Source organism: Rhizobium sp. 10N414 (assembly GCF_056394785.1).
Genome location: NZ_JBFTIN010000023.1, coordinates 1 through 91,528 on the forward strand (window position 1 = coordinate 1; position 91,528 = coordinate 91,528).

The window sequence follows — 91,528 nt, forward strand, 5'->3', positions numbered from 1 at the left end:
ATTACCGCCATCGATCTCACCAAGGTCAAAGGCGAAGGCCTGAACCACGGCAAGTTCGCCGAAAGTCCTGAAATCGTCCAGCTGATTGGCCAGCGGATCGTCACCGGTCAGACGCTGACGGATTCCAACGTCACGCTCGGCCAGGGACTCACCGCTGTCGTCGGCGGAACAGTGACGACCATCGGCAACGTCGCAGCCACGGCTGTCGCCGCGCCGGTCACGGTGCTTGAACAGCCGATGCGGGCCAAGAAGCGCCCTGTCGACGAAACCCTGCAAGGCGATCTCAAGCCGCAACCGTTGACCGAGTAGCAATCAGGCATTCTGTGCGCTGTTACGTCGTGACCCTCGTTTGTTACCGTAACGTACTTACCGACCAACGCTTTTCAGTGGGAATCTACGGCCGAGTTTGGCCTACCCACAATCAGGAGAGCGTAGATGTTGAATCACCTGCATGGACAAGGGAGATCGCAATGAGTGCATCTCTCTCAAAACGGCTTCGGCACGCCGGCGCAGCTTTGGCATTGGCGCTGGCCTCGACATCCCTCAGCTATGGGATCGCCCATGCGCAACAGGCGACGCCGGCTCAAGATACGACCAAACCGAATATACTCGTCATCTTCGGTGACGACATCGGCCAGACAAACATCAGCGCCTATTCGATGGGTGTCGTGGGATACAAGACGCCCAATATTGATCGTATTGCCAAGGAAGGCATGCTGTTCACCGACTATTACGCCGAAAACAGCTGCACTGCCGGCCGCTCGACATTCATTACCGGCCAGGTCTGCCTCCGTACGGGTCTCTGCAAGGTCGGCATTCCCGGAGCAACGGTCGGCTTGCAGGCGCGTGACATTACCATCGCGCAGGCGCTGAAGCCACTCGGCTATGCAACCGGCCAGTTCGGCAAGAACCACCTCGGCGATCGCGACGAGTTCCTGCCAACGCAGCATGGCTTCGACGAGTTCTTCGGCAACCTCTATCACTTGAATGCAGAAGAAGAGCCTGAGCGTCCCTATTATCCAAAGAACGACCAGGCGTTCGTGAAAGCGAATTCGCCGCGCGGCGTCTTGCATTCGTTCGCTGACGGACGGGTCCAAGATACTGGCGCTCTTAATCGCAAGCGTATGGAAACGATCGACGATGAAACGACCGCTGCGGCGATCGATTTCATCCAGCGTCAGGCCAAGGAAGGAAAGCCCTTCTTCACCTGGATGAATACCACGCGCATGCACGCTTTTACCCATGTTCGGGATTCGATGCAGGGGCAAAGCGGCATGCCCGGCAACGAATATGCCGATGGCATGATCGAGCATGACGGCGATGTCGGGAAGCTCCTCAAGGCGTTGGACGATCTCAAGATCGCCGACAATACGATCGTCGTCTACACGACGGACAACGGCCCGAACCAGTGGTCTTGGCCAGATGCGGCGACGACCTCTTTCCGAAGCGAGAAGGATACCAACTGGGAAGGCGCCTTCCGCGTTCCGGCGATGGTTCGTTGGCCCGGCCACATCAAGGCGGGCGAGGTGTCCAATGAGATGATGTCCGGACTTGACTGGTTTCCGACCTTGCTTGCCGCAGCCGGCGATCCTGGCATCAAGGAACAGCTCCTCAATGGCGCAAGCATCAACGGCAATCAGTTCAAGGTCCATCTCGACGGTTACAACCAGCTTCCTTACCTGACAGGACAGCAGCCGAAGTCCGGACGCGAAGATTTCTACTATTTCAACGATGATGGAGAGGTCGTCGCTTATCGCTATGGCAATTGGAAGATCGTGTTCTGTGAACAGAGGGAGCCGGGCGGCTTCGTCGTATGGGCAAACCCCTTCACTTGTTTGCGTGCGCCGAAGGTCTTCAATCTGCGCATGGACCCCTTCGAGCGCGCCGACGTCGTCTCTGACCAGTATTATGACTGGCTGGCGAAGAATGCCTATCTCATCCAGTACGGCGTCTACCGAGTCGCCCCCTTCTTGCAGACGTTCAAGGACTATCCTCCAAGCCAGCGTTCCGCGAGCTTCAGCATCGATCAGATGGTCGACGCCTTGATGCGCTCGCTGGAGAGCCCAGCGTCAGGAAAATAGCAAAGCGGCGGCGGGCGGCTTTGCTTTTCAAGCAGCCGCCGCGCCAGCGATTCACCGGACGGCCAAGCCCCTGGCGACAGCCTTCCGGTGGCGAACTCTCCAGTCAGGTCAGGTGGCAACAAAAGCTGCCGAACGGCCCTGCAGCCACCTGAAGATGCACTCGATTGGCGGCGCGGGCAGCCGCATCGGCCCAACACTGCAACACCCGCCCCCTTCGACGCGCGGAAATCCATTGGCCGAGTTGAATTCATGGCCCACAGCAGCAGATTTACGCCTGATGTAACGTTTTGTGGAAGCCGTGTTACCGTAACGTACTTACGGGTAAGGCAAGACGCGGAATATTAAGGGCAGGCTTTCGGAGGCGACGATGGCACTCGCATTTGACGCAGAACACCGGCCGCAACGTCAGGGCGACGGCAATGGCGACCTAGTCTGGATAGCCGGCCGGACCTTCGTGATGGGGTCCAACGACCATTATCCGGAAGAGGCCCCGGCTCATCCTGTTGCCGTCGATGGCTTCTGGATCGAGGCGACGCCTGTCACGAACCGCAAATTCCAGGAATTCGTCAAGGCGACCGGCCACGTAACATTGGCCGAGAAGGCGCCCGACCCGAAGGACTATCCGGGCGCCCTGCCGAACATGCTTCGGGCCGGATCTCTTGTCTTCACACCGCCCAAATCGGTGAGTGGCGCAGATATCGCTCAGTGGTGGAAATTCAAGTTCGGGGCCAACTGGCGGCGACCCTATGGCGGCCTCAGCGACCTCCGCGGCAAGCTCGATCACCCGGTTGTCCATGTCGCCTACTCCGACGCAAAGGCCTATGCCGAATGGGCCGGAATGGATCTGCCGACAGAGGCCGAGTGGGAACTGGCCGCACGTGGTGGGCTTGACGACACTGAATTTGCCTGGGGCGACGAGCTTATGCCCGGTGGTGTTGCCATGGCCAACACCTGGCAGGGCACCTTCCCGACCCACAGCACGAAGCCTGACGGCAAGGACCGGACGACACCCGTGCGGTCGTTTGCGCCAAACGGTTACGGCGCCTATGACRTGATCGGCAATGTCTGGGAGTGGACGCAGGACTATTGGTCGACGCGACATCCGCAGCCTGCGGCAAAGGCGTGCTGCATCCCCGAGAACCCGCGCGGCGGCGGAAAAGAGGCAAGTTACGATCCCAATCAGCCGAACATTCTTATCCCGAGGCGAGTATTGAAGGGCGGCTCGCATCTTTGCGCCCCGAACTACTGCCGGCGCTATCGTCCGGCAGCGCGCCACGCCGAGCCGGAAGACACGTCCACTAGCCACGTCGGCTTTCGCTGCATCAAACGCGTTGCAACATGATCAGGAGTGTCCGATGTCCCCGTCTGTGCGCTTCCTCCTGCTTTTCCTGCTGCTCCCGGTGAGCGCATTCGCGCAGGAGCTTCCCTCCTGGAACGATGGCAAATCGAAGCAGGCAATCGTCGACTTCGTCAAGAAAGTGACAACGCAAGGCGGCGCCGACTACGTGGCGCCCGAGGACCGCATCGCCGTATTCGACAACGACGGCACGCTCTGGACCGAGCAGCCGTTCTACTTCCAACTTGGCTTCATACTGGATCGGGTTAAGACGCTCGCTCCACAGCACCCCGAGTGGAAGGAAAAGGAGCCCTTCAAATCGATTCTGGCCGGTGATCTCAAGGGTATCGCAAAGAGCGGCGAACGAGGCCTCGTCGAGCTTGTGATGGAGACCCACGCCGGTCTGACGACCGACGATTTCCGCAACATCGTCATCGACTGGTTCGCCACGGCGAGACACCCGAAGACCGGCAAGCCTTACAACGAGATGACATTTCTGCCCATGCGCGAGCTGCTGGATTACCTGCGCGCCAATGGCTTCAAGACCTTCATTGTCTCGGGTGGCGGCGTCGAGTTCATGCGCCCGATGACCGAGAAAGCATACGGCATTCCGCCTGAACAAGTCGTCGGAAGCACGATCACGACGCAATACGCGCTCGTCGGCGACATCCCGGTTCTAAACCGCCTTCCGAAAGTCGACTTCGTTGACGATGGCCCCGGCAAGCCGGTGGGCATCAACAGATTCATAGGCAGGCGACCGATCCTTGCCGCAGGCAATTCGGACGGTGACTACGAGATGCTGCGCTGGGTAATGGCTGGCCAGGGACCGCACTTTGCAATGATCATTCATCATACCGACGCAGATCGCGAATACGCCTATGATCGCAAATCGGACTTCGGGAAGCTGGATAAGGCGCTCGACGAGGCGGAGAGCCGCAACTGGCTGCTCGTCGACATGAAAGCCAATTGGAAGAAGATTTACGCGTTTGATCAATAACCTCCCGGCTGGCGTTTTCCAGCCACTCAACCGCTCTGTACCCCGCTATCAAACGAAAGGAACGGACAATGTCGGAACTCGTTGTGATCGGCTTCGATGCCATGGATGAAGCAGATAAGGTGTTGCTGAAACTTCACAACCTGAAGAAGGAATATCTGGTCGACCTCGAGGATGCGGTGGTCGTCGTGAGAGATGAAGCCGGCAAGGTCCATCTCAAGCAGAGCCTCAACCTGGCAGCAATCGGGGCCACATCGGGGCTCTTGTCCGGCTCACTCTGGGGCGCCCTGGTTGGTCTGCTGTTCCTCAATCCGCTCGCAGGCTTTGCGATCGGCGGGCTCGTCGGTGCAGGCACTGGCGCGATCTCCGGTTCGCTTTCCGACTATGGCATCAACGACGAATTCATCAAGTCTCTTGGCGGAACCATACCGAACTCCTCCTCCGCTCTCTTCGTGCTCATACGCAAGGTGCAGCCGGAAAAAGTCCTGGCAGAGTTCCAGGGGCTGCGTGGCCGCGTACTGAAAACCTCGTTGGCGCCGGATCAGGAGGAGAACCTGCGCAAGGCGCTCTCAGGAGGCTCAGACGAAGCGCCCGCCAAGCCAGCCAAACGCCGAACGACTGCTAAAGGGGCAGCCGACCAAAGTTAGACGGCGATCGATACCAGCCACGACTGTAAATCTACATGCAATATCGGCTCCGGGCGAGCCGCGCGCAAATGCGTGGCCCTTGCCGCCCGTCACACGCTGCGAAATACCCGCGCTGAACTCGCTGCGCTGCCGGCGCGAACTCGCTACACGTTGCAGCGCCGGCTAAAAGGCAGTCGCTAGCCCCTCCGCCGTGAAGCGGGCGCCCGCTTTCGTTAGGCCTTCTTCGATGGATGCGGAAAGCAGCGGTTGATAGCGTCGCTGCGCCATTCTCTCGCGGAAGGTCGCCTCGAAATCCGGCGTAAGTTGCCGGAGTTCTGTAAGCCGCTGCGCCGCTTCATCCGACCCGAGTTGCCCGAGTGCGGCAACGCGCAAGACGCTGATCAGGAAATTCCTGTCACTTGCCTGCTCGGCGAGCAGCGAAGCCTCCGACCAATCTGTTCGCCGGTAAGCGTCGAGTGCGAGAACCAGGACCGCATCACGCGGAACGACATCGACTAATCTGCCGGCATCGCGCGCAAGAGAAACGCCCGCATCAAAATAGCCCAGCGCGAACAGTGCAAGACCAAGCTTTGCAGCTACATCGGGGCTGTTGGGATTGAGCGCGAGTGCGCGGTTGCCTGCGGCGATAGCCGCGTCGATCCTTCCACTGTAGAATTGCGACAACATCAGCGCCAGGTGCGCCCGGTCCGAAAGCGGCGACAACGAGACTGCCCGGTTGGCAAGCTCGAGCGCACGCGCAAGCTTGCTGTTGTCGGTGATCTCCGCCTGCCCCGCCGCTAGCAGCATCGCCAGCGCTGCTGTTGCGTCGGCATCGTAGCGGTTTGCCGCAATCGTTCTTTCCAGGCAATCGATCGTAAGTGCGAGACCCGATGCCCGGCCGTCGTCCAACTCGTGTTCGGCCTGAAGGACGCATGCATTGCCAAGCGAGCCCTCAGCCATATCGTGTGCTTCGATATTGTTGATGATCCCGCGTGTAGCAGCAAAGCGGCGCGAGAGTTGCGCGACCAATTCCTCCCGGACCGACGCAACCGTCCTGCCACTGGTATCGACCCTCTCCAGACCGGATTTGAGAAGATCGCCCGTCGCCGTGTCGACGACCTGCCACCAGATACTGCGATCGTCGCCATCACCGTAATATTTCATATCGATTGCGTAGGCGTTCGATCTGGCCGGGCGAAGCACCGAGGCAAGCGGCCTTTCGCGCCGATCGGCTTGCGAAACCGTCAGAGTCTGAAATTGGGTAAGGGCGGTCAGCAACATATCGCGAGTGACAGCGGCCTCGTCACGCAACCCTTCATCCACCGCAGTCAGCGTGACTGTGACTGTAGGCTTGGCCGTTGTCACGGTGCGCGCGCCATAAACGGTGATACCGGTGCCTACGACCACGACCATCAGCAGCGCCAGGGTTGAAGCGAGCCGCAAGGTCGCCCAGGAGCCGGCTTGGACATTCGGCGCAACCGCTGAAACGGGCAACGGGGGAACCAGCTTTACGGGTTCGCCCCAGGTCGTTGCGGGATGCTCTCGATCATCGATGCCTGGGGATGCATCGGTGGACCGCGTGAAAATCGCAATATAGCGCCCCCTCGGCAATTGAACCGTGACCCCGCCATCTTCGCCAAAAGCCTCGTAATACTGGCTGAGCGAGGACCGCAATCGGCTGAGCTCAATGCGAACGATGGGATCGAGTGACGGATCGAAATTGCTTTGTCGGCCAAGCACGTCAATGGCAATAGAATAGGCCTTCACGCCCTCGGCGCGCCCATTGAATTGCTGTTCCGCGATATATTTAAGGATGCTGCGGCTTCTTTCGGTGGCTCTGAACCGCTCGTCGGCGAGCAGACGCTCCAGTTCTGCGCTGGCTTCCGAGCATGAAACGTCATGAGCCCAGCCTTCGTATTCCTTAGCCTTCATTGCCGCCCCGCTACGCAATGCTCAATGCCAAGTAGAACAGATGGGCTTGCCTCGCAGAAAACAAGGGGTTGCAACACAAAACGCTAACAAAACCAAAACGTGACCGACATTGGTGCGAGTTGGTCGGTCCTATTCCAGGCCGCCGCCTCCGCGCTCACGACAGTACTTGATCACGTCTGCCTCGATCTCTGCGCAGACCATTTCATACTCATGGACCATCGCGTGGTTCATGTCGCCGGCACTGCTCCTCAGCCGGTCGAGGGTGGAGCTAGCATCCTCATAGGCCTCGCAGAGGCTGCCAAGAGATTCCGACTTCTCCCCGATCAGTTGAAGCCGCCCGCGGACCGAGGGCAGCTTCAGCATCAAGCGGTGTAACCCTCGCCGCTCGGCATCGGAAGGCGTTCTTGCCCCGTCGTGTTCCTTGCCCATGAAGACCACCCCGGCCTCAGTCGGCTTCGTTTGAACGATCTTAGCGAGCCAGTGGCGTGGCGGAAGTACGCAACGGTAACAGACCCGCGTTAATAGCGGCCGCCAAGCCTTGTTACCTTGGCATTTACGTTGCGTACCGCGTGGAACGCAACAAGAGTGCTGCAAGTTGGGCCTGTTTGGTCACGCGGCCGGGATCAGTTCATGAGCGGCATCAGCGTGAACAGTTCCTGAGCACGATTGACGCCGCGCAAGACATGCTGGCCGATCGAATGCAGGCTGTCCATTTGTGAGGGTGCAACGATTGCCGCAAAACTCGCCGACATCAGCAAGCGGCTCTGCAGCGACCGACAGAGCGAGACAATTCGGCTGACCTCGTTGACGGCAGGTCCGATGACCGTAAAGTCGAGGCGATCTTCACTGCCGATGTTGCCGTAAAAGACCTCGCCGAGATGGAGCCCGAGATAGACGTCAGTCACCGGTCTCCCCTCGATACGGCGCTGCGCATTGAGGTCGAGTAGGCGCCGGTCGAGCAGCGACCGGGCATTCAGCGCCGCCGAACAGGCCTCGTTTGGCCGCCTGCCCTTGAAAATCGCCAACGTGCCGTCGCCCATCAGCTTGAGCACTTCGCCGCCCGCTTCCTGCACCGACGAGATCACTGCATCCGCATAGTCGTTGAGCATCGGAATAATCTCTTCCGGATCGACTGTGTCCGAGATGTGCGTGAAGTTGGCAAGGTCGGAAAACCACAGCGCGGCCGATATGCGGTCGCTTTGACCGCGGGTGATCTTGCCGTGCAGTACCTGGTTGGCCGCATCCTGCCCCAGATAGACCTTGGCAATCGTGCCGGCAACGCCGCTAATCGTCACGCATTTGACGGCCAGCGCCAGGCAGGGAAGCAGATCGCGCAATACCGCGACGTCACGATCGGAGAATCCATCCTTCGCTCGCGTGGCAAAGTGGGAGAAGAAGCAGTCGATGTCTCCGATCGTACCACCATCGCCGAAGCGATGCGCAATGGCGATGAAGTCTGTGAAACCAGCAGCCTTCAGATCGTCCAGCAGGTAGAAATCGGTCGTGTCACCATTGCTCAGGCTTCTGCGGACCTCTACGGACCCCGTCGTCTCCAAATGATGGAATGCGGAGCGGAGCCAGTTGTCGGCGATCGCTCCGGCACCGGAAAAGCCGTATTCCGACACCCGCTCGATCGGCTCTCGGCTGTCCCAGCGGAAAGCTCGGCGTTCATAGACCGGATGCAGAGTGTCCATGACGGCAACGGAACGCTCGACCGGCAGTCCGTTCGCACCACACCGTTCACAGAAGCCGGCGAGCAGGTCCGCTTCGGCCACGCCCTTGAGCCCGCTCTGCATCAGCCAGGTAGTGATTTCTATGACGTGACGGTCGTCCACGGCTGTCTCCTAGAACCGGGCGTCATTTTGCTTTTCTCAAGCCGAATGGCTGCGTATCCGGTCATCGCGGGACGCCCAGACCGGTGAACTTACAGTTTTGCGAAGGCGGCTCTTGAAGCCGCCTCGGGTCAATTAACGATGGTGACGCTTGCAGTGCGACCGGCGACAAGCGCCGTGTCGTCGGGCAGCGCATCGAGCGCCACGCGTACGGGGACGCGCTGAGCCAGCCGCACCCAAGTGAAAGTCGGAGTTACGTTAGCGAGCTGCGCGCTGGTATCGCTGCGTTCGCGATCCTCTATGCCGCCCGCGACGCCATCGACATGCCCCTTAAGAGGCGTTTTGCTGCCCATCAGATAGACGAGCGCAGGATCGCCGACCTTGATGCGGTCCAGCTTGTTTTCTTCGAAATAGCCGGCGACGTAGTAGGAATCGCTGTCGATCAGGGCGGTAACGGCGGTGCCCGCAGTAACATAATTGCCCGGCTGCATGGAGAAGTTGGTGAGCACGCCGTTGACCGGCGCCCGCACCACGGAACGGTCGAGATTGAGCTGAGCAGTGTCACGGCTGATCACGGCCTGGTTGTAGGCGGCCTCGTCCTGCTGGACTGTCGTCTCAGCCTGCTGGATCTTCTGCCGTGTCACCGAGCTCTCGCCAAGTTTGCGATAGAGCTCGAGGTCGCTTCTCGCCAGGTCGAGAGCCGCCTTGCTGCTTTCCATCTGCGCTTCGGCCTGGCGCAAGGCGAGCGTAAAACGCGCCTGATCGATACGGAAGATCACGTCGCCCTTGCGAACAGTCTGATTGTCCTTTCCATCGACTTCACTGACGATCCCGGAGACATCGGCGGCTAGGCGTACGACGTCCGCGCGAACTTTGCCATCGCGGGTCCATGGTTCGTCCATGTAGTAGTCCCACAAATGCCAGCCGAGCACTCCCGCCAAAGCGACCATGACGCCGGTAACCAGGAAGCGACCGGAATGAGCGAAAAGCGATTTCATAGTGACACCTTATTCAAAGATAGCGCGATGGCGCCGAGCAGGCAGAAATACATGGCCGTGTCGAAGAGCGGTCGATGCCAGACCAAACGATAGAAGCCGACATACGCCAGTGCACTCCGCAGGATGGCGTTGAGGAGGTAAGCGGCGAATGCGATCGCGCCGAGCGTTGGGAGAAAGACCCCGTAAATATCGATATCCGGCCTCATGCCGCATGTTCCTTTGCAGTTCCGGCTGTCGCGCCCGTGACAGCCTGAGCGAGGGAGGCTGCATCCGGGTAGAGAGTGTATCTGAGCGCTGTCATCGAGCGGCGCGCGCCCTCGATCGCCGACGACCGGCCGGCCTCAATCAGTGCTGCGAGCGACTGGTCCAGTGTCGTCAGCAGGTTTCCGTCGGGTTGAGCATCCCGGCTCTTCTGCTTCTGCTGATAATAAGCCGCAACGCCCGACAGCACGTTCTCGATCGGCTCGCGCTTGTCGCGCGAGACAAGCTGCTTGTGGCGTTGGAGCTCCAGCGTATTGAGGCCGTTCCGCAGATCCCGCAGGATATCGGTCTGAGCGACGGCGGACTCGGCCGGGATCATCGCCAGGCGCGGGGCAACCAGGCCAAACCGGTCGACCATCCGATAAAGCAACTTCGTGAAGTCGACGTCCTCAGGGCGACGCGCCGCAGCGACGATATCGGTCCAGCCCGAGCGCAGCAGCCGGTAGGCGGTCCATTCTGCACCGACAGAACGAACAAGAACGGTCGTTCCGCAGGCGATCACCATGCCGATGATCATGGCCGCGTTCGAATTGAGGAAGGAGGCGAGATCCAGGCTCAAGCGATCCTGCAGCGTCAGCATGTTCGGCAGGTTCACGCAGAAGCCCATGCCGTAGAGAGCGAGCGATGGCTTGGTCATCAACAACCCCGCCGGCACCAGGACCAATCCAAGTGCTGCGGCAAGCTCGACATAGGTATGGACCAACGGCATCAGGCCGAACTCGAAAACAAACGCTGCGATCACGGTGACGATCGCCACATTGACGAACTTGATCATCATCGGCGCGGGATCGTCCATCGATGAAAAGATGCAGCAGAGCACACCTGCCATCATCGCGGCGGCGCTGCCTTGCGGCCAGCCGGTATAGATCCAGAGGGCTGTGGCAATGAACGTCGCCAGCATCACGGATAGGCCGGAGTGAACGGCCATGCCGTAGTCCTTGTGGATAGGCGCGCGATCGAACGACGTGCCGAAGCGGCGCCAACGAAGATCGTGATGCGATCCGGATTGGATATCCTCGCGCAGACTGAGACAGTCGCCCCAGATCTGCACCAGATCGCGGATGCGAGCGGTGAAGTTGTGAGCAAGAAGCCCATTCCACTCCTGTTGCTCGCGTCCCTCCTCCTCAGACTTCGCTATCAGGGCAAGGAGCTGCTGGCGCTTATCCTCGGCAAGAGGCGCACCGTTTTCGAGCAACGCGCTGACTTCGGTTACGAGTGCAGTGATGGCGGGTGTGAATTTGCCCGCCGTCGCCTTGTCGAGCGCGTGCAGCACGTCAGCCAACCCTGAAACGACAGGCAGCATCGCAACCATGCGCTGCTGCAGCATTCGGGTGCGACCGACCATATCGCGCAGTGCCGAAGTGTCGTAGGCCACGTGAGTGGTAAAGCTGTGGAGGTCGACTGCGTCGGCAGCCAGCCGTCGGGCTGCCGCCAGAAGCGAAGGATCGCGTCCCCTGCCCTCCAGCGTGCCAATGGCGAGCTCGGCGCCGTCTCGCAGCCAGGCATTGATGCGCGCGGCCAGAACCGGCCCTGCATGCCGGGGAAAGAAGATACGATTGACAATCGCCGCACAGATGATGCCGAGCGCGATTTCCTCGACGCGGGCAGTTGCATAGGTAAAGGCCGTGTCCGGATTTGCGACGATCGGGAATCCGGTGAGAGCGGTCGTGTAGCCCGCCAGCATGAAGCTGTAGCTCCGTGGCGTCCGGTCGAGCAGACTGACGCCGAGGCAAAAGGCCATCCACAGCGCAATCGCAAGCGTCAGCATTTCAGGCGAATTGACGAGGTTGGGGATCAGGATCACCGTGACCGTACCGCCGAGTGCGGTGCCAATCAGTCGGTAGAGCGCCTTCGACGTACTCGCCCCGGACAGCGGATGGGCCACGATGTAAACCGTGCCGACCGCCCAGTATGGGTTTGGCAGGTCGAAGCAAAGCGCAAGGCCAAGCGCCAGCATTGCGGCGGCGAAGGTCTTGATGGAAAAAACGACGTCTCCCAGACTGGGATCGGTCGCGTTCTTGCTACTCGTCATTTTCCTGTATTCCGGATAGGGCCGCGGTTTTCGCCGCGATGGCGCGCAGGACTTCCAGGGCGGCCCCGACCTGTTCAGGATCGAGGTCGCCAAGGATCTGTGCTCGCAGCTCCGCCGCACAGCTTTCGGCGCGCTCGGCGACCGCTGTGCCTCCTCCGGTGAGTTGCACCAGCTTGATGCGACGGTCCGCCTCATCGGGGACCCGGCGGATCAAGCCGTCATTTTCCAAACTATCAAGAACCCGCACGAGCGTCGGCCCTTCCACACCGACCCGTTCGGCCAGAACACCCTGTGGGATCCGGTCGCCATGCCGAAGCAGCGCAATCAACGGCGCCGCGCTGGCATCGGATAGATTGTGCTCGGTCAGAATGGCGTTCAAAGCGCGACGCCACCCGCGCCCGCAGATCATAAGCAATGGTGCGAACTCGGCCCAGGTTTGTGTCTGATTCGTTGTCATGGAATTAGATAACATCCTATCGATTAGAATTCAATGGTATTGTTGGGCGCATGACGATTGTGGTTAGCGGATCGTTTTTTTGCCCCGCAATTGCGGGACTTTCTGTTCGTCACTGCCGGCGACCAATCATAATTTGCCGCGACGCCGACATTGCATGCCCGGAGGCTAGGCAAGGTAGCTCACACGGAAATGTCATTTGCGAGCTAGGCTCGCTCGCTGAGGAGCAAACTTCATTCGGCATTCTTGGCGAAATCGGCACATATTAGCAGCGCCGGAAGTGCCAAATTAGCGCATGCGAAGCCGCCGTTTTTCTTTTTGACGCAACCGCACTGCACTTAACCTTACCGGCTAACCACTCCATTAGCATCCCCTTGAAAACGCGGGGGATTATGGCACGTTGCAGCCATGACAAACATCCGCACTCCGAAATATAGCGCCGACGATATGGGACGCTCGCGGGAATGCGAAGCTGCCTGCAATATGGCAATCACCGAAGTTGTCCGTCGCGCGGTCGCGGGATGGCGGGAAGAGGAAATTGCTCTTCATCTCGCAGACGCCGCAGGAGACTACGTGATGTATCTGGCCATAAGCGCGCAGCGCCGATTGATGGCAGCCAACAACAATTGAACGAAGCTTGGCACCGCAGAAAAGCCTGCGCAATTCTACGGCTCAATTGATCGGCGATGCAGGCGAAAGGTTAGTTCTGCGGCGTGTTTCTGAAGGCTTCCGCTTCCGCGTAGAACTTCTTTTCCCATGCCTTGTGATTGTCCAACCCCTCACGAATGAAGGGCGTGAAAACGGCAAGGTTCATCAGCGTCCAGTTCACAAAGCGCGCCGGGAACTTCAACGGCTTCACGAAATCGATAAAGAGCACCACGCGCGTCTCGTCGGTATGGTTCCACGCCTCATGCTCGTAGGCGTCGTCGAAGATCAGCGCCTTTCCTTCCTGCCAACGGCAGATCTGATCCTTGACCCGGATGGCAAGCTTGTCGGCAGGCTCCGGTACGATCATCCCGAGATGCAGGCGAAGCACGCCATTGTAAGGTCCGCGATGAGCCGGCAGATGCTTTCCGGGCTCGAAGATCGAGAACATGGCGGTTTTCAATCCGGGGATCTTCTGCACCGCCTCCCAGGTTTGCGGGCATGCCCTGATATTCTGTTCCGACTTCACGCCAAACCCGACGAGGAAGAAAGTCTTCCAGCCACTATCGCTTGAGATCGTCTTCACATCAGTCGAGATGTCCTGGAATGACGGCAGTTCACTCTGCCGCACGAGCACGCGGTCCAGCTCGGACCGTATCTCCGGCCACGCCTTCTCAACCTCGGCGACCCAAGGGAATGTCGCGGTATCATAGACCGGCGGGTTGCCGAGCCTGGCATATTTGAAGTTCAGCTTTTCCGCCCACGCGACGATACCCATGAAGAAGCGCGTAATTGCGCTTGGTCGACCCATCGGCGTGATGCCGGCAGTGTTAAGGGATTGGTCCCTGGACTGGGTAGGTTTGCCGGAAAGACCTGAATCGGTGGTGCGGTCGGTCATGAGTGGTCCAATGCGTGGAACAAGCGGCCCAAAGCTCAAAGAAATATGGAAAGGACCGCATGTTTCGCAAGATCGCGCAGGATGAGGTCAAATGTCGCGACGACATATAGGGGACCCGCGGCGCAGGACATTTACCCGCATCTGCCCGCCTTCGGGCAAGATCAATGCGAGATGGACTTCGAGAAGAGGTTGACCACGAGCACGCCGGTGATAATCAGCCCGAGCCCTACGATCGCCGGCGCATCGAGCCGCTGCTTGAAATAGACGAGGCCGACCCCGGATATCAGCACGATGCCGAGCGCGCTCCAGATCGCATAGGCGATCCCGACGGGGATGATCTTCAAGGTCATAGACAGGCAATAGAATGCTGTCGCGTAGCAGACGACCACCACGACCGTCGGTCCTACGCGGGTGAACTGCTGCGACAACTGCAGCGCCGTCGTGCCGATGACCTCGAGCGCGATCGCAGCAAAGAGCAGCGCATATACGGCAGCTGGAGCCATGGTGGACCTACCCTACTTGTTGGCCAATTCGACGAGACGGGAGATGAGCGCCTGGCGGTCGCCGCCGCTGTCATGACTGCCGAGCATGTCGGCAAGCCAGAGCCCATCGGCCGCAAATCGAACGATCTGCGCATCGACGGACGAATCCGTGCCGACATATTCCTCCGTCCGCTCCTGCACCCACTCGCGCCAGCGCTGCCGAAGCCTTGGCTCGGCGAGCAGCGCCATGGTGACCTGAGCCCAATGGGCGGCCTCGTCGGGCTTATCCCTAAGATCGGCGACAGCATGCAGATAGGCCCGGCTGAAGCGGCCATGCGGGGTAGGGTCTTCGCGCATGCGCTCGTCAATATCGGCGTCGAAGCGATCCAGGAGACTTTCGAAAAGGGCGTCCAGCAACGCGTTCTTCGTCGGGAAATGGTGCAGTAGCCCACCCTTGCTGACGCCTGATGCGCCGGATACGGCATCCAGTGTCAGTGCGGCCATGCCCTGCTCCATCGTGAGGCGAGCGGCCACGTCCAGCAGCTGCTGGCGCACGACAAGGGGCTGTTTGCGGCGATGATGAGCGAGTGACATGCCAACAGAAGATACCGTCCAGACGGTTTTGTCAAGCCAACTCATATTCGACTGTCTGTGCGGATGGCGAATTGCCGCGTGCTGATCCAAGCGGTTGCAGTCCCGCTCCCCGCAGTGCATTAAGAGTCCGATTTCGAGGAATGGAACCGTGACGGAAAATGTCATTACGCTTTATGAGGCGATTGGCGGCGACGAGGCCGTCCGCGCCCTGTGTCGCCGCTTCTATGAGCTGATGGATACGCTGCCGGAGGCACAGCACGTTCGCGCCGTCCATCCGCCGACGCTGGAAGGCAGCGAGGAGAAATTCTACGAATACCTGACTGGATATTTCGGCGGCCCGCCGCTCTACACCGACAAGCGCGGTCACCCACGCCTCAGGAGCCGGCATTTCGTTGCCGAGATCGGTCCGGTGGAACGCGACGAGTGGCTACATTGCTTCCGTCGCGCGCTCGAGGAAACCATCGCCAATCCGAAGCTGCGCGAGATCATCCTGCCCCCCATCGAACGCCTCGCATATCACATGCAGAACAAGGAACACGGATGACCATGACGCTGAACGCGCGTATTGCGCCGCTGTTTTATCTGCTTGCCGGCTTGTTCGGTTTTGCCGGCGTGGCGCTGGCCGCGGCCGCAGCGCATGGCGGCGGCGACGCGCATCTTCTCGCTTCGGCTTCGGCAATGTGCCTGGCGCACGCCCCCACCCTGTTCGCCCTCGCGATCGGCGCCGAAAAACTTAAGACGGCGTGGCTTGCCGGCATACTGATAGGGGTCGGCACGCTTCTGTTTGCCGGGGATCTCGTTGTTTTGCGCTACGCTGGCTCCGGCCTGTTTCCGCTGGCGGCCCCCGCCGGCGGATTTGCCATGATGTTCGGCTGGCTGGCGATCGCCGTGGGCGCTTTCATTCGCCGAGGCTGATCGATCAGCTGACGGGGATGCGCCCAAACCGCAGCAGGTTGCCATGCGGGTCATGGATATAGAACTCTTCCATGCCCCACGGCCGTCGCTCAAGTGCGGTCAGACGCGCCACCCGCTTCTCCTGATACTCCGCATGGAGCGCAGCGATCCGACGGCCACGCAGATAGACGGACGTCGCTTCGCATAACGCCCGGTCGCGCGCCAGCCAGAAATGCGACTCCATCTCGTTCCGGCGGAGGATCAGATAGTCCGGAGATTGGTGGATGATCCGGTCGAAGCCATCGAGATCAAGCGATGGCAAGACCGGAAGGACTTCGACACGATCCGGATCCTGTTCGGTCATTTCAGATGCCAGCAACCACGGTGAAGCCTTCAAAAACCGGAGGCCCCTTATACATTGCCTTGCGCTCACCAGCGTTGCGGTGCGCGGCGCGGAAGTTTTCGGACTTCGTCCAGTTCAGGAAGTCGTCCTCGCTTTGCCAGAGCGTGTGCGAGGAAAACAGCGTGTAGTCCTCTTCCGCATTCGTCTTGCCCCGCAGCAGCCGGAATTCAACAAAGCCAGGAACCTGCGAGAGGCTGGAATCGCGGTCGCGCCATACATTCTCGAAGTCTGCCTCGGATCCAATCGCAACCTTGAAGCGGTTCATTGCAATATACATGGGTGATCCCTACGCTTTGCTTTTCGCAGCGACGCGCGAAGGCGCGAAGGCTACAACATTATTGCCGTTTGCGGCCTCCAGACCAAGCGGCTTTTCAGGCTGTTGGCCAGGCAACCGTGCCTCCCAGAGGGGAAACTCCGATACGTTGGGATAGTCCTTGCGCCGCTCGGCATTCCGGAGCAGCAGTTCGTAAAGCTCCGGCACAAGGCCGTCGCCTCTTTGAGCGGCGATCTTGTGCAGGCCGATCATCATGACCCCACCGGGGCGTTCTTCATTCATCGGGAATTGTCTCGTTCGTTCATTGTCTGCAACGCACGTTCCAGACTGGACTTGCTGCCGTTTCGAAGCGGGATGAAGGCCTTGCCGAACTTCTTGCAGCCGGTCTTCACGCGCAGGCAGGCATCGTGGCTGATACAGTCGATCGGGCAAAAGACGCAGTCGACCGAGGGAAGTACGGTGTCGATGCGGGAGACCGCCTCGCGCAAACCGCCGTCGTGATGGATCAGCTCTGCCCCGAAATCGCTTGCGATCTGGCGAAGATGCGCCACCTGGCAGTCCCGTCCGCCGACATACAGGAAACTGCGTCCATCAAGTTTGGACCGCCCCGACGTTTCCTGAACCGTCTGAGCATCAGCGTTAACGCGGATCTCGCGGTTGGAACCCTTCTTCGTCTTTCGAGCCATTGCCCACCCGTTCGCTCGTTGATCGTCACACGATTCCTGCGTGTGCCGGGGGACCTTATTAAACTTGATTTTTAGAGTAAAGTATAAAGTTGATTATAGAAGTCATATTTTATCAATGGCCCGTCACCTGGACGTCCTGGCTGAACGACCAGACCGGCTTGCCCCACTCGACAGGGAGCGGAGGGAACGGAGCAGCGCGGCGGATGCCCTCGACAACAGCCTGATCCAGCTCCGGAATACCGGAGCTGCGCGCGATCGAAAGACCGCTCAGATCGCCGCTGGCGCCGATTGTCAGGCGAACGCGAACGCTCATGGATGTGCTCATGCGCTTGTACTCCGACGGCACCCTGACCGAGCGACGAATCCGGGATTGTACCTTGCCGGGATAATTGGCGACGGCCGCGCTCCCCGCACCGCCACTGCTGCCAGCCCCACGCGAATTCTGGTTCGATGTTGCCGTCTCGGTCCCGTCGGCGGACCCTCTCTTGGAATCCTGCTCGTTTTCACCGCCGGATCCTGCGGATGGTTGAGCCTTCTTCGGCGGCTCCTTCTTCTCGATCGGCTTCTTGACGGGCTTTTCCGCTTTCAGCTTGCGCTCCGGTGTTGGTTTATCCGGCTCGGGAGCGACCGCCGCCGTTTCCACCGGCTGAACCGGCTTGATCTCTTCCGGCGCCGCTTGAGCAACCGGAGGCGTTTCCGCAGGCACCTCGAGCGGCACTTCGGTCGCCATCGGCTGCACGAAGGACGTCTCGGCCGATGAGAGCGAAGTCAAAACCTCCGGTTCCGCGGCAACGATGTTCTCCGGTGAAACGCGCGTAACCTCTTGTGTAGGCGCAACGGTTACCGGCTCGGTGGTCACCGTTTCCGTCGGCGTCGCCGCCGTCGGCTGGACCGTCTGAGTCTGCGCGGTCTCGGCTACGATCTGCTCGGGCTGCTGCTCCTCAGCCTTCTCGCCCGCCGCCGCTTGGTCCGCTTCCGAATCGCCAAGGATAATGACGCTCACGACTTCGCCGGCCTCTTCGACCGGATCGTGCGGTGTGACCACAAATCCGACCACCAGCATCGCGATGACGGCCGCATGGCAGGCAAAGGAACTGAGGCAAGCCATCACCACATTGCGCTGAGGTGGTTTCGCGTTCTCTTCCCTTTCGGCGCTCGCCTCCAGCGACGGCGCGGTTGCGACGGTGCTGCTCGCACTCTGCGGAGCCTGCGGGAAGGATTCGATCAACGCCAGGCGCGCGTAGTGTATGGAAGCTTCGGCGGCTGGCTGGCGTGGCACATTGCGAAGATCGGACAATTCATGCCCGGGATGCATGCCGGGATTGTTGTCGTTCATTCCGCCGTCAGCGACCGGTTCCTCGACAAGAATGACTCTCGATTTGGATTTTGCTGAAACTGCCATTTGTGCCTGCCTCGGCCAGTTGAAACAGAAAACCGTCGGCTGTCATGCCGGCGAACCACTCAACCCTCGAAGGGAACGGAAACCTGTGAACGAGTGACAAGGCCCTTCATGCACTCTCCCGAGGCCGGCCCGTCGCAGACTGGCGCGTCGTTGATCAGCAAGCGCGTCACGCTCTCGCAGTTGACGTTCGGCATGTCGAACTGGCGCACACGCTTCTTGCCTTGCGGCAGATCGCGGAAGTCCAGCACGGTAACCCGGTCGACCGCGTTCTTGTCGTTGAAGAAAGCAAGCTCGAAGGAGACTTTGCTGATTGGCGCGGCAAGATTGTTGAGCGCAACGAAGGTCATCATGCAGCCCTTCTGTGATGGCGCCAGACCGTTCAACTCGACCTCAAGGCCCTTGGCCGGCGACGCTGCAGCAGCGTCCTGAGCAAAAACCTGCGATGCGCTCGCAACCACGATCAGACCGCTCGTCAAAAGCGCTGCAACCTTGCTCACTGCCATTCCTTCCATCAATAAACTCTAAAACTTGACTTCTAAACTCCGCTATTGCGTCATTAAAAAATGATGACTATGAAAGTCAAGATAATTATGGATTTTCCGGGCGTTTGGACGCCGCGGATCGAGCGGAAATAGCCGACCGAAATGATGGTTGAGAAGCCAGATAGCTTTAGTCACGCGTCGCCGCAGCGCGAACCAACGGCAGAAATGCGCGTTCTGGAAAGTGCGGACATTTTTCGCGGAGCGACCGAGATCATGATCCGTCACGACGGCGTGGTCTACCGCATGAAAATCACCCGTCAGGGCAAACTCATTCTCAACAAGTAGGGCTAGGACATGACTGAAACCACGAAAYCGGCTCCTGCCGACATACGCGCATTTCGCGCGGAGAATCCGAAGATGCGCGAGCGCGATATCGCCGCACAGCTTCAGATTTCGGAAGCTGCTCTCGTTGCGGCCGAAGTCGGCATCACCGCAACCCGCATCGACGGCAGCGCCGTGAAGCTCCTGGAGCGGGTCGCTGAACTCGGCGAAGTCATGGCCCTTTCCCGTAACCAAAGCGCCGTTCACGAAAAGATCGGCGTTTACGAGAACATCACCGCCGGGCCGCACGCCTCGATCGTGCTCGGGGAAAACATCGACCTGCGCATTTTTCCAAACCGCTGGGCGCATGCTTTTGCCGTCTCCAAGAAGGACGGCGACCAGGAGCGACTCAGCCTGCAGTATTTCGACAAGGCAGGCAACGCGGTTCACAAGATCCATCTTCGCCCGGACTCGAATGTCGAAGCCTATCGCGCCATCGTCGGGGATCTGACGCTCGACGATCAGTCGCAAGAATTCAACGCTGATCCGACGCCCTCATCGATGGATGAGAGCGGCGAGGTCACCCGCGATGAACTGCGGGAGCACTGGAGAAAGCTCACCGACACGCACGAGTTCTTCGGCATGCTGCGCAAGCTGAAGATCGGCCGCCGAGCCGCCGTTCGCACCGTCGGCGACGACTACGCGTGGCAACTCGACAACACGGCAACGGCGGAGATGATGCACGCTTCGGTCAAGGCCGGTCTGCCGGTCATGTGCTTCGTGGCAAACAACGGCATCGTGCAGATCCATTCCGGCCCGATCTTCAACGTGCAGCCGATGGGTCCGTGGATCAATATCTTCGACCCGACCTTCCACCTGCATCTTCGGCAGGATCACATCGCCGAGACCTGGGCGGTACGCAAGCCGACAAAGGACGGCCATGTAACCTCGCTCGAGGCCTACAATGCCGAGGGCGAAATGATCATCCAGTTCTTCGGCAAGCGCAAGGAAGGCACCGATGAGCGCGACGATTGGCGCTCAATCATGGAAAACCTGCCGCCCGCAGGAACCAGCGTCGCGGCATGAGCAAGGGGATAACGATGCGTAAGGCACCACGCAGCAAGCGGCTTCGGGCGATGGCGTTTTCAGCCACGGTTATTGGGCTGTCGCTGGCTCCGGTCTCGAATGCCCCGGCCGCTGAAAAACTGAATACGACGCGCCTTGTGTCCGTTGGCGGCGATGTCACCGAGATCATCTACGCGCTCGGTGAGCAGGACCGGTTGATCGCGCGCGACACGACCAGCCTGTATCCCGAAGCGGCAACAAAGCTGCCCGACGTAGGCTACATGCGCGCGCTATCGCCGGAGGGCATCCTCGCCATGAACCCGACGGCGATCATCGCCATCGAGGGATCCGGGCCACCGGAAGCGCTGAACGTGCTCAAGAGCGCGAGCGTCCCCTTCGAGACCGTGCCTAACGCCTATACCCGCGAAGGCATCCTCGCCAAGATCGACCGGGTCGGCGATCTCCTCGGCCAGCCCGACAAGGCAAAGGCGCTAGAGGAAAAGGTGGGTGCGGATCTTGACGTGGCAATCGCCGACGCCGCCAAGCGCCCCGAAGGCGAGCGGAAGCGCATCCTCTTCATTCTGAGTATGCAAGGAGGAAAGATCATGGCCTCCGGAACCGGCACGGCAGCCGATGGCATCATCAAGCTGTCCGGTTCCGTCAATGCCGTCGGCAATTTCCCGGGCTACAAGCCGCTAACCGACGAGGCGATCGTGGAAGCCAAGCCTGACGTCATCTTGATGATGAACCGCGGCGACGGGTCAGCCACCAAGGATGAAGATCTTCTGAAGCAGCCCGCGCTGGCCCTGACACCCGCGGCGCAAAACAAGGCAATCATTCGCATGGACGGCCTCCACCTGCTCGGGTTCGGCCCGCGCACCGCGAGCGCCGTCCGTGAGTTGAACGCAGCGATCTACGGAAGCTGATAATGGCTCTGCAGGACGCCATCGGACAGAAGCGCTCCATGTTTTCGCTGACAGGTCTGCGGGAGCTTCAAAGGGCGGGTGATCGCAGTCGCCTCGCGCTGCTGGCAATCGTTCTGCTTGCCGTCGGGTCCGTCCTGTCCCTGTTATTCTCAGTGACAACGGGTGCTTCCAACGCCTCGTTCCTCGACGTCATCGCCAACATGGCCGGCTCGGACGATGCGCTGAACGCCAGAGACCGGATCATCATCTTCGATATCCGAATGCCCCGCGCGATCCTGGGTTTCCTGGTGGGCGGCTCGCTTGCCGTCTCGGGCGCCATCATGCAGGGCTTGTTCCGCAATCCCCTTGCGGATCCCGGGCTCGTCGGCGTGTCCTCCGGCGCGAGCCTCGGTGCCGTGGTGATCATCGTGCTCGCCAGCACCTTTGCCGCGCCGCTTTACACGCTGCTCGGCATCTACGCGCTGCCGATCGCAGCCTTCTGCGGCGGACTTGCCAGCACGTGGCTGCTCTACCGGATCGCAACCGGGAACGGCCAGACCTCAGTTGCCACGATGCTGCTTGCCGGCATCGCGCTCGGCTCGCTGGCCGGCGCGCTCACTGGCCTCCTGATCTACATGGCCAACGATCAGCAACTCCGCGACCTCACCTTCTGGGGGATGGGATCGCTTGCCGGGGCGACATGGGCAAAGATCGCCGCCGCCGGCCCGATCATTCTTCTCTCCTTTGCGGCGATACCCTTCATGGCCCCTGGCCTGAATGCCATCACTCTCGGTGAGGCTACAGCCTTTCACATGGGCGTCCCTGTTCAGCGGCTGAAGAACATCGCCATCGTCACCGTCGCCGGGGCGACGGGTGCTTCGGTCGCAGTCAGCGGCGGCATCGGCTTCGTCGGCATCGTCGTTCCGCATGTTCTGCGCATGTCGATCGGCCCCGATCACCGCTTCCTGCTGCCAGCTTCGGCGCTTCTCGGCGGCTCGCTGCTGATTTTTGCCGATGTTCTTGCCAGGACGATCGTCGCGCCGGCCGAACTGCCGATCGGCATCATTACGGCCGCCGTCGGCGGCCCTTTCTTCCTTTGGATTCTGTTGCGGCATCGCGCACGCCTTGCCCTTTGAGTATTGAGCAATGATTGAGGTATCCGGCGTTTCCGTGCGCCTTTCCGGCAAGGCCATTGTTAGTCAGGTCGGCTTCTCCGCCGAGGCAGGCCAGTTGACCGCGATTGCCGGTCCGAACGGCTCGGGCAAGACAACGACGATGAAAGCGGTCTCCGGCGAACTCCCCTACTCCGGCTCCATTCGTCTCAATGGTCAGGAAGTGAACGCGCTGCAGCCGTGGCGGCTGGCGACGATGCGGGCGGTGCTGCCGCAGGCAAGCTCGATCTCTTTTCCCTTCACGGTGCGCGAAGTGGTGCGGATGGGCCTGACCACCGGCGTCAATCGCAATCCTGAGAAAGCCGAGCAGACCGCGGCGAATGCACTGGCCTCCGTCGACCTGGGGGGCTTCGAAGGCCGCTTCTATCAGGAACTTTCGGGTGGCGAGCAGCAGCGCGTTCAACTCGCCCGCGTGCTCTGCCAGATCGCCGAGCCGGTCGTCGACGGCAAGCCCTGCTGGCTTCTGCTCGACGAGCCGGTATCCAGCCTCGACATCAGCCACCAGCTGACGATCATGACTCTGGCGCGCAATTTCTGCGAGGCCGGTGGCGGCGTCATCGCCGTCATGCACGACCTCAACCTGACCGCGCTTTTCGCCGACCGGATCATTCTCATGAAATCCGGCCAACTGGCTGCAAGCGGTAGCGTCCGCGATGTGCTGACCGACGAGACAATGGAATCTGTCTTCGGCTGTGCCCTGCGGATCAATCAGGTTCCGGCCGACGGTACGCCCTTCGTGCTTGCGCACAGTGCGATCCAAACCGGATACAATCCAGCGTAGCGGAACTTTTGCAGGGTGACCGCGTTAAGCAATTGATGATGTGGGTCATTGCCGGGCGATAATCTTCATGCAAACTTCGGCAGCGGCCCTGTGTTGAATCAGGCCGCTAAGAGCGCGCCTCACCGATGGAGAAAATCGTGGCCTCTTCGCTCCTCCACCCCATTCGCAGCCGGCGCAATGGCGGCACGCTTCACAACATCGAATCCACCATCGAAGAACAGATCGAGTCTCTTCGTGAAGAGATCGCAGCACTGACGAAGATTGCCGGAAAGCAGTCACGAAAGTCGAGCGATCGCATGCGCTATCAGGCAGCCGCCAGCTACGACGATCTGCTCTCTCGCAGCGAAGACCTGATGCATGAATTGCAGGAAAGCTACCTTCGCGGCGCCAACGAAGTGCGCAATACCGTGCGCCGTCACCCAATCGCCACCGTCGGGGCGGCAGCAGCCTTTGGGCTCGTCCTCGCCCTTCTTGCCCGCCGTTAAGGAGGCTAAATGCTCTTCCCGCTCCTCAGCCTGTTGGTAGGCACGAGTGTTCACCGAACCGTTGCGCGGACGAAGCGCAACGGTATTTTCGTTGCCATTGCCGTCGTGCTCTTGTTGACCGCTTATACGCTCGCGGTCGTCGCCGGTGCCATCTGGCTCTCAGGCATCTACGGTCCGATCGGCGCAGCGCTGTTCCTGGCAGCCGCAGCCCTGCTGGTGGCGATCGTCGTTCTCGTCATCATGATGGTGATCAACGCCCAGGAGGCGCGCCGTGCCAAAGAACGCAAGCAGGCATTGGAATCGCTTGCAGCGGTCGGCATTGGTCTTGTCCGAGCTCAGCCCTTGTTGACGGCTGGCGTTCTTGCAGCAATCGTGGCGGCCAACCTCGTCGGTTCCAAGCGCGACGACTGACCTCTCAATTTTCGCGTAGCTCAAGGAAAAGGCCGGCGCCCTGTTGGGCAGCCGGCCTCTCCTATGGATCGAACGAGACTATTATATCAGAAGGCGAAGGCCTTGGACGTCAGCGGCGAGGATGTCGCATCCGGACCAAAATCGGCTTCACCGGATATCTGAAGCAGTTCCTGGAGACGCTGGCGAGCGCGATTGACGCGGCTCTTGATCGTTCCGACTGCACATCCGCAGATTTCCGCCGCTTCCTCGTAGGAAAAACCGGAAGCGCCGACCAGGATGATCGCTTCACGCTGGTCCGGCGGCAGCTGATCGAGCGCCTTCTTGAAGTCCTGAAGATCGAGCGCCCCGTATTGGGCCGGGTGCATAGCCATGGACTCGGTGAACAGGCCATCGCTGTCCTGAATCTCGCGCCCGCTCTTGCGCATCTGGCTGTAGAGTTCGTTGCGCAGAATCGTGAAGAGCCAGGCTTTCATGTTCGTGCCCATCTCGAAATGATCCTGCTTTGCCCAGGCTTTCATGATGGTGTCCTGGACAAGATCATCCGCCCGGTCGTGCCGGCCAATCAGCGAGATGGCGAAGGCGCGGAGGCTAGGGAGCGACGCGAGGAGCTCGCGCTTGAAGCTTGGTTGCTGCTTTTCCATGGAGCCACCTTACTTCACAGCTTTTGCCGACGCGACGAGCTCAGCCTGGTCAAGCTTCTCGAGCAGATCGAGAAAGCGGTCGGGAATCGCCTCTTCCTGCACGGCAGCATAAAGCGATCGTAACTTCACGCCGATCTGGCTGTTGGGGTCAAGGATATCGCTTGCGCGCATTTCCAGCCGCTGCCGATCCTTTTCATTCTTCCGTGTCGTCATCAATCGTCACTTTGCTTTTGTTATCCACGTGCTCTGCCACGTCGCCTTGATTAAGTTCGCCTCAATAAAACAGCCGCTTGTCCCGGCCGATTGGCGAACATCCCGTCGCGTGCCATGAAACAAATGCGATAAGCCCTCTGTTGGTAGCCACGATAATGCCGTTGAGAAAAAAAAGTTCCTACATGCGAGGAACATTTTTACAATCCGTCGCGTTTTAATCGCCATTGGGGCCGTTCACCGGCCTATAGTGGGAGCTTTACATGACACTTTCGACTCGAATTGCGCCGCATCTTCCTTACCTGCGTCGCTATTCCCGCGCGCTTACTGGAACGCAGACTTCAGGCGACGCCTATGTAGCCGCCGTACTCGAGGCGATCATTACCGACATATCCATTTTCCCGGATACCGCGGATGACCGCGTCGCATTGTACAAACTTTTCACTACGCTTTTTGGTTCCGTCACCGTCCAGATTCCGGAACCTGCCTCGCCCTACATATGGGAACAGCGCGCAACGCTGAACCTTGCCAAAGTTTCGCCGCGTGCCCGCCAGGCTTTCATACTCGCCTCCGTCGAGAACTTTCGGGTGGGAGAAATTTCCGAGATCCTGGGCGTGGAAGAGGACGAAGTCGTCAGCCTGCTCGACAACGCATCACGCGAGATCTCTCGCCAGGTCGCCACTGATGTCATGATCATCGAAGACGAACCGCTGATCGCGATGGACATCGAACAGATGGTGGAGAGCCTCGGCCATCGCGTCACCGGCATTGCCCGTACCCACGCCGAAGCGGTTGCACTTTATAACAGGACCCGGCCAGGCATGGTTCTTGCGGATATCCAGCTTGCGGATGGAAGCTCCGGCATCGATGCCGTCAACGACATTCTCAAGACCGCAAGCGTGCCGGTAATCTTCATCACCGCCTTCCCCGAAAGGCTGCTGACCGGCGAACGGCCCGAGCCGACATTCCTGGTCACGAAGCCGTTTAATCCGGACATGGTCAAGGCACTGATCAGTCAGGCACTTTTCTTCAACGAATCCACCAAGGCCGCTGCCTAAGGGAAATGGCGGTCGCCTAGGAACAAAGGGAGCGGAAATGCGTTTCGGTCAATCTGGAGCGCTATTCCGACCTTAAGGTTTTTTTTCGTGCTTTCTTCTAGGATGAGCTTCCCGAATGGGCACCTTCCTCCCCGTGAGGAAAGATCAAAAATGGGAAAGGCGACTAGTGAACAGGAACGGACCAGTGCCCGGAGTGCCCTTCGCGCTGGAAGGCAGAGCGGTGTTGCTGGAGAGCGCACTGGCGAGCGCCGGAATCTCCGTGATCTACCAGGACCCTAGGCTATCGATCATCTATGCCGACAACCTTCCTCCGCATTTTCAGCCGCTTGCAATACCGGGCGGTACTGACGTCGATCTCTTCGGCGAAGCGCATGGACGCGAGTTGGAGAAGCTGAAGCAGCAGGTATTCGAAACCGGAAAGCCGACGACAACCGAGATCGACATTTCGATCGACGGAGAAATGCGCACCTACGAATTGAAGATCCAGCGCGTCGGTACCGATCACGCCATGGGCATCCTTTCCGTGGTCGCCGAGGTGACGGAGGCCCGGCATCGCGAAAAGGTGCTGAAGTCCCTTCTTCGCGAGCTCTCGCATCGCTCGAAGAACCTTCTGGCCATTATTCAAGGAATCGCCACACAAACAGCCCGCAACACCATATCGCTGAATAGCTTCCTGGTGAAATTCCGCGGGCGACTGCAATCCCTGTCGAATTCACAAGACCTGATTACCGATTCCAGCTGGCGCGGTGCGTTCCTTTTCGAACTCGCTGAAAAGCAATTCGCGCCCTACTGGCCCGAGACGGCGGGACCGCTGCCGATCTCCGGGATAAACGTCCACTTGACACCCAATGCCGCCGTGCACGTCGGGCTCGCGCTGCATGAATTGATCGTCAACTCGGCCTCCTACGGAGCGATTGCCGGCAGCACGCCTGCGGTCACTCTGAGCTGTCATGAAGTGGCCGCTGACGGGCGAAAGGCAATCGAGGTTTCATGGGCGGAGACGCTATGCGATCCGACAGAGGTTCACGAATTCAGTGAAAACAGCTTTGGCAAGACTGTGCTTGAGCGCGTCGTTCCCTCGTCGGTCAACGGCAAGGCCGAACTGACGCTGGTGCCGGGACGGATCGAATATCATCTGGTTATCCCCGACGCCGAGTTCGAGATCCTCCGGCACCCCTCTCAAAAGGCAGCTACACGCTAAACGAAGAACAGCCAGTGCGAGGGCGGCGCACCGGCTGTTCTTTCACTCACCGGGAGGGGACCGTGAGTACATCCGAACGATGGGTTGGGGGCGCGCATGTTGGGTCGATGCGGTCATCGTTCGGATATCGCAGTAACGGGCAAGTATCCGAATGGTTCCGGGAACCAGTGAGAAAAAGTCGATTTTTTTACTTTTTTATTTTCAGGCCGAAGTCACCGGTGCACGGCCATCCGCCGCGCAGAAATTAATTCCATTAAAACAATGTGATAACGGCGATATCAGGCAAAAATTTTACCGTTTGATAAATTTTTGAAGCTGAGTTACGCTTCCTCTTACTGGCCGTTTACCAATAATGAGGGAACTTCAATGGAACGACTGGGAACTGGGATTCGTGCTGGCCGGCTTTCGCCCGCCGAATACGATTCGAACTTCTCCGATCTTCATCCGCGCCTCGACAAACACGAGGCGCTGGTCGCAGCCGACCGCTGTTATTTCTGCTACGACGCGCCGTGCATGACGGCCTGTCCCACCTCCATCGACATCCCGCTCTTCATCCGGCAGATCGCCACCGGAAATCCGATCGGATCGGCGAAGACGATCTTTGACCAGAATATTCTGGGCGGCATGTGCGCCCGCGTCTGTCCCACCGAAGATCTGTGCGAGCAAGCCTGCGTGCGCAACACGGCAGAGGAACGCCCTGTCGAAATCGGTCGCCTGCAGCGATATGCGACCGATACGGCCATGGAGGCGGACAAGCAGTTCTACAGCCGCGCCGCCTCGACCGGAAGGAAGATCGCCGTCGTGGGCGCCGGCCCGGCTGGCCTCGCCGCGGCCCATCGCCTCGCGGTCAAGGGCCATGATGTCGTCATCTATGACGCAAAGCCGAAGTCTGGCGGCCTCAACGAATACGGCATCGCCACCTACAAGGCCGTTGACGACTTCGCGCAAAAGGAAGTGGACTACGTCCTGGCCATCGGCGGCATTGAAGTTCGCCACAACCAGCAGCTCGGCCGTAATTTCTCCCTCGCCGATCTGCAGTCGCAATATGATGCGGTCTTCCTCGGCATCGGCCTTTCAGGCGTCAACGCGCTGCGGGTCGAAGGCGAAAACCTGCCGGGCGTCGATGATGCCGTGGACTTCATCGCCGGCCTTCGGCAGGCTGCTGACAAGGGCGACATTGCGGTCGGTCGCCGCGTCGTCGTTCTCGGCGGCGGTATGACGGCGATCGACGCGGCCGTGCAAGCCAAGCTGCTCGGCGCCGAGGAAGTGACGATCTGCTATCGCCGCGGCAAGGAGCATATGAACGCCTCGGAATTCGAGCAGGATCTCGCGACCTCCAGGGGCGTCATCATTCGTCACTGGCTGGCGCCGAAATCCATTCTCGCGCAGGACGGCAAAGTCGCCGCGATCGAGGTGGAATACACCAAGCTGGTCGACGGTCGCTTGTCGACGACGGGCGAGACTGGCGTCATCGCCGCTGATCAGATCTTCAAGGCGATCGGTCAGACTCTCGACACCTCCAGCCTCGGCGCGCTGCGCTTGGAATCCGGCCGCATCGCCGTCGATACTGATGGCAAGACCTCGCTCGACGGCGTCTGGGCCGGCGGCGACTGCGTCTTCGGCGGTGACGACCTAACCGTCTCGGCGGTCGCGCAGGGCCGCGATGCCGCTGAATCCATCAACCGCATGCTTGCTGCCGGTGCGCAGCCGGCCGTTGCCGTCGCGTGAAGGGGAGAATGAACAATGGCTGATCTCCGCAATAATTTCGTCGGCATCAAGTCGCCCAACCCGTTCTGGCTGGCCTCGGCACCGCCGACCGACAAGGCCTACAACGTCGAACGTGCCTTCAAGGCCGGATGGGGCGGCGTCGTCTGGAAGACGCTTGGTGAGGAAGGCCCCCCGGTCGTGAACGTCAACGGCCCGCGCTACGGCGCGATCTGGGGCGCCGACCGCCGCCTGCTCGGCTTGAACAACATCGAGCTCATCACAGACCGCGACCTCTACACCAACCTGCGCGAAATGAAGCAGGTGAAGATGAACTGGCCCGACCGGGCCTTGATCGCTTCGATCATGGTTCCCTGCGAGGAGAATGCCTGGAAGGCAATCCTGCCGCTGGTCGAGGAGACCGGTGCCGACGGCATCGAACTCAACTTCGGCTGTCCGCACGGCATGTCGGAACGCGGTATGGGCTCCGCGGTCGGACAGGTGCCTGAGTATATCGAAATGGTCGTGCGCTGGTGCAAGCAGTACACGCGCATGCCCGTCATCACGAAGCTGACACCAAATATCACCGATATCCGCAAGCCAGCCCGTGCTGCCAAGGCCGGCGGCACCGATGCCGTGTCGCTGATCAACACGATCAATTCGATCACCTCGGTCAATCTCGACACCTTCTCGCCGGAACCGTCGATCGACGGGCGCGGCAGCCACGGCGGCTATTGCGGCCCGGCGGTGAAGCCGATCGCCCTCAACATGGTCGCCGAGATCGCCCGCGATCCGGAGACCTACGGCCTGCCGATATCAGGTATCGGCGGCATCACCACCTGGCGCGATGCGGCTGAGTTCCTGGCGCTCGGCGCCGGCAACGTGCAAGTCTGCACGGCGGCGATGACCTACGGCTTCAAGATCGTCCAGGAGATGATCACGGGGCTTTCCGACTGGATGGACGCCAAGGGTCACCGCAACCTCGACGACATCACCGGCCGCGCAGTGCCGAATGTTTCCGACTGGCAGTATCTCAACCTGAACTACATCGCCAAGGCGAAGATCGATCAGGATGCCTGCATCAAGTGCGGTCGCTGTCACATCGCCTGTGAGGACACCTCGCACCAGGCGATCACCCAGTTCGTCAACGGCGTCAGGCATTTCGAGGTGATGGAAGAGGAATGCGTCGGCTGCAATCTTTGCGTCAACGTCTGCCCTGTCGAGAACTGCATCACCATGGAGCAGCTCCCCGTCGGTGACCTCGACAAGCGCACCGGAAAGATCGTCGATCCGAATTATGCAAACTGGACGACGCACCCGAACAACCCGATGGCTCGCCAGGCAGCGGAGTAAGATCAAGGGTGCCGCAAAACTCCGTGCGGCACCCCCTCCCTCATTCCTGTGCTCGTCACAGGAATCCAGCCACGGCGCGTCGGCGCCGTGAATGACTCTTGCTCAATGCGGGCATTTTCGCCATTCTTCAACCATGAAGGGTTGCGTCGATATTCTCGCATCCCCGCGAAACGGCACGCTTTATACCGGCGTGACCCGCGATCTCTCAGCCCAGCTTTTCGGGCATCAGGGCGAGCTACCAGGAGGTTTCACGTCTCGATACGGCGTGAAGATGCTGGTGTGGTTCGAGGAGCATGATCTGCTGACGACGGCGATCACGCGGGAGAAGACCATTAAAAATGGCCGCGGGGCAGTGGAAACTCAACCTGATCGAAGCGACGAACCCCGAACGGGAGGATATTTCATCTTTTCTGCACAGCCTATGAGTCTTCTGCCGTGCCGACGCAAGGCTGCTGGATTCCTGTGACAAGCACAGGAATGAGGGTGGCGGGTGAGGCACCCGACCTACCTCTTTTACCCCGCAAAAGTCTTCCGGTATGCCCTGGGGCTCGTGCCCAACCGTTTGCGAAAATGGTGCCGCATCGTCGCCAGCGTTCCAAAGCCGCTGGCGACCGCGATATCGTCGAGAGACCCGCTGATCTCCTTTTCCAGCAATTCGCGTGCATGGCGAAGCCTCTCCTTGAGCAGCCATTCGCCGACGCTGAGCCCGGTCGTGCTTTCGAACCGGCGCTGAAAGGTCCGGTGGCTCATCCCAGCTTTCGCGGCAAGCAGGCTGATCGGCTGCTCCTCGTCCAGCCGCTGCCGCATCCAGTCCATGAGCGGGCTTAGCCGGATGCCTTCACGCTCCAGCGGCACCGGCGCATGGATGAACTGCGCCTGCCCGCCCTCGCGATGCGGCGGCAAAACCAGGCGACGCGCAACACTGTTGGCGGCCTCGGCGCCGAAGTCACCACGGACCACATGCAGGCAGAGATCAATACCGGCAGCACTCCCGGCTGCCGTCAGGATGGGGCCCTCATCCATGTAAAGCACATCAGCATCGAAGTTGATGTCGGGATAGCGTTTCGAGATCGAGGCGACATATCGCCAATGCGTGGTGGCGCGGCGATGGCGAAGAAGCCCTGTTGCGGCAAGCACCGCGACACCCGAGCAGAGAGACATGATCCGCGCACCGCGCTGGTGGGCCGCGCACAGCGCATCGATCAGGGCACCCGGAACCTCCGCATCGATCGAGCGCCAGCCGGGCACGACGATCAGATCCGCCTTCTCCAGCACGTCCAGTCCATGATCGACGGAGACGGTCAAGCCGCCAGCAGCGCGAAGCGGCCCAGGCTCGACCCCGCAGACCGAATAGCGATACCAGCCCTCGCCCATTTCCGGACGCGGCAGGCCGAAAACCTCGTAAGCGATGCCGAATTCGAAGGTGCAGAGCCCGTCATAGGCGAGCACAACAACATGGGGTCCTCTCAACGCATTTGGCATGATCTTTACGCTAACCGTCATTATGGCCAATTTCGCAAAGCCATAACATCGGCGATGGTTGGCGGCAACTCGAACCGAAAGGAAACGTCATGCCGAGCTTCGTCGCCGAAGTCCCTGCCGCCTCTCCCGAAGCCACTGCCGCCTACTATGCCCGCAAGCTCTCCTTCGAGACCGATTGCTGGGACGTCCACGCATCGCTCACCGCCGGCCACGGCGACTTCGTGCTGTTGGATGTCCGCTCTCCGACCCATTACGCCGCCGCCCACATTCCGGGCGCGATCAACCTCCCGCACGGCAAAATGACGGCCCATCACATGTCGAAATGGCCGGCAGATACGCTCTTCGTCGTCTATTGCGCCGGCCCGCATTGCAACGGGACCGACAAGGCAGCCCTGCGCCTTGCCCGGCTAGGGCTACAAGTGAAGGTCATGATCGGCGGAATGACCGGCTGGGCAGACGAAGGGTTTTCCTTCGAGAGCAGCCCGGCGACAGCCGCGGCCTGACGAAACGTTCGCTGCATGGCCTGCACGGGAGATTGAATTTTCTAACGCCGGTGCGATAGTCGGGAGGCGCAAAGAGGTAGCCTCCCGCATGACACGTCATATCGTTGCGATCGGTCAGTTGCCTCCGCCGCTCAACGGCTTCTCGTTCGCGACCAAGAGCATGATCGCGCTTCTTTCGGAAGCAATGAGCGTCACCGTGTGCAACATCGCTCCAGCGGCAGGCAGTCCCTCGCTGCTGAGGCATCCGATCAACTTCAGCCGTGTCCTCCGTGCCTGCCTCCCGCTGTTTCGCGGCCGCAAACATCACGACAGGATCTGCTATCTCGCCTGCGAAGGAGGGCTGGGTTTAGTCTACACCTTGCTGCTTGTTCTAGTCGCGAGACTGGTCGCCTACTCCATCTACCTGCACCATCACAGTTTCAGCTACATCGACAGGCCAAGTTTACTAATGCAGGCCATCCTGACGCTCGGCGGCCGACAACTGCAACACATCTTCCTATGCGACATCATGCTCGAGCGATTCACCGAGACTTACGGCCGACGCGTCCGTAGCAGCCTGATCTCCAATGCGGCCTACGTGACCCCGCAAGACGAAGGGGACGAGCCGAAGGACCGCGCGCATCTCGTGATCGGCATGCTTAGCAATCTCACCACCGAGAAAGGTCTCGAAACGTTTCTTCATCTCGCAAGGCAAGCGCGAAGCGAGAACGTGCCGATTAGGGCGATCCTTGCGGGGCCGGCTGGCGCTAGCGAGCGCGTGGCCATCGATGCCGCCGTCGCGGAACTTGGCGATACCCTGGATTATCGGGGCGCCCTCTATGACGACGCGAAGGCTGCCTTCTATAGCGAACTTGACGTCTTCGTTTTTCCCACAGCCTATGACAACGAGGCCCAGCCGCTGGTGATCTTCGAAGCAAAGGCCGCCGGAAACGCGGTCATCTCCAGCGACCGCGGCTGCATCAGGAAACAGCTCGACGAAAACGATCTGCTGATCCACTCGGGCGGCGAGTTTGTACCGACCGCATTGGCGTGGTTGGCGGCGATGTCGCCAGAGCCCGCCCTGGAAGCAAGACGGAAGGCGATCCGGCAAGCCTATAGAACCCGCCATGCCAAGGCACGCGCCGCTATCGGCACGCTCTTGGATTTCGACGAATGATGGCGCGACGTCAGGAGGCGCCTGGCACCGGCTTAACCTTCAGTCCGTCGATGAACAGCTGTTCGAGAAAGCGCGCGGCATCCTCGAAGCGGCCGGCACCTGCATGCTCCTGCCCGAGCACCGCCCGCACCTGAACATCGAAGTCGGCATAGTGCTGCGTTGTCGACCAGATCGAGAAGATCAGGTGGTATGGATCACACCTGGCGATCTTCCCGGCTTTCGCCCAGGCTCGGATGACCTCGGCCTTCTCGTCGACGAGTTCCTTCAGCGGACCCTTCAGTTCGTCTTCGACATGGGGTGCACCCTGCAGCATCTCGTTGGCGAAAAGCCGGCTCTCGCGCGGGAAATCGCGGGCCATTTCGAGTTTGCGTCTGATGTAGCTGCGGATCTCGCTTTCCGGATTGCCATCGGCGTCAAAGGCTCTCAACGGCTCCAGCCAGGTAAAGAGCACGCGGTCGATCAGCGCCCGGTGGATCGCTTCCTTGGTGCGAAAGTAATAAAGCAAGTTCGGCTTCGACATGCCGGCAACTTCGGCAATCTGATCAATAGTGGAGCCACGAAAGCCGTTGACCGAAAACACATCGAGCGCGGCTTCAAGAATTTGCTCTTCCTTCTCTTCTTGAATGCGCGTGCGGCGCTGGGTCTTGGCTGCTCTCGGGATTGCCATGTCGATCTTGTTTTCCCTTCAAATTCAACCGTTTCACTCAAGATTGAACCGGCGCGGCACCGTGCTACAAAAATGAGCAGATGCCGGTAATTTTGTCTGTATTTTTCCTGATTTTCGTCTTGAGCCCAGCGCCGGAAGTTGTAATGTTTACCAATCGGTCAAATTATCGATCAGATGCTAAACAAAGGCAACTGGCGATTTTCCGGCGCTAACAAAACAAACAAGGGCGCTCGGATACTGACCACGGGAACAGGCGGCCATGTGCATTGCATGACCGCAGAAAACAGGTGAGGACTTTAGACATGGTGGCAGCGCCAGGCGAGAACATGCGCGTCAACGGGGACCGTCTTTGGGACAGCCTCATGGAGATGGCAAAGATCGGCCCGGGAATTGCTGGCGGTAACAATCGCCAGACCTTAACGGATTCCGATGCCGAAGGGCGCAGCCTCTTCCGGACATGGTGCGAAGACGCAGGCATGACGCTGGGCGTCGACAAGATGGGCACGATGTTCGCGACCCGGCCGGGCACCGATCCGGACGCGCTGCCTGTTTATGTCGGCTCGCACCTCGACACGCAGCCGACCGGCGGTAAGTATGACGGCGTACTCGGCGTGCTTGGCGCACTCGAGGCCGTCCGCACCATGAACGACCTCGGCATCAAGACCAAGCACCCTGTTGTCGTCACCAACTGGACCAACGAGGAAGGCGCCCGCTTTGCGCCCGCCATGCTCGCCTCCGGCGTTTTCGCCGGCGCCCATACGCTGGAATATGCCTATGACCGCAAGGATCCCGAAGGCAAGACGTTCGGCGAGGAACTGAAGCGCATCGGCTGGGTTGGCGACGAAGAGGTCGGCGCGCGCAAGATGCACGCCTATTTCGAGTATCACATCGAGCAGGGTCCGATCCTTGAGGTCGAGAACAAGCAGATCGGCGTGGTCACGCACTGTCAGGGCCTGTGGTGGCTGGAGTTCACGCTGACCGGCAGGGAGGCCCATACCGGTTCGACCCCGATGAACATGCGCGTCAACGCCGGCCTTGCGATGTCGCGCATCATGGAAATGGTGCAGACCGTGGCGATGGAAAACCAGCCGGGCGCCGTCGGCGGCGTCGGCCAGGTGTTTTTCACGCCGAACTCCCGCAACGTCCTGCCGGGCAAGGTCGTCTTCACCGTCGACATCCGCTCGCCGGATCAGGCGAAACTCGACGGCATGCGTACCAGGATCGAGGCGGAAGCACCCAAGATTTGCGAGGCGCTGGGCGTCGGCTGCGCGATCGAGGCGATCGGCCACTTCGCGCCCGTCACCTTCGATCCCACGCTTGTTTCCCGCGTGCGCGGTGCTGCCGAACGGCTCGGCTATAGCCACATGAACCTCATCTCGGGTGCGGGCCACGACGCCTGCTGGGCCGCGAAGGTGGCCCCTACAACGATGGTCATGTGCCCCTGCGTCGGGGGCCTCTCGCACAACGAGGCGGAGGACATCTCCAAGGAATGGGCGACGGCCGGCGCTGACGTCCTCTTCCACGCCGTCGTCGAGACCGCTGAAATCGTTGCATAATCAAGGGCGGGGTCATTCCCGCCTTTTCTTTTACCAGCGGACGAAGAGCCGCGAGCAATCAATGCAAGGGAACTGATCATGAGCAAAGTCATCAAGGGCGGAACCATCGTCACCGCCGACCTGACCTACAAGGCGGACGTGAAGATCGAGGGCAGCAAGATCGTCGAGATCGGCCCGAACCTCTCCGGCACCGAAACGCTCGATGCGACGGGCTGCTACGTGATGCCGGGTGGCATCGACCCGCACGTTCACCTCGAAATGCCGTTCATGGGCACCTATTCCTCCGACGACTTCGAAAGCGGCACGCGCGCCGGTCTCGCCGGCGGCACGACCATGGTCGTCGATTTCTGCCTGCCGGGGCCGGAGCAATCGCTGCTCGAAGCGCTGCAGATGTGGGACAACAAGACGAGCCGCGCCAACGCCGACTACTCGTTCCACATGGCGATCACCGGCTGGAACGAGCGCGTCTTCAACGAGATGGAGATAGTGGTCAAGGAAAAGGGCATCAACACCTTTAAGCACTTCATGGCCTACAAGGGCGCGCTGATGGTGAACGACGACGAAATGTTCGCCTCCTTCCAGCGCTGTGCCGAACTCGGCGCGCTGCCGCTGGTGCATGCCGAAAACGGCGACGTCGTTGCCTCGATGACCGCAAAGCTTCTTGCCGAAGGCAACAACGGTCCGGAGGCGCACGCCTACTCCCGTCCGCCCGAGGTCGAAGGCGAGGCAACCAATCGCGCCATCATGCTGGCCGACATGGCGGGTGTGCCGCTCTACGTCGTGCATACCTCCTGCGAACAGGCGCATGAAGCGATCCGTCGCGCCCGCCAGAAGGGCATGCGCGTCTACGGTGAACCACTGATCCAGCATCTGACGCTCGATGAAAGCGAATATTTCAACAAGGACTGGGACCATGCTGCCCGCCGTGTCATGTCCCCGCCCTTCCGCAACAAACAGCATCAGGACAGCCTCTGGGCCGGCCTGCAATCCGGATCGCTCTCGGTCGTGGCGACGGACCATTGCGCCTTCACCACCGATCAGAAGCGCTTCGGCGTTGGTGATTTCTCCAAGATCCCGAATGGCACTGGCGGCCTCGAAGACCGACTGCCGATGTTGTGGACCCAGGGCGTCAACACCGGCCGCCTGACGATGAACGAGTTCGTTGCGGTCACCTCGACCAACATTGCCAAGATCCTCAACGTCTATCCGAAGAAGGGCGCGATCCTCGTCGGCGCCGATGCCGATATCGTCGTCTGGGATCCCAAGCGCTCGAAGACGATCTCGGCCAAGACCCAGCAATCATCGATCGACTACAACGTCTTCGAAGGCAAGCAGGTCACCGGCCTGCCGCGCTACACGCTGACGCGCGGCGAAGTCGCGATCGAGGAAAGCACCGTCAAGACGAAGGAAGGACACGGCCAGTTCGTGAAGCGCGAGCCGTTCCAGGCGGTTAACAAGGCGCTGTCGACATGGAAGGAGCTCGTGGCGCCGCGCAAGGTCGAACGGTCAGGCATCCCGGCGACGGGGGTCTGATCCTTGGCATCACTCCTTCACCAGCCGATCAAGCTCCGGAAGCAAAACGACGCTTTCCTGCTCGTTCGGGTCCGTGCGGGCGATGATCGCGGTGCAAGGGGTGCTGCTGAGGTTGGCAGGCAGATGCGGCACTCCGGCGGGGATGTAGAACAACTCGCCGGCGTGGACGACGACATGATGCTCCAGCTCGTCGCCGTACCAGGTGTGAGCCTCGCCGGAGAGCATGTAGATCGCCGTTTCATGCGACTCGTGCAGATGCGCCTTGGCGCGAACGCCGGGCGGAATCGTCAGCAAATGCATGCAGATACCCTTGGCGCCGACCGTCTCGGCCGCGATGCCTTCGAAGTAACTGAGCCCCTGCTTGCCATCATAGGCATGACTGGGGTGCACAATGTGACAGGTGGGCTTTGATGTCGCGTCCATCGTCATCCTCCATGGACCTTGCCGGAACAATGAAAACAGCTACTCATACTATCACGCAAACCGCGGAAGCGCGGGGAAAACAGGATACACAAGCGTTGACGCAAGCTACCTCAGTCGTATCCGCCAAGGACCTCTGTCTGACCTACGATGCCAGTGACGCTCCTGTGCATGCGCTGACCAACGTCAATCTCGACGTGCGCAAGGGCGACTTCGTCTCGTTCATTGGCCCTTCCGGCTGCGGAAAGACGACATTTCTGCGCGTTATTGCCGATCTGGAAAAGAAAACATCGGGCGAAATCACCGTCAACGGCATGACGCCTGAGGAGGCCCGCAAGGCCCGCGCCTACGGCTATGTCTTCCAGGCGCCGGCGCTCTATCCCTGGCGGACCATCGAGAAGAATATCGCCCTGCCGCTCGAGATCATGGGCTATGCGTCGGCCGATCAGAAGAAGCGCATCGCCGATGCGCTCGATCTCGTCAATCTTACCGGCTTCGAGAAGAAGTTCCCCTGGCAGCTTTCCGGCGGCATGCAGCAGCGTGCCTCCATCGCCCGCGCGCTCGCCTTCGATGCCGACTTGCTCCTGATGGACGAACCCTTCGGCGCGCTTGACGAAATCGTCCGCGACCACCTGAACGAGGAGCTTCTGAAGCTCTGGGCGCGCACCAACAAGACGATCTGCTTCGTCACCCACTCGATCCCCGAGGCGGTCTACCTCTCCACCAAGATTGTCGTGATGTCGCCTCGCCCCGGCCGCGTGACTGATGTCATCGACTCGCCGCTTCCCAGGGAGCGACCGCTGGACATCCGCGAGGCGCCCGAGTTCCTCGAAATCGCCCACCGCGTGCGCGAAGGCCTGAGAGCGGGGCACAGCTATGAGCACTAAGGCACTTAGCGTTGGAACCGTTGCGCGGGGGCGCTCATGAAGCCCGACACTCTCAAAGACAGGATCGTCCCCGTCGTCACGATCCTCGTGGTCCTGATCGCGATCTGGTACGTTGCGGCGGTCCTGATGAACGCCTCCTTCCAGCGGGACATGGATCAGCGCGCCAACCAGACGCCTGACACCATCGAATTCATCGAGAAAACGCTCTCGCAACCGAAGCCGTTGCTGCCCGCGCCCCATCAGGTAGTGCAAAACGTCTTCGAAAACACGTTTCTGCGGAAGCTCTCGAGCAACCGCAGCCTCGTCTACCACAGCTGGGTCACGCTTTCCTCGACGCTGCTTGGCTTCGGCTTCGGCACGCTGCTCGGGATCCTGATCGCCGTCGGGATCGTTCATATCAAGGCGCTCGACCGCAGCCTCATGCCGTGGGTCATTGCTTCGCAGACCGTACCGATCCTGGCAATCGCACCGATGGTGATCGTCGTCCTCGGCGCCATCAACATCACCGGGCTGATCCCGAAGGCGCTGATCTCGACCTACCTCTCCTTCTTCCCGGTCACTGTTGGCATGGTGAAGGGCCTGCGGTCGCCCGAGGTCATGTTCCTCGACCTGATGCGAACCTATAACGCGACACCCGCCCAGACATTCTGGAAGCTGCGTGTTCCGGCATCCRTGCCGTTCCTCTTCACCTCGATGAAGGTCGCGATCGCCGCAAGCCTTGTCGGCGCCATTGTCGGCGAGCTTCCGACCGGCGCCGTCGCCGGCATCGGCTCGAAACTGCTCGCCGGCTCCTATTACAGCCAGACGATCGACATCTGGGCAGCGCTTGTCGCGGGCTCGGTGTTGGCCGCAAGCCTGGTCGCCATCGTCGGCCTTGTCGCAAAGTTCGTCGACCGTTCGATGGGCGGGAGGCCAGCATGAAGCAGATGGCCTTTTCCTGGCAGGGTATTCTTGCCCTGGTGCTGACCGCGATTGCGATGATCACCTTGCCGATCATGGCCGAGGGCGCACCGGACCCGGTGTCGTCGATAACCGCGGGCCTTACGATCGCGTTGATCGTCGCGGTCGCCCTCGTTTCCTTCTCGCCGTTGCCGAAGCTGTATGTCGCCGCCGTTCTGCTGATCGGCGCGCACTGGGCGGCATGGGTCCTGCTCGCTGGTGTGACCGGCAACGAAGGCCTGGCGACGAAATCCTTCTTCCTACTGATGGCCGCCTGCTGGCTGCTTGCCTGGCGATGCGTCACCGAGCTTTCGGCCATGACGCCGGCCTCGAATTTGGGCCGCTCGTGCCTGCGGCTGCTGATCCCGGCAATCTTCGGTGCCTGGATCCTGATACTCTGGGAGGCGCTGACGCGCGGCGCCGGCATTCCCTTCGTCCTGCTGCCGCCACCTAGCGCCATTGGAGCCAGGATCGCCGGCTCGCTGCCGATCCTGGCCGACGACGTACGTCAGACGATCTTCAAGGCAGTATTCGCCGGTTACATCATCGGCTGTAGCGCAGGCTTTGCCGTCGCGATCCTCGCCGATCGCGTCGGTTTCCTGCGCCGGGGCCTTCTGCCGATCGGCAATATGGTGTCGGCGCTCCCGATTATCGGCGTCGCGCCGATCATGGTGATGTGGTTCGGCTTCGACTGGCAGTCGAAGGCAGCCGTCGTCATCATCATGACGTTCTTCCCGATGTTGGTGAACACCGTCGCCGGCCTCACCGCATCCGGCGCGATGGAGCGCGACCTGATGCAGACGTATGCCTCCAACTATTGGCAGACGCTGCTGAAGCTCCGGCTTCCGGCGGCGATGCCCTTCATTTTCAATGCATTGAAGATCAACTCGACGCTGGCGCTGATCGGTGCCATCGTTGCGGAGTTCTTTGGTACGCCGATCGTCGGCATGGGCTTCCGTATCTCCACCGAGATCGGGCGCATGAATGTCGACATGGTCTGGGCCGAAATCGCCATTGCGGCGCTGGTAGGCTCGGTCTTCTATGGCGTCGTCGCCCTCGCCGAAAGGGCGGTGACTTTCTGGCATCCGTCTATCCGTGGTGGCTAGGCGTCGCTTTATTCCCGCGAATGGGATTAGGCATAACTTCAGAGGGAAAAAAGAAAATGAAAAAACTGATTATTGCGATGATGGCGAGCGCGATGTCGCTCGCGGCAACCCAAGCGATGGCTGCCGACAAGGTGACGCTGCAGCTCAAGTGGGTGACGCAGTCGCAGTTCGCCGGTTATTACGTCGCCAAAGAAAAGGGCTACTACGAGGAAGAAGGCCTCGACGTCACCATCAAGCCGGGCGGCCCTGACATTGCGCCGGAACAGGTGATCGCCGGCGGCGGCGCTGACGTCATCGTCGACTGGATGGGCGGCGCGCTTGTTGCTCGTGAGAAGGGCGTTCCGCTCGTCAACATCGCCCAGCCCTACCAGAAATCAGGCATGGAAATGGTCTGCCGCAAGGACGGCCCGATCAAGACCGAAGCCGATTTCAAGGGCCATACGCTCGGCGTCTGGTTCTTCGGCAACGAATATCCGTTCTTCGCCTGGATGAACAAGCTTGGCCTGAAGACCGAAGGCGGTGCCGATGGCGTGACCGTGTTGAAGCAGAGCTTCGACGTGCAGCCGCTGCTGCAGAAGCAGGCCGACTGCATCTCCGTCATGACCTATAACGAATACTGGCAGGCGATCGATGCCGGCTTCAAGCCCGAAGACCTGATCGTCTTCAACTATACCGCCATGGGCAACGACCTTCTCGAAGACGGCCTCTATGCCATGGAAGACAAGCTCAAGGACCCGGCCTTCAAGGAAAAGATGGTCAAGTTCGTCAAGGCTTCGATGAAGGGCTGGAAGTACGCAACCGAGAACCCGGATGAAGCTGCCGGAATCGTCGTTGACGCCGGCGGCCAGGACGAAAACCACCAGAAGCGTATGATGGGCGAAGTTGCCAAGTTGATCGGCGATGGCACCGGCAAGCTCGACACGACCCTCTATGATCGCACGGCCAAGGCACTCCTTGACCAAAAGATCATCAACAAGGAACCGACCGGAGCCTGGACGCACGACGTAACGGACGCTGCTTCCAAGTAATTCGGTAACGACAAGACACGAAACGCGCGGACCCTCCGCGCGTTTTTTCATTTTTTTGCTGTTTTTATCGAAGAAATTTCGCGATCGATGTCGCATCGAGCGGTGCTCGCACGTCATAACAACGACGCAGGATCAACTAACGGAATGCTTGCATAACCGCACAGTGATTGATCTGCATCACATTGGTAATTATTGTGTTCGAACGAGGAATTATTTTCTGCCGGACTTGCGCGATGGGCAAATAGCTACCACGTACAAGCCGAGTTTGCCGGATGAGGGACTTCTTAAGTAAGAGTCGGCAAATGAACGAAAATACTTCTGAGAATACCAATACGGGAACCGGTCATGGGCGCGCTGATGACAACGCGCAAGCTAGGCCGAGCAAAACTGGATGACGACGCATGGCACGTACGCCTGTTAAGATACTTCGCGCCTCAACTCTGCTGATCGCGGCGGTTGTAGCGTCAACGACATTTGCCCAGGAACAGCCGGTCGCAAAGCCGCAACAAAACCTGCCGGCCATCGTCGTGACGAAAGCCTCCACCCGCACGCTCGTCGATCGTGTTGTCGCGACCGGTACGGTTAAGCCAGTCGAGGAAGTCTATATCCAGCCGCAGGTCGAAGGCTTGTCGATCCGTGCGCTCAACGCGGATATCGGCGACAGGGTCCAGGCCGATAGCACGCTGGCGACCCTGAACGACGACGCAATCATCCTGCAGAAAAGCCAGATGCAGGCCACGAAAGCCAAGAACGAGGCGAGCCTTGCCCAGCTTCGCGCACAACTGATTGAAGCAGAGGCTAATGCGGAGCAGGCACGACAGCAGCAGGTCCGCGCCCAGGAAATGGGCAAGAAGGGCACTGTCTCGACGGCAACGGTCGAACAGGCGGATGCCGCTGCAGCTTCCGCCAACGCCCGTGTTGACTCGGCAAAGCAGGCAATCCAGGTAGCCGTCGCGGAGATCAAGGTCACGGAGAGCCAGATCGCGGACGCTGATCTGAAGCTCGCACGCACCGACGTCAAGACGCCGGTCGCCGGTACTGTCGCAGCCAAGAACGCCAGGATCGGAGCGATTGCGCTCGCCACCGGCGATCCGCTTTTCACGGTCATTCGCGATGACGAGATCGAGCTTGTGGCGGAAGTGGGCGAGAGCGAGATTGTGAAGGTTCAACCCGGCCAGAAGGCGACCATCTTGCTCTCTGGTAGTCGCGAAAAGATTAGCGGCTCCGTGCGTCTGGTCTCGCCGACAGTCGATCCGCTCACGCGCCTCGGTTTGGTCCACATTTTGATCGACGATTCCAGCAAGGCGCGTTCGGGTATGTACGGCAGCGCCGACATCGTCGTGCGCACAACGGAAAACGTGGCGCTCCCCGTCTCGGCCGTGCTGTCGGGCAATGAAGGATCCTCGGCCCGTAAGGTCGAGAATAACGTCGTCAAGTTTGCCAAGGTCGAAACCGGCATCCAGGACGGAGCCTATGTCGAGATCGTCAATGGATTGAAAGCTGGCGATGAGGTCGTAGCCAAAGCGGGCGCCTATGTCCGTGACGGCGACCGCATCACGCCGGTTCGTGAACAGCCACCGGTTTCCAACTGAGAGACGGCCGATGAACTTTTCAGCCTGGTCTATCCGAAATCCCGTCGCCTCGCTTCTGGCGTTCGCACTTCTTCTTTTCGTCGGCATCCAGTCCTTCAATAGGCTGCCGATCACGCGGTTTCCGAACATTGACGTTCCGCTCGTCTCCATCGTCGTAACGCAGAGCGGCGCTTCGCCGGCCGAGCTCGAGATGCAGGTGACGAAGGAGATCGAGGATGCCGTCGCCAGTATCAACGGCATCGATGAAATCCAATCGACGGTGACGGACGGCCAGTCGCAGACGGTCGTCATGTTCCGCATGGAAGTGCCGACCGAGCAGGCCGTTCAGGACACCAAGGACGCGATCGACCGCATCCGCAGCGACCTGCCTGCCAACGTCGAAGAACCGATCGTCTCGAAGATCGACGTCGAGGGTCAGGCGATCCAGACCTTTGCCGTCTCCTCCCCCGACATGACGCTCGAAGAGCTCTCCTGGTTCGTCGATGATACGGTCAAGCGCGCCTTGCAGGGGCAGGCCGGCATCGGCCGTGTCGACCGTTACGGCGGTGCAGACCGCGAAGTGCGTATCGAGCTCAATCCCGACAAGCTGAACGCCCACGGCATTACCGCGGCAAGCGTGAACCAACAACTGCGCGGCACCAACGTCGACCTCGGCTCCGGCCGTGGCCAGGTGGCAGGCAGCGAACAGGCGATCCGTGTGCTCGGCGACGCCCGCAATGTCGCCGAACTTGCCAACACCACGATCGCATTGCCAAACGGCCGCTTCGTCAAGGTTTCCGATCTCGGCGTCATCAAGGACACCTATCAGGAGCCGAAATCCTTCTCGCGCTTCGATGACACCCCTGTCGTGACCTTCGGCGTCTTCCGCTCGAAGGGTGCCAGTGAGGTCAGCGTCGCCGAAACCGTGGCAAAGAGCCTCGACAAGGTGCGTGCGGAAAACCCGAACGTCGGCATCGAGCTGATCAGCGACTCCGTTTATTTCACCTATGGCAACTATGAAGCGGCCATCGATACGCTGATCGAGGGCGCGCTGCTTGCGATCATCGTTGTCTTCCTCTTCCTCCGGAACTGGCGTGCAACGCTTATCTCGGCCATCGCGCTGCCGTTGTCGGCGATCCCGACTTTCTGGATCATGGACCTGATGGGTTTCTCGCTGAACCTTGTCAGCTTCCTTGCCCTGACGCTCGCGACCGGTATTCTCGTCGATGACGCGATCGTCGAGATCGAGAACATCGCCCGACATATCAAGATGGGCAAGACGCCCTACCGAGCGGCGATCGAGGCGGCAGACGAAATTGGCCTCGCGGTTATCGCGACGACCTTCACGATCATCGCCGTGTTCGTGCCGGTGTCGTTCATGCCTGGCATCCCCGGTCAGTACTTCATTCAGTTCGGCCTGACAGTTGCCTTCTCGGTGTTCTTCTCGCTCATGGTGGCGCGCCTCATCACGCCGATGATGGCCGCATATCTGATGCGCGCGGAAGACGGCATCGAAGACAATCACGACAACGACGGCCTCTTCTTCCGCGGATATACGCGCCTCGTGCGCGCTACGACCCGCCGGTGGTGGACCCGCTATGCGACACTGATTGCGGCGATCGCCTTCCTTGTCGGCTCCGTGATGTTGCTTGCGCAGGTGCCCGGCAGCTTCCTGCCGCCGGAGGACGCATCGCGCATCGTCCTGTCCGTCGAGCTACCGCCGAATGCGACGCTCGACGACACGGAAGCGACCACGAACGCGATCTACAAGGACGTGAAGGATATCGACGGCGTCGAAAGCGTCTTCGTGCTTGGTGGCGCGTCTCCGAAGGGCGACCTCGAACTGCGCCGTGCGACGGTAACGCTCACGCTCCACAAGCTTGACCAGAGGCTTTTAAAGAAGCTGGACGACATGCTCGTTAAGGTCCCGGTCATTGGATCCTATCTGCCCGAGGTGGAACCGAAGGGACGCGTTCGTCCGCAGTGGGATATCGAAAAGGAGGTCTTTGCCAAACTCCATGATATCCCAGACGTTCGCATCCTGAAGCTCAACGATCGCGGCGAACGTGACCTGTCGTTCAACTTCCTCTCCAAGAACGAGAAGGATCTGAACGATGCTGTCGGTATCCTGGAAGCGAAACTGCGAGCCGATCCGCTGCTCGCGAACGTCAGCGCCGAAGGCGCCCTGCCCCGTCCGGAACTCCAGATCCGTCCGCGCAAGGATCAGGCGGCTCGCCTCGGCATCACGCCGCAGCAGATCTCCGAAACCATCCGCGTTGCCACCATCGGCGATATTGATGCGGCGCTCGCCAAGATCAACCTTGACGATCGCCAGATCCCGATCCGCGTGCAGGCCTCGCTCGACATGCGTCGCGATCTTGCCGCCTTGCGGGCAATGAAGATCCAGACGGCAAGCGGCAGTACCGTACCGCTCTCCACTGTCGCCGATATCGACTATTCGGAAGGCGTCAGCTCGATCAAGCGCAACAACCGCTACCGCGTCGTATCGATCGGCTCGGACCTGCCGCAGGGCGTGGCGCTCGACACTGCCTCGGCACGGTTCCGCCAGATCGTCAAGGAAGCCAACATTCCGCCGACGGTACAGCTTGCCGAAAGTGGCGACACGAAGGTGCAGACCGAAATGCAGCAGAGCTTCGTCAACGCCATGTTGATGGGCCTGATGCTGGTGCTGACGGTGCTGATCCTCCTCTTCAAGGACGTGATCCAGCCCTTCACCATCCTGTTCTCGCTGCCGCTTGCGATCGGCGGCGTGGCAGTCGGGCTGCTGGTCACCCAGAATCCGCTCTCGATGCCCGTGATGATCGGCATCCTGATGCTGATGGGCATCGTGACGAAGAACGCGATCCTGCTCGTCGACTTCGCCATCGAGATGCGTCATCGCGGCATGGAGCGTGTCGAAGCCATGGTCGAGGCAGGTCGCAAGCGCGCCCGGCCGATCATCATGACGTCTATTGCCATGTCAGCAGGTATGCTGCCATCAGCGCTCGGCGTCGGCGAAGGCGGTTCGTTCCGTGCGCCGATGGCGATTGCGGTGATCGGCGGCATTATCGTGTCGACCGTGCTTTCGCTGGTCGTCGTGCCTTCGTTCTTCCTGATCATGGACGATCTGTCCCGCTTGCTTGCCTGGATGTTCGGTCGTCTCGTGGGCAAGAAGGACAAGGAAGATCTGGCCATGTCCCGCGAAGAACTCACACAAGCGCTGGGTGCGCTCGAGGGCCGGGTAACGGCAATCGAGACCCCGGAAAGCAAGCGCGGCAAATCTGGCAATGTCGTACGCCTGCCGCCGTTCGCGGCAGAGTAGCTGCTCGAGCCAAGAGCCGGGGCAACACCCCGGCTTTTTATTAGCTGACATTTGATCAAGCTCAAGTTCTGAACCGCGTCTCCCGGTTATCCTTCCAAGTATCAGGTAGGGAACGGCACCCGCCGCGCCACAGGGAGAAACAGATGTCCGGAGCTTTTAAACTGAGCAGCGCGCAGCAGGCGATGCTTGGCGGTGCGTTGATCACCTCCAACCTTGACCGACACGAGCGAGACGCTCTGCTGTCCTGCGCGGTGGCGGTGCGCTACGGTCCACAGGATGTTCTCTTCCGTGAACACGAGAAGGCGCACTACTTCTATTGCGTGCTAAGTGGCTACGTCAGGCTCTATCGCGGCTCTGAGGAACGCGAAGCGGATGTCAGCATCTGCGAGCCGGGCGACAGCTTCGGTGAATGCCTGGTGCTTGCCGGCGACGCATACAATTATAGCGCACAGGCGATGGAGCACGTCATCCTCGCCCGCTTTGATCTCGCTGAGGTCAAGGCGTTGCTCGCTCAACACCCGCGGATTGGCAGCGCGATCGCGCGCAGCCTCTCGCGGCATTTGCTGTCGACCATGGAGTGTCTGGCGCGCGATCGCATGCAGACCAGCCAGCAGCGCGTCGCCCACTATCTGCTGACGCATTGTACGAGTGAGGGTGCGCGGGCTTCCCTGCGCCTGCCGTTCCAAAAGCGCCTGCTGGCACGAAAGCTCGGCCTTGCGCCGGAAGCGCTGTCACGTGCCTTCTCCGCCTTGCGCACATCAGGCGTACGCGTCAGCGGCCGCGCCATCGCGATCGAGGATGTCAACGCGCTGAGGCAGGTTTGACTACAGGCCGCCATGTTCCTTCAGGAAGCTGACGATGGAGCTAACGCCATCGCCACGCTTCATGTCGGAGAATACGAAGGGGCGTGCCTGGCGCATCCGTGTCGCGTCGCGGTCCATGACCTCGAGGTCCGCGCCGACATAGGGAGCCAGATCCTTCTTGTTGATGACGAGAAGGTCCGATTTGGTAATGCCTGGGCCACCCTTGCGCGGGATTTCCTCGCCCTGGCAAACCGAGATGACGTAGATCGTGATATCAGCCAGATCAGGGGAGAAGGTGGCGGCCAGATTGTCACCGCCCGACTCGATGAAAACTACATCGAGATCGGGAATCCGCTCATTCAGGCCCGCGATGGCCTGCAGATTGATCGTCGCGTCCTCACGGATCGCCGTGTGCGGGCAACCGCCGGTCTCCACGCCAACGATCCGATCCGATGGCAAAGCTTGCATGCGCATGAGCGCCTCGGCATCCTCGGTCGTGTAGATGTCGTTCGTGACGACAGCCACCGAATAGTCGTCGCGCATGGCCTTGCAGAGCTTCTCGGTCAGCGCCGTCTTGCCGGAGCCGACCGGCCCACCGATGCCCACGCGCAAGGGTCCGTTTCCTGATTTCATATTCTGAACTCCAATAACGGCCGATGATAGCGTGCCGCCTGAAGGGCGACCACCGGCAAATGACGCAGGTCGCGACGGCTGGCCGCGCGTCTGCGGACAAGTCACGATCGAAAGAGCCTGGTCGACTGCGTTTCATGGCGCAGCGACATGATGTCGGCCTGGATGGTCGCCGATCCGAGATCGTCGAGTGTTGAAGCTGCCGCCCGTTTCACAACCGAGGTTATGTCGCCTTCAAGCCGCGACAGAATGGCAACGCCATCCTTCTGCCCGGCCACGCCGAGACGGATACCTGCGGAAACTGCCTGCGAGAGATAGGCATGCAGGAATGCCGCAATCGCCTTCTCCAACGCCACCCCATGGGCACCCGCCACGGCACCGATCGCCACCGGGTAGGCCACATGTCGCGGCAATCGATCGAAAACCTCGTCTGGCCACGCACCGGCGGCGGACAGGAACGCATCGCCGAGCAGCATCGTCTCCTGATGACGCTCGCGCGAGCCGGCAAGCGCTTCGGCGAGCTCCGCCAGTTCGCCGAGCCGCTCCGACTGTCGGTGACAGCGGTGGCTCTCGGCAAGGAGAACCACGTCGTTCCATACAGGCCCACGCTCCATCAGGTTCGACGCCCACGCAGTAAGCGAATGAGCATCGGGGACCAGCCGATCATGAACGGCGCGCTCCAGACCGCCTGAATAGGCGAAGGACCCGACGGGGAAAGCTGGCGACAGCCAGGTCATCATCCTCAACAACGCCTGCAGGTCGGCATCATCAGTCATATCGGATCAGTCGTGCGAGTGATGATGATGCGCTTGGTCATGACCGTGCGCATGGCCATGTGAATGATACGCACCGCGTGCCGGCTGGAACGGCTCTGCAACTTCGCGGATCGTCGCACCGAGCCCTTCGAGCATGGAGCGGATCACATGATCACGAAGGATAAGGATGCGGTCTTCCTCGATCTGGGCGCCGAGATGCCGATTGCCGAGATGCCACGCGAGCTCGATCAGGTGCACGCGATCCCTGCCCCTCACCTCGAAGAGCTTCTCGTCTGCGGCTACAATTTCGATGAGCTCGCCATCCTCGAGAACCAACATATCACCACTGGCAAAAAGCACCGGCTCCTTGAGGTCGAGCATGACCATCTCGCCGTTGTCGAGGTGAAGCAGCTTTCGCCGCAAATGCCTCAGGTCGTGCGGCAAAACCACTTTTCCGATGGGGTTCGAGGAAGGCGTGCCCGCAGGCAGGTAGGAAGTAACGCGTTGCATGACGTGTCCAATTCGCTTGAGACTGCGACCATGCAAAATAGCCTGATGCGATGCAAGAAGGAACCTGCCGGAAAGGCATATGCAGCAGATGTTTGCGCCCGGAATTCCTATGCAGTTCCTACAAAGGCACAGAGAAGTTTTGAAAGCGCGTCCTGGTCGCGATAGGGAAAAGTGTTTCGCACAAGCTCAGGTCCGAGTGCGGGCTGAAGGCTCAAGGCCTCAGTCTGGTACTGCCGACGTCGAACTTCGTCACCGTGCAGGGCATAGGCCGCAGCAAGCAAGATAAGCGTTCGCCACGACCTCCATGGAATGTTCTCAAAATCCTCAATTGCAGAACCAAAGCGGCCCTGGTGGAGTCGGATAATTCCCCTGATCACCCAGAACCACACCGGGGGATATTTTGCCAACCTGAAGCATTCACCGATTTCGGCGTCCGCTTGTTCCAGGTCGCCGAGGTAGTGGAGCATTTCCGCGTGATCGGCGCGAATCTGCAGATCGCTGGGCGCAAGGTCGCGCGCCTTGCCATAATGCGATCTGGCCCCGTCGTAGTCGCGTGAAAGCAGATGGACCAGCGCTGCCGCATAGTGGGAAAGGGCGTCATTGTTGTCGATACGCAAGGCGATCCGTACGATCTCGTCGGCGCGGCGCAGGTGCTCGAAGTCGCCTGTTTGGGCAAAACTGTAAGTCGGGCAATGGCATAGCTGGCCTGGGCATAAATCATCCCCGGATCCAGTTCCGTTGCCCTCAAGAAGAAAACCTCTGCCTCGGGAAGCATATGCTTGCTATCAAGCATCCTGCCATAGAGGAAGTTTTCGTCGGCCGACCAGGACGACTGTGGTTTCTTGGCGATCATCTCGGATGCTGCAAGCAGCACCTTGTCCTGAACCAGCGAGCCTATCTCCGCCGCCACCAGTTCAACGACATCGAAATGGTAACTTTCCGGAAGATCGAAAGCTCGCGACCACATCACAGGCGTGACGTTCGTATGCAGGAATTTGGCGTTTACCCGGAACGGGCCTGCGCCATGAATACCAATCTTGACCGTGTAGTCATACGGGCGAGTGGCATGTCCATCCAGTGCGGCGGAAGCGGATCCAACACGCGAGACATCGAGCCAACGCTGCTCGGTAAGAAGGTCTTCAAGGGAGGATACAACCAGTTCCGCCAAGTCCAGCTGCTGCGGGGCCGTTGACGGCGTGGCGGTGATTCTAACTGCGGTCTTTGCGATTGCTCCGTCAGCAGGGCGCGGTCGCTCCTCTTCCACGAAACCGTTGTAACGTGGCTGCCAGTGCCAAACGCGCACGGGTCGATCGATATTCTTTAGAACCCTTTCGCCGCCATCCACAAAATCCGTCCCAGTCCTCTTGGCGATCTGGTGATAGACGCCATCGGTGATGCTTATGCCGCCGGGGAATGCGCTTGCTTCAATGCGAGAGGCAACGTTCACTCCGTCGCCGAATAAGTCGGTACCATCGACCAAAACATCGGCCAGATTGATTCCAATGCGAAGAATTAGGCGCGACCCTTCCGGCTGGCGCATAAGTTCGCCCTGGATTGCAATCGCGCACTCCACTGCACCGTTCACGGAATCAAATACGGCCAAGGTGCCGTCGCCCATGAGTTTGAAAACCCTGCCGCCTTCGCGCTCGACATTCGGCCTTATCAGCTCTTCCTGCATCGCTTTGACTGAAGCTAGCGTCGCCTCCTCGTCAGCCTCCATGAGACGAGAATAGCCGACTACGTCGGTGGCCATGATTGCTGCCAGCCGTCGCTTGAGGGGCGTCCTTGCCATAAGCTCTCCAAGTAACCAGCGATCGCATGAGTGACAATGACAAGCGTAACACAGAACGACGCGGCGAAGCATGATTTCCGCCGTCGCGTGGGATCAACGAGGCCGCGTGGCGCTTATCCGCCGGCTCCAACTTGTCGTTGCAGGCATTCGCTGTGTAATTCCGCGAATTCGTCAGGCCAGCCGCGCCTCATCGCAATCCATGTTCATTGCGTGCGCGGCCACGGCCTCCTCCGGCAAACGTCTGCGCCAACCAGGATGCAGCCCGTCATTCTCATGCACCACGCGATTTCGACCGAGCGCCTTTGCCAGGTAGAGCGCCTTGTCGGCCGCCGAATAAACAGCCTCGTTGCTCCGTGCGGGCTCGAACTCCGCAATACCGGCCGACACAGTCAGTGCGACCACGCAATCGTCGGCAACGACCGGATGCCCGGCCAGGCGGGCGCAGACCGACTGCACTCTCTCGATCCGCTGCTCTTGTGAGCCACCGACAACGATCGCGCCGAACTCTTCACCGCCCAGCCTCGCCGCGACGGAGTGCCCGCCGAAGGCAGCCGCGAGGATGGCGGAGACCGCCACGATGACGGAATCGCCGCAGGCATGGCCGAAGCGATCGTTTATGGCCTTGAACCGGTCGACGTCGAAGATCGCGAGACAGGCATTTCCATCGACCTGCTCCAATGCCTCTGTAAAGGCACGTCGGTTGAGAAGACCTGAAAGCACATCGGTGCGGCTCAACTGCTCGAACTCCGCGCGCGAGACGCTGAGCTGGTGCATCGCGTGACCGGCTATCAGCGACAGCACGCTTGAGACCGCCCCGCCAATAAGCCACGACAGTAACACGCCGTAGACAACACCATGAGCGAGCGGAACAGGCATCAGTCCCGCCCAGTCGAGCGGCGGCAATAGCAGGACAATGACGATCGACGAGAGCGTCACCGCAAGGAAGCTCATCTTGAGAGCAAACACATAAATTGCGCGGCGATCACGAAAATCGCCAAGCTCCGCCTGGAGTGAAATTCTCATGCGAATCGACCTTCTTGCCCGCCGCTAGGCACATTGCTTAGAGGTCACCTCCTGCTGAGTTCTTAAGTGAACTGTTAAAGTTCGAACGAGTTTGGTGAATTGAGCGGCGGTTGAAAGCTGCCCAAAAACGTGACGCTTTCCGCGATCAATCATCCAGCGAGGTTTGAAGCGTAACAATTTGTTTTTACTTGTGTTTTATAACCACCAACAAGGAGAATGTCCTATTACGGAAGGAACGCCTCAAGGTGGAACATACAAAAATAAAAAACAACCCACAGGAGACTCAGTCTTAACGCGCGGCTTTAGGAGCCGCCACCTCGCATGCGGCCGCCCCAAACACTCAAAACAAGAAATAGCGTTGCGCCATCGGCAGGACGGTGGCCGGCTCGCAGGTCAGCAACTCGCCATCAGCCCGCACCTCATAGGTCTCCGGATCGACCTCGATGTGCGGCGTCAGGCTGTTGTGAATCATCGACGCCTTGGAAAGGCCGCCGCGGGTGTTCTTCACAGCGACAAGATTTTTAGCGACGCCGAGACGGCTCTTCAGACCCGCATCGAGCGACGCTTGCGAGACGAAGGTGACAGACGAACTGGTTCGCAGCTTGCCGTGGGCGGCAAACATCGGCCGGTAATGCATCGGCTGCGGCGTCGGGATCGAAGCATTCGGATCTCCCATGGGAGCCGCAGCAATCGAACCGCCGAGCAATACCATCTCAGGCTTGACGCCGAAGAAGGCAGGGTTCCACAGAACCAGATCGGCGCGCTTGCCGACTTCGATCGAGCCGATTTCGTGTGAAAGACCTTGCGCGATCGCCGGGTTGATCGTGTATTTCGCAATATAGCGGCGGACGCGGAAGTTGTCGTTCTCGCCCTTCTCTTCCTTCAGGCGGCCGCGCTGACGCTTCATCTTGTCGGCAGTCTGCCAAGTACGGATTGCTACCTCCCCGACACGACCCATGGCCTGGCTGTCGGACGAAATGATCGAGAAGGCGCCGATGTCATGCAGGATGTCTTCCGCCGCGATCGTCTCCTTGCGGATGCGGCTTTCGGCAAATGCGATGTCCTCGGGGATAGACGGTGACAGATGGTGGCAGACCATCAGCATGTCGAGATGCTCGGCGACGGTATTGACCGTGTAGGGCCGCGTCGGGTTGGTCGACGACGGGATGACGTTCGACTGACCGCAGATCTTGATAATGTCAGGAGCGTGGCCACCGCCCGCTCCTTCCGTGTGGAAGGCGTGGATGGTGCGGCCCTTAATGGCGCCGATCGTATCCTCGACAAAGCCGCTTTCATTCAGCGTGTCGGTGTGGATCATCACCTGGATGTCATAGTCGTCGGCGACCGAAAGGCAGCAGTCGACCGCAGCCGGCGTCGTGCCCCAGTCCTCGTGGAGCTTCAGCGACGATGCGCCCGCAAGCACCATCTCTTCGAGTGCGGCGGGCAGCGAGGCGTTTCCCTTGCCGGCAAGCGCAAGGTTCATCGGGAAGCCGTCGAAGCTCTCGATCATCCGCTCGATGTGCCAGGCACCGGTGCAGGTCGTGGCGAGCGTGCCATGCGCCGGGCCGGTGCCGCCGCCCAGCATGCAGGTTACGCCCGACATCAGCGCTTCCTCGATCTGCTGCGGGCAGATGTAGTGAATATGCGCATCCATACCGCCGGCAGTGATGATCTTGCCTTCGCCAGCGATCGCCTCGGTCGAGGGGCCGACGATGATGTTGACGCCGGGTTGCGTGTCCGGATTGCCGGCTTTGCCGATCGCCGCGATGCGGCCGTTCTTTAGGCCTATATCGGCCTTGACGACGCCCGTATGGTCGATGATGACGACATTGGTGATGACGGTATCGACAGCACCCTGCGCCCGCGTCGCCTGGCTCTGGCCCATGCCGTCGCGAATGACCTTGCCGCCGCCAAATTTCACCTCTTCGCCATATGTGGTGAAATCCTTCTCGATCTCGATGAAGAGCTCGGTATCGGCAAGGCGCACCTTGTCGCCGGTGGTCGGGCCGAACATGCCGGCATAGGCGGCGCGGGAAATCTTGTAGGGCATATGTCAGGCTCCTTGGGAGGAAGAAAGGGATGCGCTTGCCGGCAGCCGCGTGACGCGGCCAGCGGCGACATAACTATCGACAAGCTGCCGCTCGGCAGCAAAAGGATGCCATTCCCATCCCGCGTGGCCGAAGCCTGCGAGATCGATGGTCGCCTCGGGAAATCTGTTCATCACTTCTGATATCACGATCATGCCGCTGCTCGGCACGACGTAGGGCGCCGGGTGGTAGGCAGCCAGCGCCTCGTCCACCGCTTCATGAATCACTTTGTCAACGACCACATGCATCTTGCCAACATCAGCACAGAACGCATTGAATTGACTCGTGTAGTCGTCGCAGAAATCGTCGAGCTCGGGATGCGATACGGCCAGCGGCGCTCGCAGTTCCGCGAACTTTTGCGGATCGCGCACGCTCCAGATCGCCGCCGCCTCACGCACGGCTGGATGCTCCCGCCACGCCTCGGAAGCAAGCATTGCCTTGCCCGGCCGCCCGGTATTGCAGACGGCGACGACGTCGGTGCGCCCCGGGCTCGCTTCGTAGGAGCGGCATTCGTTAAAGCGGATAACGAACGCAGCATCCGCCACTGCGGCCGCCGCCTGTGCGCCGATCTCTCCGTTGCCGACGACCATGATCCTGCCAACCATGTCAGTTGCCCATCGTCTCTGCGAATTCCTTGAGCTGCTTGGTGCGCGCGTCCGTCAACTCTGCAATGCAGCCTGCTACGAGCATCGGCTCCATCGTGCCGCCACGCGCCTGAAAGCCTGCCGCCTCACACTCCGCATCACGGAAATTCACCCATGCGCGCTGCGCCTTCACCAGTGCCTCTTCGGCACCCCGCATATCCGCATCGAGATCCTTGTCGAGTGCTGCGAGAGCCGCGCGCGTGATCTTGTATTGTGCGTTCAGTGCCTTGTCGGCGGTCTGCTGGCGCGCCTGTTCACAAGCCGTCATGTCAGCTTGCGTGACCGGATTTTTGCAATCAAGATCCTCGGCGTTGGCGCCGAAGGCAAAGACCGTCGCAGCACCGGCGGCCAGAAGGTGCAGGCTCGCACGCATCATCTGCTCCCGGCCCACTCTAGAGCTTGCCCATGACCAGCTGGCGGAAACCGTAGACTTCGCGCTTGCCGGAGAGAGGGATGAGCGTCACCGAGCGCGTCTGACCGGGCTCGAAACGTACGGCCGTGCCGGCCGGGATATCGAGCCGCATGCCGTGTGCCTTCTCCCGATCGAAAGAGAGACCGGCATTCGTTTCCGCGAAATGATAGTGGCTGCCGACCTGCACGGGGCGATCGCCGGTGTTCGAGACCTCAAGCGTCACTGTCGGCGCGCCGACGTTCAGCTCGATGTCGCCGCTTGCGGCAATGATTTCTCCTGGGATCATGATCTTCTCCTCACGCAGCCTTGATGGGCCCGCAGCCCTCGGCTTTCAGAACGCGCTTTGTCGACGCCGGGTACTTGGCAAGCTTGGCAGCGGGGCGCGCCGGGCGGCGCACAAGTTCGCCGCCGCAATTCGGGCAGATGCCGCCGAGAACATCGGCAACGCAATCGGCGCAGAACGTGCATTCGAATGTGCAGATCATTGCCTCAGAACTGTCGGGCGGAAGATCCTTGTCGCAGCATTCGCAATTGGGGCGCAGCTCCAGCATGGGAACCTCAGCGGATCGGTTCGTGGACGGTGACGAGCTTGGTGCCATCAGGAAAGGTTGCCTCGACCTGGACGTCATGGATCATCTCCGCGATGCCTTCCATCACTTGGTCACGGCCGACGACATGAGCCCCCGCCTCCATCAGTTCGGCGACCGGACGCCCGTCACGCGCGCCTTCGACGACGAAATCGGTGATCAACGCGATCGCTTCGGGATGGTTGAGCTTGACGCCCCGTTCCAGCCGCCGCCGCGCGACCATCGCCGCCATCGAAATCAACAGCTTGTCTTTTTCTCTCGGTGTGAGGTTCATCATGCATCCATCTGCTTCAACTAGAGATTCCAGACTTTCGGCACCGGCGCTCCATCGCGCAAGGCCGAAATGATCGGGATGAGAATTTTTCTCAAGGCAAAACCATCGGGCGCTGAAAGGCGCACGACAAGCTTGCCGGCCCAGCTGCTGGCGCCGCCCATATGGCCCTCAAGCAGCGGGCGCACTGCACCGAGGTAGGCTTCGGCGCGCGGCCCGACATACAGCAGCGTTGCAAACGCGACCTTGCCTGACAGCACGGCATCGGCACCGGCGAACATTGCAACATTTCCCTGCAGCGCCAGGTCCTCGGCGTGGCAGAGCCGGCCTGCCTTGCGAATACGCCAGCGGTCGCGAAAGAGGCCGCTCTCCACCGCCTCCCCCATCGCCTTCCGGCCAAGCAGGATGGCCTCGACGGCCAGGAATTCGGCATCATCATCGAGATCAACGTCGAGCTTTCGAAACAGCGATGAACGATCGAACAGGATGGTTTCCTGCGGCAACCAGTCCACCCGGGCGTTTGCGCCCACGGTAATGCTGGTGTTGACCTCAGCCGTTCCTGCCGATGCCTTGTAGATCTTCTCGCAGGCCTGCGTGGTGACGTCGATGCGGGCGCCGGGACCAGCCGCAACGCTCCAGTTCATTCGGTCGCCGCCGGTGAGGCCGCCCGCGGTATTGATGATGACGGCTTCCATGGAGGAATCGAACGTATCCGGAAGCCGGATCTTGCCCGCTCCTTCCTGGTAGAGTTCCTGCAGGCGCGTACGCCCGTCGAGCATCCTCGCAGCCAGATGCCCGCGCCCCTCGGCTCTCTGCGGTCTCGTAGCTGCCCCCGCGTTCGTCATTCCGTCCCTTCCCAATGGACCGCCGGTTGACCCCGGCCGTTTTCATTGAAGTCACTAACTTGCAGAAAGCAAGCAATTCCCGTGCCGCTCCGACACACTCACCACGATCGGACCGGCGGCAACGAGATCCCTCAGAAACTGCCGAGGAAAACAGCATCTGCCCAACAGATTACCACTGGATCATACAGTCAAATGACGACGCGCTTCCGGCGTATCGAGCGTTTCCGCAAGCCCCTCGTGAACGATCTCGCCGCGATCCATGATGTAGACGTAGTCGGCAAGTTCGCGGCAGAAATCGAGATACTGTTCCACCAGCAGGATCGCCATCCCGGCACTGTCGCGCAGATACCGGATTGCCCGGCCGATATCCTTGATGATCGACGGCTGGATGCCCTCGGTCGGCTCGTCGAGCACGAGGATCTTCGGCCGCGTTACCATCGCCCGGCCGATCGCCAGCTGCTGCTGCTGTCCGCCGGAAAGGTCGCCGCCGCGACGTCCAAGCATGGTCTGCAGCACAGGAAACAGGCTGAAGATATCGTCGGGAATATTCTTGCTGCCCCGTGAAAGCGGCGCAAAGCCGGTCTCGAGATTTTCTTTTACCGTCAGCAACGGAAAGATCTCACGCCCCTGCGGCACATAGCCGATGCCCTGCTTGGCGCGCGCATAGGGCGGCAGGCCGTTGAGCCTGGTGTCGTTGAACGTCACCGTTCCCGCCGACAGCGGATGCTGGCCGGTAACGGCGCGGAGAAGAGAACTCTTGCCCACGCCGTTACGCCCCAGCACGCAAGTGATCTTGCCCATTTCCGCCTTGATGGAAATGCCGCGCAGCGCCTGAGCGGCGCCATAGTGAAGGTTTGCATTTTCGACTGTCAGCATCTCAGCGCCCCAGATAATTCTCGATCACCTTCGGATCGGAGCTCACAAAATCGATCGATCCTTCGGCCAGCACCGAACCTTCGGCAAGGCAGGTCACCTTGACGCCGAGATCGCGGATGAAGCCCATGTCATGCTCCACGACGACGACCGAGCGGGTCTTGGCGATCTCCTTGAGGAGGATCGCCGTTTCCGCGGTTTCGGCGTCCGTCATGCCGGCGACCGGCTCATCGATCAACAAAAGCTTCGGTTCCTGCGCCAGAAGCATGCCGATCTCCAGCCACTGCTTCTGGCCGTGCGAGAGGTTGGCGGCGAGTTCGTCGCGCCGATGCGTCAGCCGCACGGTCTCAAGGATCTCCTCGATGCGCGCCCTGTCTTCCGCGGAGAGCCGGTAGAACAGCGTCGAGAAGACATCGCGCTTGCGGTTCAAGGCGAGTTCGAGGTTGTCCCACACCGTGTGACTTTCGAAGACCGTCGGTTTCTGGAACTTGCGACCAATCCCGAGCTGCGCGATGTCTGCCTCGTCGAGTTTGGTGAGATCGGTCTGCCCGTTGAAGAACACCTCGCCTTCATCCGGTCGCGTCTTGCCGGTGATGATGTCCATCATCGTTGTCTTGCCGGCACCATTCGGGCCGATGATGGCCCGAAGTTCGCCGGGCTCGATGACGATCGAGAGCGAGTTCAGTGCCTTGAAGCCGTCGAAGGAAACCGAGACGTTGTTGAGATAGAGAACGCTGTTTGGTTTGACGTCAGGGATCATGATCGCTTACTCCGCCGGCTGGATTTTTGCATCGACACCCTCTTCCTGAAGCGCGGGCGGGATCGCCTCCGTCTTCGGCTTGCGGCGCGTGAAGTACTGGCCGATGGTCCCGACGATCCCCTTTGGCAGGAACAGCGTGACGAGCACGAAGAGACCGCCAAGCGCGAACAGCCAGAACTCGGGGAAAAGGCCCGTGAAGATCGTCTTGCCGCCGTTGACCAGAATGGCGCCGATGATCGGCCCGATCAGCGTCGAGCGTCCGCCGACTGCCGTCCAGATGACCACTTCGATCGAGTTGGCCGGCGCGAATTCGCCGGGGTTGATGATGCCGACCTGCGGCACGTAAAGCGCACCGGCAATGCCCGCCATCATCGCGGAGACGACAAAGGTGAAGAGCTTGAAGTGCTCGACGCGGTAGCCGAGGAAGCGCGTGCGGCTTTCCGCATCACGCACGCCGACCAGCACCTTGCCGAACTTCGAGCGGACGATGGCCGAGGCAATCATGAGCGACAGTGCAAGGAAGATGGCGGTCGCTGCAAACAGCGCAGCACGCGTGCCATCAGCCTGAACGTTGAAGCCGAGAATTTCCTTGAAGTCGGTCATGCCGTTGTTGCCGCCGAAGCCCATGTCGTTTCTGAAGAAGGCTAGCAGCAGCGCGTAGGTCATCGCCTGCGTGATGATCGACAGGTAGACGCCGTTGACGCGTGAGCGGAAGGCGAACCAGCCGAACACGAAGGCCAGCAGTCCCGGCACCAGCAGAACCATCAGCGCCGCGAACCAGAACTTGTCAAAGCCGTACCAGAACCACGGCAATTCCTTCCAGTTCAGGAACACCATGAAATCCGGAAGGATCGGGTCTCCATAGACGCCGCGCGAGCCGATCTGTCGCATCAGATACATGCCCATCGCATAGCCGCCGAGCGCGAAAAAGGCGCCGTGGCCAAGTGAGAGAATGCCGCAGAAGCCCCAGACAAGGTCGAGCGCCAGCGCCAGCAGGGCGTAGGTGAGATACTTGCCGAATAGCGCCATGATATAGGTCGGGATATGCAGCGGATTGGTCGGCGCGGTCATCAGGTTGAGAACCGGCACCAGCACGGCGACTGCAAGCAGAATGACGATCGCAGCGACGATCTTATGGTCGAGAGACCGAAGCAGGAAGGCCGTAATCATGCTTCCACCGCCCTTCCTTTGAGTGCGAAGAGCCCACGCGGACGCTTCTGGATGAACAGAATGATGAGGACGAGCACCAGGATCTTGCCGAGCACGGCGCCGGCGAAGGGCTCGAGGAACTTGTTGAGGACACCGAGCGACAGCGCACCGACGAGCGTGCCCCAGAGATTGCCCACGCCACCGAAGACCACGACCATGAAGCTGTCGATGATGTAGCTCTGCCCGAGGTTAGGCGACACGTTGTCGATCTGGCTGAGCGCGACGCCCGCTATGCCGGCAATGCCGGAGCCGAGCGCGAAGGTGAATGCATCGACCCAGCCGGTGCGGATGCCCATCGACGAGGCCATGCGGCGGTTCTGCGTAACCGCGCGCATCTGCAGGCCGAAGGCCGAGCGCTTCAGGAGAACGAGCAGCGCGAAGAACACAGCCATCGAGAAAACGATGATCCAGAGGCGGTTCCAGGTGATCGAGAGCCCGCCCAGTTCAAATGCGCCGGACATCCAGCTTGGATTGCGCACCTCGCGATTCGTCGGGCCGAAGATCGTGCGAACCGCCTGCTGCAGGATCAGCGACGCGCCCCAGGTGGCGAGCAGCGTTTCGAGCGGCCGGCCATAGAGATAACGGATGACGACCCGCTCGATGACAAGACCGACAAAGCCGGTGAAGACGAAAGCCACCGGCACGGAGAAGGCCAGCGAATAGTTTCCGAGTTCGGGAAATGCGGAGCTGATGTACTCCTGCACGACGTACGTCGTGTAAGCGCCGATCATCACCATTTCGCCATGCGCCATGTTGATGACGCCCATGACGCCGAAGGTAATGGCAAGGCCGATCGCGGCCAGCAGCAGCACCGAGCCAAGCGACAGCCCGTACCAGATGTTCTGCCCGACATCCCAAAGCGCCAGGCTGCGGTTGATCGCGTTGACATGGGTCTGGATAGCACCCTTCAGTTCCTCAGGCGCGGTCGCCATCGCGGAATTCAGGATGGTCAGCGCATCGCGCCCGCCGCGCGCAGCGACCGTATCGATCGCGGCCTTCTTCTCTTCGGCGCTGACATCGCTCTTCAGCACCATGACAGCGCGCGCCGCTTCCATCGCATTTTTGACCTCGGCGTCGTTTTCTTCAGCCAGCGCCGACGTGAGGAGGTCAAGATTTGCCGGATCGGCGTCCTTGAGCAGTCCTTGGGCTGCCGCAAGCCGCGCGCCCCGATCCGCGCTCAGGAGCGTCAGCTGGCTGGTGGCGGTGGCAATCACCGTACGCAGCGAGTTGTTGATCTTGACCTTGGACATATAGTCCGGATCGACGTCGGAAACGACCGCGCCTGATATCGGGTCGGCATAGGTCGGCTCATCCTCGGTGCCGCCCTGCACCAGCACAGGACCGCCGGTCTCGGAATTCACGTAAAGCTGACCATCGCTCAGCAACTGCAGGATCTCGCCGACACGCGGGTCCTTGGAGGCGACCAGTGCCTTGATCGCGGCTTCGCGCTCAGGGAAATCGCCGACGCCAAGCGCATCGATAAGGGGGTGAATGTCTTGCTGTGCCTTGAGCGCGGTCGCAAAAGCCGGCATGGCCAGGCATAGGGTCAAAAGCAAAATCTTGATGGCGCGATACATCGGCTCTCTTGCCTCGGTTATCGTTGGCCTTCCGGCGCAATCGGGAAAAATAAGCCCTTAAATCGGCATCGATCCACCATGGAACCGCCGCCGTCCGAAGCATCAAGGCTGCGCTCCGGAGATGGACCTTCCGCCCGGACAGGAGAGACCGGGCGGAAGTCTTCAGGCGTCAGAGTGACGGGGTGGTTCGCACTCAGGAGCCCTTGCCGCCGCACTTGCCCGAGGCAACGTTGAAGTTGCCGCAGTTCATGGGCTTGCGCCAATCGGAGATCAGGTCCTTGGAGTCCGGCAGGAAGTCGGACCATTCGTCGCCAACGACCGCCGGGGTCTGCTGAACGATTTCGAACTGGCCGTTCGCCTGGATTTCACCGATCAGAACCGGCTTGGTGATGTGGTGGTTCGGCATGACGGTCGCATAGCCGCCCGACAGGTTCGGAACCGTGGTGCCGATGATCGTGTCGAGAACCTTGTCCGTGTCGGTCGTGCCGGCAGCCTGAACAGCCTTAACCCATGCGTTGAAGCCGATATAGGCAGCTTCCATCGGGTCGTTGGTCACGCGCTTGTCGTTCTTGGTGAACTCGTGCCACTGCTTGATGAACTTCTTGTTCGCCGGGCTTTCGACCGACTCGAAGTAGTTCCAGGCAGCGAGGTGACCGACGAGCGGCTTGGTGTCGAGACCGGCAAGCTCTTCTTCACCGACCGAGAAGGCGACGACGGGAATGTCGGTTGCCTTGACGCCCTGGTTGCCGAGTTCCTTGTAGAACGGAACGTTGGCGTCACCGTTGATGGTCGAGACCACCGCCGTCTTCTTGCCGGCCGCGCCGAATTCCTTGATCTTCTTCACTTCCGTCTGCCAGTCGGAGAAGCCGAACGGCGTGTAGTTGATGATGATGTCTTCCTTCGGAATGCCCTTCGAGACGAGATAGGCTTCCAGGATCTTGTTGGTGGTGCGCGGATAGACGTAGTCGGTGCCTTCGAGAACGAAGCGCTTAACGCCTTCCTTTTCCATCAGGTAGTCGACGGCCGGAATCGCCTGCTGGTTCGGAGCGGCACCCGTGTAGAAGATGTTGCGCGAGGACTCTTCGCCTTCATACTGAACCGGGTAGAAGAGGATCGAGTTGAGCTCTTCGAAGACCGGCAGGACCGACTTGCGCGACGAGGACGTCCAGCAACCGAAGACGGCGGCGACCTTGTCCTTTTCGATCAGCTCGCGTGCCTTTTCGGCAAACAGCGGCCAGTCGGAGGCCGGGTCGACGACGACAGCTTCGAGCTTCTTGCCGAGAAGGCCGCCCTTCTTGTTCTGCTCGTCGATGAGCATCAGCATGGCGTCTTTCAGCGTCGTTTCGGAGATCGCCATCGTGCCGGACAGCGAGTGCAGAACGCCGACCTTGATGGTGTCGTCAGCCGCAACGGCTCCGTGGAATGCGGCCGTGGCCGACATGACGGCGCCGAGTGCGGCGCCCGTGATATAGGACTTGAGATTCATCTGGTTGATCCCCTCTTCTTGTTAGACAACAGGCCGAAAACGGAAGTTAACTGTTGCTTAAAGGACTATCCGGTGCTGCACTGCGAAAGCGTATACGTGATATGACGTAGGTGACGGGGCGAAATGTGCAGTTCTGTGCTGCGCCGCACTCTTAAGCCTCGCGTGGTTCCATGTTACGAACGCATGACAAGGGGAACAAAGGGGCTGGCACTAACGCATGGCAGCGCGGCAACGCATCATTCCGGTCAGGCGCGAATACAATCGCTGGGTGGCGAACCAGACGCTGGAGGACTATGCGCTGCGGTTCACCGCCAAGAGCGCCCGGCAGTTCTCCTCGCAGCGCATCTCGCAGACGGCAATCGGTGCCATCTCCTTCCTGGCGCTGGAAGCGATCGGTGGCGCCATCACGCTCTCCTACGGCACGACCAACGCCTTCTACGCCATCATCGTCGCCTCGATCGCCATGCTCGCCATCGGCCTGCCGATCAGCCGCTACGCGATCCGCCACGGCGTCGATATCGACCTGCTGACCCGCGGTGCGAGCTTCGGCTATATCGGCTCCACGGTCACGTCCCTGATCTATGCCAGTTTCACCTTCATGCTGTTTGCGATCGAAGCCTCGATCATGTCCGGCGCGCTGGAGCTGACGCTCGGCATCCCTCTGTGGATCGGCTACATCATCAGCGCCGTCATGGTCATTCCGCTGGTGACGCACGGCGTCCGGCTGATCAGCCGATTCCAGTTGCTGACCCAGCCTTTCTGGATCGTCCTCAATGTCCTGCCCTTCCTCTTCATCGCCGTGATGGACTGGGAGAAATTCGATCTGTGGCGCGCCTTTGCCGGCATTCGCCATGCTTCGGGGCCGCCGGGCACGGTCGCACCTTTCGATCTCGTCGAATTCGGCGCCGCCTCAGCCGTCATATTGGCGCTGATGTCGCAGATCGGCGAACAGGCCGACTTTCTGCGCTTTCTACCCCCGGAGAAGCAGACGAAATGGCGCCACCGCCTCGCGGTCTTCCTCGCCGGCCCAGGCTGGGTGATCATCGGGGCGCCGAAGCTGCTAGCCGGCTCCTTCCTCGTCGTGCTGACGTTCGCGTCCGGCGTGCCGGTTGATCGTGCCGCCGATCCCGCCCAGATGTATCTGACCGCCTTTGGATACATGATCCCCTGGCACAACGCCGCCCTGCTGCTGATGGCTGCCTTCGTGGTCGTATCGCAGTTGAAGATCAATGTGATGAACGCCTATGCAGGCTCGCTCGCCTGGTCGAACTTCTTCTCCCGCCTCACTCATAGCCATCCCGGCCGCGTCATCTGGCTCGTCTTCAACGTGGCGATCGCCCTTCTGCTGATGGAACTTGGCATCTATAGGCTGCTCGAGGAAACGCTCGGCATCTTCTCGATCATCGCCATGGCCTGGCTCTGCACGATCTCGGCGGACCTCTTCATCAACAAGCCGCTCGGCCTTGCGCCTCCCGGCATTGAGTTCAAGCGCGCTCACCTCTACGACATCAACCCCGTCGGCCTCGGCGCCATGACGCTATCGGCCGGCATCGCGCTGGTCGCGCATTTCGGCGTCTTCGGCTCCATCGCAGCCTCCCTCGCGCCTTACATCACGCTTGTTGTCGCGCTGATCGCCTCGCCGCTGATCGCCTGGAGTACGAAGGGCAGGTTCTATCTCGCTCGCAAGCCGCGCCACAGCTGGAAGAACCTTACCAACATCACCTGTTCCGTCTGCGAGCATCCATTCGAGCCTGAAGATATGGCCTGGTGCCCGGCCTATGCGGCACCGATCTGCTCGCTCTGCTGTTCGCTCGACAGCCGCTGCCACGACATGTGCAAGCCGAAGGCGCGCTTCAACGCACAGGTTGGCACGGTCGCCAAGGCAGTACTGCCGGGGAGCGTCGTTGAGAAGCTGACCACACGCCTCGGTCGCTATGGCATCGCCGTCGTGCTCGCCCTGACGGCCGTCGGAACCATCCTCGCGATGATCGCCCATCAGGTTTCCTCGGCGTCACCCGAAACCGCCGACGTCGTCAACGGAACGATCCTGGTAGTCTTCTTCGTCTTCGCGGTGATTGCGGGAGTCGTCTGCTGGTTTTACGTGCTCGCGCATGACAGCCGGGTCGTTGCCGAGGAAGAATCCTCTCGCCAGAATACGCTGCTGCTGAAGGAAATCGCCGCGCACAAGAAGACCGACGCCGCCCTTCAGACCGCCAAGGAAACAGCTGAAGCCGCCAACCGTGCGAAGAGCCGTTATGTCGTCGGCCTTAGTCACGAATTGCGCACGCCGCTGAACGCCGTGCTCGGCTACGCGCAGATTCTCGAACGCGACGAAACCATTCCCACTCCACGACAGTCGTCGATCAAGGTCATCCGCCGCAGCGCCGAGCATCTCTCCGGTCTTATCGACGGTCTCCTCGATATCTCCAAGATCGAAGCCGGGCGCCTGCAGGTCTATTCCAACGAGATCAACATTCAGGATTTCCTGGATCAAATCGTCGACATGTTCCGCCCTCAGGCCCAGGCCAAGGGATTGACGTTCCATCACGACCGCTCACCCGCCCTGCCCCACTTCGTACGCACCGACGAGAAGCGGTTGCGCCAGATCCTCGTCAATCTGCTCTCCAACGCCATCAAGTTCACTGACGAAGGCAGGGTCACCTTCGACGTTGGCTATCGCAGCCAGGTCGCCACCTTCACGGTCAGCGACACCGGTCGCGGCATTGCCGAGAAGGACTTGAGCCGTATCTACGAGCCGTTCCAGCGTGGCGAAGCCGACAGCGTCCGGCCGATGCCGGGCCTTGGCCTCGGTCTGACGATCACGCAGCTTTTGACCAACACGCTGGGCGGCGAAATCTCGGTGAGCAGCGAGAAGGATCGCGGAACGGTCTTCCGCGTTCGCCTCATGCTTTCCGCCGTGCCTCGCGAAATGACGGTCCCGCCACAGGAGAAGAAGATCGTCAGCTACGACGGTCCTCGGCGCACGATCGTCGTCGTGGACGACAATGAGGACCACCGCGAGATGATGCGCGAGGTGCTCGCCCCACTTGATTTCGTCGTGCTGACGGCGGCAAGCGGAGCCGATTGCCTGACTTTGATCGAAGGCATCCAGCCCGATCTCTTCCTGGTCGATATCTCGATGCCGGGCATGAATGGCTGGCAACTCGTTTCGCGCCTGCGCGCGAACGGCCAGACTGCCCCGATCGTCATGCTGTCCGCCAATATCGGCGACGCCGCCGCACACCGCGATAGCGATGACAGCCACAATGATGCCATCGGCAAGCCTGTCGACATCAAGCAACTGCGTGACAAGCTTGCGCTCCATCTGGGTTTGAGGTGGATCTATGCGGAGGCGATCCCGCCCGCCCCCGCCAAGCACGACCGGCCGCTGGTCAGTCCAGGACACTCCCATGTTCAGGAATTGTTGCGGCTCGCCGAAATCGGCTACATCAGAGGCATCGAGGCAAAGCTCGGCGACCTTGCCAAGGTAGAAGCAAATCAGCCATTTACAGAAGAACTTCGCTCCTATGCGGCCTCCTTCGATCTGAACGGCCTCATGAATTTCCTGCACCGTTTTGACGAGAAGGTAGAAACCCTTGGCTGAGCTCCCGCGCGACATTGTTCTGCTGGTGGATGACTCGCCGGAGGCTTTGGGGTTCCTGACCGATGCTCTGGAGCAGTCCGGATTCTCGGTCCTGATCGCCACGTCAGGCTCGGCTGCCCTGAATATTGTGGAGCGCATTACGCCCGATCTCATTCTGCTGGATGCGGTCATGCCCTCCATGGACGGCTTTGAGACTTGTAGGAGACTCAAAGCCAACCCGGCAATCAGCCAGATACCGGTCATCTTCATGACCGGCCTGACAGAAACCGAGCATGTCGTTCGTGCACTCGAATCCGGAGGCGTCGACTACCTGACGAAACCGATCAATATCGACGAGCTGCGAGCGCGGATCGGCGTCCATCTGCGCAACGCCCGTTCCACACAGAGCGCGCGCGTTGCGCTGGACGCTGCCGGCCGACATTTGCTCGCCGTCAAGGGCGACGGCGATATTCATTGGTCAACGCCACAGGCAACACGCCTCGCCAACGCTGCGATGAACCGAGATGATGCCATGGACACGGTGGTCGGCAGGATTGCAGAGTGGATGAAGACCCGCCCGGCCTCGGCGCGCGAGGGCGCGATCTCGCTTTCGCATGCCGGCAAGGACGTGCTTCAGCTGGCCTTCCTGGGCGCGATCGGTCCGGATGAATATCTGTTTCGCCTGACGGCAAACAACGCGCGGGCCGACGACGAGGTGCTGCGCCGGCATTTCTCGCTGACACAGAGGGAATCCGAAGTGTTGTTATGGATTGCGAAAGGCAAGGCCAACCGCGATATCGGCGAGATTCTCGGCCTGTCGGCGCGCACCGTGAACAAGCATCTCGAACAGATCTATGTGAAGCTCGGCGTCGAAAACCGTGCCTCGGCGGCGGTCAAGGCCGCTCATGTCTTGCATGAGACGTGAACGATCTAGAGTCGGAGAGCGCAGCATTGATCCGTAGGGCGACAAATCAGAATATTGCCCGGATCGTCGAAATCCGCGCCGGGGTATCGGAGAACATCCTGTCCGATCCCTCCAAGGTTACCCTGGACGATATCAATTGGTTCATTGCCAATCCCGGCATCTTTGTCGGGGGAGAAAATGGCAAAGTCGCCGGCTTCTCGGCGGCGGACACCCGCGACGGCTTCATCTGGGCATTGTTCGTGGACGAGCAGTACAGCGGTCGCGGGATCGGGCGTGCCCTGCTTGAACGCGCGTGTCAAACGTTGAAATCCGCCGGCTTCGAGCGGATTCGCTTGACGACGGATCCCGCGACGAGAGCCGAAAGGCTTTACCGACGCGCCGGCTGGCGCCTGATCGGCCATCGAGACGGCGAGCTACTCTTCGAACTCAGCCTCTAGCAAAACTCTCGCGGAGGAAGAGGCAGATCAAACAACGCGGTCGGGCGGCGACCGCCCCTCGAAGAAGGCAGTGACGTTGTCCACCACCTTTATCCCCATGGCCGTGCGGGTTTCCTCGGTCGCGCTGCCGAGATGCGGCAGCAGAACAACATTCTCCATGACTTTCAGCGCATCCGGTACGTGCGGCTCGGCCGCATATACGTCGAGCCCGGCACCACGAATGACGCCGTCCTTCAGGGCGGCGATCAAAGCCACCTCGTCAACGACATCGCCGCGTGCAGTATTGATCAGGAAGGCGCCGGGCTTCATTGCCGCAAGTCGACCCACATTCATCAGGTGTCGGTTTACCGCACCACCTGGGCAATGCAGGGACACGAAGTCGGATAGCGCCAATACCTCCTCAATCGTCGGCAATTGCCGTGCCCCGTAGCGCGCCGCTTCCGACGGATCGACCGGTGATCTGTTGTAGAAAACCACGTCCATGCCAAAACCGAAATGGCAACGTTGTGCGAACGCCCTGCCGATGCGCCCGAAGCCGATGATGCCGACGGTTTTGCCGGTGACCTTCGTCCCGATCATGTGCGTCGGGCACCACCCGGCCCACTCGCCGGAGCGGACCTGACGCTCGCCCTCGCCGCCGCGCCGGGCCACTGTCAGTAGCAGCAGCATGGCGATGTCAGCCGTGCAATCGGTCAGCACGTCGGGCGTATTCGTCACGACGATCCCGCGGCCCTTGGCGGCATTGGTGTCGATATGATTGTAGCCGACCCCGAAATTGCCGAGTATGCGCGTGCGCGGCGTCACGACATCGAAAACGGCTGCGGGCAACTTGTCGGAGACCGTCGGCAAGATGGCATCGTACTCATCCATCGCTTGGCGCAATGCCTCCACGCTCATCGCTTCATCGCGCAGGTTCAATGTTACATCGAACCGTTCCGAAAGGATGCGTTCGACGGCTGACGGCCAGCGGCGCGTAACGAGAATGCGTGGTTTGGACATGGTGACCTGTTCCGAATGCTGGTTGGCTTTCTAGCCAGTAGCCCAAAAAGCCCGATGGGCCAAACAGAAGAAGCCCGGTCTTGCGACCGGGCTTCCAAATTTCGCACAAGCGGGGGATGAACCCTTACTTGGCTTCCTGCGGGAAGTAGCTGTACTTGCCGTCTGGACCCTTCTTCCACTCGTACATGATGTAGCCGGGAAGCTTCGGGTCGCCCTTTTCGTCGAATGACATGTCGCCGAGAACGGTCGGGAACGGGCCCTTTGCCTTCATTGCAGCAGCAACGGCTTCAGCGTCGTTGGAACCGGCAGCCTTTGCACCGCCAGCGATCGACTGCAGCGCAGCGTAGGAGTAGAGCGTGTAAGCTTCCGGGTTGAAGCCGGCAGCCTTGAACTTCGCAACGAGGTCCTTGTTGGCCGGGTTCAGCGTCGGATCGGGGCCGAAGGTGTTCAGCGTACCGGCAACTGCGTCGCCAGCGATCGATGCCAGTTCGTTCGAAACGATACCGTCACCGGAAACCAGCGTAGCTTTGAGGCCCTGGTCGGCAGCCTGACGGATGATCAGACCAGCTTCGGTGTGGAGGCCACCCCAGTAGATGATCGTGACGCCGGCTTCCTTCATCTTGGCGATGAGAGCCGAGAAGTCCTTGTCGCCAACGTTGATGCCTTCGTAGAGGGCTTCCGTCGTGCCAGCAGCGTTCAGAGCCTTCTTGGTTTCGTCAGCGAGACCCTGGCCGTAAGGCGTCTTGTCGTGAACGACAGCGATCTTGGCGTCCTTGAAGTGGTCAGCAAGATACTTGCCGGCGATTGCACCCTGCTGGTCGTCACGGCCGCAAGTACGGAATGTGTTCCAGAGGCCGCGCTCGGTGAACTTCGGGTTCGTAGCGGCCGGGGTGATTTCGAGCATGCCGTTTTCAGCGTAGACTTCGGAAGCCGGGATCGAAACGCCCGAGTTGAAGTGGCCGATTACGAACTTGACGCCGTCAGCAGCGAACTTATTCGCAACCGAGATGCCCTGCTTCGGGTCGGAAACGTCGTCGCCGAGCACGATCTTGACCTGCTCGCCGTTGATGCCACCAGCGGCGTTGATGTCAGCGGCCGCCTGCTCTGCGCCCTTCTGGAGCTGAGCGCCGAACGCAGCGTTCGGGCCAGTCAGCGGACCAGCAACGCCAACGATGATGTCGGCCCATGCGTTGCCGCTGAAGGCGACCATCGCCGTCAGTGCCACAGCCGACAGGAGAGACTTTTTCATTCTGTTACTCCCAATTTTTTAGCGGGTTCCGTTCCACTACCCAGCGCATTACCCACTTTACTGCGCCAGGAAACTTGTTCCACTCCGAGGGGCATCTGTCCCTAGATTCAACCGGCTGTCAATGTTTTGCCTTCCAAGAGAAGGGGGACGTCTTTTCGTATAGCCAGTAGTAGTTGTTGACCATCTGATTGGTCCGGCGATAGCGATAGCCGGCCGTCGAGAAGATCAGAAGCAAGACCAGGTCGATTACATAGTAAAAGAGGCTGAGAACCGGTCCATCGAACAGTGCGTGATGCAGGAATTGCATCGCACCAGCAAGCAGAACCGTATAGGCGATTACCAGAGGATAGTTGCTCCAGCTCTCGGCCGCGGCTCTGCCGGCCCTCCATGCCGTCCAGAATCCAATCAGCACGACAACCAAGCGAATGGCGCTGCGCACGCCCGTATCGCTCTCAAAGAAAAGTCCCTGCATATCAAAGTCTCCCCTTCGTCATGCTCAATGACGTCCGCCTTCAAGATAAGCGGCACGCACTTCCGGATTCGCGAGAAGTTCCATACCGGAACCGCTCATGGTGACCTTGCCGTTGACCATGACATAGGCACGGTCCGACAAGCGCAGAGCTGCGAAGGCGTTCTGCTCTACGAGGAAGACGGTCAGCCCTTCTTCCTTGTTGAGTTTCTTGATCGCCTCGAAAATGCCCTTAACGATCAGCGGTGCCAGACCAAGCGAGGGCTCGTCGAGTAGCAGCAGCTTCGGACGCGCCATAAGCGCGCGACCGATCGACAGCATCTGCTGTTCGCCGCCCGAGAGCGTACCGCCGCGTTGACCCTGGCGCTCCTTGAGGCGCGGGAACATCGCAAAGACCTTCTCGACGTCCTCGTTGAAATATTTCAGGTTGTCGAGGCCCGCGCCCATCTGGAGATTTTCCATGACGGTCATGCGCGGGAAGATACGGYGTCCTTCAGGCGACTGCGCGATGCGAAGGCGGGCGATCTCATGCGTCGGCAGACGCGTGATATCTTGGCCATCGAAAACCACCGAGCCCTTGCGCGCCTGCGGACTTCCGCAAATCGTCATCATCAGCGTCGACTTGCCGGCGCCGTTGGCACCGATCAGGCTGACGATCTCGCCGCGATGGACCTCGATATCGATTCCGGCCAGGGCCCGGATGTTGCCATAGTAGGTTTCAACGCCCTGAACGTTCAGAAGTGGCTGGCCAGTCATTAGTGCGAGCCTCCTTCGAGGTTCTCTACGGCTGCAATCACTTCTTCCACTTCCTCGTCCTCGACACCGAGATAGGCCGCGATAACCCGCGGGTCCTGCTTCACTTCATCAGGCGTGCCATCGGAAATCTTCTGACCATATTCCAGCACGACGACATGGTCGGAAATTTCCATGACCACCGACATATCGTGCTCAATCAGCAGGATCGACGTGCCGCTTTCGCTGCGAATGCTGCGCAGCAGCGCGTTCAGCGCGGCCGACTCGCGGGGATTGAGGCCAGCAGCAGGCTCGTCCAGGCACAGAAGTTCCGGCTCCGTACACATGGCGCGCGCGATCTCAAGCCGGCGCTGTGCGCCATAAGGCAGATCACCAGCCGGGTCATCGGCGCGATCAATCAGATCAGCCTTCTCTAGCCAGTGGCGTGCCAGTTCAACGGCATTCTTCGCCTCTGCCCGATACGGCCCGATGCCCACGAGACCCATCACGGTGAACCCGGACGCCTTCATCAGCTTGTTGTGCTGGGCGACGAGCAGGTTTTCGAGAACCGTCAGGCCGGAAAACAGCCGGATGTTCTGGAACGTGCGGGCAACCTTGGCTTCCTTGGTGATCCGGAAGTCCGGAAGGCGCTCCAGCAAGAACTCCTTGCCGTCCTTCTGCTTCAGCGTGATCATGCCCATCGTCGGCTTATAGAAGCCGGTGATGCAGTTGAAGACCGTCGTCTTGCCGGCGCCGTTCGGGCCGATGAGTGCGGTAATGTCGCCACGCTTGGCTTCAAATGAGAAGTCGTTGATCGCCATCAGGCCACCGAACTTCATCGACAGATGCTCGACCTTCAGCAAAGTATCGCTGGTCATGTTTGTTTCCTGAGGGCTCATCAACCGTGGCCCTCCTTGGTAAAGCTGCCGGAAACTGCCTTGCGCTCCTTGAGGAAGGCTGTCGGTTCACGCGACCCCACGAAGCCGCGCGGCTTGATCAGCATCACGACGACCATCGCCAGGCCGAACAGCAGCATGCGGTAAAGCTCAGGCGTGAAGTCCGGTCCGAAAATCATCTTCAGGAAGGCCATCTCACGCAGCATTTCCGTGCCGCCAACCATGACGATCGCAGCGATCGCGATACCGGTCAGCGAGCCCATGCCGCCGAGAACGACGATGGCGAGGATAACAGCCGATTCCAGGAAGACGAACGATTCCGGGGAAACGAAGCCCTGACGAGCGGCAAAGAAGGAGCCTGCGAAACCACCGAACATAGCGCCCGTCGCAAAGGCCGTGAGTTTCGTCGTCACCGTATTGATCCCGAGCGAGCGGCAGGCAATTTCGTCTTCGCGCATGGCCTCCCATGCACGGCCGATCGGCATCCGGCGCAGGCGGATCGTCACATAGGCGGTCAACATGCAGAGGGCAAGGATCAGGTAGAAAAGGAAGATCTTGTAGTACGCCGACGACATCGGCAGGTGGAACAGCTTCGCAAAGCCACCGGCGCTCGCATCGAACGGGATGCCGAAAAGCGTCGCCTTCGGAATGCCCGAGATACCGAACGTGCCTTTGGTGAGATCCGTCCAGTTGATGATGACCAGGCGAATGATTTCACCGAAGGCCAGCGTGACAATCGCGAGGTAGTCGCCGCGCAGTCGCAGGACCGGGAAGCCCAGAATCACACCCCACAGCGCTGCCAGAATACCGGACAGAGGCAGGAGCACCCAGAACGACAGGCCGAAATAGCTGGACAGGAGCGCGTAAGAGTAGGCGCCGATCGCGTAGAACGCCACGTAGCCAAGATCGAGCAAGCCAGCGAGGCCAACGACGATGTTCAGCCCCCAGGCCAGCATCACGTAGATCAGAATCTGGATACCGAAGTTATCCACCCACTTCAGCGAACCCTGCGGACCCGCGACGGCGTAGATGAACACCGGATAGAGCAGCAGTGCGACGAGCGCGATCTTCAAGAAATGTGTGTGGAAAAAGCCCTTTTCGGCCGAGATATCCAGCTCGCCACTACGCGCCTTCGCCAACTTGCGTGCATCAAGGTGCGGCCGCAGGAAGACGACGGTCAGGAAGCGACCGACGGCTGCAATCGCTACGAATATAGCCAGGAGGCCCCAGCGCTGAACAATGATGAGTTCGTTGCTGATATTCTGATCGGTCTTCAGGCCAACGTACAGCACGAACATGCCGAACGCGATCAGGGCAGCAAACAGAGCTTCTTTAATACCCGTCTGAACAAGTCCGGCTTTGGCGGGCTTGTCAGCGGAACGTACAACATTTTCCATGACGTTAAACCTTCTCGACTTCCGGCCGGCCCAGGATACCTGTCGGCTTGAAGATCAGCACGAAAGCGAGGATGGCGAATGTCGCCACATCCTTGTACGCGATGGTGAAGTAAGCCGACCACAACGACTCGATCAAACCGATCATCAGCCCACCCAGGACAGCGCCTGGAAGCGAACCGATGCCGCCGAGAACGGCCGCGGTGAACGCCTTCACACCCGGTACGAAGCCGTCGTTGAAGTTCACGACACCATAATACATCAGATACATGGTACCTGCGACAGCAGCCAGCGCCGCGCCCATGATGAAGGTGATGGAAATCGTCTGATCGACATTGACGCCCAGCAGCGCCGCCATCTTGCGGTCCTGCTCAGTTGCACGCTGAGCGCGCCCAAGCGACGTATGATTGACGAGGTACCAGAACACCGTCAGCAGCACCACCGTGATAAGGATGATGACGATCTGCTTCAGCGAGATGGAGATGCCGGCGACGTTGTATACAGTGCTGACCAGCGGCGGGATCGGCTTGTTGCGCGGCCCCTGGGTCACCTGGATGAAGTTCGACAGCGTGATCGACATGCCGATCGCAGTGATCAGCGGCGCCAGGCGGAACGATCCGCGTAGCGGACGATAAGCAACACGCTCGATCGTCCAGTTCCACAAGCTCGTCATCAACATTGCGATAAGGAGCATAACCAGCAGCAAAACTGCAACCGGAAGACCCGCAAACATGGAGGTGAGGACGAGAAAAACGATGAGGCCGGCGAAACCGCCAAGCATGAAAATATCGCCATGGGCGAAGTTGATCATGCCGATAATGCCGTAAACCATCGTATAGCCAATAGCCACAAGGCCATAGATGGATCCAAGAGTCAGCCCATTAACGAGCTGCTGGACAAAATATTCCATATACCATTTCCCCTGGATGCAAGCCGGTTTAGCCAACATCTCTTGTTATTAGAGCTTTTGATGCGCCCTTGATTAAGGATTTCATACCGCTTTCAAACCAAAAGGGAAGCGCAAAATCGCAAAGCTCCAAAGTTCTTTGCCGTTTTGGTGAAAATGACTTTTTTGCGACTAACAATTCGCTTTTTTTAACATGTGAAGCCCCAGAAAGCGCTTTTTGACTTTAGAATGGTGCAAACTGCAACACCATCCCGCTTTCGGACAATGCCGCGGCACGGGGCAGGCTGGATTCTGTCCCAGAAACTGTCGCTTGAATTTGGCAAGTTTCACTTGGCCGAGGGAATTGCTTATATAAAGGTGAAACGCTTCAGGTGAGCGCAACAAAAAGATCCGGAAGGCGAGCAATGCTCGAAACATTTGAGCGCGCCGCTCTCGAAGCGGGCAAAGCGATTATGAAGGTCTATCGGGAGGGATGCCCGACCGCCAGGAAAGCAGACAACAGCCCGGTCACCATCGCCGACGAGCGCGCCGAGCGCATTATCATTGCACAGCTTAAAGCCGCGTTCCCCGATACGCCGATTATCGCGGAAGAATCAGTGGCAGCAGGAAACGTGCCTGCGATCGGCAGATCCTTCTTCCTTGTGGATCCGCTCGACGGCACACGGGAATTCGTCGAGCGACGACGCGAGTTCACCGTGAACATTGCCTATATCAGCGGGGGACGCCCTCTCGCAGGGATCGTTTATGCCCCCGCCCTCGGCGTCGCCTTCGCTGGCGAGGACAGCAAGGCCGAGAAACTCCTTGTCGACGACCGTTTTCAGGTGACACGGCGGACGCCCATCCAGGTGCGTCCGCAACCGGCCGACCGGACGGCTTTGGCAAGCCGATCCCACAACAGCCCCCAGACAGATGTTTTTCTCGCCGCAAACGCGATCTCCCACTGCACCAACATCGGCTCCTCGCTGAAATTCTGCATGCTGGCTGAAGGCCTGGCCGACGTTTATCCGCGCTTCACGCGGACAATGGAGTGGGATACAGCCGCGGGGGATGCCGTGCTGCGCGCTGCGGGCGGCTCCACCGTAACGCTGGACGGGTTGCCGCTGACCTACGGCAAGACGTCTCAAATGCATGACAGCGACTTCGCCAACCCGAACTTCATTTCCTGGGGCGGCGCCAGATCCGCTTTGGAGCGGGCATAACCTCGTCGGAAAAACACGCAAAATCAGCGGGATGCGGCTTTCGCTGTCCACGTCTCATAGGGCGGCTTTTCTCTTGGCTCGGCTCTGCCCACAGGCGCTGGCAATCGCTTGCTTATCCCGGAGACCGGCTTTTATCTCCTGCAATTGACGGCAAGCACCCTCTCCTCCTCCGGGCACGAAACTGCGATCGAGGTAAATGGTACGACGGAACTCGCCTCTCTCGTCGGTTCCGCGTCGACCAGCGCAGCACGCGATATTGCCTGCACCGTGGCCGCATTGAACGAGGGAGACTGGCTGGCGCTCCTGCATCACGGAAGCGCACAATATGAGTTTGGAGCCGCAGAGACCGGGCTTTCGGCAATAATGCTCTAGATCGGTTCGATAAACGCCTAGAGCAGCCGATAGCGAAGTGCGCGAGCGATTGCCTGCATGCGGTTAACAGAGTCGAGCTTTCGCATCGCGCTCTTCAGGTAGCCGATGACCGTATGTGCGGAGAGATCGAGAATAATCGCGATCTCTTCACTGCTCTTTCCGGCGGCCGACCAACGCAGGCACTCGATTTCCCGGCTGCTGAGGTTCTCCATCGGTTGCTCAACAGGGTTCTGCTGCGCAAACAGCTCCAGAAACTCCATCGCCCGGAAAACCTGCTGCATTGCCTCTTCGCGAGCGAGACGCACGCGCTCACCCGAGAATGCGAATATGAAGTGCCGCAAATACATGTCATGCAAGGCAAAGGCAAATGTGTCCTTGAGGCCATGGCCCCTGAAGTGCGCCGTCAGCCGGTCGTTTCCCTGGTTTGCAGCCGCGCTTTCGAATGGCGCCTTGTCACAGAAGACAGGCATCGCTGTCGTCTTGAGAGCCGAGACCAGCTTGCTGCAATAGAAGAGGTCAACCTCCTCATAGAGATCAATGAGCTCTTGCGGCCAGTTGCTAGCGAGATAGTTGCTGGCGAAGCCACTGCGGTCCCCGCGCGGAAACTCCGCAAACAAGTAGTGGTTGAATCCCGCCTCGACTGCCATCTCAGCCACGCAATCGTTGAATCGTTCCGAGGACATTTTCTGCGCGGACGCGATCCGCGAAAAAACAGCATCCCCCACGCCGTCGCGGACGGCGCGTTCTTGCTTCTTCATTTTCCTGCCCCTCGGCGGCTAGCTTCGCCTCAGCTTCTTCATTTCGTCGACCAGAATGGCCACGCGCCGCAGAGGAAAAGCAAAGGCACGTATCAAAAGGACACGAAGCAAACCTTAGTTATTCCGGGCACCACGAAAAGAACGGAGACGCGGTCTTGCACTAACAACTACGTTGCGGCGCTTATAAATTGACGTTCGTCAATTGCCCACTAGCCATTGCGCATGGCTCCTATGCGCTCATCACAAATTTACGCAGGGGAAGGCTACGAGGGCGCGCAAATTGCTTCCAGGAAGTCGACGCCTAAACTTCTTATCAAAGTGTTACTATGCGCTTAGGCAATTCTTAAATGTGACAAGCTAGAGTGACGGCCGTGGTCTTGAGTTGTGTAGAGAGTCCAATGACCGAAATGATACGTCCCCGAGTAAAATATGTCATCGGCCCCGATGGCAGCCCGCTGACGATTGCGGATTTGCCACCGCCGAATACCAGGCGCTGGGTTATCCGTCGCAAAGCAGAGGTTGTAGCGGCGGTTCGCGGTGGCCTGTTGAGCTTGGAAGAAGCGTGCGAGCGTTACACGCTGACTGTCGAAGAGTTCTTGTCCTGGCAGTCTTCCATTAACAGCCATGGCCTTGCCGGTTTGCGCACCACGCGTATTCAGCAGTATCGCCACTGACACGCCCATCCTGGGCAACGATTTTCAGATTCGGGCCGCTTGCATGTCCTGAGGGGGATATACAGACGGCCCGCAATCATTAACGCAGCCTGCAGACGCCCTGCTTTTATGCTGCGACAAGCCTCACCACGAGTTCCCTGCTCCATAGACCACTCGGCAGGAAAATCGGTCGGTGAGCCGGAATTGCTGCCGGCCTCGTACCGGCAGCAATTGTCCCCGCCTCTTCTCATCGAACACTGTGTCCACATCGCCCGCCTTGGCGCGGCCGGGATGACATGCCAATTTCCGACCGACAGCTGAATGTTGACGAGGAATGGCAATGAACATCAGGAATGAAGAGAATCCCTCCGGCGGCCGCTACGTTGCAGAGGTCGAGGGCCATCAGGCCGAAATGACCTATTCCCGCGCATCGCCGGCGCTTGTCATTATTGACCACACCGGCGTACCCGATGCGCTGCGCGGCAAGGGCGTTGGCCAGGCACTTGCTCTTCATGCCGTCGAGGAGGCACGCAAAGGGGGATGGAAGATCTTCCCGTTATGTCCCTTCTTCAAAGCGCAAGCGCAACGCCACGAGGAGTGGCGCGACGTCATTAACGGTTAGCCCAATAACGCCAAAAGCCATGTATGACGGACGTGACGGCCCATCATGCATGGCTTTTTTCGAGGCGATCCCAAGGTGCCGACAGCACCCGTTTCCCGCCTTAGGCTCTTGCCCGGACTGCGCCGTCGCGCTCTTCGAGCGCGGCTGCACGTGCATATTCCGCCTGTATCTCTTCCAGCGCCTGTTCAAGCGCCTCTTCCTGCATCTTCAGTTCCTTGATCGAGACCTGAAGATTGTCCGCGCGCTGGCGAGCTGCCTTTGCGAAGGTCGGATAGGCGAAGTGATTCGGGTCGGAAATGCCGGACTTCTTTTCCTCGACGACGATCTGGCTCTCCAGATCCTTCGTCATCCTATCAAATTCGGACATCATCATCTGCAATTGCTGCAGTTGGCGACGTTTTTCGTTCACCTGAAACTCCTTCAGGCGAACTAGGCTCTCACGCGACTTCATACGCATTACTCCAGTGATGCGAGACCCCTGCTCCACTTTAAATCGCCCTTGCCGGCCGCTTTGACGCGGCCTGCTAAAAAATTTCCGTCGGTATTAACAAAAACCTACCGCTGGTAACCTTTCGTTTACGGGCATCGTTAATGATAGTGCCGATGATTTAAGGGTCGGTAAACACAACTACGCGATTTCCGATACTGTTTCATTGGTGAGTCGAATGAATCGCTTACCGGCCGTTCTTAATGTAAAAGTTAAGATATGGCTTTGCGAATTCTCGTTGGAAAACAGCGGAATGGACAAAATATTTAATAAATTCGTTACCTCTTGCCAGAGTGAATCAGAATTTGTTAACCATTTCGTGGCAGCTTCCAAATCACGCAATGATGTATTCGGTATCGCGTAGGGGCCAGACCACCTTTCGGCGGCGGTAAAGGGGATAATAATGCGGGTACTACTCATTGAAGACGACAGCGCGACAGCGCAGAGCATCGAATTGATGCTCAAATCAGAAAGTTTTAACGTCTACACCACCGATCTGGGTGAAGAAGGCGTGGACCTAGGGAAGTTGTATGATTACGACATCATCCTTCTCGATTTGAACCTTCCCGACATGTCCGGATATGAAGTGCTCCGCACTCTCCGCCTGTCCAAGGTCAAGACACCCATCCTGATTCTCTCGGGCATGGCCGGTATCGAGGACAAGGTTCGCGGTCTCGGCTTTGGCGCCGACGACTACATGACCAAGCCGTTCCACAAGGACGAACTGGTTGCGCGCATACATGCAATCGTTCGTCGTTCCAAGGGTCATGCCCAGTCGGTCATCATGACCGGCGAACTGATCGTCAACCTCGACGCCAAGACGGTCGAAGTTGGTGGCCAGCGCGTGCACCTGACGGGCAAGGAATACCAGATGCTGGAGCTTCTTTCGCTCCGCAAGGGCACCACGCTCACCAAGGAAATGTTCCTGAACCATCTCTATGGCGGCATGGACGAGCCGGAACTGAAGATCATCGACGTCTTCATCTGCAAACTGCGCAAGAAGCTCGCAAATGCTGCCGGTGGCGCAAACTACATCGAAACCGTCTGGGGCCGCGGCTATGTTCTGCGCGAGCCGGACGGCGCCGAGTACGCCGAGACCGCCTGATACGTCAGCCCCTTTGCCAAGACTGAGAAAATCCCGTCCTCTGTGGCGGGATTTTTTCGTTGTGACATAGAAAAAGCCGCCCGTGGCGGCTTCGATCGTTGGCGGGTAGTCGCAATTATGCTGCGATAGCGCGGTGGCCGAATACGGCCGTCAGAATCTTGCGATCGAAGGGTTTGAGGAGGAAATCAGTCGCCCCTGCCCGCTTGCCCATCATCAGCTTCTTGAGGTCGGCCTCAACCACGCAATAGTAGATTTTGACGTCCTTGCCGCCTTCCATGCCGCGGATCGCCGAAATCAACTCGAGCGCGCGGTCCATGCCAGAATCGACGATCAGGTATTCTGGAAGTTCCACCTGGCAACTGGAGAGAGCTTCGACAACGTTGGAGGCTTCGATGACCATGAAGTCGAGTTCGGAAAGGATGCGCTTCCCCACCTTCCGAACGACGTCAGATGAGTCGGCGATCATAAACCTCTGCATGGCTGCTCCTTGCCCCAGCTTCTAATGCGGCTGGCGTGTTATCGGCCAAGAATAGAAACATTAGGCTAAGGATTTATTACCTCGACGGTCGGATCGCCGTCGAGGTCCCTGCATCAAGCTGCGATGACGTCAGCGGTAAACGTAAGTTCTTCGGCGGTCGCGCTATGCCCGAGCGCCATACCGCATTCATCGGCAAGCAGCACGGTGTAGTAGGGCTGGATCGAGTGGGCGTCGATGGCTTCCTCGATTTCCCCCGTAGAGATCTCCACGAATTTCGGCGGCAGGCGCATCAGCTTGCCCTTCGCAACGATCTTGAATTTTGCGTCCAGTTCGGGGTTCTCAAGCGTGACTTCGATGACACCGCCACGTGGAATTGACGAATAGGCTACCAGGAAGAGATTGAGCAGCAACTTGACGCGGTTCTTGGCGATAATCGCGCGCGGACCAGTCCAGACAACCTCGGTCTTCTTCTCCGCGGCAGCAAAATCCTTCGCCGCACGTTCGGCTTCGCCGGTATCGATCGAAGCCCCGACCGATCCCGAGGCCCCGAAGGCAAGCCGGGCGAACTTCAGACGGACAGAGGCGTTGAGCGCGCTTGTCCTGATAAGATCCATCGCGTCGGCATCGGCGCCGCCCTCGTCCAGAAGCTCCAGACCATTGTTGATTGCGCCAACCGGCGAGATGACGTCATGGCAGACGCGGCTGCACAGAAGCGCGGCCAGGTCGGGGCCAGCAAGGGTGAGGTTTGGATTCTTCGACATCATAGTCTCCAGGAGGGCGGCAGGGTCATTCCGCCGCCTCTTTTGCGTCATTTAAATTGCGCGAAGTTTGCGGCCGTACTCAGCGCCATAATGACACCATATTTGGTAAACCGATTGTTAAGACCATACGCGCAAAATGAACGAAACGCCGGAAACGGCTCATCGTACCGACCATGATGAACGGATAACACCATGCGCGCCCATTTTTTCGGAAGACTCTCCGCCATCTGGCGGCTTCTCGTTGCGCTGACATTTTCGCCCCTCGCGCTTGTCCCAATGCAGGCATCGGCGCAGCAGTCTAACGGCGGCCAGTATTCGATGCAGGAAATCGTCGACGCTGGGCACTCGTTCTTCGGCTCGACCAGCGGCGGGCTGGCCAAGGTGATCGAAGCCGCCTTTCAGAAATACGGCCTTCCCAACGGCTATGTCCTCGGCCAGGAAGGTTCCGGAGCTTTCATCGCCGGTCTCACCTACGGCGAAGGCCAGTTGAATACAAAGAATGCCGGTGAGCATCCGCTCTACTGGCAGGGTCCGTCGCTCGGGATCGACTATGGCGGTCAGGGCACGCGCGTCATGATGCTCGTCTACGACCTGCCCTCGACCGACGCCATCTACGCGCGCTTCGGTGGCGTCAGTGGTCAAGCCTTCGTTATCGCCGGCTTCGGCATGACGCTTCTCAAGAACGACAACGTACTGGTGGTGCCGATCCGCACAGGCGTCGGTGCTCGCCTCGGATTGAATGTCGGCTACCTCAAGGTCACCCCTAATCCGACCTGGAATCCCTTCTGATTCCCATCGGCGCAGCGAACTCTCGCTCGCCGTGACCTATCCGCCACTTGCTCTACGCGTCAGGTCCGCTTAATCATTGGTCCTGACGCAACTCAACTTCTGGAAGCCGTGGCCGCGCCGTGATCGAATATGCTCTCTTGTTCGGATTGGGCTTCCTGGCGGCAGCGTTTCTCGTCTTTCTCGTGTCGCCTGCCGTCCACCGCCGCATCGTCTGGCATACGGAAAACCGTATGCGCGCGACCATGCCACTCAGCCCGCAGGAAGTGCGCGCGCAGAAGGATATGGTCCGGGCCCTCTATGCTGCCGAGAACGCCAAGACGACACAGGACCTCGTGCGCGAGCGCGAAAAGTCGCTGGCGCTGCAACTGAAGCATGACTCGCTGGCGCTCGACGCAGGACGGTTTGCCGCCGAGATCGAGGGGCTACAGGCGCAAATCAGCGACATGAGTGTCGAGGCCGCGGAACAGCGCTCGCACCTGCGCAAGGACGAGAACTACATCAGCCAGCTTAAGACGAGCCTCCACATCGCCGAGCAAGCAAGCGCCGCCAAGGAAGGCGAGCTCGACGCTCTTCGCACGCGCCTTAACAAGCTTGCGGAGCAGACCGACAATCTCAAGATCGATCTCGCAGCGCGCGATACCGAAATCGAGAGCCTGACGTTCAAGGCGAACGCAGTCCGCATCGAGCGCGACAATCTTCGCCAGGACGTGAACCTGCTGCAGAAGCGCGCCAAGGATGCGGAGCAGGCGCTCGCCCAGCATGAGCACGCAGTCATCCGGCTCGAGGACAAAGCGGGGCGCGATGCGGCGTCAACGGCCGACAAGGATACGCTTCTCGGACGCCGCCAGCAGGAAATTACCAAGCTGAAGGAACAGATCAAGGCGGCGAATGCCGAGCTGCGCAAGGCAAACCGTGCATTGCGCAACGCTGGACTTCAGCCCGTGGTCGCAGATGCGGTTTCAGAGGAGCGGGCAACCGAGGAAACAATGCCGACTGAGCTCGACACAGCAGCGATTGCAGCGCGCCTGAGCGACGAAGTGCGCAAGCGCAGCGCCGCGGTCTCGGAACAACTTCTGAAAGCGAAATCCGACACCAGCCACGACGGTGCGATACGTGAAGAGATCGCCGGCATTGCTGCAAGCATGGTTGCATTGACCGCTATCAACGAAGGACCCTCCTCACCGATCCGCGACCTTCTGCCGGATGGCACCGACAATCAGGACGGAGAGCGTATCAACCTCGCGCAACGCGCCGCGACAATCCTGTCCGAACCGGGCTGAACTCAGATCAGCTTCGCTGCCGATGACATGGCAAAGAGGGCGATGCCGGTCGCCGTCGCCACATTGAGGCTGTCCAGTCCCTCCGACTGCGGGATCCGCGCGCTTTGAAAACGTTCCAGGAGTGCAGGCGGCAGCCCCTCGCCTTCCGTACCCACGACCAGCGCCATGCGATCGGTTGGCGGTATGGCTCGAATGTCGGTCTCCCCGCGCGGCGAGAGCGTCCAGATTGCAAAGCCACTCGCAGCAAGCCGTGTTAGAACGTCGAGCGCCGTGCCCTTCCGCTCATAGGGAACACTGAGTACGGAGCCGACAGAAACACGTAGCGCCTTGCGATAAAGCGGGTCACACGAAGTCTCATCGAGAAAGATGGCATCCGCCTTGAAGGCGGCCGCATTGCGGAACATCGACCCGGCATTGTCATGGTTGGAAATACCGCAGCCGACAAGGACAAGCGAACGATCGGGCAATCGGTCGACAAGCTCGGTTCCGACCACCTCTCGCCTGCCAAGGGCCAACACGCCTCGATGGAGATGAAACCCGACGATCCGATCTAGGACGTCCGCCTCTGCGACATAGACCGGCACGTCATCAGGCAGTCTCTCGAGGATTGGAGCGACGCCGTCGACACGGTTCCTGAGAAGCAGCACTTTTTCGGTCGCAAAGCGACCGCCGTGGCTCGCTTCCACAAGCACGCGAAGGACTACCGTGCCCTCCGCGATGAAGCGGTTCTGCCGGCCGGTCAGATCGCGCTCGCGGATGTCGCGAAAGTCAGCGATACGAGGATCGTCCGCGCTCTCGATGGCAACGAGGCGAGAGGCCATTGTCCTAGCCGCCGCTGACCGTCACATCGGCAACAATGCGCCCCGACTTGATATCGAAGATGAGCGACTTCTTGATTCCATCGGCTGTCGCGCCAAAGAACATGATCTGGCCTCCCGAGAGCGACGACGACTGGATGACGAAGCCCGACGGCAAAGTTGCCGTGACCGATACCGGCGCATCGGATGGTACACCGGCAGAAGTTACGGCTGTCGGTTCCTTCGCGGGCGCGCGCATCGCTTTGTAGACAACCGCGCCGAAGACAGCCATAAGGCTCACGAACATGATGACGCCTGAGACGATCTGCAGGCGGATCATCTTGCGCCGGACACGTTCCATCGCCGGATCCAGGGGCTTTTCGTCCTGATCGTCTTCTGGCTGGATATTCGTCATATGTGGCGTTCCGTTCTTTAAGTAATTCGGAGAAGAAGCGTCTTGAGCGACCCCTTTAAACAAGCTGCCGGCATTAGAAAAGTCCTCACCGCCGACGAGAACGCCGAAGGCCGTCTTGACGCGTGGATGACCGGACAGCTCGGCGAGGAGTTTTCGCGCAGCCGCGTGAAGGCGCTAATCAAGGAGGGCCAGGTCTCCGTGGGCGGCAAGATCCTCGCCGATCCGCAGAAAAAGGTTCGTCCAGGCGACACCTTCGAGATCCTGCTGCCCGAGCCGGAGGATCCGACGCCCAAGGGCGAGAATATCCCGCTCGATATTCTTTATGAAGACGATGACCTCATCGTCATTTCCAAGCCGGCCGGTCTCGTGGTGCACCCCGCGGCTGGCAATTGGACGGGCACGCTCGTCAACGCGTTGATCTATCATTGCGGCGACAGTCTTTCCGGTATCGGCGGTGTGCGCCGTCCGGGCATCGTCCACAGGCTGGACAAGGACACCACAGGTGTCATGGTCGTCGCCAAGAACGACATCTCCCATCGCCATCTGTCGCTGCAATTCGCCGACCATGGGCGGACCATGCCGCTGGAGCGGGCTTACCAAGCGATTGTCTGGGGCCGCCCTCGCACGCTGACTGGAACGATCGATGCACCGCTCGGCCGCGCCGTCGGCGACCGCACGCGTCGCGCCGTCAAGCGATCCGAGACGCAGGATGCCGACGAGGCGATCACCCACTACGAAGTGCTCGAACGCTTCCATGAGAATCCTGATGCCACGTCGCTAGCCTCGCTGGTCGAGTGCCATCTCGAAACCGGCCGCACCCATCAGATCCGCGTCCACATGGCACATATCGGCCATCCGCTACTCGGCGACACCGTCTACGGAGCAGGTTTCAAAACAAAGGCAAACCTGCTTCCGGTTGCCGCCAGGAAGACCGTGAATGCCTTCGGAAGACAGGCGCTCCACGCCTACATGCTGCAATTCGAGCACCCTCGCACCGGCGAGGTCATGCACTTCGAGGTGCCTCTGCCCGAGGACATGGAAGAGTTGGCAGACGCCCTGCGTGCGGAGCGAGAGTAACGCCTTCGTGAAGCGGTGTATGGTCTTGAACCCCTGTTCCGCCATACTTATCTGTATATTGACTTAGTGCGGGCTTGGATAAAGCCGCATGTCCCGGTTTGCCTTTCGACGCAGGGGCGCGTTCCATTGGGAACCGGAATTCAGATAGGAGGGTGCTTTATGGCCCGAAATAACTTGCCGTCCATTACCGCCGGCGAAAACGGTCTCAATCGCTATCTCGACGAAATCCGCAAATTTCCGATGCTGGAGCCGCAGCAGGAATACATGCTGGCGAAGCGCTATGCGGAACACGGCGATCGCGAAGCGGCACACAAACTCGTCACCAGCCACCTGCGCCTCGTTGCGAAGATCGCAATGGGCTACCGCGGCTATGGCCTACCAATCGGCGAAGTCGTCTCTGAAGGCAATGTCGGCCTGATGCAGGCCGTCAAGAAGTTCGATCCGGAGCGCGGCTTCCGTCTTGCCACCTATGCCATGTGGTGGATCAAGGCCTCAATCCAGGAATACATCCTGCGTTCGTGGTCTCTGGTGAAGATGGGTACGACCGCCAACCAGAAGCGGCTGTTCTTCAATCTGCGTCGCCTCAAGGGCCGTATCCAGGCCATTGACGATGGCGACCTGAAGCCGGAACACGTTGCTGAGATCGCCACCAAGCTGAACGTCTCCGAGGAGGAGGTCGTTTCGATGAACCGTCGCCTTTCCGGCGATGCCTCGTTGAACGCACCGATCAAGGCCTCGGAAGGCGAATCCGGTCAATGGCAGGATTGGCTCGTCGACGACCATGACAGCCAGGAAGAGGTTCTTATCGAACAGGATGAGCTCGACACGCGCCGCCGCATGCTGGCGAAGGCGATGAGCGTTCTGAACGACCGCGAGCGCCGTATCTTCGAGGCACGTCGCCTCGCGGAAGATCCGGTGACCCTGGAAGACCTCTCGTCCGAATTCGACATTAGCCGCGAACGCGTTCGTCAGATCGAGGTCCGCGCCTTCGAAAAGGTCCAGGATGCCGTCCGCAAGGACGCTCTCGAACGCGCCAAGGCCGTTCGCGTGGTCGAAGCGACCGCGTAACGCCATTGCAATTTCAAATCAAAAAGGGCGGGACCGATGGTCCCGCCCTTTCTTTTATCCATTCGACAGGCGCTTATTGGCTGGTCGATACATCGCCAAAAGCAGCCCATTCCTTGATCGCGGCGTTGAACGCCTCGCCGCCCGTAGTACCCTTCTGCATCGTCAGAAGCGCGCGGCGACCATTGCGGTAGGTGATCGGCATATCGATCCAGTCGCGGCTTGAAAGGAGATCGAGGTTCGCCTTGCGCGCATCCGGATAGTCGTTCAGCGCGATCATGTGGAAATCGTCGGTGATCTTTGCCGGAACGGCAATCAGGGCGTCGCCCCGATCCTGTTCGGTTCGCTTCATCGAGATACGCTGAACGCTCTCGATAGCGCCACCTTCAAAGTTCGGCGGCAGCGAGAAAACCACCTCGACGATGTGGCTGGCCGGCAGCGACGCATCGGAATTGCGCTTGAAGGTAAGCTGCGCCGACAGATTGCGTTCTGGAACAGTCACGGTCCCCTGTACGGTCGCTTCCTGCCTGCCATCCGGGCCTGTCTCGTGCTGAAGACTCCAGACGACCGAGCCCTGGATGGCGGTCGGTGAACTCTGACCGATCCGCTCTTCGTACAGGAACATCTTCTCGGAGGAGCCGACCGGCGCAGCTTGCGTGGCTCCAGCCGCCGGCGGCGTCGTCGCGGGTGCGGTGGCAGCCGGGACGGCAGGTGTCGTCGAGGTCGCGGGCGGCGTCGGATCCGCTGCAGCAACGTTCTGCTCGGCTACCGACTTTCCTTCCGCCGTAGGCGTTCCCGGAACGGAGGCCGGACCGTTGTCGACTTCGGTGCCATCGGCAAGAAGCCGCTGGTTGAACTTGTTGTTGACGGAAGCCCCGTCATTCAAGGACGCAACTTCCTTGTTTGCCTCAGCTGGCTTCGCATCGCTCCTCTGGGGCGCCGCATCCGGCTTGGCAGGCGTCTGCTCGTTCTTCGCGCTCTGCGAGGGAGCAGCGCTGACGAGGTTTTTCACCATTGACGACAGCGCGTCCCGATTGATCCAGGCAGCGTATCCGCCACCACCGACCACGCCAAGCGCAATGAGGATCGTCACGATGGAGCCAATGCCGAAGCGACGGCGCTTCGGCTCCATGCGCAGGTTCTTACCCTGGAACTTAGCAGCAACAGCACTGTCGAGATCGGCGGCCGGAATGCCATCATCATCTTCGGCAACCACGCCGCGGTTGTCGTATCCGCGAAGCGGCTTTGCCTCCTGCCAATTGGTTTCCGGTACAGCTTTTGCCGGCGTCCCATGAATTTCGGAGAAGAGATCGCCGTCATCGAAATGAGCGTTGATCGGAACTTTCTTGCCGTTTTCGATCGGTGGCAGATCGTCGAAGGCTGCGGCCTCCCAGGAGAAGCCCTCATTCGCGGCGGGCATCTTCACGCCGCCCGGCGTATGGTCGAATCCCGTGATGACGTCTTCAAACGCGCGCGCCGCTTCGTTGGCCGGAGCAACCGGCGCAGATTCCGAAAACTGCCTGAGTTCTTCGAGCGCCCAATCCGTCTGCGCATCCTTGGCCGGAGGTGCAGGCGTTTCCTCTACTGGCTCTGCCCACACCGGATCGAAATGCGCAGCGGCATCCGCTTGGAGCGGCTCCTCCTGGCTGCGATCCACGAATTCTTCCGGCGGACGATCCAGCCCATAGACGGGCTCGACAAGGCGATTGGTCAGGTCGTAGTCGCGAGCAATTGGCTGCAGAACCGGCTCTTCGTCGGGCGGCTCGGGCGGCTCGACAACAGGCTCCTCGACTGCGCCAACATACTCCTCGTGACCGTACTGCTCCTCGCGAGCGACGTCGTCTTCATGAGCGGCCTGCCAATGCTGGACAGGCTCGGCTTCCCCGACAGGAGCGCGCGGCTCTTCATGCTCCCAATGTGCGTCCTGCTGCGCGGTGTGTTCCTGTTCGGCAGCGACAGGCTCCTCATAATGAGGCGTAGGTTCTTCGTGATAGGGCGCAGGCTCTTCGACCGGCTCTTCGTAGGCAGGCGCAGGTTCTTCGGCTGCCATCTGCTCTTCGTGAACCGGCGTTTCATGCGCCGGCTCCTCGACCACAGCTTCGCTGGCAACCGGTTCGGGAACGGCCGCTTCCGGCTCGTTGGCCGCTTCGGCGCTTGCCTCAACCTCAGGCTCGGCGGCTAGCGCTGCATCGTCGACCAGAACGGCTTCTGCGTGTTCGGCTTCGACTTCGCGGATTGCAGCTTCGAGTTTTTCAAGCTGCCGTTGCAGCATCGCTTCCGGTGGGCGCGGCTTCATATTCTCGAGCTGCCGCTGAACAGCACCGCGAGCACGCTCGTAGACTTTCACCCGCATCTCGGGAGTATTTTCAGACAGGCCGTCAACCGCCCGCCGGATAACTGCGATAAAATCCGCCATTCGTACTTTCTCTAAGAGTGCGGTCCGCCCTGCGAACCGCACAAATAATGACCCGCGACCTTAGTCCTCAAACGGATCGGTCACAAGTATCGTGTCGTCGCGCTCAGGACTTGTAGACAAGAGAGCGACGGGCGCCCCGATCAGTTCTTCGACCTGGCGAACATACTTGATTGCCTGGGCCGGCAGATCAGCCCAGCTGCGTGCGCCGACAGTCGATTCCTTCCAGCCTTCCAGCGTGATGTAGATCGGCTCTACGCGGGCCTGGGCAGCCTGGCTAGCCGGAAGATAGTCGATCTCTTTGCCGTCAAGCTTGTAGGCGACGCAGATCTTCAGTTCGTCGAGACCGTCGAGAACGTCGAGCTTGGTTAGCGCGATGCCCGTGATGCCCGATGTCTTCACCGTCTGGCGGACCAGAACCGAATCGAACCAGCCGCAGCGGCGCGGACGACCGGTATTGACGCCGACTTCGCGACCAACTGTCGAAAGATGCTTGCCGATCTCATCGTTCAGTTCGCACGGGAACGGACCTTCGCCCACGCGCGTCGTGTAAGCCTTGGTGATGCCGAGAACATAGCCGATTGCCGTCGGGCCGAGACCCGAGCCGGCGGCGGCCTGACCGGCAACCGTGTTCGACGAGGTGACGAAGGGATAGGTGCCGTGGTCGTTGTCGAGCAGCGCACCCTGCGCACCTTCGAACAGGATGCGGGCACCGGCCTTGCGCTGGTCGTCGAGGATACGCCAGACCTGGTCGACATAAGGCAGAACCTGGTCGGCGACCTCGTTCAGTTCCTTCTCGAGCGATTCCACCGAAATCTCCGGCAGTCCGAGGCCGCGGCGCAGCGCATTGTGGTGCGTCAGCAGACGGTCGATCTTGGCCGGCAGCGCTTCCTTGTCGGCCAGGTCGATGGCGCGGATCGCGCGGCGACCGACCTTGTCTTCATAAGCCGGGCCGATTCCGCGGCGAGTGGTACCGATCTTGGTTCCGCTGTTGGAAGCCGCGTCTTCGCGGAAGCCATCGAGGTCGCGGTGCAGCGACAGGATCAGCGGTGCGTTGTCCGCGATGCGCAGCACCTCGGGCGTTACATTGACACCCTGCGCGCGCAGCTTCGCGACTTCGGCGACGAAATGATGCGGATCGACGACGACGCCATTGCCGATGACACTGAGTTTGCCGCGCACGAGGCCGGATGGCAGAAGGGCAAGCTTGTAGCTGACACCGTCGATGACCAGCGTGTGGCCCGCATTGTGTCCGCCCTGATAGCGCACGATCACATCGGCGCGTTCCGAAAGCCAATCGACAATCTTGCCTTTGCCTTCGTCACCCCATTGCGAACCGACTACAACTACGTTCGTCATTCACGTCTTCCTGTTAAAGGCGGATTTAACCGCACCCTTCTCAAACCCGCGCATCTATAAAGCTTTGTCACCGGGAAATCGACCCTGTTATGCCGCCGAAATCGGCTTTTTACGTGACAAATCAGCCATCATCGGGCTATTGGCCGATCATGTCCCAAGGTTGAGAACCACATCGCCGTCATCTGGAAGAATCGCCTGTGCAGGTCGCCGCTTATATTTCTCTCGTCGTCGCGGCACTATGCTGGGGCGGAAACGCGGTGGCGGGCAAGCTCGCGCTCGGGCACGTCAGCCCGATGACGCTGACGTTTCTGCGCTGGTTCCTTGCGACGGCACTCATTGCCGCCGTTTCCGTACCGCAATTGAAGCGCGACTGGCCGATCGTCCGCAAGAACCTGCCGCTGCTCTTCTTCTACGGCATCATCGGCTATACGCTTTTCAACGCGATGCTTTACTCGGCCGTCCAGTACACAACCGTGATCAATGTTGCGATCGAGCAGGCCGGGATCCCGATGCTGATCTTCCTGCTGAACTTCGTCTTCTTCCGCACAGGCGTTTCTACAGCACAGATAGTCGGCTTCGCCATGACGCTCGGCGGCGTCGCATTGACCGCCGCGCATGGTGACCTGACGACCCTGCTGCAGCTCGGTCTCAACCGTGGCGACGGCCTCATGCTGATCGCCGTAGCCGCCTATTCTGTCTACACGATTTTTCTACGCTGGAAACCGCCCCTTGATTGGCGCACGCTGATGGCGATCCCCGCCCTCGGCGCAACGCTGACAGCAGTGCCACTTCTCATCTGGGAGGGCACGCAAGGTGCTGTGCAATTGCCAGACAACAAGGGCTGGCTGATTGCCTTCTACACTGCCATCTTCGCGTCCCTGCTTGCCCAGATCCTCTATATCAAGGGCGTCGAGGCGATCGGCGCAAATCGCGCCGGGCTCTTCATCAACCTCGTGCCGGTCTTCGGAACGCTGTTGTCCGTGGCGCTGCTTGGCGAGCATCTTCAGCCGTTCCATGTGATCGCGCTTGCGCTCGCTTTGGGCGGCATTGCCATCGCCGAAAAAGGCCGTCCCCAGCGCGCAGTCTCGACCGTCCCCGCCTCGCCTATGGACTAGGCTGTGGTGACAATTTAACGATCCGGGATTCCATTCGAGTCGCAAATCAGATTCAACGCTGACTTTTGGAGGTCGGCGATGGATGGTGAGGTTCTTCGAGATGACCAGTGGGAGCGGCTGAAGCCGTTTGTGCCCGGTGGTCGCA

Annotated in this window: 96 protein-coding genes and 1 pseudogene; 44 read left to right on the forward strand and 53 right to left on the reverse strand. The window is 59.9% G+C overall.

Annotated features, from left to right (window positions below):
• The 5 genes from AC1DE4_RS19780 to AC1DE4_RS19800 form a co-directional block, all read left to right on the forward strand.
• A partial coding sequence (locus tag AC1DE4_RS19780; protein ID WP_477882640.1) for an alpha/beta hydrolase occupies window positions 1-309 on the forward strand: 309 nt, incomplete at its 5' end.
• A 161-nt stretch (window positions 310-470) separates the two neighbouring features.
• Entirely contained in the window at window positions 471-2,081 is a 1,611-nt protein-coding gene (locus tag AC1DE4_RS19785; protein WP_018116964.1) for an arylsulfatase, read from the forward strand.
• Window positions 2,082-2,448: 367 nt separating this feature from the next.
• Window positions 2,449-3,423, forward strand: coding sequence for a formylglycine-generating enzyme family protein (locus AC1DE4_RS19790; RefSeq protein ID WP_477882643.1), 975 nt, complete (start codon window positions 2,449-2,451; stop codon window positions 3,421-3,423).
• Between the two features lie 13 nt (window positions 3,424-3,436).
• Window positions 3,437-4,414: an HAD family hydrolase gene (locus tag AC1DE4_RS19795; protein WP_477882645.1), complete on the forward strand. Its 978-nt coding sequence runs from the start codon at window positions 3,437-3,439 to the stop codon at window positions 4,412-4,414.
• Between the two features lie 68 nt (window positions 4,415-4,482).
• Window positions 4,483-5,058, forward strand: coding sequence for a DUF1269 domain-containing protein (locus AC1DE4_RS19800; RefSeq protein WP_025660177.1), 576 nt, complete (start codon window positions 4,483-4,485; stop codon window positions 5,056-5,058).
• A 162-nt stretch (window positions 5,059-5,220) separates the two neighbouring features.
• On the opposite strand, the gene AC1DE4_RS19805 is transcribed toward AC1DE4_RS19800, so the two are convergent.
• The 7 genes from AC1DE4_RS19805 to AC1DE4_RS19835 all read right to left on the reverse strand — a co-directional run bounded on the left by AC1DE4_RS19805 (window position 5,221) and on the right by AC1DE4_RS19835 (window position 12,549).
• Window positions 5,221-6,969 (reverse strand): tetratricopeptide repeat protein, encoded by a 1,749-nt coding sequence (locus AC1DE4_RS19805; RefSeq protein WP_477882647.1) that lies wholly within the window; start codon window positions 6,967-6,969, stop codon window positions 5,221-5,223.
• A 129-nt stretch (window positions 6,970-7,098) separates the two neighbouring features.
• Entirely contained in the window at window positions 7,099-7,407 is a 309-nt protein-coding gene (locus tag AC1DE4_RS19810; protein WP_037216317.1) for a hypothetical protein, read from the reverse strand.
• 185 nt (window positions 7,408-7,592) lie between these two features.
• A complete protein-coding gene (locus AC1DE4_RS19815) occupies window positions 7,593-8,804 on the reverse strand; it encodes an adenylate/guanylate cyclase domain-containing protein (protein ID WP_477882650.1) in 1,212 nt (403 codons plus the stop codon).
• 128 nt (window positions 8,805-8,932) lie between these two features.
• Entirely contained in the window at window positions 8,933-9,799 is an 867-nt protein-coding gene (locus AC1DE4_RS19820) for an efflux RND transporter periplasmic adaptor subunit (RefSeq protein WP_169683527.1), read from the reverse strand.
• Window positions 9,796-10,005, reverse strand: coding sequence for a DUF1656 domain-containing protein (locus AC1DE4_RS19825; RefSeq protein WP_018116956.1), 210 nt, complete (start codon window positions 10,003-10,005; stop codon window positions 9,796-9,798). The genes AC1DE4_RS19820 and AC1DE4_RS19825 overlap by 4 nt, the downstream gene beginning before the upstream one ends.
• On the reverse strand, window positions 10,002-12,092 hold the full coding sequence (locus AC1DE4_RS19830) for an FUSC family protein (RefSeq protein WP_169683529.1): 2,091 nt from the start codon (window positions 12,090-12,092) through the stop codon (window positions 10,002-10,004). The genes AC1DE4_RS19825 and AC1DE4_RS19830 overlap by 4 nt, the downstream gene beginning before the upstream one ends.
• Window positions 12,082-12,549, reverse strand: a complete 468-nt coding sequence (locus tag AC1DE4_RS19835; protein WP_018116954.1) for a MarR family winged helix-turn-helix transcriptional regulator — start codon at window positions 12,547-12,549, stop codon at window positions 12,082-12,084. The genes AC1DE4_RS19830 and AC1DE4_RS19835 overlap by 11 nt, the downstream gene beginning before the upstream one ends.
• Window positions 12,550-12,954: 405 nt before the next feature.
• On the opposite strand from AC1DE4_RS19835, the gene AC1DE4_RS19840 reads away from it, so the two are divergent.
• Window positions 12,955-13,176, forward strand: coding sequence for a hypothetical protein (locus AC1DE4_RS19840; protein ID WP_169683531.1), 222 nt, complete (start codon window positions 12,955-12,957; stop codon window positions 13,174-13,176).
• Between the two features lie 70 nt (window positions 13,177-13,246).
• Here the strand turns inward: AC1DE4_RS19840 and olsC are convergent, their stop codons facing one another.
• From olsC to AC1DE4_RS19855, 3 genes are all read right to left on the reverse strand, one after another.
• A complete protein-coding gene (gene olsC / locus AC1DE4_RS19845) occupies window positions 13,247-14,089 on the reverse strand; it encodes an ornithine lipid ester-linked acyl 2-hydroxylase OlsC (protein ID WP_112824726.1) in 843 nt (280 codons plus the stop codon).
• 161 nt (window positions 14,090-14,250) lie between these two features.
• Window positions 14,251-14,592, reverse strand: coding sequence for an SMR family transporter (locus AC1DE4_RS19850; RefSeq protein ID WP_018858266.1), 342 nt, complete (start codon window positions 14,590-14,592; stop codon window positions 14,251-14,253).
• Between the two features lie 12 nt (window positions 14,593-14,604).
• A complete protein-coding gene (locus AC1DE4_RS19855; RefSeq protein ID WP_026371931.1) occupies window positions 14,605-15,165 on the reverse strand; it encodes a TetR/AcrR family transcriptional regulator in 561 nt (186 codons plus the stop codon).
• A gap of 148 nt (window positions 15,166-15,313) precedes the next feature.
• Between AC1DE4_RS19855 and AC1DE4_RS19860 the strand changes: the two genes are divergently transcribed.
• Both AC1DE4_RS19860 and AC1DE4_RS19865 read left to right on the forward strand, forming a co-directional pair.
• Window positions 15,314-15,709, forward strand: a complete 396-nt coding sequence (locus tag AC1DE4_RS19860) for a group II truncated hemoglobin (protein WP_062376241.1) — start codon at window positions 15,314-15,316, stop codon at window positions 15,707-15,709.
• A 2-nt stretch (window positions 15,710-15,711) separates the two neighbouring features.
• Entirely contained in the window at window positions 15,712-16,080 is a 369-nt protein-coding gene (locus AC1DE4_RS19865) for a DUF423 domain-containing protein (RefSeq protein WP_169683576.1), read from the forward strand.
• 4 nt (window positions 16,081-16,084) lie between these two features.
• On the opposite strand, the gene AC1DE4_RS19870 is transcribed toward AC1DE4_RS19865, so the two are convergent.
• The 6 genes from AC1DE4_RS19870 to AC1DE4_RS19895 all read right to left on the reverse strand — a co-directional run bounded on the left by AC1DE4_RS19870 (window position 16,085) and on the right by AC1DE4_RS19895 (window position 19,327).
• Window positions 16,085-16,423, reverse strand: a complete 339-nt coding sequence (locus AC1DE4_RS19870; protein ID WP_169683533.1) for a VOC family protein — start codon at window positions 16,421-16,423, stop codon at window positions 16,085-16,087.
• 1 nt (window position 16,424) lies between these two features.
• Entirely contained in the window at window positions 16,425-16,739 is a 315-nt protein-coding gene (gene hmuQ / locus AC1DE4_RS19875; RefSeq protein ID WP_025660166.1) for a heme-degrading protein HmuQ, read from the reverse strand.
• Window positions 16,740-16,748: 9 nt separating this feature from the next.
• Entirely contained in the window at window positions 16,749-17,018 is a 270-nt protein-coding gene (locus tag AC1DE4_RS19880) for a hypothetical protein (RefSeq protein WP_018858260.1), read from the reverse strand.
• The gene (locus AC1DE4_RS19885; RefSeq protein WP_018116944.1) at window positions 17,015-17,422 is read right to left on the reverse strand and encodes a DUF2325 domain-containing protein; all 408 of its coding nucleotides are present in this window, start codon (window positions 17,420-17,422) and stop codon (window positions 17,015-17,017) included. Before AC1DE4_RS19885 ends, AC1DE4_RS19880 begins: the two co-directional genes overlap by 4 nt.
• 112 nt (window positions 17,423-17,534) lie before the next feature.
• Window positions 17,535-18,824: a cell envelope integrity protein TolA gene (tolA, locus tag AC1DE4_RS19890; protein ID WP_025660164.1), complete on the reverse strand. Its 1,290-nt coding sequence runs from the start codon at window positions 18,822-18,824 to the stop codon at window positions 17,535-17,537.
• 59 nt (window positions 18,825-18,883) lie between these two features.
• Window positions 18,884-19,327, reverse strand: coding sequence for a hypothetical protein (locus AC1DE4_RS19895; RefSeq protein WP_477882655.1), 444 nt, complete (start codon window positions 19,325-19,327; stop codon window positions 18,884-18,886).
• A 141-nt stretch (window positions 19,328-19,468) separates the two neighbouring features.
• Here AC1DE4_RS19895 and hemP point away from each other — a divergent pair, with 141 nt between their 5' ends.
• The 7 genes from hemP (at window position 19,469) to AC1DE4_RS19930 (ending at window position 24,446) form a co-directional block, all read left to right on the forward strand.
• On the forward strand, window positions 19,469-19,651 hold the full coding sequence (gene hemP, locus AC1DE4_RS19900) for a hemin uptake protein HemP (RefSeq protein WP_018116941.1): 183 nt from the start codon (window positions 19,469-19,471) through the stop codon (window positions 19,649-19,651).
• Between the two features lie 9 nt (window positions 19,652-19,660).
• The gene (locus AC1DE4_RS19905) at window positions 19,661-20,713 is read left to right on the forward strand and encodes a hemin-degrading factor (protein WP_477882657.1); all 1,053 of its coding nucleotides are present in this window, start codon (window positions 19,661-19,663) and stop codon (window positions 20,711-20,713) included.
• 8 nt (window positions 20,714-20,721) lie between these two features.
• Window positions 20,722-21,618: a heme/hemin ABC transporter substrate-binding protein gene (locus AC1DE4_RS19910; RefSeq protein ID WP_025660161.1), complete on the forward strand. Its 897-nt coding sequence runs from the start codon at window positions 20,722-20,724 to the stop codon at window positions 21,616-21,618.
• Window positions 21,619-21,620: 2 nt separating this feature from the next.
• Window positions 21,621-22,733: a FecCD family ABC transporter permease gene (locus AC1DE4_RS19915; RefSeq protein ID WP_018858255.1), complete on the forward strand. Its 1,113-nt coding sequence runs from the start codon at window positions 21,621-21,623 to the stop codon at window positions 22,731-22,733.
• Window positions 22,734-22,743: 10 nt separating this feature from the next.
• Window positions 22,744-23,550 (forward strand): heme ABC transporter ATP-binding protein, encoded by an 807-nt coding sequence (locus tag AC1DE4_RS19920; RefSeq protein ID WP_025660160.1) that lies wholly within the window; start codon window positions 22,744-22,746, stop codon window positions 23,548-23,550.
• A gap of 125 nt (window positions 23,551-23,675) precedes the next feature.
• Window positions 23,676-24,035: an ElaB/YgaM/YqjD family protein gene (locus AC1DE4_RS19925; protein WP_018858253.1), complete on the forward strand. Its 360-nt coding sequence runs from the start codon at window positions 23,676-23,678 to the stop codon at window positions 24,033-24,035.
• Window positions 24,036-24,044: 9 nt separating this feature from the next.
• Complete coding sequence (locus tag AC1DE4_RS19930; protein ID WP_018116935.1) at window positions 24,045-24,446, forward strand: hypothetical protein; 402 nt, start codon at window positions 24,045-24,047, stop codon at window positions 24,444-24,446.
• 86 nt (window positions 24,447-24,532) lie between these two features.
• Here the strand turns inward: AC1DE4_RS19930 and AC1DE4_RS19935 are convergent, their stop codons facing one another.
• Both AC1DE4_RS19935 and AC1DE4_RS19940 read right to left on the reverse strand, forming a co-directional pair.
• Complete coding sequence (locus AC1DE4_RS19935; protein WP_007533712.1) at window positions 24,533-25,087, reverse strand: RNA polymerase sigma factor; 555 nt, start codon at window positions 25,085-25,087, stop codon at window positions 24,533-24,535.
• Window positions 25,088-25,096: 9 nt separating this feature from the next.
• Window positions 25,097-25,258, reverse strand: coding sequence for a NepR family anti-sigma factor (locus AC1DE4_RS19940; protein ID WP_245267976.1), 162 nt, complete (start codon window positions 25,256-25,258; stop codon window positions 25,097-25,099).
• Window positions 25,259-25,560: 302 nt separating this feature from the next.
• On the opposite strand from AC1DE4_RS19940, the gene AC1DE4_RS19945 reads away from it, so the two are divergent.
• The 5 genes and pseudogenes from AC1DE4_RS19945 to AC1DE4_RS19965 all read left to right on the forward strand — a co-directional run bounded on the left by AC1DE4_RS19945 (window position 25,561) and on the right by AC1DE4_RS19965 (window position 31,038).
• On the forward strand, window positions 25,561-26,355 hold the full coding sequence (locus AC1DE4_RS19945) for a response regulator (RefSeq protein ID WP_018858252.1): 795 nt from the start codon (window positions 25,561-25,563) through the stop codon (window positions 26,353-26,355).
• Between the two features lie 184 nt (window positions 26,356-26,539).
• Window positions 26,540-27,556, forward strand: a complete 1,017-nt coding sequence (locus AC1DE4_RS19950) for a sensor histidine kinase (protein ID WP_018858251.1) — start codon at window positions 26,540-26,542, stop codon at window positions 27,554-27,556.
• 366 nt (window positions 27,557-27,922) lie between these two features.
• Complete coding sequence (locus tag AC1DE4_RS19955; protein ID WP_477882660.1) at window positions 27,923-29,284, forward strand: NAD(P)-dependent oxidoreductase; 1,362 nt, start codon at window positions 27,923-27,925, stop codon at window positions 29,282-29,284.
• 15 nt (window positions 29,285-29,299) lie between these two features.
• On the forward strand, window positions 29,300-30,613 hold the full coding sequence (preA, locus tag AC1DE4_RS19960; RefSeq protein WP_018116930.1) for an NAD-dependent dihydropyrimidine dehydrogenase subunit PreA: 1,314 nt from the start codon (window positions 29,300-29,302) through the stop codon (window positions 30,611-30,613).
• A gap of 133 nt (window positions 30,614-30,746) precedes the next feature.
• Window positions 30,747-31,038: pseudogene (locus AC1DE4_RS19965) on the forward strand (GIY-YIG nuclease family protein).
• A gap of 88 nt (window positions 31,039-31,126) precedes the next feature.
• Here AC1DE4_RS19965 and ftrA read toward each other — a convergent pair.
• A complete protein-coding gene (gene ftrA / locus AC1DE4_RS19970) occupies window positions 31,127-32,116 on the reverse strand; it encodes a transcriptional regulator FtrA (protein WP_169683541.1) in 990 nt (329 codons plus the stop codon).
• A gap of 68 nt (window positions 32,117-32,184) precedes the next feature.
• Here ftrA and AC1DE4_RS19975 point away from each other — a divergent pair, with 68 nt between their 5' ends.
• Both AC1DE4_RS19975 and AC1DE4_RS19980 read left to right on the forward strand, forming a co-directional pair.
• A complete protein-coding gene (locus tag AC1DE4_RS19975) occupies window positions 32,185-32,598 on the forward strand; it encodes a rhodanese-like domain-containing protein (protein WP_169683543.1) in 414 nt (137 codons plus the stop codon).
• An 88-nt stretch (window positions 32,599-32,686) separates the two neighbouring features.
• Window positions 32,687-33,754, forward strand: coding sequence for a glycosyltransferase family 4 protein (locus tag AC1DE4_RS19980; protein ID WP_477882663.1), 1,068 nt, complete (start codon window positions 32,687-32,689; stop codon window positions 33,752-33,754).
• A gap of 10 nt (window positions 33,755-33,764) precedes the next feature.
• On the opposite strand, the gene AC1DE4_RS19985 is transcribed toward AC1DE4_RS19980, so the two are convergent.
• On the reverse strand, window positions 33,765-34,421 hold the full coding sequence (locus AC1DE4_RS19985) for a TetR family transcriptional regulator C-terminal domain-containing protein (RefSeq protein WP_018116926.1): 657 nt from the start codon (window positions 34,419-34,421) through the stop codon (window positions 33,765-33,767).
• A gap of 302 nt (window positions 34,422-34,723) precedes the next feature.
• Here AC1DE4_RS19985 and AC1DE4_RS19990 point away from each other — a divergent pair, with 302 nt between their 5' ends.
• The gene (locus tag AC1DE4_RS19990) at window positions 34,724-35,977 is read left to right on the forward strand and encodes a Zn-dependent hydrolase (RefSeq protein WP_169683547.1); all 1,254 of its coding nucleotides are present in this window, start codon (window positions 34,724-34,726) and stop codon (window positions 35,975-35,977) included.
• A gap of 78 nt (window positions 35,978-36,055) precedes the next feature.
• The gene (gene hydA / locus AC1DE4_RS19995) at window positions 36,056-37,510 is read left to right on the forward strand and encodes a dihydropyrimidinase (RefSeq protein ID WP_477882665.1); all 1,455 of its coding nucleotides are present in this window, start codon (window positions 36,056-36,058) and stop codon (window positions 37,508-37,510) included.
• 9 nt (window positions 37,511-37,519) lie between these two features.
• Here hydA and AC1DE4_RS20000 read toward each other — a convergent pair whose 3' ends face one another.
• Window positions 37,520-37,933, reverse strand: coding sequence for a cupin domain-containing protein (locus AC1DE4_RS20000; protein ID WP_018858244.1), 414 nt, complete (start codon window positions 37,931-37,933; stop codon window positions 37,520-37,522).
• A 95-nt stretch (window positions 37,934-38,028) separates the two neighbouring features.
• Between AC1DE4_RS20000 and AC1DE4_RS20005 the strand changes: the two genes are divergently transcribed.
• The 7 genes from AC1DE4_RS20005 (at window position 38,029) to AC1DE4_RS20035 (ending at window position 47,607) form a co-directional block, all read left to right on the forward strand.
• Window positions 38,029-38,817, forward strand: coding sequence for an ABC transporter ATP-binding protein (locus AC1DE4_RS20005; RefSeq protein ID WP_018116922.1), 789 nt, complete (start codon window positions 38,029-38,031; stop codon window positions 38,815-38,817).
• Window positions 38,818-38,853: 36 nt separating this feature from the next.
• Entirely contained in the window at window positions 38,854-39,738 is an 885-nt protein-coding gene (locus tag AC1DE4_RS20010; protein ID WP_477882667.1) for an ABC transporter permease, read from the forward strand.
• Window positions 39,735-40,862, forward strand: a complete 1,128-nt coding sequence (locus AC1DE4_RS20015) for an ABC transporter permease (RefSeq protein WP_025660124.1) — start codon at window positions 39,735-39,737, stop codon at window positions 40,860-40,862. The genes AC1DE4_RS20010 and AC1DE4_RS20015 overlap by 4 nt, the downstream gene beginning before the upstream one ends.
• A 56-nt stretch (window positions 40,863-40,918) precedes the next feature.
• Window positions 40,919-41,890, forward strand: coding sequence for an ABC transporter substrate-binding protein (locus tag AC1DE4_RS20020; protein WP_018116919.1), 972 nt, complete (start codon window positions 40,919-40,921; stop codon window positions 41,888-41,890).
• A 401-nt stretch (window positions 41,891-42,291) separates the two neighbouring features.
• A complete protein-coding gene (locus AC1DE4_RS20025) occupies window positions 42,292-43,482 on the forward strand; it encodes an efflux RND transporter periplasmic adaptor subunit (RefSeq protein WP_018116918.1) in 1,191 nt (396 codons plus the stop codon).
• Window positions 43,483-43,492: 10 nt separating this feature from the next.
• Window positions 43,493-46,783 (forward strand): efflux RND transporter permease subunit, encoded by a 3,291-nt coding sequence (locus AC1DE4_RS20030; RefSeq protein ID WP_477882670.1) that lies wholly within the window; start codon window positions 43,493-43,495, stop codon window positions 46,781-46,783.
• A 143-nt stretch (window positions 46,784-46,926) separates the two neighbouring features.
• A complete protein-coding gene (locus AC1DE4_RS20035) occupies window positions 46,927-47,607 on the forward strand; it encodes a Crp/Fnr family transcriptional regulator (protein WP_018116916.1) in 681 nt (226 codons plus the stop codon).
• Here AC1DE4_RS20035 and ureG read toward each other — a convergent pair whose 3' ends face one another.
• From ureG to urtA, 17 genes are all read right to left on the reverse strand, one after another.
• Entirely contained in the window at window positions 47,608-48,219 is a 612-nt protein-coding gene (gene ureG, locus AC1DE4_RS20040) for an urease accessory protein UreG (protein WP_025660122.1), read from the reverse strand.
• A gap of 101 nt (window positions 48,220-48,320) precedes the next feature.
• Window positions 48,321-48,992: an urease accessory protein UreF gene (locus AC1DE4_RS20045; protein WP_018858240.1), complete on the reverse strand. Its 672-nt coding sequence runs from the start codon at window positions 48,990-48,992 to the stop codon at window positions 48,321-48,323.
• Between the two features lie 6 nt (window positions 48,993-48,998).
• Window positions 48,999-49,481: an urease accessory protein UreE gene (gene ureE / locus AC1DE4_RS20050; protein WP_018858239.1), complete on the reverse strand. Its 483-nt coding sequence runs from the start codon at window positions 49,479-49,481 to the stop codon at window positions 48,999-49,001.
• Window positions 49,482-49,854: 373 nt separating this feature from the next.
• Entirely contained in the window at window positions 49,855-51,234 is a 1,380-nt protein-coding gene (locus AC1DE4_RS20055; RefSeq protein WP_477882673.1) for an adenylate/guanylate cyclase domain-containing protein, read from the reverse strand.
• A 210-nt stretch (window positions 51,235-51,444) separates the two neighbouring features.
• On the reverse strand, window positions 51,445-52,296 hold the full coding sequence (locus AC1DE4_RS20060) for a GGDEF domain-containing protein (protein ID WP_037216195.1): 852 nt from the start codon (window positions 52,294-52,296) through the stop codon (window positions 51,445-51,447).
• Between the two features lie 340 nt (window positions 52,297-52,636).
• A complete protein-coding gene (gene ureC, locus AC1DE4_RS20065) occupies window positions 52,637-54,346 on the reverse strand; it encodes an urease subunit alpha (RefSeq protein ID WP_169683556.1) in 1,710 nt (569 codons plus the stop codon).
• 3 nt (window positions 54,347-54,349) lie between these two features.
• Window positions 54,350-54,973: a hypothetical protein gene (locus tag AC1DE4_RS20070; RefSeq protein WP_026371926.1), complete on the reverse strand. Its 624-nt coding sequence runs from the start codon at window positions 54,971-54,973 to the stop codon at window positions 54,350-54,352.
• 16 nt (window positions 54,974-54,989) lie between these two features.
• Complete coding sequence (locus AC1DE4_RS20075; protein ID WP_169683558.1) at window positions 54,990-55,400, reverse strand: lysozyme inhibitor LprI family protein; 411 nt, start codon at window positions 55,398-55,400, stop codon at window positions 54,990-54,992.
• A gap of 19 nt (window positions 55,401-55,419) precedes the next feature.
• Window positions 55,420-55,725 carry an urease subunit beta gene (locus AC1DE4_RS20080; protein ID WP_018858233.1) on the reverse strand — a complete coding sequence of 102 codons (306 nt, stop codon included), beginning with the start codon at window positions 55,723-55,725 and terminating at the stop codon, window positions 55,420-55,422.
• A gap of 10 nt (window positions 55,726-55,735) precedes the next feature.
• Window positions 55,736-55,990, reverse strand: a complete 255-nt coding sequence (locus AC1DE4_RS20085) for a DUF1272 domain-containing protein (protein ID WP_018858232.1) — start codon at window positions 55,988-55,990, stop codon at window positions 55,736-55,738.
• A 7-nt stretch (window positions 55,991-55,997) separates the two neighbouring features.
• Entirely contained in the window at window positions 55,998-56,300 is a 303-nt protein-coding gene (locus AC1DE4_RS20090; RefSeq protein ID WP_018858231.1) for an urease subunit gamma, read from the reverse strand.
• Between the two features lie 20 nt (window positions 56,301-56,320).
• Complete coding sequence (locus AC1DE4_RS20095; RefSeq protein WP_169683560.1) at window positions 56,321-57,142, reverse strand: urease accessory protein UreD; 822 nt, start codon at window positions 57,140-57,142, stop codon at window positions 56,321-56,323.
• A 180-nt stretch (window positions 57,143-57,322) separates the two neighbouring features.
• A complete protein-coding gene (gene urtE, locus AC1DE4_RS20100) occupies window positions 57,323-58,018 on the reverse strand; it encodes an urea ABC transporter ATP-binding subunit UrtE (RefSeq protein WP_018858229.1) in 696 nt (231 codons plus the stop codon).
• A 1-nt stretch (window position 58,019) separates the two neighbouring features.
• The gene (gene urtD, locus AC1DE4_RS20105; protein ID WP_169683562.1) at window positions 58,020-58,775 is read right to left on the reverse strand and encodes an urea ABC transporter ATP-binding protein UrtD; all 756 of its coding nucleotides are present in this window, start codon (window positions 58,773-58,775) and stop codon (window positions 58,020-58,022) included.
• Window positions 58,776-58,781: 6 nt separating this feature from the next.
• A complete protein-coding gene (urtC, locus tag AC1DE4_RS20110; RefSeq protein ID WP_113470934.1) occupies window positions 58,782-59,945 on the reverse strand; it encodes an urea ABC transporter permease subunit UrtC in 1,164 nt (387 codons plus the stop codon).
• Window positions 59,942-61,561, reverse strand: coding sequence for an urea ABC transporter permease subunit UrtB (urtB, locus tag AC1DE4_RS20115; RefSeq protein WP_169683564.1), 1,620 nt, complete (start codon window positions 61,559-61,561; stop codon window positions 59,942-59,944). The genes urtC and urtB overlap by 4 nt, the downstream gene beginning before the upstream one ends.
• Before the next feature lie 193 nt (window positions 61,562-61,754).
• Window positions 61,755-63,047, reverse strand: a complete 1,293-nt coding sequence (urtA, locus tag AC1DE4_RS20120) for an urea ABC transporter substrate-binding protein (protein WP_018858225.1) — start codon at window positions 63,045-63,047, stop codon at window positions 61,755-61,757.
• Between the two features lie 217 nt (window positions 63,048-63,264).
• On the opposite strand from urtA, the gene AC1DE4_RS20125 reads away from it, so the two are divergent.
• From AC1DE4_RS20125 to AC1DE4_RS20135, 3 genes are read left to right on the forward strand one after another with little or no spacing between them, the layout of a single operon-like run.
• Entirely contained in the window at window positions 63,265-66,651 is a 3,387-nt protein-coding gene (locus AC1DE4_RS20125) for a hybrid sensor histidine kinase/response regulator (RefSeq protein WP_169683566.1), read from the forward strand.
• A complete protein-coding gene (locus tag AC1DE4_RS20130) occupies window positions 66,644-67,555 on the forward strand; it encodes a response regulator (RefSeq protein WP_018858223.1) in 912 nt (303 codons plus the stop codon). Before AC1DE4_RS20125 ends, AC1DE4_RS20130 begins: the two co-directional genes overlap by 8 nt.
• Before the next feature lie 26 nt (window positions 67,556-67,581).
• The gene (locus tag AC1DE4_RS20135; protein WP_477882679.1) at window positions 67,582-67,992 is read left to right on the forward strand and encodes an N-acetyltransferase family protein; all 411 of its coding nucleotides are present in this window, start codon (window positions 67,582-67,584) and stop codon (window positions 67,990-67,992) included.
• A gap of 27 nt (window positions 67,993-68,019) precedes the next feature.
• On the opposite strand, the gene AC1DE4_RS20140 is transcribed toward AC1DE4_RS20135, so the two are convergent.
• The 7 genes from AC1DE4_RS20140 to AC1DE4_RS20170 form a co-directional block, all read right to left on the reverse strand.
• A complete protein-coding gene (locus tag AC1DE4_RS20140) occupies window positions 68,020-68,991 on the reverse strand; it encodes a 2-hydroxyacid dehydrogenase (protein WP_018858221.1) in 972 nt (323 codons plus the stop codon).
• Between the two features lie 124 nt (window positions 68,992-69,115).
• Complete coding sequence (locus AC1DE4_RS20145; RefSeq protein WP_018858220.1) at window positions 69,116-70,240, reverse strand: branched-chain amino acid ABC transporter substrate-binding protein; 1,125 nt, start codon at window positions 70,238-70,240, stop codon at window positions 69,116-69,118.
• Window positions 70,241-70,358: 118 nt separating this feature from the next.
• On the reverse strand, window positions 70,359-70,712 hold the full coding sequence (locus AC1DE4_RS20150; RefSeq protein WP_018858219.1) for a DUF6867 family protein: 354 nt from the start codon (window positions 70,710-70,712) through the stop codon (window positions 70,359-70,361).
• Between the two features lie 24 nt (window positions 70,713-70,736).
• Window positions 70,737-71,465, reverse strand: a complete 729-nt coding sequence (locus AC1DE4_RS20155; RefSeq protein ID WP_477882681.1) for an ABC transporter ATP-binding protein — start codon at window positions 71,463-71,465, stop codon at window positions 70,737-70,739.
• Window positions 71,465-72,319 carry an ABC transporter ATP-binding protein gene (locus tag AC1DE4_RS20160; RefSeq protein ID WP_018858217.1) on the reverse strand — a complete coding sequence of 285 codons (855 nt, stop codon included), beginning with the start codon at window positions 72,317-72,319 and terminating at the stop codon, window positions 71,465-71,467. The genes AC1DE4_RS20155 and AC1DE4_RS20160 overlap by 1 nt, the downstream gene beginning before the upstream one ends.
• Window positions 72,320-72,339: 20 nt before the next feature.
• On the reverse strand, window positions 72,340-73,734 hold the full coding sequence (gene livM, locus AC1DE4_RS20165) for a high-affinity branched-chain amino acid ABC transporter permease LivM (RefSeq protein ID WP_018858216.1): 1,395 nt from the start codon (window positions 73,732-73,734) through the stop codon (window positions 72,340-72,342).
• Window positions 73,735-73,738: 4 nt separating this feature from the next.
• Window positions 73,739-74,641: a branched-chain amino acid ABC transporter permease gene (locus tag AC1DE4_RS20170; protein ID WP_018858215.1), complete on the reverse strand. Its 903-nt coding sequence runs from the start codon at window positions 74,639-74,641 to the stop codon at window positions 73,739-73,741.
• A 401-nt stretch (window positions 74,642-75,042) separates the two neighbouring features.
• On the opposite strand from AC1DE4_RS20170, the gene cysQ reads away from it, so the two are divergent.
• Window positions 75,043-75,837, forward strand: coding sequence for a 3'(2'),5'-bisphosphate nucleotidase CysQ (gene cysQ, locus AC1DE4_RS20175; RefSeq protein ID WP_169683570.1), 795 nt, complete (start codon window positions 75,043-75,045; stop codon window positions 75,835-75,837).
• A gap of 108 nt (window positions 75,838-75,945) precedes the next feature.
• Entirely contained in the window at window positions 75,946-76,209 is a 264-nt protein-coding gene (locus AC1DE4_RS20180; RefSeq protein WP_018858213.1) for a hypothetical protein, read from the forward strand.
• Between the two features lie 17 nt (window positions 76,210-76,226).
• On the opposite strand, the gene AC1DE4_RS20185 is transcribed toward AC1DE4_RS20180, so the two are convergent.
• The gene (locus tag AC1DE4_RS20185) at window positions 76,227-76,967 is read right to left on the reverse strand and encodes a helix-turn-helix transcriptional regulator (RefSeq protein WP_113470936.1); all 741 of its coding nucleotides are present in this window, start codon (window positions 76,965-76,967) and stop codon (window positions 76,227-76,229) included.
• A gap of 398 nt (window positions 76,968-77,365) precedes the next feature.
• Between AC1DE4_RS20185 and sciP the strand changes: the two genes are divergently transcribed.
• Both sciP and AC1DE4_RS20195 read left to right on the forward strand, forming a co-directional pair.
• Window positions 77,366-77,641, forward strand: a complete 276-nt coding sequence (sciP, locus tag AC1DE4_RS20190) for a CtrA inhibitor SciP (protein WP_007533628.1) — start codon at window positions 77,366-77,368, stop codon at window positions 77,639-77,641.
• Window positions 77,642-77,960: 319 nt separating this feature from the next.
• Window positions 77,961-78,242, forward strand: coding sequence for a GNAT family N-acetyltransferase (locus AC1DE4_RS20195; RefSeq protein ID WP_018117275.1), 282 nt, complete (start codon window positions 77,961-77,963; stop codon window positions 78,240-78,242).
• Between the two features lie 100 nt (window positions 78,243-78,342).
• On the opposite strand, the gene AC1DE4_RS20200 is transcribed toward AC1DE4_RS20195, so the two are convergent.
• Complete coding sequence (locus tag AC1DE4_RS20200) at window positions 78,343-78,693, reverse strand: hypothetical protein (protein ID WP_018117276.1); 351 nt, start codon at window positions 78,691-78,693, stop codon at window positions 78,343-78,345.
• Window positions 78,694-79,132: 439 nt separating this feature from the next.
• Between AC1DE4_RS20200 and ctrA the strand changes: the two genes are divergently transcribed.
• The gene (gene ctrA, locus AC1DE4_RS20205) at window positions 79,133-79,834 is read left to right on the forward strand and encodes a response regulator transcription factor CtrA (RefSeq protein WP_003542362.1); all 702 of its coding nucleotides are present in this window, start codon (window positions 79,133-79,135) and stop codon (window positions 79,832-79,834) included.
• Between the two features lie 115 nt (window positions 79,835-79,949).
• Here ctrA and AC1DE4_RS20210 read toward each other — a convergent pair whose 3' ends face one another.
• Both AC1DE4_RS20210 and chpT read right to left on the reverse strand, forming a co-directional pair.
• The gene (locus AC1DE4_RS20210) at window positions 79,950-80,312 is read right to left on the reverse strand and encodes a response regulator (RefSeq protein WP_018858209.1); all 363 of its coding nucleotides are present in this window, start codon (window positions 80,310-80,312) and stop codon (window positions 79,950-79,952) included.
• A 113-nt stretch (window positions 80,313-80,425) separates the two neighbouring features.
• Entirely contained in the window at window positions 80,426-81,073 is a 648-nt protein-coding gene (gene chpT, locus AC1DE4_RS20215) for a histidine phosphotransferase ChpT (RefSeq protein WP_018858208.1), read from the reverse strand.
• A 192-nt stretch (window positions 81,074-81,265) separates the two neighbouring features.
• Here chpT and AC1DE4_RS20220 point away from each other — a divergent pair, with 192 nt between their 5' ends.
• Both AC1DE4_RS20220 and AC1DE4_RS20225 read left to right on the forward strand, forming a co-directional pair.
• A complete protein-coding gene (locus AC1DE4_RS20220; protein WP_018117279.1) occupies window positions 81,266-81,862 on the forward strand; it encodes a DUF1134 domain-containing protein in 597 nt (198 codons plus the stop codon).
• 119 nt (window positions 81,863-81,981) lie between these two features.
• Complete coding sequence (locus AC1DE4_RS20225) at window positions 81,982-83,142, forward strand: hypothetical protein (RefSeq protein ID WP_477882684.1); 1,161 nt, start codon at window positions 81,982-81,984, stop codon at window positions 83,140-83,142.
• A 2-nt stretch (window positions 83,143-83,144) separates the two neighbouring features.
• On the opposite strand, the gene AC1DE4_RS20230 is transcribed toward AC1DE4_RS20225, so the two are convergent.
• On the reverse strand, window positions 83,145-83,963 hold the full coding sequence (locus tag AC1DE4_RS20230; protein ID WP_018858206.1) for a TrmH family RNA methyltransferase: 819 nt from the start codon (window positions 83,961-83,963) through the stop codon (window positions 83,145-83,147).
• Window positions 83,964-83,967: 4 nt separating this feature from the next.
• Entirely contained in the window at window positions 83,968-84,354 is a 387-nt protein-coding gene (locus tag AC1DE4_RS20235) for a hypothetical protein (RefSeq protein WP_018117282.1), read from the reverse strand.
• A gap of 42 nt (window positions 84,355-84,396) precedes the next feature.
• Here AC1DE4_RS20235 and AC1DE4_RS20240 point away from each other — a divergent pair, with 42 nt between their 5' ends.
• Window positions 84,397-85,431, forward strand: coding sequence for an RluA family pseudouridine synthase (locus AC1DE4_RS20240; protein WP_169683571.1), 1,035 nt, complete (start codon window positions 84,397-84,399; stop codon window positions 85,429-85,431).
• Between the two features lie 159 nt (window positions 85,432-85,590).
• A complete protein-coding gene (rpoH, locus tag AC1DE4_RS20245; protein WP_018117284.1) occupies window positions 85,591-86,499 on the forward strand; it encodes an RNA polymerase sigma factor RpoH in 909 nt (302 codons plus the stop codon).
• Window positions 86,500-86,572: 73 nt separating this feature from the next.
• Here the strand turns inward: rpoH and AC1DE4_RS20250 are convergent, their stop codons facing one another.
• Window positions 86,573-88,912 (reverse strand): hypothetical protein, encoded by a 2,340-nt coding sequence (locus AC1DE4_RS20250; RefSeq protein WP_169683574.1) that lies wholly within the window; start codon window positions 88,910-88,912, stop codon window positions 86,573-86,575.
• Window positions 88,913-88,972: 60 nt separating this feature from the next.
• A complete protein-coding gene (locus tag AC1DE4_RS20255; RefSeq protein ID WP_018117286.1) occupies window positions 88,973-90,268 on the reverse strand; it encodes an adenylosuccinate synthase in 1,296 nt (431 codons plus the stop codon).
• A 197-nt stretch (window positions 90,269-90,465) separates the two neighbouring features.
• Here AC1DE4_RS20255 and AC1DE4_RS20260 point away from each other — a divergent pair, with 197 nt between their 5' ends.
• Entirely contained in the window at window positions 90,466-91,383 is a 918-nt protein-coding gene (locus AC1DE4_RS20260; RefSeq protein WP_113470940.1) for a DMT family transporter, read from the forward strand.
• The last annotated feature ends 145 nt before the right edge of the window (window positions 91,384-91,528 follow it).

Bases quoted from the DNA above. Each gene is read 5' to 3' on its own strand.
- AC1DE4_RS19785 (WP_018116964.1), top strand. From the start codon at position 471: ATGAGTGCATCTCTCTCAAAACGGCTTCGGCACGCCGGCGCAGCTTTG.
- AC1DE4_RS19795 (WP_477882645.1), top strand. From the start codon at position 3,437: ATGTCCCCGTCTGTGCGCTTCCTCCTGCTTTTCCTGCTGCTCCCGGTG.
- AC1DE4_RS19800 (WP_025660177.1), top strand. From the start codon at position 4,483: ATGTCGGAACTCGTTGTGATCGGCTTCGATGCCATGGATGAAGCAGAT.
- AC1DE4_RS19805 (WP_477882647.1), bottom strand. From the start codon at position 6,969: ATGAAGGCTAAGGAATACGAAGGCTGGGCTCATGACGTTTCATGCTCG.
- AC1DE4_RS19820 (WP_169683527.1), bottom strand. From the start codon at position 9,799: ATGAAATCGCTTTTCGCTCATTCCGGTCGCTTCCTGGTTACCGGCGTC.
- AC1DE4_RS19825 (WP_018116956.1), bottom strand. From the start codon at position 10,005: ATGAGGCCGGATATCGATATTTACGGGGTCTTTCTCCCAACGCTCGGC.
- AC1DE4_RS19830 (WP_169683529.1), bottom strand. From the start codon at position 12,092: ATGACGAGTAGCAAGAACGCGACCGATCCCAGTCTGGGAGACGTCGTT.
- AC1DE4_RS19835 (WP_018116954.1), bottom strand. From the start codon at position 12,549: ATGACAACGAATCAGACACAAACCTGGGCCGAGTTCGCACCATTGCTT.
- AC1DE4_RS19840 (WP_169683531.1), top strand. From the start codon at position 12,955: ATGACAAACATCCGCACTCCGAAATATAGCGCCGACGATATGGGACGC.
- olsC (WP_112824726.1), bottom strand. From the start codon at position 14,089: ATGACCGACCGCACCACCGATTCAGGTCTTTCCGGCAAACCTACCCAG.
- AC1DE4_RS19850 (WP_018858266.1), bottom strand. From the start codon at position 14,592: ATGGCTCCAGCTGCCGTATATGCGCTGCTCTTTGCTGCGATCGCGCTC.
- AC1DE4_RS19855 (WP_026371931.1), bottom strand. From the start codon at position 15,165: ATGTCACTCGCTCATCATCGCCGCAAACAGCCCCTTGTCGTGCGCCAG.
- AC1DE4_RS19865 (WP_169683576.1), top strand. From the start codon at position 15,712: ATGACGCTGAACGCGCGTATTGCGCCGCTGTTTTATCTGCTTGCCGGC.
- AC1DE4_RS19870 (WP_169683533.1), bottom strand. From the start codon at position 16,423: ATGACCGAACAGGATCCGGATCGTGTCGAAGTCCTTCCGGTCTTGCCA.
- hmuQ (WP_025660166.1), bottom strand. From the start codon at position 16,739: ATGTATATTGCAATGAACCGCTTCAAGGTTGCGATTGGATCCGAGGCA.
- AC1DE4_RS19880 (WP_018858260.1), bottom strand. From the start codon at position 17,018: ATGAATGAAGAACGCCCCGGTGGGGTCATGATGATCGGCCTGCACAAG.
- AC1DE4_RS19885 (WP_018116944.1), bottom strand. From the start codon at position 17,422: ATGGCTCGAAAGACGAAGAAGGGTTCCAACCGCGAGATCCGCGTTAAC.
- tolA (WP_025660164.1), bottom strand. From the start codon at position 18,824: ATGGCAGTTTCAGCAAAATCCAAATCGAGAGTCATTCTTGTCGAGGAA.
- AC1DE4_RS19895 (WP_477882655.1), bottom strand. From the start codon at position 19,327: ATGGCAGTGAGCAAGGTTGCAGCGCTTTTGACGAGCGGTCTGATCGTG.
- hemP (WP_018116941.1), top strand. From the start codon at position 19,469: ATGATGGTTGAGAAGCCAGATAGCTTTAGTCACGCGTCGCCGCAGCGC.
- AC1DE4_RS19915 (WP_018858255.1), top strand. From the start codon at position 21,621: ATGGCTCTGCAGGACGCCATCGGACAGAAGCGCTCCATGTTTTCGCTG.
- AC1DE4_RS19920 (WP_025660160.1), top strand. From the start codon at position 22,744: ATGATTGAGGTATCCGGCGTTTCCGTGCGCCTTTCCGGCAAGGCCATT.
- AC1DE4_RS19925 (WP_018858253.1), top strand. From the start codon at position 23,676: ATGGAGAAAATCGTGGCCTCTTCGCTCCTCCACCCCATTCGCAGCCGG.
- AC1DE4_RS19930 (WP_018116935.1), top strand. From the start codon at position 24,045: ATGCTCTTCCCGCTCCTCAGCCTGTTGGTAGGCACGAGTGTTCACCGA.
- AC1DE4_RS19935 (WP_007533712.1), bottom strand. From the start codon at position 25,087: ATGGAAAAGCAGCAACCAAGCTTCAAGCGCGAGCTCCTCGCGTCGCTC.
- AC1DE4_RS19940 (WP_245267976.1), bottom strand. From the start codon at position 25,258: ATGCGCGCAAGCGATATCCTTGACCCCAACAGCCAGATCGGCGTGAAG.
- AC1DE4_RS19945 (WP_018858252.1), top strand. From the start codon at position 25,561: ATGACACTTTCGACTCGAATTGCGCCGCATCTTCCTTACCTGCGTCGC.
- AC1DE4_RS19955 (WP_477882660.1), top strand. From the start codon at position 27,923: ATGGAACGACTGGGAACTGGGATTCGTGCTGGCCGGCTTTCGCCCGCC.
- preA (WP_018116930.1), top strand. From the start codon at position 29,300: ATGGCTGATCTCCGCAATAATTTCGTCGGCATCAAGTCGCCCAACCCG.
- ftrA (WP_169683541.1), bottom strand. From the start codon at position 32,116: ATGACGGTTAGCGTAAAGATCATGCCAAATGCGTTGAGAGGACCCCAT.
- AC1DE4_RS19975 (WP_169683543.1), top strand. From the start codon at position 32,185: ATGCCGAGCTTCGTCGCCGAAGTCCCTGCCGCCTCTCCCGAAGCCACT.
- AC1DE4_RS19980 (WP_477882663.1), top strand. From the start codon at position 32,687: ATGACACGTCATATCGTTGCGATCGGTCAGTTGCCTCCGCCGCTCAAC.
- AC1DE4_RS19985 (WP_018116926.1), bottom strand. From the start codon at position 34,421: ATGGCAATCCCGAGAGCAGCCAAGACCCAGCGCCGCACGCGCATTCAA.
- AC1DE4_RS19990 (WP_169683547.1), top strand. From the start codon at position 34,724: ATGGTGGCAGCGCCAGGCGAGAACATGCGCGTCAACGGGGACCGTCTT.
- hydA (WP_477882665.1), top strand. From the start codon at position 36,056: ATGAGCAAAGTCATCAAGGGCGGAACCATCGTCACCGCCGACCTGACC.
- AC1DE4_RS20000 (WP_018858244.1), bottom strand. From the start codon at position 37,933: ATGGACGCGACATCAAAGCCCACCTGTCACATTGTGCACCCCAGTCAT.
- AC1DE4_RS20015 (WP_025660124.1), top strand. From the start codon at position 39,735: ATGAAGCAGATGGCCTTTTCCTGGCAGGGTATTCTTGCCCTGGTGCTG.
- AC1DE4_RS20020 (WP_018116919.1), top strand. From the start codon at position 40,919: ATGAAAAAACTGATTATTGCGATGATGGCGAGCGCGATGTCGCTCGCG.
- AC1DE4_RS20025 (WP_018116918.1), top strand. From the start codon at position 42,292: ATGGCACGTACGCCTGTTAAGATACTTCGCGCCTCAACTCTGCTGATC.
- AC1DE4_RS20030 (WP_477882670.1), top strand. From the start codon at position 43,493: ATGAACTTTTCAGCCTGGTCTATCCGAAATCCCGTCGCCTCGCTTCTG.
- AC1DE4_RS20035 (WP_018116916.1), top strand. From the start codon at position 46,927: ATGTCCGGAGCTTTTAAACTGAGCAGCGCGCAGCAGGCGATGCTTGGC.
- ureG (WP_025660122.1), bottom strand. From the start codon at position 48,219: ATGAAATCAGGAAACGGACCCTTGCGCGTGGGCATCGGTGGGCCGGTC.
- AC1DE4_RS20045 (WP_018858240.1), bottom strand. From the start codon at position 48,992: ATGACTGATGATGCCGACCTGCAGGCGTTGTTGAGGATGATGACCTGG.
- ureE (WP_018858239.1), bottom strand. From the start codon at position 49,481: ATGCAACGCGTTACTTCCTACCTGCCTGCGGGCACGCCTTCCTCGAAC.
- AC1DE4_RS20055 (WP_477882673.1), bottom strand. From the start codon at position 51,234: ATGGCCACCGACGTAGTCGGCTATTCTCGTCTCATGGAGGCTGACGAG.
- AC1DE4_RS20060 (WP_037216195.1), bottom strand. From the start codon at position 52,296: ATGAGAATTTCACTCCAGGCGGAGCTTGGCGATTTTCGTGATCGCCGC.
- ureC (WP_169683556.1), bottom strand. From the start codon at position 54,346: ATGCCCTACAAGATTTCCCGCGCCGCCTATGCCGGCATGTTCGGCCCG.
- AC1DE4_RS20070 (WP_026371926.1), bottom strand. From the start codon at position 54,973: ATGGTCGTCGGCAACGGAGAGATCGGCGCACAGGCGGCGGCCGCAGTG.
- AC1DE4_RS20075 (WP_169683558.1), bottom strand. From the start codon at position 55,400: ATGCGTGCGAGCCTGCACCTTCTGGCCGCCGGTGCTGCGACGGTCTTT.
- AC1DE4_RS20080 (WP_018858233.1), bottom strand. From the start codon at position 55,725: ATGATCCCAGGAGAAATCATTGCCGCAAGCGGCGACATCGAGCTGAAC.
- AC1DE4_RS20085 (WP_018858232.1), bottom strand. From the start codon at position 55,990: ATGCTGGAGCTGCGCCCCAATTGCGAATGCTGCGACAAGGATCTTCCG.
- AC1DE4_RS20090 (WP_018858231.1), bottom strand. From the start codon at position 56,300: ATGAACCTCACACCGAGAGAAAAAGACAAGCTGTTGATTTCGATGGCG.
- AC1DE4_RS20095 (WP_169683560.1), bottom strand. From the start codon at position 57,142: ATGACGAACGCGGGGGCAGCTACGAGACCGCAGAGAGCCGAGGGGCGC.
- urtE (WP_018858229.1), bottom strand. From the start codon at position 58,018: ATGCTGACAGTCGAAAATGCAAACCTTCACTATGGCGCCGCTCAGGCG.
- urtD (WP_169683562.1), bottom strand. From the start codon at position 58,775: ATGATCCCTGACGTCAAACCAAACAGCGTTCTCTATCTCAACAACGTC.
- urtC (WP_113470934.1), bottom strand. From the start codon at position 59,945: ATGATTACGGCCTTCCTGCTTCGGTCTCTCGACCATAAGATCGTCGCT.
- urtB (WP_169683564.1), bottom strand. From the start codon at position 61,561: ATGTATCGCGCCATCAAGATTTTGCTTTTGACCCTATGCCTGGCCATG.
- urtA (WP_018858225.1), bottom strand. From the start codon at position 63,047: ATGAATCTCAAGTCCTATATCACGGGCGCCGCACTCGGCGCCGTCATG.
- AC1DE4_RS20125 (WP_169683566.1), top strand. From the start codon at position 63,265: ATGGCAGCGCGGCAACGCATCATTCCGGTCAGGCGCGAATACAATCGC.
- AC1DE4_RS20140 (WP_018858221.1), bottom strand. From the start codon at position 68,991: ATGTCCAAACCACGCATTCTCGTTACGCGCCGCTGGCCGTCAGCCGTC.
- AC1DE4_RS20145 (WP_018858220.1), bottom strand. From the start codon at position 70,240: ATGAAAAAGTCTCTCCTGTCGGCTGTGGCACTGACGGCGATGGTCGCC.
- AC1DE4_RS20150 (WP_018858219.1), bottom strand. From the start codon at position 70,712: ATGCAGGGACTTTTCTTTGAGAGCGATACGGGCGTGCGCAGCGCCATT.
- AC1DE4_RS20160 (WP_018858217.1), bottom strand. From the start codon at position 72,319: ATGACCAGCGATACTTTGCTGAAGGTCGAGCATCTGTCGATGAAGTTC.
- livM (WP_018858216.1), bottom strand. From the start codon at position 73,734: ATGGAAAATGTTGTACGTTCCGCTGACAAGCCCGCCAAAGCCGGACTT.
- AC1DE4_RS20170 (WP_018858215.1), bottom strand. From the start codon at position 74,641: ATGGAATATTTTGTCCAGCAGCTCGTTAATGGGCTGACTCTTGGATCC.
- cysQ (WP_169683570.1), top strand. From the start codon at position 75,043: ATGCTCGAAACATTTGAGCGCGCCGCTCTCGAAGCGGGCAAAGCGATT.
- AC1DE4_RS20185 (WP_113470936.1), bottom strand. From the start codon at position 76,967: ATGAAGAAGCAAGAACGCGCCGTCCGCGACGGCGTGGGGGATGCTGTT.
- sciP (WP_007533628.1), top strand. From the start codon at position 77,366: ATGACCGAAATGATACGTCCCCGAGTAAAATATGTCATCGGCCCCGAT.
- AC1DE4_RS20195 (WP_018117275.1), top strand. From the start codon at position 77,961: ATGAACATCAGGAATGAAGAGAATCCCTCCGGCGGCCGCTACGTTGCA.
- AC1DE4_RS20200 (WP_018117276.1), bottom strand. From the start codon at position 78,693: ATGAAGTCGCGTGAGAGCCTAGTTCGCCTGAAGGAGTTTCAGGTGAAC.
- ctrA (WP_003542362.1), top strand. From the start codon at position 79,133: ATGCGGGTACTACTCATTGAAGACGACAGCGCGACAGCGCAGAGCATC.
- AC1DE4_RS20210 (WP_018858209.1), bottom strand. From the start codon at position 80,312: ATGCAGAGGTTTATGATCGCCGACTCATCTGACGTCGTTCGGAAGGTG.
- chpT (WP_018858208.1), bottom strand. From the start codon at position 81,073: ATGTCGAAGAATCCAAACCTCACCCTTGCTGGCCCCGACCTGGCCGCG.
- AC1DE4_RS20220 (WP_018117279.1), top strand. From the start codon at position 81,266: ATGCGCGCCCATTTTTTCGGAAGACTCTCCGCCATCTGGCGGCTTCTC.
- AC1DE4_RS20230 (WP_018858206.1), bottom strand. From the start codon at position 83,963: ATGGCCTCTCGCCTCGTTGCCATCGAGAGCGCGGACGATCCTCGTATC.
- AC1DE4_RS20235 (WP_018117282.1), bottom strand. From the start codon at position 84,354: ATGACGAATATCCAGCCAGAAGACGATCAGGACGAAAAGCCCCTGGAT.
- rpoH (WP_018117284.1), top strand. From the start codon at position 85,591: ATGGCCCGAAATAACTTGCCGTCCATTACCGCCGGCGAAAACGGTCTC.
- AC1DE4_RS20250 (WP_169683574.1), bottom strand. From the start codon at position 88,912: ATGGCGGATTTTATCGCAGTTATCCGGCGGGCGGTTGACGGCCTGTCT.
- AC1DE4_RS20255 (WP_018117286.1), bottom strand. From the start codon at position 90,268: ATGACGAACGTAGTTGTAGTCGGTTCGCAATGGGGTGACGAAGGCAAA.